The sequence below is a fragment of the Nonomuraea sp. B1E8 genome (assembly GCF_039871515.1).
GTDB lineage: Bacteria > Actinomycetota > Actinomycetes > Streptosporangiales > Streptosporangiaceae > Nonomuraea.
On sequence record NZ_JBDPLS010000004.1, the window covers coordinates 1 to 113385 of the forward strand.

105 protein-coding genes and 1 riboswitch (1 of these 106 only partly in view) are annotated in these 113385 nt (G+C 70.6%); of the genes, 56 read left to right on the forward strand and 49 right to left on the reverse strand.

Annotated elements, in window-relative coordinates:
• Positions 1-123: 123 nt before the first annotated feature.
• Positions 124-531 (reverse strand): alternative ribosome rescue aminoacyl-tRNA hydrolase ArfB, encoded by a 408-nt coding sequence (gene arfB / locus ABGA98_RS14970; protein ID WP_347618876.1) that lies wholly within the window; start codon positions 529-531, stop codon positions 124-126.
• A gap of 162 nt (positions 532-693) precedes the next feature.
• Between arfB and ABGA98_RS14975 the strand changes: the two genes are divergently transcribed.
• From ABGA98_RS14975 to ABGA98_RS14985, 3 genes are all read left to right on the forward strand, one after another.
• Positions 694-1512 (forward strand): hypothetical protein, encoded by an 819-nt coding sequence (locus ABGA98_RS14975; RefSeq protein WP_347618877.1) that lies wholly within the window; start codon positions 694-696, stop codon positions 1510-1512.
• Positions 1509-2096 (forward strand): HAD family phosphatase, encoded by a 588-nt coding sequence (locus tag ABGA98_RS14980; RefSeq protein WP_347618878.1) that lies wholly within the window; start codon positions 1509-1511, stop codon positions 2094-2096. Before ABGA98_RS14975 ends, ABGA98_RS14980 begins: the two co-directional genes overlap by 4 nt.
• Positions 2097-2166: 70 nt before the next feature.
• Positions 2167-3717, forward strand: a complete 1551-nt coding sequence (locus ABGA98_RS14985; RefSeq protein WP_347618879.1) for an alkaline phosphatase D family protein — start codon at positions 2167-2169, stop codon at positions 3715-3717.
• Between the two features lie 133 nt (positions 3718-3850).
• Here the strand turns inward: ABGA98_RS14985 and ABGA98_RS14990 are convergent, their stop codons facing one another.
• Positions 3851-5668 carry an efflux RND transporter periplasmic adaptor subunit gene (locus ABGA98_RS14990; RefSeq protein WP_347618880.1) on the reverse strand — a complete coding sequence of 606 codons (1818 nt, stop codon included), beginning with the start codon at positions 5666-5668 and terminating at the stop codon, positions 3851-3853.
• Between the two features lie 174 nt (positions 5669-5842).
• On the opposite strand from ABGA98_RS14990, the gene ABGA98_RS14995 reads away from it, so the two are divergent.
• From ABGA98_RS14995 to ABGA98_RS15020, 6 genes are read left to right on the forward strand one after another with little or no spacing between them, the layout of a single operon-like run.
• Positions 5843-6913 (forward strand): biotin/lipoyl-binding protein, encoded by a 1071-nt coding sequence (locus ABGA98_RS14995; RefSeq protein WP_347618881.1) that lies wholly within the window; start codon positions 5843-5845, stop codon positions 6911-6913.
• The gene (locus ABGA98_RS15000; RefSeq protein ID WP_347618882.1) at positions 6910-7665 is read left to right on the forward strand and encodes an ABC transporter ATP-binding protein; all 756 of its coding nucleotides are present in this window, start codon (positions 6910-6912) and stop codon (positions 7663-7665) included. The genes ABGA98_RS14995 and ABGA98_RS15000 overlap by 4 nt, the downstream gene beginning before the upstream one ends.
• Positions 7662-8903, forward strand: a complete 1242-nt coding sequence (locus ABGA98_RS15005; RefSeq protein ID WP_347618883.1) for an ABC transporter permease — start codon at positions 7662-7664, stop codon at positions 8901-8903. The genes ABGA98_RS15000 and ABGA98_RS15005 overlap by 4 nt, the downstream gene beginning before the upstream one ends.
• Positions 8904-8913: 10 nt before the next feature.
• A complete protein-coding gene (locus ABGA98_RS15010) occupies positions 8914-9411 on the forward strand; it encodes a hypothetical protein (RefSeq protein ID WP_347618884.1) in 498 nt (165 codons plus the stop codon).
• Positions 9408-10100, forward strand: coding sequence for a response regulator transcription factor (locus ABGA98_RS15015; protein ID WP_347618885.1), 693 nt, complete (start codon positions 9408-9410; stop codon positions 10098-10100). Before ABGA98_RS15010 ends, ABGA98_RS15015 begins: the two co-directional genes overlap by 4 nt.
• On the forward strand, positions 10097-11599 hold the full coding sequence (locus ABGA98_RS15020; protein WP_347618886.1) for a HAMP domain-containing sensor histidine kinase: 1503 nt from the start codon (positions 10097-10099) through the stop codon (positions 11597-11599). The genes ABGA98_RS15015 and ABGA98_RS15020 overlap by 4 nt, the downstream gene beginning before the upstream one ends.
• On the opposite strand, the gene ABGA98_RS15025 is transcribed toward ABGA98_RS15020, so the two are convergent.
• Complete coding sequence (locus ABGA98_RS15025; protein WP_347618887.1) at positions 11584-12963, reverse strand: FG-GAP and VCBS repeat-containing protein; 1380 nt, start codon at positions 12961-12963, stop codon at positions 11584-11586. The two genes, ABGA98_RS15020 and ABGA98_RS15025, sit on opposite strands and share 16 nt — an antisense overlap.
• A 155-nt stretch (positions 12964-13118) precedes the next feature.
• On the opposite strand from ABGA98_RS15025, the gene ABGA98_RS15030 reads away from it, so the two are divergent.
• Positions 13119-14351: a cytochrome P450 gene (locus ABGA98_RS15030; RefSeq protein WP_347618888.1), complete on the forward strand. Its 1233-nt coding sequence runs from the start codon at positions 13119-13121 to the stop codon at positions 14349-14351.
• Between the two features lie 6 nt (positions 14352-14357).
• On the opposite strand, the gene ABGA98_RS15035 is transcribed toward ABGA98_RS15030, so the two are convergent.
• Positions 14358-15770: an MFS transporter gene (locus tag ABGA98_RS15035; protein WP_347618889.1), complete on the reverse strand. Its 1413-nt coding sequence runs from the start codon at positions 15768-15770 to the stop codon at positions 14358-14360.
• A 13-nt stretch (positions 15771-15783) separates the two neighbouring features.
• Positions 15784-16392, reverse strand: a complete 609-nt coding sequence (locus tag ABGA98_RS15040) for a TetR/AcrR family transcriptional regulator (RefSeq protein ID WP_347618890.1) — start codon at positions 16390-16392, stop codon at positions 15784-15786.
• Positions 16393-16502: 110 nt separating this feature from the next.
• On the opposite strand from ABGA98_RS15040, the gene ABGA98_RS15045 reads away from it, so the two are divergent.
• Entirely contained in the window at positions 16503-17630 is a 1128-nt protein-coding gene (locus ABGA98_RS15045) for a Fic family protein (RefSeq protein WP_347618891.1), read from the forward strand.
• 9 nt (positions 17631-17639) lie between these two features.
• On the opposite strand, the gene ABGA98_RS15050 is transcribed toward ABGA98_RS15045, so the two are convergent.
• Entirely contained in the window at positions 17640-18284 is a 645-nt protein-coding gene (locus ABGA98_RS15050) for a biliverdin-producing heme oxygenase (protein ID WP_347618892.1), read from the reverse strand.
• 118 nt (positions 18285-18402) lie between these two features.
• Positions 18403-18807, reverse strand: a complete 405-nt coding sequence (locus tag ABGA98_RS15055) for an alpha/beta hydrolase (RefSeq protein ID WP_347618893.1) — start codon at positions 18805-18807, stop codon at positions 18403-18405.
• Positions 18808-18966: 159 nt separating this feature from the next.
• Here ABGA98_RS15055 and ABGA98_RS15060 point away from each other — a divergent pair, with 159 nt between their 5' ends.
• From ABGA98_RS15060 to ABGA98_RS15090, 7 genes are all read left to right on the forward strand, one after another.
• On the forward strand, positions 18967-19782 hold the full coding sequence (locus ABGA98_RS15060; protein ID WP_347618894.1) for an STAS domain-containing protein: 816 nt from the start codon (positions 18967-18969) through the stop codon (positions 19780-19782).
• On the forward strand, positions 19782-20147 hold the full coding sequence (locus tag ABGA98_RS15065; protein WP_347619453.1) for an STAS domain-containing protein: 366 nt from the start codon (positions 19782-19784) through the stop codon (positions 20145-20147). Before ABGA98_RS15060 ends, ABGA98_RS15065 begins: the two co-directional genes overlap by 1 nt.
• Positions 20144-20545 (forward strand): anti-sigma regulatory factor, encoded by a 402-nt coding sequence (locus ABGA98_RS15070; RefSeq protein ID WP_347618895.1) that lies wholly within the window; start codon positions 20144-20146, stop codon positions 20543-20545. The genes ABGA98_RS15065 and ABGA98_RS15070 overlap by 4 nt, the downstream gene beginning before the upstream one ends.
• Before the next feature lie 42 nt (positions 20546-20587).
• Positions 20588-21583, forward strand: a complete 996-nt coding sequence (locus ABGA98_RS15075; protein ID WP_347618896.1) for an ATP-binding protein — start codon at positions 20588-20590, stop codon at positions 21581-21583.
• On the forward strand, positions 21553-23235 hold the full coding sequence (locus tag ABGA98_RS15080) for an ATP-binding protein (RefSeq protein ID WP_347618897.1): 1683 nt from the start codon (positions 21553-21555) through the stop codon (positions 23233-23235). Before ABGA98_RS15075 ends, ABGA98_RS15080 begins: the two co-directional genes overlap by 31 nt.
• Positions 23232-24830, forward strand: coding sequence for a fused response regulator/phosphatase (locus ABGA98_RS15085; protein WP_347618898.1), 1599 nt, complete (start codon positions 23232-23234; stop codon positions 24828-24830). Before ABGA98_RS15080 ends, ABGA98_RS15085 begins: the two co-directional genes overlap by 4 nt.
• A gap of 253 nt (positions 24831-25083) precedes the next feature.
• Positions 25084-25230 (forward strand): hypothetical protein, encoded by a 147-nt coding sequence (locus ABGA98_RS15090; protein ID WP_347618899.1) that lies wholly within the window; start codon positions 25084-25086, stop codon positions 25228-25230.
• A gap of 408 nt (positions 25231-25638) precedes the next feature.
• Here ABGA98_RS15090 and ABGA98_RS15095 read toward each other — a convergent pair whose 3' ends face one another.
• Positions 25639-26007, reverse strand: a complete 369-nt coding sequence (locus tag ABGA98_RS15095) for a hypothetical protein (protein ID WP_347618900.1) — start codon at positions 26005-26007, stop codon at positions 25639-25641.
• Positions 26008-26128: 121 nt separating this feature from the next.
• Complete coding sequence (locus ABGA98_RS15100; RefSeq protein ID WP_347618901.1) at positions 26129-26908, reverse strand: flavoprotein; 780 nt, start codon at positions 26906-26908, stop codon at positions 26129-26131.
• Here ABGA98_RS15100 and ABGA98_RS15105 point away from each other — a divergent pair.
• Positions 26837-28003: a helix-turn-helix transcriptional regulator gene (locus ABGA98_RS15105; protein ID WP_347618902.1), complete on the forward strand. Its 1167-nt coding sequence runs from the start codon at positions 26837-26839 to the stop codon at positions 28001-28003. The genes ABGA98_RS15100 and ABGA98_RS15105 overlap by 72 nt on opposite strands.
• 449 nt (positions 28004-28452) lie before the next feature.
• A complete protein-coding gene (locus ABGA98_RS15110) occupies positions 28453-28860 on the forward strand; it encodes a hypothetical protein (protein ID WP_347618903.1) in 408 nt (135 codons plus the stop codon).
• A 57-nt stretch (positions 28861-28917) separates the two neighbouring features.
• Here the strand turns inward: ABGA98_RS15110 and ABGA98_RS15115 are convergent, their stop codons facing one another.
• A complete protein-coding gene (locus tag ABGA98_RS15115; protein WP_347618904.1) occupies positions 28918-30279 on the reverse strand; it encodes a phenylacetate--CoA ligase family protein in 1362 nt (453 codons plus the stop codon).
• A gap of 163 nt (positions 30280-30442) precedes the next feature.
• A complete protein-coding gene (locus ABGA98_RS15120; protein WP_347618905.1) occupies positions 30443-30970 on the reverse strand; it encodes a winged helix-turn-helix domain-containing protein in 528 nt (175 codons plus the stop codon).
• A gap of 134 nt (positions 30971-31104) precedes the next feature.
• On the opposite strand from ABGA98_RS15120, the gene ABGA98_RS15125 reads away from it, so the two are divergent.
• Complete coding sequence (locus ABGA98_RS15125; protein ID WP_347618906.1) at positions 31105-31965, forward strand: alpha/beta fold hydrolase; 861 nt, start codon at positions 31105-31107, stop codon at positions 31963-31965.
• 253 nt (positions 31966-32218) lie between these two features.
• Here the strand turns inward: ABGA98_RS15125 and ABGA98_RS15130 are convergent, their stop codons facing one another.
• Entirely contained in the window at positions 32219-32977 is a 759-nt protein-coding gene (locus ABGA98_RS15130; protein WP_347618907.1) for a GntR family transcriptional regulator, read from the reverse strand.
• 208 nt (positions 32978-33185) lie between these two features.
• On the opposite strand from ABGA98_RS15130, the gene ABGA98_RS15135 reads away from it, so the two are divergent.
• Both ABGA98_RS15135 and ABGA98_RS15140 read left to right on the forward strand, forming a co-directional pair.
• Entirely contained in the window at positions 33186-34316 is a 1131-nt protein-coding gene (locus tag ABGA98_RS15135) for an adenosylhomocysteinase (protein WP_347618908.1), read from the forward strand.
• On the forward strand, positions 34313-34879 hold the full coding sequence (locus tag ABGA98_RS15140) for an NUDIX domain-containing protein (protein ID WP_347618909.1): 567 nt from the start codon (positions 34313-34315) through the stop codon (positions 34877-34879). Before ABGA98_RS15135 ends, ABGA98_RS15140 begins: the two co-directional genes overlap by 4 nt.
• A gap of 327 nt (positions 34880-35206) precedes the next feature.
• Here ABGA98_RS15140 and ABGA98_RS15145 read toward each other — a convergent pair whose 3' ends face one another.
• Together ABGA98_RS15145 and ABGA98_RS15150 are read right to left on the reverse strand one after the other, a co-directional pair.
• Positions 35207-35866 carry a response regulator transcription factor gene (locus ABGA98_RS15145; protein ID WP_347618910.1) on the reverse strand — a complete coding sequence of 220 codons (660 nt, stop codon included), beginning with the start codon at positions 35864-35866 and terminating at the stop codon, positions 35207-35209.
• Positions 35863-37632 (reverse strand): histidine kinase, encoded by a 1770-nt coding sequence (locus tag ABGA98_RS15150; protein ID WP_347618911.1) that lies wholly within the window; start codon positions 37630-37632, stop codon positions 35863-35865. Before ABGA98_RS15150 ends, ABGA98_RS15145 begins: the two co-directional genes overlap by 4 nt.
• 178 nt (positions 37633-37810) lie before the next feature.
• Between ABGA98_RS15150 and lon the strand changes: the two genes are divergently transcribed.
• From lon to ABGA98_RS15185, 7 genes are all read left to right on the forward strand, one after another.
• Entirely contained in the window at positions 37811-40168 is a 2358-nt protein-coding gene (gene lon / locus ABGA98_RS15155) for an endopeptidase La (protein ID WP_347618912.1), read from the forward strand.
• A gap of 403 nt (positions 40169-40571) precedes the next feature.
• Positions 40572-41549, forward strand: coding sequence for an ATP-binding cassette domain-containing protein (locus ABGA98_RS15160; RefSeq protein WP_347618913.1), 978 nt, complete (start codon positions 40572-40574; stop codon positions 41547-41549).
• Positions 41546-42202 carry a methionine ABC transporter permease gene (locus tag ABGA98_RS15165; protein WP_347618914.1) on the forward strand — a complete coding sequence of 219 codons (657 nt, stop codon included), beginning with the start codon at positions 41546-41548 and terminating at the stop codon, positions 42200-42202. The genes ABGA98_RS15160 and ABGA98_RS15165 overlap by 4 nt, the downstream gene beginning before the upstream one ends.
• A gap of 10 nt (positions 42203-42212) precedes the next feature.
• Complete coding sequence (locus ABGA98_RS15170; protein ID WP_347618915.1) at positions 42213-43034, forward strand: MetQ/NlpA family ABC transporter substrate-binding protein; 822 nt, start codon at positions 42213-42215, stop codon at positions 43032-43034.
• A 134-nt stretch (positions 43035-43168) separates the two neighbouring features.
• A complete protein-coding gene (locus ABGA98_RS15175) occupies positions 43169-43753 on the forward strand; it encodes a hypothetical protein (RefSeq protein WP_347618916.1) in 585 nt (194 codons plus the stop codon).
• Positions 43754-43873: 120 nt separating this feature from the next.
• On the forward strand, positions 43874-45409 hold the full coding sequence (locus tag ABGA98_RS15180; protein WP_347618917.1) for an AMP-binding protein: 1536 nt from the start codon (positions 43874-43876) through the stop codon (positions 45407-45409).
• Between the two features lie 221 nt (positions 45410-45630).
• Positions 45631-46851: a trypsin-like peptidase domain-containing protein gene (locus tag ABGA98_RS15185; RefSeq protein WP_347618918.1), complete on the forward strand. Its 1221-nt coding sequence runs from the start codon at positions 45631-45633 to the stop codon at positions 46849-46851.
• Positions 46852-46918: 67 nt separating this feature from the next.
• Here ABGA98_RS15185 and ABGA98_RS15190 read toward each other — a convergent pair whose 3' ends face one another.
• The 8 genes from ABGA98_RS15190 to ABGA98_RS15225 form a co-directional block, all read right to left on the reverse strand.
• Positions 46919-47659 carry an ABC transporter permease gene (locus tag ABGA98_RS15190; protein ID WP_347618919.1) on the reverse strand — a complete coding sequence of 247 codons (741 nt, stop codon included), beginning with the start codon at positions 47657-47659 and terminating at the stop codon, positions 46919-46921.
• Complete coding sequence (locus ABGA98_RS15195; protein ID WP_347618920.1) at positions 47652-48545, reverse strand: ABC transporter ATP-binding protein; 894 nt, start codon at positions 48543-48545, stop codon at positions 47652-47654. The genes ABGA98_RS15190 and ABGA98_RS15195 overlap by 8 nt, the downstream gene beginning before the upstream one ends.
• On the reverse strand, positions 48542-48865 hold the full coding sequence (locus ABGA98_RS15200; RefSeq protein ID WP_347618921.1) for a transcriptional regulator: 324 nt from the start codon (positions 48863-48865) through the stop codon (positions 48542-48544). The genes ABGA98_RS15195 and ABGA98_RS15200 overlap by 4 nt, the downstream gene beginning before the upstream one ends.
• The gene (locus ABGA98_RS15205) at positions 48862-49485 is read right to left on the reverse strand and encodes a hypothetical protein (RefSeq protein ID WP_347618922.1); all 624 of its coding nucleotides are present in this window, start codon (positions 49483-49485) and stop codon (positions 48862-48864) included. Before ABGA98_RS15205 ends, ABGA98_RS15200 begins: the two co-directional genes overlap by 4 nt.
• Positions 49486-49579: 94 nt before the next feature.
• Positions 49580-51376, reverse strand: a complete 1797-nt coding sequence (locus tag ABGA98_RS15210) for an ATP-binding cassette domain-containing protein (RefSeq protein WP_347618923.1) — start codon at positions 51374-51376, stop codon at positions 49580-49582.
• Entirely contained in the window at positions 51373-53145 is a 1773-nt protein-coding gene (cydD, locus tag ABGA98_RS15215; RefSeq protein ID WP_347618924.1) for a thiol reductant ABC exporter subunit CydD, read from the reverse strand. Before cydD ends, ABGA98_RS15210 begins: the two co-directional genes overlap by 4 nt.
• A gap of 6 nt (positions 53146-53151) precedes the next feature.
• Positions 53152-53916, reverse strand: a complete 765-nt coding sequence (locus ABGA98_RS15220) for a cytochrome d ubiquinol oxidase subunit II (RefSeq protein WP_347618925.1) — start codon at positions 53914-53916, stop codon at positions 53152-53154.
• Positions 53917-53930: 14 nt separating this feature from the next.
• Positions 53931-55100, reverse strand: a complete 1170-nt coding sequence (locus tag ABGA98_RS15225) for a cytochrome ubiquinol oxidase subunit I (RefSeq protein WP_347618926.1) — start codon at positions 55098-55100, stop codon at positions 53931-53933.
• Positions 55101-55200: 100 nt separating this feature from the next.
• Here ABGA98_RS15225 and ABGA98_RS15230 point away from each other — a divergent pair, with 100 nt between their 5' ends.
• Complete coding sequence (locus ABGA98_RS15230; protein WP_347619454.1) at positions 55201-55536, forward strand: helix-turn-helix transcriptional regulator; 336 nt, start codon at positions 55201-55203, stop codon at positions 55534-55536.
• Between the two features lie 13 nt (positions 55537-55549).
• Here ABGA98_RS15230 and ABGA98_RS15235 read toward each other — a convergent pair whose 3' ends face one another.
• The gene (locus ABGA98_RS15235) at positions 55550-56221 is read right to left on the reverse strand and encodes a permease prefix domain 1-containing protein (RefSeq protein WP_347618927.1); all 672 of its coding nucleotides are present in this window, start codon (positions 56219-56221) and stop codon (positions 55550-55552) included.
• Between the two features lie 106 nt (positions 56222-56327).
• Between ABGA98_RS15235 and ABGA98_RS15240 the strand changes: the two genes are divergently transcribed.
• Genes ABGA98_RS15240 through ABGA98_RS15250 form a run of 3 tightly spaced genes read left to right on the forward strand, consistent with a single transcriptional unit; the run spans position 56328 to position 57446 of the window.
• Positions 56328-56681 (forward strand): VOC family protein, encoded by a 354-nt coding sequence (locus ABGA98_RS15240; RefSeq protein ID WP_347618928.1) that lies wholly within the window; start codon positions 56328-56330, stop codon positions 56679-56681.
• On the forward strand, positions 56678-57019 hold the full coding sequence (locus ABGA98_RS15245) for a metalloregulator ArsR/SmtB family transcription factor (protein ID WP_347618929.1): 342 nt from the start codon (positions 56678-56680) through the stop codon (positions 57017-57019). Before ABGA98_RS15240 ends, ABGA98_RS15245 begins: the two co-directional genes overlap by 4 nt.
• The gene (locus ABGA98_RS15250; protein ID WP_347618930.1) at positions 56997-57446 is read left to right on the forward strand and encodes an SRPBCC domain-containing protein; all 450 of its coding nucleotides are present in this window, start codon (positions 56997-56999) and stop codon (positions 57444-57446) included. Before ABGA98_RS15245 ends, ABGA98_RS15250 begins: the two co-directional genes overlap by 23 nt.
• Positions 57447-57458: 12 nt before the next feature.
• Here the strand turns inward: ABGA98_RS15250 and ABGA98_RS15255 are convergent, their stop codons facing one another.
• Positions 57459-58661: a pentapeptide repeat-containing protein gene (locus ABGA98_RS15255; RefSeq protein WP_347618931.1), complete on the reverse strand. Its 1203-nt coding sequence runs from the start codon at positions 58659-58661 to the stop codon at positions 57459-57461.
• 105 nt (positions 58662-58766) lie between these two features.
• Between ABGA98_RS15255 and ABGA98_RS15260 the strand changes: the two genes are divergently transcribed.
• Complete coding sequence (locus tag ABGA98_RS15260) at positions 58767-60473, forward strand: ExeM/NucH family extracellular endonuclease (protein ID WP_347618932.1); 1707 nt, start codon at positions 58767-58769, stop codon at positions 60471-60473.
• Positions 60474-60815: 342 nt separating this feature from the next.
• The gene (locus ABGA98_RS15265) at positions 60816-61286 is read left to right on the forward strand and encodes a hypothetical protein (protein WP_347618933.1); all 471 of its coding nucleotides are present in this window, start codon (positions 60816-60818) and stop codon (positions 61284-61286) included.
• Between the two features lie 3 nt (positions 61287-61289).
• On the opposite strand, the gene ABGA98_RS15270 is transcribed toward ABGA98_RS15265, so the two are convergent.
• Both ABGA98_RS15270 and ABGA98_RS15275 read right to left on the reverse strand, forming a co-directional pair.
• The gene (locus ABGA98_RS15270) at positions 61290-61646 is read right to left on the reverse strand and encodes an AraC family ligand binding domain-containing protein (RefSeq protein ID WP_347618934.1); all 357 of its coding nucleotides are present in this window, start codon (positions 61644-61646) and stop codon (positions 61290-61292) included.
• Positions 61647-61770: 124 nt separating this feature from the next.
• A complete protein-coding gene (locus tag ABGA98_RS15275; protein ID WP_347618935.1) occupies positions 61771-63048 on the reverse strand; it encodes a prenyltransferase/squalene oxidase repeat-containing protein in 1278 nt (425 codons plus the stop codon).
• A gap of 182 nt (positions 63049-63230) precedes the next feature.
• On the opposite strand from ABGA98_RS15275, the gene ABGA98_RS15280 reads away from it, so the two are divergent.
• Positions 63231-63965 carry an endonuclease/exonuclease/phosphatase family protein gene (locus ABGA98_RS15280; protein WP_347618936.1) on the forward strand — a complete coding sequence of 245 codons (735 nt, stop codon included), beginning with the start codon at positions 63231-63233 and terminating at the stop codon, positions 63963-63965.
• Positions 63966-64010: 45 nt separating this feature from the next.
• Positions 64011-64385 carry a thioredoxin family protein gene (locus tag ABGA98_RS15285; RefSeq protein ID WP_347618937.1) on the forward strand — a complete coding sequence of 125 codons (375 nt, stop codon included), beginning with the start codon at positions 64011-64013 and terminating at the stop codon, positions 64383-64385.
• Positions 64386-64433: 48 nt separating this feature from the next.
• Here ABGA98_RS15285 and ABGA98_RS15290 read toward each other — a convergent pair whose 3' ends face one another.
• Positions 64434-65240 (reverse strand): SAM-dependent methyltransferase, encoded by an 807-nt coding sequence (locus tag ABGA98_RS15290; protein ID WP_347618938.1) that lies wholly within the window; start codon positions 65238-65240, stop codon positions 64434-64436.
• A 182-nt stretch (positions 65241-65422) separates the two neighbouring features.
• Positions 65423-66760, reverse strand: coding sequence for a 3-deoxy-7-phosphoheptulonate synthase class II (locus ABGA98_RS15295; RefSeq protein ID WP_347618939.1), 1338 nt, complete (start codon positions 66758-66760; stop codon positions 65423-65425).
• 325 nt (positions 66761-67085) lie between these two features.
• Between ABGA98_RS15295 and ABGA98_RS15300 the strand changes: the two genes are divergently transcribed.
• Positions 67086-67904, forward strand: coding sequence for an anti-sigma factor (locus ABGA98_RS15300; RefSeq protein ID WP_347618940.1), 819 nt, complete (start codon positions 67086-67088; stop codon positions 67902-67904).
• A 20-nt stretch (positions 67905-67924) separates the two neighbouring features.
• On the opposite strand, the gene ABGA98_RS15305 is transcribed toward ABGA98_RS15300, so the two are convergent.
• Genes ABGA98_RS15305 through ABGA98_RS15330 form a run of 6 tightly spaced genes read right to left on the reverse strand, consistent with a single transcriptional unit; the run spans position 67925 to position 74485 of the window.
• Complete coding sequence (locus ABGA98_RS15305; protein WP_347618941.1) at positions 67925-68902, reverse strand: aminoglycoside phosphotransferase family protein; 978 nt, start codon at positions 68900-68902, stop codon at positions 67925-67927.
• Positions 68903-68918: 16 nt separating this feature from the next.
• Positions 68919-69917, reverse strand: coding sequence for a LacI family DNA-binding transcriptional regulator (locus ABGA98_RS15310; RefSeq protein ID WP_347618942.1), 999 nt, complete (start codon positions 69915-69917; stop codon positions 68919-68921).
• The gene (locus ABGA98_RS15315) at positions 69898-71307 is read right to left on the reverse strand and encodes a GH1 family beta-glucosidase (protein WP_347618943.1); all 1410 of its coding nucleotides are present in this window, start codon (positions 71305-71307) and stop codon (positions 69898-69900) included. Before ABGA98_RS15315 ends, ABGA98_RS15310 begins: the two co-directional genes overlap by 20 nt.
• Complete coding sequence (locus tag ABGA98_RS15320; RefSeq protein WP_347618944.1) at positions 71304-72134, reverse strand: carbohydrate ABC transporter permease; 831 nt, start codon at positions 72132-72134, stop codon at positions 71304-71306. The genes ABGA98_RS15315 and ABGA98_RS15320 overlap by 4 nt, the downstream gene beginning before the upstream one ends.
• Positions 72131-73087, reverse strand: a complete 957-nt coding sequence (locus tag ABGA98_RS15325) for a sugar ABC transporter permease (RefSeq protein ID WP_347618945.1) — start codon at positions 73085-73087, stop codon at positions 72131-72133. Before ABGA98_RS15325 ends, ABGA98_RS15320 begins: the two co-directional genes overlap by 4 nt.
• Positions 73088-73144: 57 nt before the next feature.
• A complete protein-coding gene (locus ABGA98_RS15330) occupies positions 73145-74485 on the reverse strand; it encodes an extracellular solute-binding protein (protein ID WP_347618946.1) in 1341 nt (446 codons plus the stop codon).
• A gap of 571 nt (positions 74486-75056) precedes the next feature.
• Here ABGA98_RS15330 and ABGA98_RS15335 point away from each other — a divergent pair.
• Together ABGA98_RS15335 and ABGA98_RS15340 are read left to right on the forward strand one after the other, a co-directional pair.
• Positions 75057-75998, forward strand: coding sequence for an RNA polymerase sigma-70 factor (locus ABGA98_RS15335; RefSeq protein ID WP_347618947.1), 942 nt, complete (start codon positions 75057-75059; stop codon positions 75996-75998).
• 181 nt (positions 75999-76179) lie between these two features.
• Complete coding sequence (locus ABGA98_RS15340) at positions 76180-76908, forward strand: SDR family NAD(P)-dependent oxidoreductase (protein ID WP_347618948.1); 729 nt, start codon at positions 76180-76182, stop codon at positions 76906-76908.
• A gap of 152 nt (positions 76909-77060) precedes the next feature.
• Here the strand turns inward: ABGA98_RS15340 and ABGA98_RS15345 are convergent, their stop codons facing one another.
• Together ABGA98_RS15345 and ABGA98_RS15350 are read right to left on the reverse strand one after the other, a co-directional pair.
• Complete coding sequence (locus ABGA98_RS15345) at positions 77061-77363, reverse strand: hypothetical protein (RefSeq protein WP_347618949.1); 303 nt, start codon at positions 77361-77363, stop codon at positions 77061-77063.
• Positions 77364-77823: 460 nt separating this feature from the next.
• Entirely contained in the window at positions 77824-79233 is a 1410-nt protein-coding gene (locus ABGA98_RS15350; protein WP_347618950.1) for a serine hydrolase domain-containing protein, read from the reverse strand.
• 332 nt (positions 79234-79565) lie between these two features.
• On the opposite strand from ABGA98_RS15350, the gene ABGA98_RS15355 reads away from it, so the two are divergent.
• Positions 79566-79703 (forward strand): hypothetical protein, encoded by a 138-nt coding sequence (locus ABGA98_RS15355; RefSeq protein ID WP_347618951.1) that lies wholly within the window; start codon positions 79566-79568, stop codon positions 79701-79703.
• A 7-nt stretch (positions 79704-79710) separates the two neighbouring features.
• Here the strand turns inward: ABGA98_RS15355 and ABGA98_RS15360 are convergent, their stop codons facing one another.
• Complete coding sequence (locus tag ABGA98_RS15360; RefSeq protein ID WP_347618952.1) at positions 79711-80385, reverse strand: YoaK family protein; 675 nt, start codon at positions 80383-80385, stop codon at positions 79711-79713.
• 121 nt (positions 80386-80506) lie between these two features.
• Positions 80507-81139, reverse strand: a complete 633-nt coding sequence (locus tag ABGA98_RS15365) for a TetR/AcrR family transcriptional regulator (protein ID WP_347618953.1) — start codon at positions 81137-81139, stop codon at positions 80507-80509.
• 101 nt (positions 81140-81240) lie between these two features.
• Here ABGA98_RS15365 and ABGA98_RS15370 point away from each other — a divergent pair, with 101 nt between their 5' ends.
• Both ABGA98_RS15370 and ABGA98_RS15375 read left to right on the forward strand, forming a co-directional pair.
• Positions 81241-82965 (forward strand): ATP-binding cassette domain-containing protein, encoded by a 1725-nt coding sequence (locus ABGA98_RS15370; protein WP_347618954.1) that lies wholly within the window; start codon positions 81241-81243, stop codon positions 82963-82965.
• A complete protein-coding gene (locus ABGA98_RS15375; RefSeq protein ID WP_347618955.1) occupies positions 82962-84809 on the forward strand; it encodes an ABC transporter ATP-binding protein in 1848 nt (615 codons plus the stop codon). Before ABGA98_RS15370 ends, ABGA98_RS15375 begins: the two co-directional genes overlap by 4 nt.
• 77 nt (positions 84810-84886) lie before the next feature.
• On the opposite strand, the gene ABGA98_RS15380 is transcribed toward ABGA98_RS15375, so the two are convergent.
• The 3 genes from ABGA98_RS15380 to ABGA98_RS15390 all read right to left on the reverse strand — a co-directional run bounded on the left by ABGA98_RS15380 (position 84887) and on the right by ABGA98_RS15390 (position 87633).
• The gene (locus tag ABGA98_RS15380) at positions 84887-85573 is read right to left on the reverse strand and encodes a CHAP domain-containing protein (RefSeq protein ID WP_347618956.1); all 687 of its coding nucleotides are present in this window, start codon (positions 85571-85573) and stop codon (positions 84887-84889) included.
• A 12-nt stretch (positions 85574-85585) separates the two neighbouring features.
• Positions 85586-85722, reverse strand: a riboswitch (cyclic di-AMP (ydaO/yuaA leader).
• Positions 85723-85839: 117 nt separating this feature from the next.
• Positions 85840-86793 carry a Gfo/Idh/MocA family oxidoreductase gene (locus ABGA98_RS15385; RefSeq protein WP_347618957.1) on the reverse strand — a complete coding sequence of 318 codons (954 nt, stop codon included), beginning with the start codon at positions 86791-86793 and terminating at the stop codon, positions 85840-85842.
• Positions 86794-86811: 18 nt separating this feature from the next.
• Positions 86812-87633 carry an aldo/keto reductase gene (locus tag ABGA98_RS15390; RefSeq protein WP_347618958.1) on the reverse strand — a complete coding sequence of 274 codons (822 nt, stop codon included), beginning with the start codon at positions 87631-87633 and terminating at the stop codon, positions 86812-86814.
• A 97-nt stretch (positions 87634-87730) separates the two neighbouring features.
• Between ABGA98_RS15390 and ABGA98_RS15395 the strand changes: the two genes are divergently transcribed.
• Both ABGA98_RS15395 and ABGA98_RS15400 read left to right on the forward strand, forming a co-directional pair.
• Positions 87731-88687: a hypothetical protein gene (locus ABGA98_RS15395; protein WP_347618959.1), complete on the forward strand. Its 957-nt coding sequence runs from the start codon at positions 87731-87733 to the stop codon at positions 88685-88687.
• On the forward strand, positions 88684-89874 hold the full coding sequence (locus ABGA98_RS15400; protein WP_347618960.1) for a DUF6716 putative glycosyltransferase: 1191 nt from the start codon (positions 88684-88686) through the stop codon (positions 89872-89874). Before ABGA98_RS15395 ends, ABGA98_RS15400 begins: the two co-directional genes overlap by 4 nt.
• A gap of 76 nt (positions 89875-89950) precedes the next feature.
• Here ABGA98_RS15400 and ABGA98_RS15405 read toward each other — a convergent pair whose 3' ends face one another.
• From ABGA98_RS15405 to ABGA98_RS15425, 5 genes are all read right to left on the reverse strand, one after another.
• A complete protein-coding gene (locus ABGA98_RS15405; RefSeq protein WP_347618961.1) occupies positions 89951-91195 on the reverse strand; it encodes a polysialyltransferase family glycosyltransferase in 1245 nt (414 codons plus the stop codon).
• Entirely contained in the window at positions 91192-92190 is a 999-nt protein-coding gene (locus ABGA98_RS15410) for a glycosyltransferase family 2 protein (protein ID WP_347618962.1), read from the reverse strand. Before ABGA98_RS15410 ends, ABGA98_RS15405 begins: the two co-directional genes overlap by 4 nt.
• 11 nt (positions 92191-92201) lie before the next feature.
• Positions 92202-94238 (reverse strand): N-acetylneuraminate synthase family protein, encoded by a 2037-nt coding sequence (locus ABGA98_RS15415; RefSeq protein WP_347618963.1) that lies wholly within the window; start codon positions 94236-94238, stop codon positions 92202-92204.
• A 124-nt stretch (positions 94239-94362) separates the two neighbouring features.
• Positions 94363-95706 carry a HAMP domain-containing sensor histidine kinase gene (locus ABGA98_RS15420; protein ID WP_347618964.1) on the reverse strand — a complete coding sequence of 448 codons (1344 nt, stop codon included), beginning with the start codon at positions 95704-95706 and terminating at the stop codon, positions 94363-94365.
• Positions 95707-95759: 53 nt separating this feature from the next.
• Complete coding sequence (locus tag ABGA98_RS15425) at positions 95760-97265, reverse strand: glycoside hydrolase family 13 protein (RefSeq protein ID WP_347618965.1); 1506 nt, start codon at positions 97263-97265, stop codon at positions 95760-95762.
• Positions 97266-97567: 302 nt separating this feature from the next.
• Here ABGA98_RS15425 and ABGA98_RS15430 point away from each other — a divergent pair, with 302 nt between their 5' ends.
• Positions 97568-98815 (forward strand): right-handed parallel beta-helix repeat-containing protein, encoded by a 1248-nt coding sequence (locus ABGA98_RS15430; protein ID WP_347618966.1) that lies wholly within the window; start codon positions 97568-97570, stop codon positions 98813-98815.
• A gap of 37 nt (positions 98816-98852) precedes the next feature.
• A complete protein-coding gene (locus ABGA98_RS15435) occupies positions 98853-99152 on the forward strand; it encodes a hypothetical protein (protein ID WP_347618967.1) in 300 nt (99 codons plus the stop codon).
• Between the two features lie 6 nt (positions 99153-99158).
• Here the strand turns inward: ABGA98_RS15435 and ABGA98_RS15440 are convergent, their stop codons facing one another.
• Positions 99159-99725 (reverse strand): TetR/AcrR family transcriptional regulator, encoded by a 567-nt coding sequence (locus ABGA98_RS15440; protein ID WP_347618968.1) that lies wholly within the window; start codon positions 99723-99725, stop codon positions 99159-99161.
• Positions 99726-99778: 53 nt separating this feature from the next.
• Between ABGA98_RS15440 and ABGA98_RS15445 the strand changes: the two genes are divergently transcribed.
• Positions 99779-102901 (forward strand): cytochrome P450, encoded by a 3123-nt coding sequence (locus tag ABGA98_RS15445; RefSeq protein WP_347618969.1) that lies wholly within the window; start codon positions 99779-99781, stop codon positions 102899-102901.
• Between the two features lie 70 nt (positions 102902-102971).
• Here ABGA98_RS15445 and ABGA98_RS15450 read toward each other — a convergent pair whose 3' ends face one another.
• A complete protein-coding gene (locus tag ABGA98_RS15450; RefSeq protein WP_347618970.1) occupies positions 102972-104051 on the reverse strand; it encodes a serine hydrolase domain-containing protein in 1080 nt (359 codons plus the stop codon).
• Between the two features lie 202 nt (positions 104052-104253).
• On the opposite strand from ABGA98_RS15450, the gene ABGA98_RS15455 reads away from it, so the two are divergent.
• The 6 genes from ABGA98_RS15455 (at position 104254) to ABGA98_RS15480 (ending at position 110387) form a co-directional block, all read left to right on the forward strand.
• Entirely contained in the window at positions 104254-104877 is a 624-nt protein-coding gene (locus ABGA98_RS15455) for an amino acid-binding protein (RefSeq protein WP_347618971.1), read from the forward strand.
• A 50-nt stretch (positions 104878-104927) separates the two neighbouring features.
• A complete protein-coding gene (locus ABGA98_RS15460; protein WP_347618972.1) occupies positions 104928-105440 on the forward strand; it encodes a MaoC family dehydratase in 513 nt (170 codons plus the stop codon).
• Between the two features lie 49 nt (positions 105441-105489).
• Positions 105490-106653, forward strand: coding sequence for an acyl-CoA dehydrogenase family protein (locus ABGA98_RS15465; protein ID WP_347618973.1), 1164 nt, complete (start codon positions 105490-105492; stop codon positions 106651-106653).
• 57 nt (positions 106654-106710) lie between these two features.
• Positions 106711-108024, forward strand: coding sequence for an acyltransferase (locus tag ABGA98_RS15470; RefSeq protein ID WP_347618974.1), 1314 nt, complete (start codon positions 106711-106713; stop codon positions 108022-108024).
• 425 nt (positions 108025-108449) lie between these two features.
• On the forward strand, positions 108450-109646 hold the full coding sequence (locus tag ABGA98_RS15475) for a hypothetical protein (RefSeq protein ID WP_347618975.1): 1197 nt from the start codon (positions 108450-108452) through the stop codon (positions 109644-109646).
• A 96-nt stretch (positions 109647-109742) separates the two neighbouring features.
• Positions 109743-110387, forward strand: coding sequence for a Uma2 family endonuclease (locus tag ABGA98_RS15480; RefSeq protein WP_347618976.1), 645 nt, complete (start codon positions 109743-109745; stop codon positions 110385-110387).
• A gap of 65 nt (positions 110388-110452) precedes the next feature.
• Here ABGA98_RS15480 and ABGA98_RS15485 read toward each other — a convergent pair whose 3' ends face one another.
• A complete protein-coding gene (locus tag ABGA98_RS15485; protein WP_347618977.1) occupies positions 110453-111733 on the reverse strand; it encodes an ATP-binding cassette domain-containing protein in 1281 nt (426 codons plus the stop codon).
• Between the two features lie 230 nt (positions 111734-111963).
• On the opposite strand from ABGA98_RS15485, the gene ABGA98_RS15490 reads away from it, so the two are divergent.
• Positions 111964-113385, forward strand: the 5' portion of a protein-coding gene (locus tag ABGA98_RS15490) for a glycoside hydrolase family 13 protein (RefSeq protein WP_347618978.1). 48 nt of this gene lie beyond the right edge of the window; the window shows 1422 of its 1470 coding nt (coding positions 1-1422); it begins with the start codon at positions 111964-111966; its stop codon lies beyond the right edge, outside the window.

Here is a 113385-nt window from a genome sequence, read left to right on the forward strand (position 1 = left end):
CGGAGCCGTCCCATCGCGCACGTTCTGCGCTGGTCGGACTGGCGCCGCCGTCACCAGGCGACAGCCCGGCGCTGCCACTACCGGCGCAGATCGAAACCATGATCGCGAAGTGTCACTGGAGTACTAGGGGTCGCGGCGCAGGCGTTTGACGTCGGAGCGGTGCTTCTTGGCGGTGATGCGCCGCTCGACGGCGCCGCGGCTCGGCTTGGTCGGGCGGCGGCGCTTGGGCGGCGGGGCGATGGCCTCCCGCAGGCGCTGGGCCAGCCGGTCCCGCGCGGCCTCCCTGTTGCGCAGCTGCGAGCGGTATTCGGAGGCGGCAATCGTGATCGTGTCGGCGCCCAGCCGGCCCCGGGCCCGCTCCTTGAGCGCCGGCGAGAGCGCGGTGCTCGCGGCCAGGTCGAAGGTCAGCTCCACGCGGCTGTCCGTAGTGTTGACACCCTGGCCGCCCGGGCCTGACGAGCGCGAGAAGCGCCAGACGAGCTCGGCGTCGGGGATGACGACCGAGTCGTTGACGACCAGCGGGCCGGGCATGCGGGGAGCTCCTGTTCGACGTCCTCAGTGGAAGTTTCACCGTATCCGGGCGACATATACCGGTCGCAACGGTATTTCCGGCGTCGATCACCGGCTTGACGGCGGGATGCAAGCGGCGTATGCCAATATCGCGCATCAAACGATCAAGGGTGGGGAGGCGCTGTGGCGGCCATCGTCGGCGTGCACGGAATCGGCAAGTACAACTACTACGTGAACGCCGGACGGTCCGCGGCCGGGGCGGCGGAGGCCATGCGCCGCAAGTGGGACCGCTACCTGCACGCCACGCTCGGCGCGGAGTCCGCGGCCTACTTCTCCGAGATCGCCTACTTCTCCCACCACCTGCACGACGGCAAGGACGACGACGAGCCCAAGTCCGCCGCCGCGATGGAGATCCAGGCCCAGGAGGTCCTCGCCGGCTGGGCCAGGAACATGGGCCTCGGCGAGCACATCACAGGAGCCCTCAAATCGGTCACCGGCTGGCTGCTCGACAGGCTGGACGGCAGGTCGGCGGCGTTCGCGAAGCTGTTCGCGCCCGAGGTGGCGACGTACCTCACCGACCAGGCCAGGCGGGAGAGCTGCCGGCAGGTCGTCGCCGACGTCATCCGGCGCAACCGGCCCAGGGTCGTGATCGCGCACTCGCTCGGCAGCGTCGTCGCGTACGAGACGCTCTGGGCGCACCCCGAGCTCGAGATCGACCTGCTGGTCACCCTCGGCAGCCCGCTCGGCATGCGCCACGTCGTCTTCGAGCGCCTCCTGCCCGCCCCCATCAACGGCCGCGGTGAACGCCCGAAGAACGTGGGGCGCTGGGTGAACATCGCCGACAAGGACGACATCGCCGCCATCCCGCCCGCGCTGCGCGAGAGCTTCACCGGCGTCGACGCCGAAGAACTGGTCAACCTCGACTGGATCGACTTCCACACGGCCGAGAAATACCTCGGCTGCCCGGCACTCGACCCGCATCTGCGACCATTCCTCGCATGACGTGGATCGTGTTCGACTATGGCGGTGTCCTGTCCCTGCCCCAGCTCGAGACCGACGCGGACGCCATGGCGCGGGCCGCCGGGGCCGACCCCGAGCTGTTCAGCCGCGGCTACTGGGAGCACCGCCTAGCGTTCGACCGGGGGAGCCTGACGCCGTTCACCTACTGGTCGGCGGTGCTCGGCAGGCCCGTCGCCCACTCCGAGGTCGCCCGGCTGGTCGCCATGGACATCGCGAGCTGGGCCCACCCCGACGCGGGCACGGTCGCCCTCCTCGGTGAGCTGATCGCGGCCGGACGCGACGTGGCGCTGCTGTCCAACGCCCCCGTCTGCGTCAGCGACGGCCTGGACGAGCTGCCCTGGATCGCCGCGATCGGGCGGCGCTTCTACAGCGGCAGGATGGGCCTGGTCAAACCCGACAAGGAGATCTACGACGAGGTGGCCCGCGAACTCGACGCCGACCCCGCCGAGATCGTCTTCATCGACGACCGGCTGGAGAACGTCCAGGGCGCCGAGCGGGCCGGCATGACCGGCGTGCACTTCACCGACGCCGCCGCGCTCGGGACGACGCTGCGGCAGATCGCCTGACCGACGCTGTTCATCCGGCCTTGACTCCCTGGTCACGGCCGGGTCAGCACGGCGGGACATACCTGGGAACGTGGACCGCAGAGCCTTCCTGACAGCGGCGACCGCCGGCCTCCTCCTCCCGCAGCCCGTCGGTCGGCCGGCCCTCGCCTCCCCGGCCAGAACCCTCAGATCCGATCCGTTCACGCTGGGCGTCGCCTCCGGCGACCCGACGACCGACGGCTTCGTCCTGTGGACCAGGCTGGCCGTCGCCCCGCTGAACGGCGACGGGCGCGGCGGCATGCCCTCCCGCGACGTGGACGTCGCCTGGCAGGTGTCGGCCGACGAACGTTTCGCCACGATCGTCAGATCCGGCACCGCCACCGCCAGGGCGCGCGACGCCCACAGCGTCCACGTCGAGCTGAAAGGGCTGCAGCCGGGGCGCGACTACTTCTACCGCTTCAGGAGCGAGGGCCGGCCCTCCCCGGCCGGCCGTACCAGGACCACGCCCGAGGGGGAGACGCCGCTCACGTTCGCGGTGGCCGCGTGCGCCCACTACGAGCACGGCTACTACACCGCCTACCGCCGCCTGGCGCAGGAGGAGCCCGACCTGGTCGTCTTCCTCGGCGACTACCTGTACGAGTACGGCCCCAGCGGCTACACCGCGCTGACCGGCCGCGTCCGCACCCACACGCCGGGCAAGTGCCGCACGCTCGCCGACTACCGGCTGCGGCACGCGCAGTACAAGAGCGATCGCGACCTGCAGGCCGCGCACGCGGCGGCGCCGTGGCTGGTGGCGTTCGACGACCACGAGGTGGAGAACAACTGGGCCGGCCCGGTCTCCGGTTCGGGAGCGCGGGACTTCGCCGGGCGCCGGCGTGAGGCGTTCAAGGCGTACTACGAGAACATGCCGTTGCGCCGCGCCAGCCTGCAGGGAGCGGTGCTGCGGGTGAACCGGCGGGTCTCGTGGGGCAGGCTGGCCCGCTTCCACCTGCTGGACACCCGGCAGTTCCGCGACGACCAGGCGTGCGACGACGGGGTGCGGGCCGGGTGCGACGAGCGGCTGGCGGACGGCCGCACGCTCCTCGGGCCCGGCCAGTGGCGCTGGCTGGAGAGCGGGCTGCGCGGCTCCACCACCCGGTGGAACCTGCTCGGGCAGCAGATCATGATGGCGCAGCGCGACCACAAGGCCGGTCCGGGACGCGAGGTGAACCTGGACTCGTGGGACGGCTACGCGGCCGAGCGCACGCGGCTGCTGCGGTCGCTGGCCCGCACCTCCAACCCGGTGGTGCTGACGGGGGACGCGCACATGCACCACCTGGCCGACCTCAAGACGGACTTCGACGACCCGGACTCGCCGGTGGTGGCCAGGGAACTGGTGGCGTCGTCGATCGCGAGCGACGGGGACGGGTACCGGGACCGCACGTGGATCGCGGAGGCCCTCCAGGAGAACCCCCATATTTCCTACATCGACCAGCGGCGCGGGTACGTGATGGCTCGACTGACCCGCGATGAGATGTCCGTCGAGTTCCGAACACTGGACTACATCTCACGCAGAGGTGCCCGCGCGCGAACCTCCCACCGCCTCACCCTCCCGGCCGCTCCCGACGCCGCTGTCGCCGCCCAGGCCGCCGCGCCAGGCTGAACGTTTCCCCGGAATCAGCTGACCGCGGGCCTGGCCCGGGCGGTGGATTGCCGGTGTGCCGGGACGGTGCCGCCGGGTGGGTTGGCCGGTGGGTGGCACCGAGCCGGTCGTCGTCGTGGCGCGGCGGGTGGGGTCAGGCACCTGGCCAGCCGCTCTCCGGGAACGTGCCGGAGGCGCCGCCGGACATGACCACCTGGTCGCTCTCCACCAACCCTGCGGTGACCTGGACGAACTGGTCGCTGCGCACGCCCGTTCGCACCACCTTCGCCGAGTCGTGGCCGTCGGAGCGGACCGTGACCACCTGGGCGCCATCCGATCGGCCGCGGACAGCTGCTGCGGGAACGTAGAGCGCGTCCTGGGCCTCCTCGGTCGTGACCGTCACCGAGGCCGTCTGCCCGAGCATCAGCCCGGCCGGCGAATCGTCGAAGGAGAGGGTGACCGAGTAACGGACCAGCCGACCGTCCACGGTGGCGGTCGGTGCGATCGCCGTCACCGTCCCCTGGTACCGCTCCTCGCCTCGGGTGGCCAGGGTGATCTGGGCTATCTGGCCGAGTTCAAGCCGGTTCACGTCGGACTCGGTGACCATGGCCTGGACCTGGAGCTCGTCAAGGTCGCCGAGGCTGATGAAAGTGCCGGTGCCCGCCGCGTCGCCGACCGCGCCCGCCACCGACAGAACCGTCCCGGACGTGGGGGCCACGATGCGGGTGGCCCGTACAGCGTCCGCCGCCTCTTCGAGCGCGGCCTCGGCGCGGTCCACGTTCGCGGCCGCCTGGTCCTCGCCGATGCCGCCTCTGGCCTGCGTGCCCGTGCCCCGGTCGCAGCCGCCCACGCCCTGCGACGGCCGTGCGCCGCCGCTCGGCCTGGCCGACGGCTTCCCGCTGCCCGTGGGGTCGCCGTTCCGGGACGGTGGGGGGCTCGCGGACGGCTTGGCGCCGGTGGACGGACTGCCGGTGAATGAGCCTGCGGGGGTGCCGGTCGGGCGGTTCCCCGGCCGGCCGGCTTCGCCGATCGAGGTCCCCTCATCGGACGTACCGCCCGTGACAGTGCCGCCGTCAGGGGAGCCGCCGCCGGAGGTCCCGCCGGTCGGTGCGGCGGTCACCGTCGTGGGGACAGTGGCCGTCACGGTGGCCGTCACGGTGGCCGTCACGGTGGCGGTCACCGTGACCGTCACCGTGGGCCGGGGCTCCGGCTCGGTGGGCTCGGAGGTAGGCGTGGAGGTGGGCGTCGAGGTGCGCGTGGAGGCGGGACGCGAGGTGGGATGCGTGTCGGCGCTCGCCGAGGGCTTGGCTGTGCGGCTCGGCGCGGGACGTGGCGTGCGGCGGCCCGGCGTGGAGCTCGGTGACCGGCTCGCGCTCACGCGACCCGCGCTCAGGACGCCGGCGCGCAAGACAGGAGGTGCCACCGGCCCATTGGCGCCGTTAGCCACAGTCTCGTCGGCCTGGATCTCGTCGGCCTGGATCTCGTTGGTCGTGGTCTCGTTGGTCGTGGTCTCGGTGGTTGTGGATCTGTTGGTTGGGGTCCTGCCGGTGGCGGGGGTGTTGTCTGTGCCGCTGGTCGTGCCGGTGGCGGGGGTGCAGGTGCTCGTCCCGGTTGTGGAGGAGGCCGCCTCCAGAGCCTCTTCGGACGCGGCCAGGTCCGCCTTGGCCGCCGTGTACGCCTCCCGCGCCCCCCGGTCGTCGATCCTGGCCAGCACCTGCCCCTTCTTCACCTTGGCCCCGACCTTGGCGTACACCTTCGTCACCGTCCCCGGCGAGCCGAACGCCAGGTCCCTGCGCGAGCCGTCCACAGTGCTGCCCGCGGCGCTCACCGAGGCTGTGACCTTCCCCCGCTGTACGGCGGCGAGCCGGGCCTGGACGGTGGGCGGGGTGTCGTCGCGGAGCGCCAGCGTGAGGCCGGACCCGGCGACGAGCACGGCGAGGGCGAGCCCGCCCAGCGCGAAAGTCGCTCTCATGTCGGCCCATCATGGTGTGGCAGGTTCAGGCCGGCCTGGGAGGACCCTCAGAGTTACCTGTGGGGCCGCCGGGGCGGGGGTTGTCAGCGAACATTCAGCTGGCTCGCGGCTTCGACGCAGCATCGTGTGCAAGTGTCACCGGCTGTGAAGGTGTCGACGAGGCGCAGAGCGCTGATGACCAACGGAGCACTGGCGGTGCTCCTGCTGGGCGGTGCCGTGCTCGCCTATGCCCAGCTCGGCACGGGACGGGCGGAGGGTGAGACGACCGTGCGGACGGTGACCGTGAGCCGCGGCTCCGTGACCGCCACGGTGTCCGCCTCGGGCGCGGTCGGGAGCTCCAGGTCGAGAGCGCTGTCGTTCGGTACGGCCGGCACGGTCGAGAAGATCTACGTCAAGCCTGGCGACAAGGTGGACAAGGGTGACATTCTGGCCAGGCTGGACGACGACGCCGCGCAGGAGGGCCTGTCGGCGGCCAGGGCCACGTACGAGAGCGCCGTCGCCGACGGCACCTCGACGGCCCAGCTCTACGCCGCCTACGTCAAGGCCCGTAACGCCTACAGGGAGACGCAGCGGACGGTCGCGGCCACCGTACTGAAGGCCCCCTTCAGCGGCACGGTCACGGCGGTGAACGGCTCGGTCGGCGGATCCAGCTCGGGCTCCCGCGAAAGCTCCGGCGAGAGCACCGGCTCGGGCTCCGGCGGCACGGGCTCGGGGGAGAGCGGGTTCGTCGCGCTCGCCGACACAGGGAGGCTGCAGCTCGTCGGGGCCTTCACCGAGACCGACACGGGCCTGCTCAAGCGGGGCCAGGAAGCCACGATCACGTTCGACGCGCTGCCTGGCGTGACCGCCGCCGGCAAGGTCACCCAGATCGACCCGATCGCGTCCACCAGCGACAACATCGTGCAGTACCCGGTCACGGTCGCCTTCACCAAGGTTCCCGGCCAGGTGCGGCTGGGCCAGACGGCCACGGTCGAGGTCGTGGTCGGCCGGGCGGAGAACGTGGTCACCGTCCCGTCGACGGCGGTCTCCACCAGCGGCGGCCAGACCATGGTCACCCTGCTCGAAGCGGGCAGGCAGACCAGGACCCCGGTGGAGGCCGGCATCAGGGGCGCCACGATGACCGAGATCAGATCGGGCGTGTCCGAGGGCGACCAGCTCGTGCTCCCGGCCCTCACGACCGGCACGACGAGCGGGAACCAGCGCCAGTTCACCAGAATTCCGGGAATGCCGGGAGGCGGCCGATGACCGTTTCTGGGACCGTCCCGGTGCTGCGCGTCCGCGACCTCGTCAAGGAGTACGGCGAGGGCGACACCAAGGTGCGGGCCCTGCGCGGCATCCGCCTGGACGTCGAACGCGGCGACTACGTCGCCATCATGGGCGCGTCCGGCTCCGGCAAGTCCACGCTCATGAACATCCTCGGCTGCCTTGACGTCCCGACCTCCGGCACGTACCTGATCGACGGCGCCGACGTGGGCCGGCTGGACGAGCACCAGCTCGCCGTGCTGCGCAACCGCAGGGTCGGGTTCGTCTTCCAGTCGTTCAACCTGATCCCGCGCATGAGCGCGCTGGCCAACGTCGAGCTGCCGCTCGTGTACGGCGGAATCGGCCAGGCCGAGCGGCGCGCACGGGCGCTGGCCGCGCTGGAGCGGGTCGGCCTGGCCGACCGCGTGCACCACGAGCCGAACCGGCTCTCCGGGGGCCAGCAGCAGCGGGTGGCGGTGGCCAGGGCGCTGGTCACCGCGCCCGCGCTGCTGCTGGCCGACGAGCCGACCGGCAACCTCGACACCGCCTCCACGAACGACGTCCTGGAAATCATGGACCGGCTGAGCGAGTCGGGCCGCACGATCGTGCTCATCACGCACGAAAACGACGTGGCCGCGCACGCCAAGCGGGTGATCCGGCTGGTGGACGGCGAGATCGTCGAGGACCGCCGCCGGGCGCCGGTGGACGGCACGCCATCCCGGCCGCCGGCCGAAGAGAGGGCGAGGGCCAGGTGAACCGGCTCGAGATCCTGCGCTTCGCGCTGCGCGGCCTGTTGGCCAACAAGATGCGCAGTTCCCTGACCACGCTCGGCATCCTCATCGGCGTGGCCGCGGTCATCATGCTGGTCGCGGTGGGCGAGGGCTCGTCGCGCAGCATCCAGGAGGACATCCAGCGGCTCGGCGCCAACACGCTCACCATCTCGCCGTCGTTCTCCGGCGGCGGTGGGCGGAGGGCCGGGGGCGGAGGAGGGACCACAGGGCCGCGCACGCAGGCCAGGCAGCTGACCCTGGCCGACGCCGAGGCGCTCACCGACAGGACCCTCGCGCCCTCGGTCAGGAGCGTCTCGCCGGTTGTGAACGCCCCGTCCGCCACCGCCGCGTACGGCTCGGCAAGCCACCCGATCGGGCAGCTCGTCGGCACGTACCCCAGCTACTTCGAGGCCACGAACAAACCCGTGGCCCAGGGCACGTACTTCTTCAACGACGACGTGCTGGCCGCCAGGAAGGTCGTGGTGCTCGGCCGGACCGTCGTGGACGAGCTGTTCGGCGCCGTCGACCCGATCGGCAAGCAGGTCAGCGTGTCCGGCGTGCCGTTCACGGTCGTCGGCGTGCTGAAGGAGGCGGGCTCCACCGGCATGCAGGACGCCGACGACGTGGCCATCGCGCCGCTGCCCGCCGTGCAGCAGAGCCTGAGCGGGTTCGGCGCGCTCGGCCAGATCGTCGTGCAGGCGAGCGGGGCGGAGACCACCACGACTGCGCAAGCCGAGGTCACCGCCATCCTCAACCAGCGGCACGGTGTCACCGGCGGTGACGCCGACTACCGCGTGCTCAACCAGGCCACCCTGCGGGAGACCGTCAGCGAGGCGACCGGCACCTTCACCGTGCTGCTCGCCGCCGTCGCTGCGATCTCGCTGCTGGTGGGCGGCATCGGCATCACGAACATCATGCTGGTCACGGTCACGGAGCGCACCCGCGAGATCGGCATCCGCAAGGCGGTCGGCGCGCCGAGGAGCGCGATCCTTGGCCAGTTCTTGCTGGAGGCCACGCTGCTGAGCTTGGTCGGCGGCCTGTCGGGGGTGCTGGTGGCGTTCGTGGGGACGCGGTTCACCGTCGCCGGGATCGAGCCGGTCCTCGTGCCGTCGTCTGTGGCGCTGGCGCTGGGCGTGTCAGTGGGGATCGGGCTGTTCTTCGGTGGTTATCCCGCCAACAGGGCGGCCAAGCTCAGGCCGATCCAGGCCTTGCGCCACGAGTAAGGAGATGGACATGGACCAGCTGGAATCCTCGCCGTACCAGGACGACCTGCGGGAGGAGCTAGCCGCCCGGCCCGGCAGAGGTGCGTCGAAGCTCACGCTGGCGCTGGCCGCCGGCGTGGTGCTGGTCGCGGGCGTCCTCATCGGCATCCAGGCCGGCAGGCTGTCCGGCCAGGCGGGCGCGCAAACGACAGCGCAGCAGCGTCCTCTGGGAGGCGGGGCCGGTCAGCCCGGCTACGCCGCTCAGCGGCCGGACGGCGGCCGCCGGAGCGGCGGGGGCGGACAGACCACGGGCACCGTGGAGAAGGTCGAGGGCGGCAAGGTGTACGTGAAGACCGCCGACGGCTCCACCGTGGCCGTCAGCACCGACGACCAGACCGCCGTCCTGATCAGCAAAGCGGGCAAGTTGTCCGACCTCGAGAGCGGCAGCGCGGTCGTCGTACGCGGCCGCGCGGGTGCCGACGGCTCGGTGACGGCGGCGTCGATCACTCAGGGAGGAGTCCCGCGATGAGCGAACCCGAGGCCAGGCTGCTGGTGGTCGACGACGAGCCCAACATCAGGGAGTTGTTCTCGGCCAGCCTGCGCATGGCCGGGTTCGAGGTGCTGACCGCCGCCGACGGCAAGGAGGCGCTGCGGGTGGCCCAGCAGGGCGCCCCCGATCTGGTGATGCTCGATGTCATGCTGCCCGACCTCGACGGTCTGGCGGTAGCGGGCAGGCTGCGGTCCCGCGGCCGCCGGGTCCCGGTGCTGTTCGTGACCGCGAAGGACGCGCCGGAGGACCGGCTCGCCGGGCTGGGGCTCGGCGCGGACTACGTGACCAAGCCGTTCAGCTTGGAGGAGGTCATCGCCAGGATCCGGGCCGTGCTGCGCAGGACCAGGAGCGGCATGCCGCCGCCGAACCGGCTGCGGGTCGCCGACCTGGAGCTGGACGAGGAGAGCCACGAGGTGTGGCGCGACGGCGTCCCGGTGCGGCTGTCTCCGACGGAGTTCAGGCTGCTGCGGTACTTCATGCTCAACGTGGGCCGGGTCCTGTCGAAGTCGCAGATCCTCGACCACGTCTGGAACGGCGAGTGGCGCACCGACGTCGGCCTGGTCGAGTCGTACGTCTCCTATCTGCGCCGCAAGGTCGACAGAGGCGAGCACAAATACCTGCACACCCTGCGCGGGGTCGGCTACATCCTGCGCCCGCCCCGCATATGAACGCAAAGGGAGCCAAGGGCAAGGGCGCCGGGCTGAGAAAGCACCTGGCGCGGACGCCGCTGTGGCTGCGGCTGGTGTCGGTCAGCGTACTGCTGGTCACCCTCGCCATCACGCTCACGGGCCTGTTCGCCGTGCGACTGCTGCGCGGCTACCTCGTCGAACGCGTCGACCAGCAACTCCGTGCGGCCAGCGGGCCGTTCCGCAACCCGCCGCAGCCACCCGAGACCTCGCGCCGTGGCGCGCGCCCGCTGCGCTTCTACGGCCTGTTCCACGCGGTGGTGCTCGACGCCGGCGGCGCCCCGATCAGGACGCTCAGCGAGTCGACCGAGGAGCACACTCCCGACCTGCCACGGCTGACCGCGAACGACGTCATCGGGCTGAGAGGGCGGCCGTTCACCGTCGAGTCGCAGGCCGCGGGCGGCCCGAACTGGCGGGTCGTCGCCGTGCCCGGCCGCGTCGGGCAGAGCCGGATGACCGCCATCAGCCTCGGCGACGTGGAGGGCACCGTCTCTCAGCTCGTCACCATCGTGGCGGTCAGCGGCGGGGGCACGCTGATCGTGCTCGGGTTCGCCTGCTACTGGCTGGTGCGCCGCAGCCTGCGGCCGCTCGGGGAGATCGCGCGCACGGCCAAGGACATCGCCGGCGGCGACTTGTCACGCCGGGTGCCGCTGTGGGCGGGCACCACCGAGGTCGGCAAGCTCGGCCGGTCGCTCAACACCATGCTCGCCAGGGTCGAGGCGGCGGTACGCGAGCGGGAGGCGGCGGCCGAGTCGTCCCGCCGGTCCGCCATGGCCGCCCGGCGGTCGGAGGAGCTGATGCGCCGGTTCATGGCCGACGCCTCGCACGAGCTGCGCACGCCGCTGACCTCGATCAGGGGGTTCGCGGAGCTGTACCGGCTGGGGGAGGACAAGAGCCTGGCGGAGGCCGTACGCCTGCTCAGCCGCATCGAGGGGCAGGCCGCGCGGATGGGCCTGCTGGTGGAGGACATGCTGCTGCTGGCCAGGCTGGACCAGCGGCGCGCGCTGGCGATGCAGTCCGTCGACCTGCTCAGCCTCGCGGCCACCGCCGTGATCGACGCCCAGACGCTGGCGCCCGACCGGCGGATCGAGCTGGTGCGGCTGTACGGCGGCGAGGGCGACGTGCTGGTGACCGGCGACGAGTCGCGGCTCGGCCAGGTGCTCAACAACCTCGTGACGAACGCGCTCACCCACACCCCGCCCGGCACGCCGTTCCAGGTGCGCGTGGGGGCGGACGGCGACCACGCGGTGGTCGAGGTGGCCGACGAGGGCCCCGGGTTCACGGCGGAGGTGGCCGAGCGGGTGTTCGAGCGGTTCTACCGGGCCGACCCCGCACGCAGCGCCGGCGGCTCCGGGCTGGGGCTGTCGATCGCGGCGACGCTGGTGGAGGCGCACGGCGGCATCGTCACGGCCGAGGGCGAGCCGGGCAAGGGTGCCCTGTTCCGGGTGATCCTGCCCGCCGCCGATCAGCCGAAGGCGTAGCCGTACAGGCCGGAGCCCTCGCTGAGCGGGCGTACCTTGCCCAGCCGCAGGCCCGCCCTGCGCGACCCGGGCGCGTACATGACCAGGCCCTGGCCGGGTGCGGCCACCACGAGCGTGTGCACCGGGCGCCGCCGGGTCAGGGCCCGGTAGCCGTCACCCCACCCCGGCAGCGCGGTCACCGAGGCGCCGAAGTCGCGCCCCTTCCCCTTGACCAGCAGGTTCCCCTTCCGGGTGAGCCCGCCCGCCGCACGTCCCGCCAGCACCTGGACGGCCTTCTCCCCGGGCACGCCGATGGCCAGGTCGTCCCTGCCGTCGCCGTTGAAGTCCCCGGCCGCCAGGGAGGCCCCGAACCGGTCGTAGTAGCGGGGCCTGCCGTCGAGCGTGTTCTGCGACCACGCCTCGGTCCGGTCGGTACGCAGCCCGTGGCGCGAGCCGTACAACACGTCCACGGTGCCGTCGCCGTAGTCCATGGCCCGCTGGTTCGCGGTGAGCCCTTCGCCGGGCACGCCGATGGCCAGGTCGTCCTTGCCGTCGCCGTTGAAGTCGCCGGTGGCCAGCGCGGCCCCGAACCCGTCCCACTTCTCCGCGGCGCCGTGGATGCCGGGCGTGCTCTGCGTGAGCAGCCCGGCCCGCTTCGCGCGTACGTCGATGACGGTGGCCGAGCCCTGCCCGTCCTTGCTCAGGGTGTCGGCGGGCGCTCCCACGGCCAGCTCGTCCGTTCCGTCCCCGTCGAAGTCGCCGGTGGCCAGCGCCGCGCCCCACTGGTCGGTGACGCGCGCCGCCTGCCGTACCCACCGCGTCTTCTGCGTGATCTGGTACGCCTTGCGCCCTTTCATCCCGTACACCGTCACGGCCCCGCCCGACCGGTGGCTGGGCGAGCCGACGGCCAGCTCGTCCCTGCCGTCACCGTCGAGGTCGCCCGCGGCCAGCGCCGCGCCGAACCGGTCGCTGGACGGCTTGGCGGGCGCCAGCCGCCGGCCCGCGACCAGCCCTTCCGGGGAGCCGTCGTAGATCTGCACGACCCCGTTCCCGTCGCCGCCGGGCACCCGCTCGCCGGTGAACTCCTCCGACACCCCCACGGCCAGGTCCGCGCACCGGTCGCCGTCGAAGTCGCCGACGGCCAGCGCGGAGCCGAACGCGTCACCCGGCTCGGCGTCGTCCTGGACGAGCGTGGCCGTCCTGCCCGAGCCGTACATCACGGTCACGGAACCGGCCCTGGAGGCGTCGTAGGGCGCGGCCACGGCGAGGTCGGGCCGCCCGTCGGCGTCGAAGTCGAGCGGCTGACCCCCGCACGACCGGGCGGTGGCGGGGGCCGTACCTGTGACGAGAGGAAGAACCAGGCAGGCGGCGAGCACAGCGTTCATACCGGAAGTAATGACCAGGCAGGTCGAACCGCGCCTGAACGGCACGAGAACGGGCCAGGAGGGCAGGATGCACATCGCCCGCCGACCGCGAGGAGCCCTGTGGGCGCGGGGTTTCCCGTGTCGGGACCGGCGCGGGACCGTGCCAGGATAGTCGGGTGGACGACATCGACCTCGCTGATCTGGATTTCTGGCGCAAACCACTCAAGGAGCGCAACGAGGCGTTCGCCCGGCTCCGCCAGCTTGAGCTCCCGGTGTTCTTCCCGGAGAAGAAAGTCCCGCTCCTCCGCTCGGGCAAGGGCTTCTACGCCCTCGTACGCCACGCGGACGTGGTCGAGGCGAGCCGTAACGCCAAGGTGTTCTCCAGCGAGCCCGCCGTCACCAACCCGGAGCCGCCCGGCTGGGTGAAGCAGGTGTTCGGGGAGTCGATGGTCAACATGGACGATCCGCGCCACGCCCGCCTGCGCAGGATCGTCACCCGCTCGTTCAGCCCGAAGATGCTGGCCGGCCTGCAGAGCGACATCGAGGCGGCCTGCGCCCGCATCGTCGGCGACGTCGTCAAGGACGGTCCGCGCGACTTCGTCTCCCAGGTCGCCGCCCGGCTGCCCATCCACGTCATCTGCGACATGCTCGACATCCCGCAGGAGTTGCGGGCCAAGGTGCACCAGCACGTCGACATCTCCACCGCCTACACCGGCGTGCGGCCCAGCCTGGCCCGCAGCGTCCAGATGGCCGGCCAGAACATGCTGGCCCTGCTCGCCCTGCAGCGCATGGTCATCAAGCTCGGCCACGAACGGGTCGCCAACCCCAAGGGCGACCTGGTCTCCCTCCTGGTCAACGCCAACCCCGACGGGGAGAAGCTGACCGACAAGGAGCTCGGCTCGTTCTTCGCGCTGCTCCTGGTCGCGGGCAACGAGACGGCCCGCAACACGATGGCCCACGGCATCAAGCTGCTCACCGACAACCCGGCGCAGCGCGAGCTGCTGATGAGCGACTTCGACACGCACATCAACGGCGCCGTCGAGGAGATGGTCCGCTACGTGTCGCCGATCATGCAGTTCCGGCGCACGGTCACCGAGGACTACACGCTGCGCGGCCTGGAGCTGAAGAAGGGCGACAAAGTGGTGCTCTTCTACGGCTCGGCCAACCGCGACGAGTCGGTCTTCTCCGACCCCGACACGTTCGACATCACCCGCGACACCAAGCCGCACGTCGGCTTCGGCGGGCCCGGGCCGCACTTCTGCCTCGGCGCCAACCTGGCCAGGCAGGAGCTGCGGACGATGTTCCGCGAGCTGCTGACCAGGCTGCCCGGCATCCGCTCGGTCGGCGAGCCCGAGCTGCTCCTGTCGAACTTCGACAACAGCGTGCGCAGCCAGGGATTCGCCTTCTAGCCGTCGCTAGTCGTCGGACTCCAGGACGTTCGACCTGATGGTGAAGAACGTGATCAGCGCCGCCACCGCCATCATGCCGGCACTGATCAGCATCGCCGTCCTGAAGCCCGCGTCGAACACCGGAGGGTTCTCGAACGCGTCGCCGACCAGGCCGACCACCGGCGGCACCGCGGCCACCGCGAACAGGCTGCCGGTGCGGGCCACCGCGTTGTTGACGCCGCTGGCCGTGCCCGCGTGGCGGTCCTCGACCGTGGCCAGCACGGTCGCGGTGAGCGGCGCGACCGCGCCCGACAGCCCCAGCCCGAAGACGGACACCGCGGGCAGCACCTGGAGCGGATAGGACGCGCCGAAGCCGATGGTGCTCATCCACAGGAAACCGGCGCCCGCCAGCAGGATCCCGCCCGTCATCGGCCAGCGCGGCCCGATCCGTCTGGCCAGCTCACCGGCCCTGCCGGACAGCAGCATCATCAGGATCGTCGTGGGCAACATCGCGAGCCCGGCGGCGATGGGGGAGAAGCCGGAGACGACCTGGAGCTGCACCACGAGCAGGAAGAACACCACGCCCATGGCCGCGTACATGATCAGCGTGACCACGTTGACGGCCGTGAACACGCGGTCGCGGAAGATGCCGACGGGCACCAGCGCGTCCGGCGACCTGCGCACCTCGATCGCCACGAACGCGGCCCCCAGCAGCAACCCGGCGAGCAGCGGCGCCGGCGCGCCCTCCTGGATCAGCCCGTAGGTGATCCCGGCCAGCGCCAGCGCCGCGAGGACCGAGCCCAGCACGTCGAAGCGCCCCGCGGCCTGCTCGTCCTTGCTCTCGGGCACGTGCCGCAGGGCGACGAAGAGGATGAGCGCCGCGAACGGCAGGTTGATCAGGAACGCCCACCGCCACCCGGCGGTCTGCACCAGCCACCCGCCGAGCAGGGGCCCGATGGCGCTGGCCACCCCGCCGAGCCCCGACCACGTGCCCACGGCGCGCGGCCGGTCGTGCCGGACGAACGACGCCTGGATGATCGCCAGCGAGCCGGGCGTGAGCAGCGCGCCGCCGATGCCCTGCAGCGCCCTGGCCCCGATCAGGAACTCGATGCTCGGCGACAGCCCGCACAGCGCGGAGGCCACGGCGAACCACACGACGCCGATGACGAAGATCGTGCGCCGGCCGTAGCGGTCTCCGAGCGAGCCGCCGAGCAGGATCAGCCCGGCGAGGGTGAGCGTGTAGGCGTTGATCGTCCACTGCAGCCCCGCCATGCCCGCGTCCAGTTCCCTGCCGAGGTAGGGCAGCGCGACGTTCACCACCGTGCTGTCGAGCAGCGCCAGGCCCGAGCCCAGCACCGTCGCGAACAGGATCCAGCGGCCGCGCGCCGACCTGAGCTCGACATGGTCGCCGGCATGCAGCTCGTTGGGCCCGGAGGTCATGGGCCCCATCCTGTCACCGCCGCCCGGCCTCGCTCCCGAGGGCCCGCAGCACGAACGCGCAAACCAGCTCGGCGGCCGCCTCCACCGTCACGTCGCCGCTGATCAGCGGCACCCGCTCCGCGCCGATGACCGCGAGCACCATCCGCGCCGTGGCAGGCACGTCGAGCACCTGGAAGTCCCCGGACGCCTGGCCGCTCTCGAGGATCTCGACGAGGACGCGCTGCATGGGCGCGACGTGCTCGGCCAGCCGCTGGTAGGCGTCGGGGCCGAGGGCCGCGCTGAGGTCGGCGGCCCCCGGATGCGGGTGCGCGAGCAGCCCGGCCAGCTGGAGGCGGACGAACGCCCGCAACCGCTCGGCGGGCGAGGCGCCGGCGGGCAGCTCCCGCTCGTAGCTGTCGATGAAGTAGCGGGTCACCCGCTCGGTGAACGCCAGCAGCAGCGCCGTCTTGTCGGGAAAGTAGTTGTAGAGCACGGTGCGCGTGATGCCGGCCTCGGCGGCCACGTCGGTCATGGAGATGGCGTCGATGCCCTGCTCCCTGGACAGCCGCGAGACCGCCTGCAGGATGCGGTCGCGCGTCTGGGCGCGGTGCTCACCAATGGTGGCGGCGGAGATGCGGGGCATAGGCCCATGGTACGGCGTACGGGCGATCTCGCCTGCGGAACATACCGGACATATTTAATCGAATCAATCACTCATTTGCTCGGATGATTCGACCATGCTTTCATGGCTTCATGCTCTACGGCACACCGGTCCTCGACCCCGCCGACAAGGCGGTGCTCGCCGAGATCGAGGACATGCGGCAGGATCTGCGCTTCCGCCTGGCCGAGACCCATCGATGGGACGGCCAGCTCCGCAGGCAGCTCCAGGCGCGGGCGATCCAGGGCTCCAACTCCATCGAGGGCTACCGGGCGGGGGTGGAGGACATCCAGTCGATCATGGCGGGGGAAGAGCCTCTGGAAACCTCCGCCTCTGTCGCCAAGGAGATCGCCGGTTACCAGCAGGCGCTGTCCTACATCACGCTGCTGTCGCGCGCGCCGGCGTTCCGCTACGACGTGGGCGTGCTCAACGCGCTCAACTTCATGATGATCGGCCACAAGACCCCCGGCGTCATCAGGCCGGGAAGCATCTTCATCCGCAATGGGCGATCCGGCGAGGTCGTCTACGAGGGGCCGGACGTCGAAGTCGTGCCGGGCCTGCTCGGCGAGCTCGTGACGTGGCTCAACGAGGGCGACCTCGATGCGCCGAGCTACGTGCGGGCCGCGATGGCCCATCTTAATCTGGTGAACATCCATCCGTGGCGCGACGGCAACGGCCGCATGTCTCGTGCCCTGCAGACCCTGGTGCTGGGCAGAGACCGGATCACCACCCCCGAGTTCGCCTCCATCGAGGAATGGCTGGGGGAGCAGCGCACGACGGTCGAATACTACGACGTGCTCGGCGTCGTCGGCGGGCGCCGATGGAGCCCGCATGGCGACACCCTTCCCTGGGTGCGGTTCTGCCTGAAGGCGCATCACATGCAGGCGCAGCGCGTCCGGCGCCGGCTCGCCGAGGCGGGCGAGATCTGGACGCTGCTGGAGGAGCGGGTCGACGCCGACGGGCTCAACACGCGGTGCGTCTCGGCGTTGTACGAAGCGTTCGTGAGCCGGCGCCTGCGCCGCAGCCGCTATCAGGCCGACGAGGACCTGAGCCAGGGCCAGGCCGCCCGTGACCTGCGCGACCTGGCCGCCAAGGGCTGGCTGCGGCCCTACGGTGAGACGAAAGGCCGCTATTACGAGGCCGGCCTCCGGATGGCCGAGATCAAGGCCGACTTCGCCGGGCGCGCCGCCCCGTTGCGCGACCCCTATCGCGAGGCCGGCTAGAGCCGCCGGTCAGGCGGCGGCCCTGACGGTGTGGAAGAGCTCGGCGAGCACCGCGGTGTTGAGCCGGTAGGCGAGCTTGACCTCGCCGATGACGCGCTGCCGCTCGCTGTCGTCGAGCTCCAGCGCGTCGAGCCGGGACCGGTATTCGGTCTTGAACCGGGGCAGGCTGCCCACCTCGTCGAAGAAGTAGAAGTCGACGCCCCCGCCCTTGGCGTAGCCGTAGATCTTCTGCAGCTCCATCCGGATGAACTGCCCGCCGGACAGGTCGCCCAGGTAGCGGGTGTAGTGGTGGGCGATGTAGCCGCCCGGCCAGCCGGCTGTCTCGCGGATGCGCGCCACGAGGGCCTCGGTGGATGCCGACGGCGTGATCCGGTCGCGCCAGCCCGGCCCGTAGACGGTGGCAAGGTCGCGTTCGAGAGCGGGCTCGCGGTAGAGCTCGGGGAAGACGAAGCGGCCGGCCACCGGGTGCTCGGCCAGCTCCCGTGACACCCCGTCGAGCGCGGTGTAGGCGAAGTAGTGCTGGGCGACCATCTCGCCGTATTCGTGCTCGCTCAACCGGCCGGCCATGAGTTCGGTGAGATAGCCCTCGGACTCGGCCGACTCGTGGTCGGCCCAGGTGGCCTTTCGCAAGCTCTCGGAGAACGACGTCGTCACAGCCCACCTCTACTCCGCTGGTGTTTTCATGACGAAGTGTCACAAACGGCGCCCGTCGGCGTCAAGCTGATGACGACACCATGTCAGCAAAGTTCCTCCTACCCCCACACGGTCCCGGTCAACCGGTGACCTGCTCGGATCGCCCCAGCACGATCCGGGTCAGGTTGCGCAGCGACGCGCTGCCGGGCGCGAAATAGTCACTGTGCCCGCCGGGGCCGGCCTCGAACACGCGGGCGCCGAACGCGGCACTCATGGGATCGGTGCCGAACCCCAGCGGGCCGAACTTGGTCTTGGGCACGAACCGGATCCAGTCGTTCGCCCCGAGCCCCGCCCACACGCGAGGCCGCCCGGGGCCGTCGTCGAAGGTCTTCACCGTGGTGTCCGCGCCCGGCACGATGACCGCCACCCGGTCGGCTGTCTTCAGCTCTCCGTAGATCTTCACCAGCCGCCCGCCCGGTGGCGCCGGCCACAGCAGGAACGCGCCGGTCGCGACAAGCCCGGCCAGGGCGAGGTTTCTGAACATGCCGCGACGTTATGGGGGCCGCAGGGTGATCCGCGTCCCCGCACGGTTTGAACCTGCACGTAGTACTCGGGGGTGACTCTGGGCAGGGAAGGTGTACCGGGATGCCGGAAGAGCGCATCGAGAGTCCCCTCTGGAGTGACCTTGTCCGATCATGCAGACGTGGAACGGCGGTTGGGGGAGCTGCTCCGCACCCATGAGGAGCAGGTCATCCGCCGATGGGTGGAGTCGGCCAACGCGCCGCGCGACGAACTGGCGGAGATCTACGGCGCCATACTCGGCGTCATCGAGGAGGGCGGGCGCGACCTCGCCGACCTGCGCGGCCTGCTCGCCGAGCTGTCGCGGTCGCGGGCCCGCGCCGGCTACTCGCCCGCCGAGACCTCCAAGGCCGTCTTCGGCTTGAAGGGGGCCCTGTACGAGGTCGTGGTCGACCAAGCCGACGACGAGGTGCTGCGCGGATTCATCCGGGTCGCCCGCCTCATCGACGACCTCGGCCTGTTCACGTTCGAGGCGTACGCGCAGGCCCGCGAGAAGATCATCATGGATCAGGCGGAGCAGCTTCTCGAGTTGTCCACCCCGGTGGTCAAGCTCTGGGAGGGCATCGTGGCCGTGCCGCTGATCGGCACGCTCGACTCCGCCCGCACCCAGGTCGTCATGGAGAAGCTGCTGGAGACGCTGGTCGAGACCGGCGCCGAGCACGCGGTCATCGACATCACCGGCGTCCCCGCCGTCGACACGCAGGTCGCCCAGCACCTGCTCAAGACCGTGTTCGCGGCGCGGCTCATGGGCGCGGAATGCGTCATCTCCGGCATCCGCCCGCAGATCGCGCACACCATCGTCACGCTCGGCATCGAGTTCGGCGACATCGTGACCAAGACGTCGCTGGCCGACGCGCTCGCCCACGCCTTCAACCGCAGCGGCGTGCAGGTGAGCGGCGGGCCGGCCGCGCGCGTCACCGTACGGGCGGAGCAGGCGTGATGGAGCGGGTGCCCATTCTCAAGCTCGGCGACCTGCTGATCGTCTCCATCCAGGTCGATTTGGACGACCAGACCGTGCTCGCCCTGAAGGAGGACCTGGCCGAGGCGGTCGTCGCGCGCGGGGCCAGAGGAGTGATCATCGACATCTCCGCCGTCGAGATCGTCGACTCGTTCACCGGGCGGATCCTGGCCACGATCGGCGAGATGTGCAGTGTGCTCGACGCGCACGCCGTGGTCGTCGGCATGCGGCCGGCCGTGGCGATCACGCTCGTGGAGCTCGGACTCTCGCTCGGCGGCGTCCGTACGGCGCTCAACCTGGAGAAAGGGGTTGCGCTGCTGGGCCACGTCAGGGGCGCGGTGCCGTGAACTCCGAGCGGGAGACGGCCATCGCGAGCAGCGCCGACGTCGTGGCGGTTCGCCGGCTCGTCAGAAGCGCCGCCATCGAGGCGGGGTTGTCCCTCATCGACCAGACCAAGATCATCACGGCTGCCAGCGAGCTGGCGCGCAACGCCCTCGTCTACGCGGGACGGGGAGAGGTGCGCGTCCACCTCGTCGCGAACGGGCCGAAACGCGGGCTCAAGCTGGTCGTCAGCGACGAAGGGCCGGGCATCCCGGACGTCGAGCGGGCGCTCACCGACGGCTGGACCACCGGCACGGGCCTGGGGCTCGGGCTGGGCGGGTCACGCCGGCTGGTCGACGAGTTCGACCTGCTCTCCGAACCGGGAAGCGGCACGACGGTGACGGTGACGAAATGGGCCCGGTGACGAAATGGGCCCGGTGACGAGATGGGCCGGGAGATGAGTTGCGTGACCAGCCGGCGGATGGAGGCCTGGGTCCGCGCCGAAGACCCCAGCGTGGTGGGCGCGGTACGCCGGCGGGCCGTCCAGCTGGGCGAGCGGGCCGGGTTCGACGCGACGCTGGCCGGGCAGATGGCGGTGGCCGTCAGCGAGGCGGTGTCCAACCTCGTCAAGCACGCCGTCGAGGGCAGCGTCATGGTCCGCCTCCATCCCGAGGCTCCCGCCACGGTGGAGCTCATCGCCTTCGACAGAGGGCCGGGCATGGCCGACGTCGCCCGCGCCCTGCGCGACGGCTACTCCTCCTCCGGGACGCTCGGCATCGGCATGGGCGCCATCGCCCGCATCGCCACCGGCTACGACGTGCACTCCCTGCCCGGCAGGGGAACCGTGCTCGCCATGCACTTCACCGCCGGCCACCGGCCCGCCCCGCCGGCGGCGGCCAGCGGCCTGACCCGGCCCATCGGCGACGAGGAGGTGTGCGGCGACTCCTTCGCCATCTCCACGACGGGCGACGCCACCACCGTCATGGTCTGCGACGGGCTGGGCCACGGCCACATCGCGGCGCAGGCCTCCCAGCTGGCCGTCGAGCTGTTCCTGCAGGTGTGCGAGCGGGAGCCGCTGGCCATCGTGGACCACCTGCACCGCGGGATGGGCGTCACCAGGGGAGGTGCGGTCGCGGTCGCGCGCCTCGCCGGCGGCGCGGTGACCTACGCGGGGCTCGGCAACGTCTCCGGGTGGGTCGCGCACGCCCAGGGACGGCAGGGCATGGTGTCGGTGCCGGGCATCGCCGGCCACCGTGGGGGACGGCTGCGGCAACTCACGTACGAGCTGCCGGACCACGCCACCGTGATCATGCACTCGGACGGGCTGTCGGAACGCTGGGACCCGGCGCACGTACCCGGCCTGTTCGCCCGCACCCCGGCGGTGATCGCCGCGTGCCTGCTGCGCGAGGCCGGCACCAGGCGCGACGACGTGTGCGTGGTGGCGGCGAGGCCGGGCACGTGAAGGCGGCCGAGCTCATTCGCGTCCGGCTCGACGCCGGGAAGGACTTGTTCGTGCTGCGCCGCCTCGGCCGCGCGGCCGCCGAGCTGGCCGGGCTCGAGCCGCAGGACCAGGTCCGGGTGGCGACGGCGCTCAGCGAGGTCGGCAGGGAGGTCTACGGCCCCGGCGCGGCGGCGGTGATCGCGCTCGGCGACGACGAGCTGCTGATCACCCTGAGCCACGAGCAACGATCCGGCCTGGCCGGGGCCGAGGGTGTCAGGCTGGCGGGCCGGCTGGTCGACCGGGTCGAGCTCGACGACGGGCACGTCACGCTCGCCAAGCGGTTGCGGGCGCGGCCGTGGCACGGTCAGGTCGCCGGCATCCGCGACGGGCTGGCCCGGCTGGCGCCCGTCTCCGTCCTCGACGAGCTACGGGAGCAGAACAGGGAACTGGCCGCGACCCTGGACGACGTGCTGCGGCTCAACGCCGAGCTGCAGGAGACCAACACGGGAGTGCTGGCGATGTACAACCAGCTCTCGGCCGAGCTGGAGGAGACCAACAGGGGAGTGGTCGCCCTCTACGCGGAGCTGGATGAGAAGTCCAGCCAGCTCCGCGAGGCGACCGAGGCCAGGAACCGCTTCTGGGCCAACGTCAGCCACGAGCTGCGGACCCCGCTCAACTCGGTCATCGGCCTGGTGCGGCTGCTGGCAGGCCCGGGGGGCGATCCGCTGACCGAGGAACAGGCCCACCAGGTCGAGCTCATCGGCAGCTCGACCGAGACTCTGCTGGGGCTCGTCGGCGAGCTGCTCGACATGGCCAAGGCAGAGTCGGGCCGTCTCGAACCGCACCCCGCCAGGATCAGCCTGACGGAGGTGGCGGAGCACCTGCACCTGACGATGGGACCGACGAGCGAGCGGGGCGGCGTGGAGCTGCGCCACCACGTGGCTCCCGAGGCCGCCACGCTGCACGTGGACGAGGGCATGCTCGTCACGATCCTGCGCAACCTGCTGTCCAACGCGCTGAAGTTCACCGAGAGCGGCGAGGTGCGGCTGGAGGCCCGCGCGGACGACGACAGGGGCGAGGTCGTCATCACGGTGGCCGACACCGGCATCGGCATCGCGCCCGAGCACGTGAAGCGCGTGTTCGAGGACTTCTACCAGGTGCCGGGCTCCTTCCAGATCGGGGCGAAGGGCACCGGCCTGGGCCTGCCGTACGCGCGCAGGCTGGCCGAGGCGCTCGGCGGGACGCTGGAACTGTCCAGCACGCGGGGCGAGGGCACCACCGCCACGCTCAGGCTGCCGCACCACGGCGGCCCGCCCGAGCTGGAGCGGGTGCTCGTCGCGGACGACGACGAGGTGTTCCGCGCGGCCGCCCGCCGCATGTTGCACGGCTTCGCCGCCCACGTCGTCGAGGCCGCCGACGGCGCCGCCGCCCTCGAGGCGATGGCCGCCGAGCCGCCCGACGTGATCCTCATCGACCTGCTCATGCCGCGCGTCGACGGCCACACGCTGCTCCTCCGCATGGCCGAGGACGATCGGCTGAGCCGGATCCCCGTGGTCGTGGTGACCGTGCAGCCGCAGTACGCGCCCGAGGGACGAGCGGTCCTGTCCAAGCAAGGGCTGCGCAGAGATCAGCTGATCCAGGCCATCCGCCAGGCCAGAGGGGGCGAAGCGTGACGCGACAGGAAACCGTCCCCGTGGCGGACATCCAGCCGGGAACCGTCCTCGTGGTCGACGACACGCCCACCAAGCGCTACATCCTCGCGAGATGGCTGCGCAGGGCCGGGCACAGCGTGGTCGAAGCGGGCAGCGGAGAGGAGGCGCTGGGGAAGCTGGCCGGCGGGCAGATCGACCTGGTCGTCCTCGACGTACGGTTGCCCGACATGTCCGGGTTCGAGGTGTGCGAGCGGATCAAGGCTGATCCGGCCACCGCGTCGATCCCCGTCGTCCAGGTGTCGGCCAACGCCATCACCGTGGCCGACCGCACCGAAGGGCTGGAACGCGGCGCCGACGCGTACCTGATCGAGCCGATCGAGCCCGCCGAGTTCGCCGCCATCGTGCGGGCCATGCTGCGCTACTACCGGGCGCGGTGGCAGGCCGAGCTCATGGCCGGGCGGCTGGCCCGGCTGGCCGGCGTGACGTTGTCGATGAACGAGGCGGAGACGTTCGACCAGGTGCTCGCGGTGGCCGCCGAGGGCACGGCCGACCTGCTCGGCCGTTTCTGCGGCGTCCTGGCTCTGCTGCCGGAGGGCTGGACACGGCGCTACTGCGCCCGGCCGGGCGAGCGGGCCACCTCCCACACGGCCGGGGCCGACGTGCTCGACCGGCTCTCCCTGCTGGCGCCGGAGAAGGCCGCGCCGGCCCAGGTGTTCACGGTCGAAGCCGCCCGCTGGCACGCTCTCCTGCCCGGCGTCAACGCGGAGGGTCCCAGCACCGGCGTGCTCTGCCGGACGAGGAAGTCGAGGTCTCCCGTCTACCTCGGCGTGGCGACCGGCCCGCCGCTCGACGCCGACGAGGTCAACCTGCTGCGCCAGGTGGGCCAGCAGCTGGCGCTGGCCGTCGACGCGCTGCGCGCCTACACCGAGGAGCACGCGATCGCGCTCACCCTGCAGCGCAGCCTGCTGCCTGCCGGCATCCCCCGCGTGCCCGGTCTGCAGGTGGCCGTGCGCTACCAGCCGGCCGTCGACAACGTCGAGGTCGGCGGCGACTTCTACGAGGTGCTGCCGATCGACCACCGGGTGCTGGTGGCGATCGGCGACGTGGAGGGACACTCGCTGCACGCCGCGACCGTGATGGCGGAGATCCGCCACGCCATGCGCGCCACGCTCATCGCCCAGGTCGACCTGAGCGCCTCGCTCGACCTGCTCAACCGGATGATGCGGCGCTACCACCCCCGCGTGAGCGCCACCGTCTGCATGGTGCTCATCGACCCGGCCACGGGCGAGGTCGAGGTGGCCAACGCCGGTCACCTCCCGCCGCTGCTCGCCGGGCCCGGCTCCGCCTACCACGGCCTGGGCAACCTGCTGCTGGGCGTGATGCCGGAACGCTACGAGGTCGACCGGCTGAAACTGCCGCCCGGCGGCACGATGGTGCTGTTCACCGACGGGCTCGTGGAGGACCGCGACACCCCGCTCGACGACAGCCTGGAGGTGGCCAGGCGGCTGGCGGAGACCGTCGAGGACGACCTGGAACAGTTCGCCGAGCGCATGCTGGGGGCGTTCGGCGTGCGCGAGGACGACGTCGCGCTGGTCGTCCTGCGGCGTGAACCCTGAGCCGGCGGCGCGCGGTGCGCGGAGTCAGGACGGCCGCTCAGCGTAGTGGCAGGCGGCGTCGTGGAGCAGTGGGCCGCCGCCTCGTCCCAGGTGAGCATCGACCCGGCCAAGCTCGACCAGATCATGTCGGGCACCGTGCGCGACGACGACGACCTGCGCGACTGCTGGCGGGAGATCCTGCCGCTCTACGACCACGACGACGATCCGGCCAAGGTGGAGCAGCGGGTGGCGGCCACGCCGTACCACTATGTCCATGCTGGGGCAGGCCTCGCTCGTGTGCGAGGTGATCGTGCCGACCACGGCCGACATCCACCACTTCACCTCCCGCACGCTCGCCTCCATCCCCGGCATCCACTCCTGGACGGCCGGCGTGCAGGTACTGACGGTCAAAAGAGGCTAGACGTGCCAAGTGACGAAGATCATCTCCGTCACGCGTTCGCGCGGCGATCGCTTTCATCGCGAAGATGTGTTCAGGTGACGCCGCCATCACACGCAAGCCGGGATGATCGAAGACTCTACGCTTGCCAGGGTCGGCCTTGCCAGAGATGTAGACGCTGGCTTGCTCGTTCAACCACCACGGCGGCAGGTCGAGGTCCTTGGCGACCCCGCGTGCCTCTTCCAGAACGACTCCGTGCGGCACGAAGAGCGCGTCGACATCCCGGGTGACCCGCACCGCATCATAGGCCAGCGCCTATGGCGGCCCCGCCAACGACGAAGAGATCAGCTACGACACCACGCCGCACCAAACGTTCTCCCAGCGCGGTGAACGCTCGCTCGAGTTCGGCTCGGCCGAGTAGCCCGTCGTCGCTCACGCCGCCTCAAGATCGTTGATGGAGAGATAGACACCATGCTTGCGGAACGCCGACGGTGCCCAGACAAGTGCGTCGGTCCGCTGGCTGGCCAACTCCGCAGGGAACCAGGGCCGGCGAAGCACGCGAAGAGCCGCCCACGGCGGGGGGGGGGCGAGGTCGTGCTTGGCAGCGAGATGCTCGGCGAGGGCAGCCAGGAGCGCGTCCCACCGCTCATCACCGACGGGCTCCGGCTCGGCCTGAAGCAGCGGCGGCTGAAGCTCGGGCGGCTCCCAGCGATATTCCTCCAGAAACTCCCAGACGAGTTTCCACCGAACCTTGTCATCGAGGTTCGCGCTCAAGCGCGCGGCGAGGTCGGAAAGTGTCATCGGACGATAAGCCATTGATTCCCTTCCTGCTTGCGCTCGGTTCGATGCTATCGCCTTCACCTACGGACGCTCAGTCGGTGAACATGATCGCGCGGTCGAGGAGCAGCACCTGCGTTGGCAGTTACGCGTGGAGCTTGTCGCGGGCCTTGTCGAGAGCGTCTAGAGCGAGTTCCCAGGCGAACGGTGCGCCACCGCTTCGGGGCGGGGCAGGCTCCCAGACCCCGGGGCCGTACAGCATGGTGACCCCGGCGGCTCGTAGCGTGTCGACGTTGCGCTCGAAGGCCGGATGGGCGGCCTGGGCGCTGTTGACGGCGGGGGCGGCGATGATCGGCAGCCCCAAGCCGATCGCTTCGGTGATCAGCCCCAGAGCCAGGGTGTCACTGATGCCGGCCGCCCACTTGTTGATCGTGTTGAACGACGCCGGGCACACGAGAACGGCGTCGGGGCCGGGAAGCGCATCCGGCGCGTCGGGATCCTTATATTTGTGGCGTACGGGGTAGCCGGTCAATTCGGCGAGAGCTGCTCGGTCGATGAACCGTGTCGCTTGAGGCGTGGCGATCACACATGGTGTCCAGTCGCGTTCGACGACCAGCTCGACGAGCTCGCCGATGACGCGGGCGCGCGGTGTCGCGCAGACGACGATGTAAAGCACGGGGTGATCTGGTGGCTTCATGAGGCCGTTCACGTCCATTCCGCTGGGCGTCGGGTGCAACGTCATTACGCTGGGAGTGTTCATCTTGTGATCGGGAGGGGAGCCCTTGTGGATCACCATGAACCGGCGGATGAGTCCATCGGGACAAGGATCGCGCACGTTCGCAAGCTGCGTGGCTTGACCCAGAACGAGCTCGCCCAGCGGGTCCCCTGCTCCAAGAGTTTGATCGCGCAGGTCGAGCGCGGCCACAAACCGGCCACGCCAACGCTGGTGGCAGCGGTGGCAAGGGCGATCAACGTGGAGATCACCGAGCTGACCGGCCAGCCCTACCGGGGTCGCACAGAGCAGACCGACCGCATTCACGCCTCGGTGTCGGCACTGCGGCAAGCCCTCGTGTACGGCGACGTTCCACCAGATCTGGAAACCCCTCCGCGACGTCTTGAGGATCTCCAGACAGCGGTCGACCAAGTCACCGCCTTCCGGCAGGCGGCCCAGTACGCGGAATTGGGAACGGTCCTGTCTGGGCTGATCATGGAGCTGACGTACGCGGCTCATGAGCTAGAAGGAGACGGCCGGGCACGGGCCTTCGGCCTCCTGAGTCACGCGTACTCCGCCGCTGACTCCATGGCGTACAAGCTCGGCTACCTGGATCTCTTCCATGTGGCCGTACAACGGATGGCCTGGGCTGCCCAGCAGGCGGACGATCCGCTGCTCCAGCCGGTCTCGGAGATCCGGCGCAGCATGGCGTTCATGGCCACGGCCGCGTGGGACGGCGGACTCAGGCTCTTGTCCCGTACATCGCGCAGGCTTGAACGCGGTCCGGAAAACGGCAGAGCGCGGATCGCCAGCGTCTATGGGACGGTCCAGCTGCGAGCCGCGATTCTCGCCGCGCGAGACAACCAGCGTGCGGTCGCCTGGGACTACATGGGCGCGGCACATGAGGCGGCGCGACGCCTGCCTGGCGACACCAACCACTACGGGCTGTTCTTCGGCCCAAGCAACGTGGCCATCCATGATGTCGCGGTGGCCATAGAACTCGGCGACGCAGACGAGGCCATCCGGCGAGCCTCCACGATCTCGTTGACGTCCGCCGTTCCTGCCGAGCGAGCCAGCCATCACTACATCGACCTCTCCCGAGCGTTGCTGTGGGCAGGAAAGCGGGACGAGGCCCTTGAGTGCGTCTTGACCGCGGAGAAGATCGCACCGCAGCGGACCCGATACCACCCGATGGCGCGCGAGACCGTTGGACGTCTGCTCGACGTACAACGCCGCATTACCGAGAACCTGCGGGGCGTCGCCACTCGGATGGGCTTGGGCCGGTCACGCAGTATCACGAGGTCGTGAAACTTGTGAGCCTCATCGGCGTTCATGCTTCGATTCATGAACGCCATAGGTCACCACGTGGAACGACGAGGCATGGCCTCCTCATATGCCCTCTCGTCAGCCGAATGTCTTCGACGGTTTCTAAGGTCGCACGGGTGTGTGGCAGACGTCCACGACGGCTATGGGCTCGCGTTGGTGTCCGTCTGGGTGGGTCTGGTGATCTGGTGTGACGGCGAGCGGTTCTGGTGGCGTAGCGGCTGGGATGAACGACGTAACCGCGCTGTCTACGCCTGGCATCCCAGCACGGACCCTGATCGGGCCGCCAATCGCATCAGACGTCGCTACGAGCAGTTGCGGACCTCTCACGGACTCCCAGCGGTGGCCGGCGAGCTCGCCTCAGCAGCGGATGGGCCGACGTCGACGTGCACGAGTGAACGGTGAGCGGTGCCCAGCCGCCTACGGGAAGTCGTGTGAAGATCGTTGATCTGTTGCACAGCCATGCCCGTACCCGTGCTCACGCCGGCTGGCTGCTCGGTCGCTGCGGGAGGGTGGTCATGACCCTCAGGTACGGAGCTGTCGCGCTGGTCGAGCTGGACGGTGAGTCCCATGAACTGCCTGGCCGTATTCGGCGCTGGCCCGTTCACTGGAGCGATTTGCTCGTCGAGCCGACCGTGGCCGCTCCGGAGGAGCCCTCCACCCCGTACGGCACCGGTGTGCCCGTATGGCACCCAGAAAGGCAGCGACACGCAGCCCGGCTGTCCGATGCTCAGGCCCTGTGCGGCGAACCGATCCGTCTCCTGACCATTGGCGACTGGCTCATTCCCTTCGTACCGACGCTGAGTGACACCTGTACGGACTGCGTCAGCCGGGTCCAGTAAGCAGCGGCTCACACGGGGCCATGAGTTCGCCTCACAGGAAGCGCTACCGGCGCCGGCTCAGCGGGTGTAGCGGTGTTTGGCACCCGGCGGGAAATACTCCGGATCGCCCGACTCGCGCAGGCGGATGAACGGCGCCTGCCGCGCGGGGGGCACGTAGTGGGCGAACTCGCTGTTCAGCCGGAGCAGCTGCGTCAGGATCGACTCGCCCGCCGCCTGGGCGATCTCCTCCGCCGGCTTCTCGCCCGGCATCAGCTCCACCGTCACCGTGAGATGCCGGTCGCGGTCGGAGTCCTCGCTCACCTCCAGCACGAACTTGCCCGTCACCCTGCCGCTGATCTCGGGCTGCTCCAGGCCGATCGCGATGTTCTCGGGGAAGACGTTGGCGCCGTAGTAGGAGACGGTGAAGTGGCTGCGGCCGAACACGTACACGAACGGGCGCTCGGGGCCGCGCGCCGCCGGCTCGAAACCGTGCCGGCGCACGAAGGCCAGCATCTCGTCGTACGCGACCAGCCCGCCCTCGTCGGCGATGTGGTAGCGGATCAGCGGGACCCCGTTGTCGCCCGAGAACAGCAGGGTTCCCTGGTGCTCCTCGAAGAACCGCACCGCGGGGTCGTACTGGACGAGGGTCGGCAGCCGCGACTCGCGGAAGAGCTCCCTGGCGGCGTCGGGGCGGTCGGACAGGAACCGGCGGATCTCGACCGACAGCGGGGTCTCGTTGCCCAGCACGCCCGCGTCGGCGGTGCCGTACAGGGAGGCGATGCCGCGTACCGGGTCCTCCATCCCGGCCCGTCCGGCGACCAGCGTGCGCCACTCCTCGCTGAACACCTCGCCCGCCGTGACCAGCCTGATGTTCCAGCGGTGCCACGGAAGGTCCTCGGTGTCGATGACGTTCTTGAGGAACGGCGGGTAGCCGAGCAGCACGACCTGGTCGAAGTGCGGGGCGAGTTCCGGCAGGACGCGCAGGATCTCCCTCCGGTCGGTCCCGGGCGCGACCACGGTGATCGGGTAGCCGCGCGCGGCCAGGTGACGGCAGCAGTCGACCGTGAACAGGCCGCCCACCCAGGTGCCGAGGGCGAAGCAGACGACGGCCAGCGTGCGGCGTTCATGAGCGGCGAAGGAGTCTCTGAAGACCTCCTCGAAGCGGGCGGCGATCACCTGCTCGTCGGCCGCCGACCGCGGCCAGAACGACGGCTCGCCGGTGGAGCCGGACGAAACCGCCACGATGTCCCCGATCACGCCGTCCCTGCACAGGTCGGGGAGGGGATGGCGACGCGTGTAGGTCTCCTTGGTCGTCATCGGCAGCCGCACGAAGTCCTGAAATGTGCGGATTTTCTCGGGATCGATGGAGTTCTCCGCCAGAAAGGCGCGATAGGCGGGAACGCTCGCCGCCACCTGCTGGAAGAGCGCAACCGGGTCCATCAGCCGACTCTACGGCGAACCCGCCCTCAGTAAAACGCCCACGCTCGACGTCTTCCGGGGGTCATCGCAACACAGTGATCAGTGGCCGGCTGTGAGCGTTCCCAGCAGACGACCCGGCAAGACGCGAGTAGTGCGTTCTGGTGTGCGTGACCTCCGGAACGCGCTATGCGTCAAGGGCTGGATGGGGGGCTCCATGGAGGAAGATCCGCACGGACTCGGCGTCTGCTGGAGTGAGTGACGGATCTGTCAGCCGGGCGATGTACGGTTCGAGCAGCCCCGTGAGACTCTTGCCGATCGCGTCGAGTTCCTCGGGAGTGAGGGGCACGCTGATTCCCGAGACGAAGGCCGCGTTCTGCCAGGCTTGAGGGGTGGAGTGACGGGTCTGGGTCCATGTGGTCATGCGGGCGGCCTCCCGTTCGATGAGCACCCGTTCCAGCTCCGCGGCCGCCGGGCCACCTTCCACCGCGGACCACTTCTGTTCGTGGTCGGTCAGCCGCCACAGCCGCTCGCGCTTGTCTTCTGAGGGCTGGGCCTCGGTGACGTAACCGTACTTGGCCAGTTGACGTAGGTGGAAGGAGCACGACGCCTGGGAGGTGGCCAGGTGCTTGGCGCAGGTCGTGGCCGTCGCGGAGCCGATCCGTCCGAGCAGGTCGAGGAGTTCCAGGCGCAGCGGGTGCGCGAGAGCGCGCATGGCTCTTGGATCGCTTGTCCGCATCCGTCAACGATAGCTTCGGCGGTAACGCAAAGTGTCAAAGCATCCTTTGACACTTTGCGGGGCACGGCTTACGATCATGCACATGACGCATCGGCGGTTCTGTCGCGGGAATGACGAGTAGCCGGGCCGCTGTGGTCCGGACAGGGTCACATCGCATCAGCGTTACTACCTTCGGTAGCGGAGAACCTGCCGTGGTCGTTGAGCCGGCATTCGGTGGAAATGCCGCATCGTGGCGAGACGTGGCCGAGACCCTGGCCGATGAGACCGCAGTGGTGACTTACGACCGAGCCGCCTACGGCTCCAGCAGCCGAGCACTCGACAACAGGACACCAGGCGATATCGCTCGCGATCTTCATGAGGTTCTGGACGCAGCGGACATCCCGCGCCCTGTCGTACTCGTCGGTCACTCGGCCGGCGGTGTGCATGCCAGGGCCTTCACTGGGCTCTATGACACGGAAGTGGCGGGCATGGTGCTGGTCGACTCCAGCACCGAAGGCCAGGCGCAGATCCTTCGCGACTGCCTTCCCTGGCGGGACAGGTTCTTCGAAGCGGTGACCCTGCCTTTCCTTATGACGGTTTCCCGGGGCATCCGCAGCGGCGCCGATCGGCGGTCGATGATGCGCGAGCACCGAGCCTTGAAGCGGCTGACGGTGGCCGACCAGCCTCTGCCCCCTGGGGCGCTGGGCGACAGGCCTCTCGTAGTCCTGACCCGCGGCCCAGGTCGTGGCGGCACGGTTTCCGAGGACTGGCGTTGCTGGCACGACCTCAACGCCGACCTGGCCCTCCTGTCGGCCAACAGCCGCCATGTGATCGCCCATCGGGCCGGTCACTACATTCACCACGACGATCCCGGGATCGTCGTCGCCGCGATCCAGGACGTCGTGCACAGCGTGCGAACCGGAAATCGGCTCGACCCCGTCGCATCCGCGTACGGACCGACCCGCCAGGAACCGGATGAACACGCTGGCTGACCAGGCGCGGGCGACGAGCGGCATAGGAAGATGTCCGGTTGGGGTCGTTGCGGCAACCGCTGGATCGGTCCGTTCGGCCGCGTGGGATCCCTGAGTGGTGGAGCAACCTCGCCGCCGCCGACGAAGACGTAGTCATCGGTCAGGTAGCAGGAGTAGGAGCCCTTAGAGATACCGGATCGGGTGCCCTAACCCGAGCAGGCCCCTTCGTGGTAGCGGAGGGGCCCTCTTTATGCGGTGAGAGCCGGCTGGAGACCTAAATCTGGATCCGGTAGTCCAGCACCGCGCTGTCTCCTGGGACCACTATCGGGTGTGCGACCTCGACGACACGGCCCTGAGCGAGCAGCCTCCTGGTGATCGCGAACACAGGAACTCCAGTGGAAATCTTCAGCGTCTCCGCCTCCGCCGGCGTCGGCATCCGAGTCCTCACGGATTCGGTGATGTCGTCGACAACGATCCCGATGGAACGTAGCTGGTTGAACGTGCCGCCAGGCCAGGGCTCGTTATTCGGATCTGCGACTGGAGTACCCTCGACATCCGACGCGAGGAGGTACGGCCTCGACATCTGGGTTGGCACACCACGCGAATAGAAGACGAATCTCCGGTCGAGCAGCCTTGTACCCGGATCAACGCCGAACAGCTCGGCCAACTCGGCATCGGCCGCAGCCCACTCATAGGAGACGTCCAGCCGGTACTCCGACCAGGTGATCCCCTGATCCGACGTGTACGAGGACTTCGGGACGTCCTGAGGGCCGATATCGGCCAGGTAGCGCTCCGAGGAAATCCGCCGGATGGGACGTCGCTGCTTGACGATCGTCCCGCCCCGAGTCCTGGACTCGACCAGACCCTCGGACTTGAGCTGCTCCATGGCCTTACGGACGGTCATGAGGGAAACCGCGTACGTATCGGCCAGCTCGTCATTGGACGGAAGCCGCGTACCGGCCTTTATCGCCCCAGAGTGGATCTTCTCCCGGATCTCATCAGCTATCCGGAGGTAAGCAGGCCGCCCCTGCACACGTTCTCCTTCTCGTACTCCTCGGAGGGTTGACAGCAACCCTACGTCGGGCCATTTTCATATACGGAATTCGGATTCGGCATACGCAAATCAAGCGGAGGTCAGTATGTCAGACCTATCCGATCTTGCCAGCAAGCACCCCCAATGGTCGCTCTGGCGAAGCGGGACGCATCGATAGCTCACACCTGATCACCAGAAGGAGATCCCCATGCTGGAGGACTTCGAGAGATCCCGAGTAGATGCGTTCTTCAGGCGGGTCGTCGAGCGCTCGGAAACGGCGGGCAACGTCTCGACCCTAGTCATCACCCACCTACTACCGGAAAGGCCAGCGTTCATCCGTGCCGTGGCGAGGGCAGCACGGGTCCTGGCCGTCCTCCCCAAGCCGAAATCCATCCACGGGCATGCTCTACGGGAAGTCGCAGAGACGTTCCACGTGGACAAGCTCGACCGGTCCCGATTTTCGGATCCGGCCCGAGCTCTGGAGTACCTGGAGCATCGAGCTCCTTCCCAGCGCATCGTGCTCCTGGATGTCGGTGGTTACTTTGCCGGCAGTCTGGACTACCTCTGCTCCAGGTACTCCGGACAGCTCGTCGGCGTTGTGGAGGACACCGAGAACGGCCACCAGCGCTACCAGGCGTTAGGCAAGCTGACGTGCCCTGTCTACTCGGTGGCCCGATCTCCGCTGAAGGAGCCGGAAGACTTCCTCGTCGGCCAGTCGGTGACGTTCTCGACCGAGGCTCTGATCCGCACCAGAGGAGACATCCTCCAAGGCCGACAAGCCGCCGTAATCGGCTACGGGAAGCTCGGCCGGTCGATCGCCTCCATGCTCCACGCCAAGCACGTCGAAGTCACCGTCTACGACTCCAGCTCGGTCCGTAGGGCCCAAGCACTGTCGCAGGGACACCGGACTACCGAGACGCTCGCTGAGGCTCTCTGCGGAGCTGGAGTCGTCATCTGCGCTACAGGCAACCTCTCCCTCCGAGCCGAAGATTTCGGCCGGATCGGCAACGGTGCCTACGTAGCCTCCGTCACGAGCTCAGATGACGAGCTGGAGCTTGACGCCCTCCCGGGCCTCTACAGCCGCGAGGAGGTAGGCGGCAGCATCACCAAGTACAGCCGCACTGGACATTACTTTTACGTACTGGCCGACGGGAACGCCGTCAACTTCACCCACGGAGCCTCTGTCGGGCCGTTCATATTCCTCGTACAGGCCGAAATTCTGGCCGCACTGACGCAGCTAGCAGCACATGAGCACGAACCAGGTATACACGAAGTACCGGACGAAACTCGCCAGGCTATTGCCTCGACCTGGTTGGACTACTTCAATGGAGCGTCATGAGCATTTCTCAAGCCGAAATTCGGGCAACCATCCGTAGGTATCTCGACATCTACCCGGAAGAATCAGGCAATCTCCAGGTACTAATCCGGTCGGTCGAAAATCGGCCGAATTTGTGGTCCAGGAAGACGTACCCGATGCACATCACGTGCAGCGCCGCCGTCGTGGACGACCTCGGTCAGGTCCTCGTGATTCACAACCTCGCGCTCGGCCGGTGGCTCCTGCCCGGAGGGCACATCGAGCCCAGCGACTTCAACCTCGTCGCGGCCTGCCTCCGGGAGCTTCGGGAGGAGTCGAGCATCAACAGCCAGCTCGCTGTATCTCCATCAGGTCTGGACACCACGCCCATCGACATCGACATCCACGAGATTCCGGCCAACCCGAAGAAGAGCGAGCCCGAGCACATGCACGCGGACTTCAGGTACGTTTTCAGGACGCTATACCAGAGGGTCGAAGTCCAGGACGAAGAAATCGGCGCGTACGCATGGCGTAGGCCCAGAGACCTTCACACACTTCGTCTCGTGCAGAAAATCACGGAGCTGGCTGACCAGCCGTTCGCCGTTTGAATGCAAACAAGCCCCGCTCGACCGTCATGGCGACAGTCAAGCGGGTGCTTTAGTTGTTCTCGGAGTCGGGAAAGGGTCAGGACAGGCCAAGGGCGTACTGCCGGCACAGATAGCCCCAGATCGAGTTTTGCGGGCGACCCTTGGCCTTCTTGAAGGCGTTCACGGTTGTTGGCCGAATTGGCGTCGACCTTGAACAAGTACAGGTCCTTCAGAGTGTGGCCGCGAGGAACAGACGGGACCGGATCGTCTGGCGACGGGCAGCACGGCAGGACGTCCGGTGGGGTCGTTGCGGCAACCGCTGGATCAGTCCGTACGGTCGTATGAGCCTCATGAACCGGGGCGGACGAGACCCGTCTCGTAGGCGAAGACGATCGCCTGGGCCCGGTCGCGCAGGCCGAGCTTCATCAGTACCCGCCCCACATGCGTCTTGACCGTCTGCTCGGCCACGAACAGCTTGTCGGCGATCTCCTGGTTGGACAGTGCCTGAGCGACCAGGGCGAGCACCTCCGTCTCCCGCTCGGTCAGCTCGTCGAGCCGCCGCCCGCCCGGCACCGGTCGTGGACCGCCGAGCCGGGCGAACTCGTGGATGAGCCGCTTCGTGATCGACGGGGCGATGAGCGCCTCCCCACCCGCCACCACCCGCACCGCCTCCGCGAGCTGCGCGGCCGAGGCGTCCTTGAGCAGGAACCCGCTGGCTCCCGCCCGCAACGCTTCGTAGACGTAGTCGTCGAGGTCGAACGTCGTCAGGATGAGCACCTTCGTCGACTCCTGGCGGGCGAGGATCTCCCTGGTGGCCTCGAGACCGTTCATGACCGGCATGCGGACGTCCATGAGCACCACGTCGGGATCGAGCTCGCACGCCCGAGCCACGGCCTCCCGCCCGTCGGCCGCCTCGCCGACGACCTCGATGTCCGGCTGGCCGCTCAGGAACACGGTGAACCCCGTGCGCACCATCCCCTGGTCGTCGGCGATCAGAACCCGGATCAAGCGTTCTCCCTCTTCACGATCGGCAGCACTGCGCGTACCTCGAAGCCTCCACCGCAGACCGGCCCGGCGTCGAGTGAGCCCTCGAGCAACGCCGCCCGTTCCCGCATCCCCACCAGCCCTTGCCCCGCCCCACGTGCCGGATCCTGTCCCGCCTCACGTGCCGTGTCCGTGCCTGACCCGTGAGCGGTCTCCCTGCCCGCCTGACGTGCCCCGCTGCGGGAAGCCTCGTGCGGGACGTCGGCAGAAACATCGGCAGAAACATCGGCAGGGCCATCGGCAGGGGCGCCGGAGCCGCCGGAGCCGCCGGAGCCGCTGCCCGGACCGTTGGCTACGGACAACCGCAACTCGTTCCCCTCGCGGGCGATGTCCACCGCGACGGGCGCTCCCGGCGCGTGCCGCATCACGTTGCTCAGTGACTCCTGCACGATCCGGTAGGCCGACAGCTCAACGGCGGGTGGCAGCCCGTCGAGCGAGCCCGACCGTTTGACGAGCACGGCCAGCCCGGCGGCGCGGGCGTTGGCGAACAGCTCGTCGACCCGGTCGAGCCCCGGCTGGGGTGCGGTGTCGGTGCGGCCGTCCTGGTCGCGCAGCACGCCGAGGACCTGGCGCAGCTCCGCGATCGCCTCCAGCGACAACCCGCGGATCTCGGCCAGGCCCGCCTCCAACTGCACCGGGTCGCCGGCCGCCTTGAGCGGCACCGCCTCCGCCTGGATCGCGATCACCGACATGTGGTGCGCGACCACGTCGTGCAGCTCACGGGCGATGCGGGTGCGCTCGGCCAGCACGGCCTTGGCGCTCTCGGCCACCTGGGAGCGTCGCTCCTCGACCACGAGCTTGGCCGTGGTCGAGCGCCTGACTCGTACGTTGTGGCCGAACAGCACCGCGACGGCCGTGACGACCGATACGAGCGGCATCGAGTTGGGGTCGGCGATCCAGGCGGTGAGGACCGTGAGGATCCAGACGACCCAGGTGATCTGCCGGTCGCAGCGCACGGCCACGGAGTAGAGGACCAGCAGGTAGGCCACGGTCACGGGAGGCGCGTAGGGCAGGGCTCCGGGCGGCCCGGCCGTCTTGGCCACCCAGAGGACGAGGGGCATCGACACGAAGGCGACCCGCCACGCGGCCAGCGGCCAACGGTCGCGCAGCGCCACGGGCAACGCGACCGCCAGAGCGGTGAGGTAGGTGAACTGCTCGCCGACCGGCAACCGAGTCTGGAGGTTCCAGTCGTTCACCATGGACTGGGTCACTCCGAACAGGGCGAAGGCCAGCACCAGCTCGGCCAGCTGGAGGAGGTTGACCGTCCTCAGCGGCACGAGCACCGCCAGCCAGCTCGGCACGTTGAAGGCCAGGCGGCGGGGGGACGGTGGCGGGTCGGCGTCGCCCCGCCACAGGGCCCACGCGAACGGCCGCACCAGTCTCAGCGCCACACCGCCCGCTCGCCCGTCGCCCCACCCCGGCGAGCCACTCCCGGCGTGCTCGTCGCCGGGCGCGCCGCCGGGACCCGCCGCGGGCGCGGCGCCAAAGGCTCCGTCGGCTCCCGTCGAAAGCCCCGTCGGAAGCCCTGGCGCGGAAATCGTCGGGGGCTTCGTGGTGGACTCCGCCGGGGGCTCTGTCGTGGGCTCGCTCCGGGGCTCGCTCGCGGGTGCTGTCGGGGACTCCGTCACGGGCTTCGCGCCGGTCGTGCGGTCGGCTGCCTCGCCGGAGGCCGCACGGGAACGGCCGGGGCGCCGGCGGGCGAGGTCGCGGGCGCGCTGGACGGAGATCACCTGGTCAACCTTACGGTCGGGCCCGCGTCGGCCGCGTCACACCAGGGGTTGATTCCGCTGTCGCCCTCAGGTATTCGATTACATGCTTACGATCGCCGTGAGCGAACATCGGCAAGCAAGGGAACAATCCGAGGCTCTGATGAATTGAGTCGGATGTACTCAACCCTTTGGAGTTCGCATGAGTGAGAGCTTGATCCTTCCGGTCCTGCCGCTCGACGACGAGGTCGTCCTGCCGGGCATGGTGGTTCCGCTGGACCTGTCCGACTCCGACGTGCGCGCTGCCATAGACGCGGCCCGTGCATCTGGTGGCAACAAGCCGCGGGTCCTCCTCGTTCCCCGCATCGACGGCCGTTACGGCGCCATCGGCGTGCGCGCGGTGGTCGAGCAGGTCGGGAGGTTGCCGGGCGGCGAACCCGCAGCCGTGGTGCGCGGCGTCGACCGCGTCCGCGTGGGCACCGGCACGACCGGCCCGGGCGCCGCGCTGTGGGTCGAGGCCGACACGATCGACACCGTCGCCGCCGGCGAGCGCGCCCAGGAGCTGGCCAGGGAGTACAAAGCGCTGGCCACGACGATCCTGCAGAAGCGCGGCGCCTGGCAGGTGGTCGACCAGGTCAACCAGATCGACGACCCCTCGGTGCTGGCCGACAGCTCCGGCTACACCCCCTGGCTGAGCAGGGCGCAGAAGGTCGAGCTGCTCGAGGCCGCCGACCCCGCCGACCGGCTGGCCAAGCTGGTCGAGTGGTCGCGCGAGCACCTCGCCGAGCTCGACGTCGCCGAGACGATCCGCAAGGACGTCCAGGAGGGCATGGAGAAGCAGCAGCGCGAGTTCCTGCTGCGCCAGCAGCTCGACGCGGTGCGGAAGGAGCTGAAGGAGCTCAACGGCGACTCCGAGACCGAGGAGGACGACTACCGCGCCCGCGTCGAGGCGGCAGACCTGCCGGAGAAGGTGCGCGAGGCCGCGGTCAAGGAGGTCGACAAGCTGGAGCGGACGCCCGACCAGTCCCCGGAGACCGGCTGGATCCGCACGTGGCTCGACACGATCCTCGACATCCCGTGGAACGACCGCACCGAGGACAACTACGACATCGCAGGCGCACGGGCCGTGCTCGACGCCGACCACACGGGCCTGTCCGACGTGAAGGACCGCATCATCGAGCACCTGGCCGTGCGCAAGCGCCGCCAGGACAAGGGTCTCGGCGTGGTGGGCGGCCGCCGCAGCGGCGCCGTGCTCGCGCTGGCCGGTCCTCCCGGAGTCGGCAAGACCTCGCTGGGCGAGTCCGTGGCCCGGGCGATGGGTCGCAAGTTCGTACGCGTCGCGCTCGGCGGCGTGCGTGACGAGGCGGAGATCCGCGGCCACCGGCGCACCTACGTCGGCGCACTGCCCGGCCGCATCGTCCGCGCCGTCCGCGAGGCCGGCTCGATGAACCCCGTCGTCCTGCTCGACGAGATCGACAAGGTCGGCGCCGACTACCGCGGCGACCCCACGGCCGCCCTGCTCGAAGTGCTCGACCCGGCCCAGAACCACACGTTCCGCGACCACTACCTCGAAGTCGAGCTCGACCTGTCCGACGTGCTGTTCCTGGCCACGGCCAACGTCCTGGAGGCCATCCCCGGGCCGCTGCTCGACCGGATGGAGGTCGTCACGCTCGACGGCTACACCGAGGACGAGAAGGTCGCGATCGCCCGCGACCACCTGCTGCCCAGGCAGCTGGAGCTGGCCGGGCTGACCGCCGAGGAGGTCGCGGTCGAGGAGGCGGCGCTGCGCAGGCTGGCCGCCGAATACACCCGCGAGGCCGGCGTACGCTCCCTGGAGCGGTCGGTCGCGAGAATCCTGCGCAAGGTGACCGCCAAGGACGAGCTGCCCGTCACGGTCGGCGAGGACGACCTGGTCGGCTACATCGGGCGGCCGAGGTTCGTGCCGGAGTCGTCACTGCCCGAGTCGCGCCAGCGCACCTCGGTGCCGGGCGTGGCCACCGGCCTGGCGGTCACCGGCGCCGGCGGCGACGTGCTCTACGTGGAGGCGTCGATGGCCGATCCGGAGACCGGCGAGACCGGCCTCACGCTGACCGGCCAGCTGGGCGACGTGATGAAGGAGTCGGCCAGGATTGCGCTGTCCTACCTGCGCTCGCACGGCGCGGAGCTGGAGCTGCCGGTCACCGCGCTGAAGGACCGCTCGGTCCACGTGCACTTCCCCGCGGGCGCCGTACCCAAGGACGGCCCCTCGGCCGGTGTAACGCTGACGACCGCGCTGGCCTCGCTCCTGTCGGGGCGGCTCGTCCGCGGTGACGTGGCCATGACCGGCGAGATCTCGCTGACCGGGCGGGTGCTGCCCATCGGCGGCGTCAAGCAGAAGCTGCTGGCCGCGCACCGCGCGGGCATCACCACCGTCCTCATCCCGGCCCGCAACGAGCCGGACCTGGACGACGTGCCCGAGGAGGTGCGCGCCGAGCTGACCATCCACGCGGTCAGCGACGTGCGCGAGGTCCTGGACCTCGCGCTCACCCCGGCTCAGGTCGCCTCCTCGGTGGCGGCCTGACCCGCCCCGCCGCCCGCCGTATCCAGACGTTTCTGCGTACGGCGGGCGTCGGCATGCCCGGATCCGCCCGGCGGTGAAGTGACGTGGATCACGCGACGGCGGGGAATGGGGGAATCTCGCTGCGTCGTTATCAACGGCGTGAACGAGGCATGCGCGAACGACCAGGGCGCCCGCCGGGGCGTCTCGTGTTGTCGCATGCGCATGGGGCGAATGCCGGCCCGTTAGAGCACCCCGTCCGCCCGTTCCCCTCGAAGGTCGTCATGATCACACCAGGTTTCGTGCTGCGCAGGCTGAGCCACCTGCCCTTCTACCCAGGCATGCGCTGAACGCCGGCCGCCTGCTGTTCGATCCTGTACGTTTCCGCGGCCCCGACGACGGCCGCCCTCAGTGGTGGGGATGATCCGTGATCCAGGTTTCAGGCCTGCGCAAACACTATGGCGAGACCGTCGCCCTGGACGGTGTCGACCTGCACGTGCGCGAAGGCGAGATCCACGGCGTGCTCGGTCAGAGCGGCGCCGGCAAGAGCACGCTGCTGCGCTGCGTCAACCTGCTCGAACGCCCCACCGCAGGCACCGTCACGGTCGCCGGCCAGGAGCTGACCGCGCTCGGCGACGGCGAGCTGAACCGGGCCAGGCAGCGCATCGGCATGATCCATCAGCACTTCGCGTTGCTCGCCTCGCGTACGGTCGCCGGCAACGTCGCCTTCCCGCTGGAGGTCATGGGCGTGCCGAGGGCCGAGCGCCGGCGCAGGGTCGCCGAGCTGCTGGCCCTCGTGGGGCTGGACGGGCGCGGCAAGGACCGCCCCCACCAGCTCTCCGGGGGACAGAAGCAGCGGGTCGGCATCGCGAGGGCGCTGGCGGGCAACCCGTCGGTGCTGCTGTCGGACGAGGCCACCTCCGCCCTCGACCCGGCCACCACCCAGTCGATCCTCGCCCTGCTCAAGCGGCTCAACACCGAACTGGGCCTGACGATCCTGCTCATCACCCACGAGATGGACGTCGTCAAGACCGTCTGCGACTCCGTCGCCATCATGTCGGAGGGCCGCATCGAGGAGTCGGGGGCCGTCGCCGACCTCATCAGGACGCCCGGTTCCCGCCTGACCAGGGAGATCTTCCCGCTGCCCGAGCCCGCCCAGCCCGGCGTGGTGACGCTGACGTTCACCGGCGACCCGGGCCGGCCGGTCGTGTCGGAGGTCGTGCGGAAGTTCGACGTGGACGTCAGCATCCTGGGCGGCTCGATCGAGGAACTGGCGAGCGGATCGGCCGGGCGGCTGCGCGTCGCGCTCGACGGGGCCGAGACCGGCGCGGCGCTGGCGTACCTGCGTGACTGCGGGCTGATCGTCGAAGTCGCGGAGGAGACCCGGGAAGGCAGGGCCGCATGACCTGGGAGGAGATGCTGCCCCTGCTGTGGCCGGCGACGGTGGAGACGGCGCAGATGGTCGGCTGGTCGACGGTGTTCACCGTGCTGTTCGGGCTGCCGCTCGGCGTGGCGCTCGTGGTGTTCGACCGCGGTGGGCTCCGGCCGATGCCGGCGCTGAAGCAGGCGCTCGGGTTCGTGGTCAACATCGGGCGCTCGCTGCCGTTCATCGTGCTGATGATCGCGATCATCCCGTTCACCCGGCTCGTCGTCGGCACCACGATCGGGACCGCCGCCGTGGTGGTGCCCCTCACGGTCGGCGCGGTGCCGTTCTTCGCGCGGCTGGTCGAGACGGCCCTCAGGGAGGTCGGTACGGACGTCGTCCAGGCCGCCCAGGCCATGGGCGCCGGCCGCGCGGCGATCGTGCGCAAGGTGCTGCTGCCCGAGGCGCTGCCCGGACTCGTGGCGGGCCTGACCGTGACCGTGGTCGCGCTCATCGGCTATTCCGCCATGGCCGGCACGATCGGCGGCGGCGGGCTGGGCGACCTGGCCATCCGGTACGGCTACCAGCGGTTCGAGACGCTGGTGATGATCGTCACCGTCGTGGTGCTCATCGTCATCGTGCAACTCCTGCAGAGCCTGGGCGACTGGGTCGCCAGGCGCCTATCGCACAAGTAAGGGAAGAATCATGAAATTTGGTCGCATTGTGGGTGCGGTTGCGCTGGCGTTGTCGCTCGCCGCATGCGGTACGTCGCAGCCCGCCACGACGAAGGCCGAGTCGGCCGACGACGTGCTCAAGATCGGCGCCAGCCCGGTGCCGCACGCCGAGATCCTCGGCTTCGTCAAGGAGAACCTGGCCCCGGCCGCCGGCCTCAAGCTGGAGGTCGTGGAGTTCACCGACTACGTGCAGCCGAACACGCAGCTCGACGAGGGCCTGCTGACCGCGAACTACTTCCAGCACAAGCCGTACCTCGACGACTTCAACTCCTCCAAGGGCACCGAGCTGGCCTTCGCCGCGCCGGTCCACCTGGAGCCGCTCGGCCTGTACTCCAAGAAGGTCACCGACGTGGGGGCGCTGCCCGCGGGCGCCACGGTCGCCGTCCCGAACGACGCCACCAACCTGGGCCGCGCGCTCACGCTGCTGGCCGACAACGGCATGGTCAAGCTGAGGGACGGCGCGGGCACCGCCGCCACCGAGCGCGACGTGACGGAGAACCCGAAGAACCTGCGCTTCCAGCCGCTGGAGGCGGCGCAACTCCCGCGCTCGCTGGAGGACGTCGACGCCGCGGTGATCAACGGCAACTACGCGATCGAGGCCGGGCTCAAGCCCGCGTCGCAGGCGCTGGTGCTGGAGAAGGGCGAGGGCAACCCGTACGTCAACGGCCTGGTCGTGCAGGCGGGCCACGAGAAGGACGCGAGCATCGTGACCCTCGGCAAGCTGCTGCGGGATGAGCGGGTCAAGGATTTCATCCAGCAGAAGTACGCCGGCTCGGTGATTCCCGCCGAATGATATTGAAAACGCGTGTGACGGCCGGGAATAACGGGTGATCAATGCCATTGCGGCGGCAAGTCATTTGTAAGCGGCGCGCAATCCGCCGGGCGTATTAAAACAGGGTCAGCAAAACCTCTCCCGAGGAGGCCCAAGTGCGATTCGTCTCGCGAATCATGCTCGGCGTCGTCGCCGCCCTTCTGGTGGCGCTCATCGCTCCGGCCGCCGCGAACGCGACGGCAGGCGGCACGGCATCCGAAACCCGCTCCTCCTACGTGAGCTGGGGACCTTATGACTCCACCGACCACAAGGCCGAGGCGTCCGGCCACGTGTCGGTCGACAAGAAGCGCGTCAAGCACTGGTACGTGAAGTGGGTGCCGGTGAAGAAGCGGGTGTGCTGGGAGGACCGTAAGGGCCACAAGCACTGCAAGTGGGTCGTGAAGAAAATCAAGAAGCACATGTGGCAGTGGCGGTACGAACACTCCTACACCGTGCGCAGCACCCTCTCCAACCACAAATGGTGGGGCCGGAACAAGTGCGCGTGGGAAACGTTCAAGGTCGTGCGTGAGGACGGTTCCTCGTATGTCGAGCGGTTCCGCAACTGCGACAGGCACCCGAGGCGCTTCTCCTTCCACGCCACGGACGTCGACCACATTTACGTGGACGTGAGCAGGGGCGGCCGTCACCACCCGACCGGCCACCACAGCGGCTGGCAGGACGTCTTCCACGCGGCCGCCTGACGCGCCGCCGTACCTACGAGCCGCGGCCTCGACGACGAGGCCGCGGCTTCGCCGTGCCGGAGGAAAGCCCGCGCAACGGGTTGTGGCGTGGAGGGCAAGCGGCCGAATACTGTTCTGTTCATGTATCCGGGAGCCATCGCAGCAGCCACCCCAGACAAGCCCGCTGTGATCATGGCGGGTTCCGGGAAGGTCGTCACCTACCGCGAGCTGGACGAGGAGTCGAACCGGCTGGCCCACCTGTTCCGCGCGGCGGGACTGCGGCCGGGCGACCACGTCGCCTTCATGCTCGCCAACCATCCGCTCTTCCTGGCCATCGCCTGGGCCGCGCACCGCTCGGGCCTGTCCTACACGCCCGTCAGCTCGCGGCTGCAGGCCGGCGAGCTGGCCTACATCGTCGGCAACTGCGGCGCCCGTGTGTTCATCACGAGCGCCGACCTGGCCGGGGTCGCGACCTCGATCGCCGGCGACACGCCGGGTGTCGAGCTGCGGCTCATGCTCGACGGCGTGGCCGACGGCTTCGCCTCGTACGAGGAGGCGGTCGCGAAGCAGCCGGTCACCCCGATCGCCGACGAGTGCCTCGGGGCGGACATGCTCTACTCCTCCGGCACCACGGGGCGGCCGAAGGGTGTCAAGACGGCCTCCACGCACGGCCCGCTCACCGAGCCCGGGATGTTGTTCAAGCTCATCGAGGCCCTGTTCGCGCCGTCGTCCGGCAGCGTCTACCTCTCGCCGGCGCCGCTCTACCACGCCGCGCCGCTGCGCTACTCCCTGACGTTCCAGCGGCTCGGCGCGACGGTGGTGGTCATGGAGCGCTTCGACCCCGAGCAGTACCTGGCGCTGGTGGAGAGGTACGGGGTGACGCACTCGCAGCTCGTGCCGGCGATGTTCATCAAGATGCTCAAGCTCCCACCAGAAACCCGCGCAAAATACGATATTTCCTCGCTCAGGTATGCGATCCACGCCGCCGCCCCCTGCCCCATCCCCGTCAAGGAGCAGATGATCGACTGGTGGGGCCCGATCATCCACGAGTACTACGCGGGCACCGAGGGCAACGGCTTCCTCTACGTCGACTCCGAGGACTGGCTCCGGCGCAGGGGCACCGTCGGCCGCTCCCTGCTCGGCATCGTGCACATCTGCGACGAGGACGGCAACGACCTGCCGCCGGGCGAGCACGGCACGATCTACTTCGAGAACGGCGGCCGCTTCGAATATCACGGCGACCCCGGCAAGACCCGCGCGGCCCAGGACCCGCGGGGGAGGGGCTGGACGACCCTGGGGGACATCGGCTACCTGGACGCCGACGGCTTCCTGTACCTCACCGACCGCCGCTCGTACATGATCATCTCAGGCGGGGTGAACATCTACCCGCAGGAGGCCGAGAACGTGCTGTCGGTGCATCCGAAGGTCGCCGACGTGGCGGTGTTCGGGGTACCGGACGAGGAGATGGGGGAGCAGGTCAAGGCGGTGGTCGAGCCGGCGTCCATGGCCGAGGCGGGCTCCGGGCTGGAGGCGGAGCTGATCGCGTACTGCCGCGAGCGCCTCGCGCACTACAAGTGTCCCAAGTCGGTCGACTTCCGCGAGGAACTGCCCCGCCACCCGACGGGCAAGCTCTACAAGCGCCTGCTGCGGGACGAGTACTGGCCGGCGCGAACGTAAAGATTCGGCCACGGTCGGAAACCGCCGGTGACGGCCGCCAGCAGGGCGGGGCCGCCGTCCGCGAGAAATTTCTCGCACGATCTCGCTCCCTGCGACCGGTCCTTGACCAGCGGTGATAAACGACATGTCAAAGCGCCCCGACGCGGCCGATCACGACCTTAAACGGCTCTTACGCGGGACTTGGCACTCTTGAGTCATCGGGACTTGAGGGAGAGGGACGAATGGACGCGAACGAGCCTCGCGAGCAGAGCACCGGCGGGTGGAGCCAGTTCGGTGCCACCCCGCCGTCCGCCGGGGGCTTTCCCCGGCGTGACACGATCGGGATGGAGCAGCCGCCGCCTCCGCCGCCCGCACCGCCGAAGAAGCCGGGTTTCTCCGCCGGCAGGAAGGCGATCGCCGGGCTGGCCCTGGCCGCGGTGGCCGTCGGCGGCGGCGTCGTGGGCGCCGCCGTGGCCACCTCGTTCCAGCCCGAGCCGGTCGCCGGCACCGGCACGCCGAGCCCCGTCTTCAAGCCCGCCGCCGACCAGATGACCGTCGCCGACGTCGCGGCGAAGGTGCAGCCGACCGTGGTGATGATCAAGGGTCAGACGCGTGAGGGCTCGGGGGTCGTGCTGTCGGAGGACGGCCTCATCCTCACCAACAACCACGTGGTGGAGCCCGGCGGCGGGCAGATGACCGTCAAGTTCAGCGACGGCAAGACGGCCAAGGCCACCGCGGTCGGCACCGACCCCGCCACCGACCTCGCGGTCATCCGCGCGGAAGGGGTCTCGGGGCTGCCCAAGGCCACGCTCGGCGACAGCGACAAGCTCAAGGTGGGCGACGCCGTGCTCGCCATCGGCAGCCCTCTCGGCCTGGCCGGGTCGGTCACGGCGGGCATCGTCAGCGCGCTGGACCGTACGCTGACCACCGGCGACGAGCCGCGCCAGCAACTCCCGCCGGGCTGGCCCCAGCAGGGTCAGGAGAGCAGCGGCACCACGATCGGCGGGGCGATCCAGACCGACGCCTCGATCAACCCCGGCAACTCCGGGGGCGCGCTCGTGAACGCCGCCGGTGAGCTGGTCGGCATCAACACCGCGATCGCCTCCGAGGCGGCCGGCGGCGGCGTCGGCTTCGCCATCCCGGTCAACACCGCCAAGCAGGTGTCCGAACAGCTCATCAGCAGCGGCAAGGTCACCCACGCCTTCCTCGGCGTGAGCGTCACCGACGCCACCGGCGACGTGCCGGGCGCCCTGGTCAGGCAGGTCACCGCGGGGAGCCCGGCGGAGAAGGCCGGGCTCGAGGAGGGCGACCTGATCACCAAGATCGCTGGCAAGGCGGTTGACGGCGGAGATACTGTGGTGGGACAGGTCAGAGGTTTCAAACCCGGCCAACAGGTCAAGATCACATATATGAGGGACGGCAAGACCGGCGAGGTCACCGTCACCCTCGAAGAGAAGAAATAACAAGGACCCCCTCATGGACGGGTGTGCCGTTGAGATCGCTGCGGACTCGGCGGCACACCCCCCATGATCAGGAGAATCGGCGGCCCTCGTCGCGGCGGTAGGCCCATCCGGCGGCCACCGCCGCGACCACGGTCCACACGGCCAGCATGACCACCGAGAGCAGGTCGGGGCTGGTGCCCGCCGTCACCGCCCACAGCAGCTCGGCCGCGCCCCTCGCCGGCGTGTACGGCGAGACGACCCCGATGAAGTCGGGCAGGTAGGGCGGCGGCACCAGCAGCCCGCCCAGGATGGCGAGCGGGAAGAACAGCAGCTGCGACACCGCGATCACGGCCTTCGACGTCAGCACGTAGCCGAGGAACAACCCCGTCAGCATGAACGGGATCCCGCAGACCACCAGCACGCCCAGCCCGGCCAGGAGCCTGAGCGGCGTGATCGTCGCCTCCGTGAGGAACGCCGCGACCAGCAGCACCGGCACCACCGAGGCGAGCATGACGGCGAGCGTCGACAACATCCGCCCCGCGAAGCGGGGGAACGGGCCCGCGGGAAGCGTGCGCAGATAGAGGTTCCACGGCTGCTCGCGGTCCATGGCGACGGCGATGCTCAATCCGATCAGCGCGCCGGACATCGCGCCGAAGAACATCAGCGAGGCCGACGCCGTCGTGGCCGCCTGCGCCTGGCCGCCCGCCAGCGGCACCACGAACGCCACCATCGAGATGGCCGGGAACAGCGCGCTGGCGAGAAGGCCGATGGGCACCCTGATCTGCTCGATCACGAGGTAGCGGGTGTGCGCGAGGACCAGGCTAGACATGCGCGGCCTCCTTGGAGGTGATGGCGAGGAACGCCTCTTCGAGCGTGGCCGGCTTGACCTCGAGGCCGGAGAACGGTGTGCCGCCCCTCACCAGCTCGACGACCAGCCGGTCGGGGTCGGTGGTCATCAGGCTGACCCGCCCGTCGCGGGCGTGCTCCGCGCCGAGCACGCCCGGCAGTTCGTCCAGGTCGCGCAGATCGGCGGCGGTGAAGGAGACACGCCGCATTCCCACGATGTCGCGTACGGACTCCATCGTGTCGTCGGCCAGCACGCGCCCGTGGCCCACCACGATGACTCGCCGGGCCAGCGCCTCGATCTCCTCGATGTAGTGGCTGGTGACCAGCACGGTGCCGCCCTGCTCGTGGAAGGAGGCGATGCCGTCCCACAGGGAGCGCCTGGCCTCGACGTCGAGGCCGGTCGTCGGCTCGTCGAGGAAGACCAGCTCGGGGTCGCCCGCGAAGGCCAGCGCCACGGCCAGGCGCCGCTTCTGTCCGCCGGACAGGCCGCCGATCTGCCGCTGGACCAGGTCGCTCAGGCCGAAGCGGGCCAGCAGCTCGTGCTTGTCCGAGTGCCCGGGGAAGTGCGCCGAGACGAAGTCGACGATCTCCCCGACGCGTAACGACTCGGGCAGCCCCGTCTCCTGCGGGGTCACGCCGATGCGGCGCCGCATGGCGGGGTCCTGCGGCGAGCCGCCGAACAGCGTGACCGTGCCGGAGGTCGGGCGGCGCAGCCCCACGAACAGGTTGATGAGGGTGGACTTGCCCGCGCCGTTGGGGCCGAGCAGCCCGACCAGCTCGCCCGCGCGGATGCCGAGCGAGACGCGGTCGAGGGCGAGTACGTCTCCGTAGCGGCGGGTGACCTCGGCCGCTTGAGCGAGGACGGTCATGTAACGCCTCCAGCGTTGTCGAGCAGGGCGCGAATCGCCTTGGTGTACTCCTCGAAGGCCAGCCGCCCGCGTTGGGTCAGCGCCACGAACGTGACGGGCGTGCGGCCCTTGTGCGTCTTGGTGATCCGCACGTATCCGGCCTCCTCCAGCTTGGTCAGGTGCACCGACAGGTTGCCGGCGGTCATGCCGAGCAGCTCCTTCATGGAGCCGAAGGCCATCTCGTCGCCGTCGGCGAGCACGTTGAGCGCGGCGACCACCCGCAGCCTGGCCTGCGCGTGGATCACCGGGTCGAGATCGGGCAGTGCCCTGTCCCCGCTCACCTCTCGCGCCGCCGCAGCCAGACGCCCGCCACGATGAAACCGCCCCCCAGCAGCACGGCCGTCAGCAGGGCGTGCCAGCCCGCCCCGAGCAGCACGCCCAGCGCGTTGACGGCGGCGACCCAGGCGCCGATGAAGAACATCGGCCAGTTGAGCCAGATCGCGCCGCCGGCCATGTGGAGCACCGCCACCACCAGCAGCGACGTGCCCGCCCAGAGCAGGCCGGTCTCGTCGGGCGGCAGCAGGGGGCCCAACCTGAGGCAGATGACGATCATGAGCAGCATGCCCGCCATCCACGCGTAGCCGAACATCGCGCCACGGGCCGAGCTGTCGCCCCGGACGAGGCTGTTCATCCGCACGATGCCGAACGCCGCGATCGCGCCCGCCACCATCTGCGCGGCCATCAGCACCGCCAGCGCCTGCATCTGGGAGATCGGCGCGTACGCCCGCTCGTCGAGCCCGTAGTGCAGGAAGAACGCGGTGAAGCCGATCAGCCAGGCCACGCCCCAGGGCAGGTAGAGCAGCAGCGGGTCGCCGGAGAGCCATTTCGTGGTGGCCGTGCGCTGCTCCTCGATGACGCGGAGCATCTCCTCGGGGCTCGGCGGCCGATCGTCCTCTACCAACGCAAACTCCTCGATATCGCAAACCGGTTTGTATCGTAAACCAGATTGCCGCGCCAACTCCACCCCTTGGAGCGGCTTTCGCAGTGGTGCCGGCCTAACGCCTGGTCAGGACCTCGGACTCCCACAGATCCCGGTAGTAGCCGGGCACGGAGACCAGGTCCTCATGGCGGCCTCGCTGGACGACGCGGCCCTCGTCGAGCACGACGACCTCGTCGACCGTCTCAAGGCCCTTGAGCCGATGCGTCACGAGCAGCGTGGTGCGGTCCCTGGTCACGTCGAGCAGGTCGGCCATGAGCCGGTCGGCCGTCTCCTCGTCGAGCGCCTCGGCGGGCTCGTCGAGCAGCAGCACGGGAGGGTCGTACAACAACGCCCTGGCCAGGGCCAGCCGCTGCAACTGCCCGCCGGACACGGTCCTGCCGTCCTCGCCCAGCTCCGTGTCCCAGCCGGTGCGCTCGACCCACGCCTCGAGCCTGGCATCGCGTACGGCGCGCCGCAGGTCCTCGTCGCCCGCCTCGGGGCCCGCCAGACGCAGGTTGTCGCGCAGGCCGGCACGGAAGATGTAAGGGTCCTGGGTGAGCCCCGTCATCAGCGTCCGCACGTCGTCACCGGTGAATTCACGGAGGTCGGTGCCGTTCACCGTGATCGTGCCCGACTCCGGCTCCACCAGGCGCATCAGGGCGGCCAGCAACGTGCTCTTCCCCGCCCCGCTCGGCCCGACGACCGCGACCCGCTTGCCGGGCGTGAGCCGCAACGACACCCCGTCCAGCGCCGGCCGGCCGCCGTCGCCGCCCGACGTCTGCCCGGGACCGGCCGTCTGGCGGGCGTGTTCGCCGGATGCCGGAGCGGCGCCGCCCTGGCCGAGCGCCGACGACGGGACGCCGGCTGGCGACGCCTCCCTGGCGGCGTGGCGTACCACCAGGCCGTCGACCTCCACGGTCAGAGGGCCGCCGGGCAGCGGCGCGGGTGCGGCGGGCTCGCCGACCGCCGGTTCGGCGGAGCGAACCTCGCGCAGCCGCCGCAGCGCGGCCGTGACGCCCGCCAAACGCTCACCCGCGGCCGCCAGGGGCAGCACCGGCTCGAAGGCCACCAGGGACGTCAGCGCCAGCACGGCCGTCCCGACGGAGCCGGCTCCCGCCCCCTGCGCGAGCAGGACGACGGCCGCCACCGTCAGCCCCTGCACCAGGGTGCCCCCGGCCAGGGCGGCCGCATGGACGCGGGCCTGGCGGCGTTCGAGCGCGGCCAGGGACTCGTCCGCGGCCAGCGCCCTGGCCAGCGCCGCGTCGTCGGCGCCGTAGGCGGCCAGGTCGGCGGCGCCGTGGACGAGGTCCGCCACCCGCCCCGCCAGCGCCGCCCTCGCCGGGGCGATCCTGGCCGACCAGCGGCGCGCGGCGGCGGCCGTGCCCGCGGGCAGGACCACGCCGGCCAGCACCAGGCCGGCCACCAGTACCAGCGCCGCCACCGGCAGGATGGTCAGCCCGATGACGACGGCGGCCAGCCCGGCCATCGCCGCCGCGGCGGCCGGGAGCAGGCAGCGGACCAGCAGGTCCTGCACGGCCTCGGTGTCGTCGACCATGCGGCTGAGCAGGTCGGCGCCGCCGTGCCGGGGACGCTGCGGCGGGATCAGGGCCTGGTAGAGCCGCTCACGGGTGCCCGCCTGGGCGCGGAGCGCGACGTCGTGACCTGTGAGCCGTTCGGCGTAGCGGAAGACGCCCTTGCCGGTGGCGAACGCCCTGGTCGCCACGATCGCCACGCTCAACGCGGCCAGCGGCGGCTGCTCGGCCGCCCTGGTGATCAGCCACGCGGCGGCGGCGATCAGCCCGAGCCCCGCCAGGTCGGCCGCCGACCCGGCCAGCACGGCCCAGACGAGCCGCGTCCCCATACGCCGGTTCATCGCCCGCCCCCCTCACGCCGCACGTCCGCCACCCGCCGGCCACCCCGAGCCGGCCCGACCCCGGCCGGAGGAGCCGTCCCGGCGGGGCGGGTGGCGTCGGAGACGATGCGGCCCTCGTGGACGCGCACGACACGGTCGGCCAGGTCGATCATCGCGGGGCGGTGCGCCACGATGACGGCCGTACGGTCCCGGGCCAGGTCCGCGGTCGCCGCCACCACGGCGGCCTCGCTCCGCCCGTCCAGGCGGGCCGTGGGCTCGTCGAGCAGCAGCACCGGGGCGCCAGGACGGCAGAAGGCCCGCGCCAGCGCGATCCGCTGCCGCTGGCCCGCCGAGAAGTCGGCCCCGCGCTCGCCGACCACGGTGTCGAACCCCTGCGGCAGGTCGGCCACGAAGCCGGCGTGCGCGGCCTCGGCGGCCCGGCGTACCTCGCCGAGGGAGGCCGACGGCGCGCCGAGCCGGATGTTGCCGGCCACGGTGGTGGCGAACAGGTGCGGCCGCTGCGCCACGAACGCCAGCCGCTCCCGCCAGCTCGCCAGGTCGAGCTCGCGCAGGTCCGTGCCGTCGATGAGCACCCGCCCCTCGGACGGATGGACGAAGCCGAGGATGAGGTGGAGCAGCGTGCTCTTGCCCCCGCCGCTCTCGCCGACCAGGGCGACCCGCTCGCACGGGCCGATGGTGAGGGAGACGTCGTCGAGCGCGGCGCCGTCCCGGCCCGGGTAGCGGACGGTCACGTTCTCCAGCCGGATCTCCGGCGCGCCCGCCGCCGCCGGACGTGCCCCGGACTCGGGCGTTCCCGTCTCCGGGGACGCCGCCGGGCGGCGTGCGGGGTCGCCGGAGACGGAACGGTCGAGCACGGCGAAGGCCGCGTCGGCAGCGGCCACCCCTTCCATGGACGCGTGGAACCGCGTCCCCATCGCCCGCAGCGGCAGGTACGCCTCCGGCGCCAGCAGCAGCACCAGCAGCGCCGTCGTCAGGTCCAGCGACCCGCCCAGCAGCCGCAGCCCGATCGGCACCGCGACCAGCGCCAGCGACAGCGACGCGCACAGCTCCAGGACCAGCGACGACAGGAACGCCACCCGCAACGTCCGCATGGTGGCGCTCCGGTGGGCGTCGGCGACCTGCCGGATCACGCCCGCCTGGTAGCGGGCCCGGCCGAACGCCCGCAGGGTGGGCAGCCCGCGCACCACGTCGAGGAAGTGGCCGCCGAGCCGCGACAACGCGAGGTACTGGCGCTCGGTGACCGCCTTGGTCGTCATGCCCACCAGCGCCCCGAAGACGGGGATCAGCGGCAGCGTGACCAGCACGATGACCGCGCTGGCGAGGTCGGCGGCGAGCAGCCGGACGAGGACGGCCACGGGCACCACCGCGGCGACCGCGATGGCGGGCAGGTAGCCGGTCAGGTAGGCGTCGAGCCCGTCGAGGCCGCGCCCGGCGAGCGTGACCAGCTCGCCGGAGCGGTGCGCGGCGAGCCTGCCCGGACCCAGCTCGCGCAGGCGGGCGAGCAGCCGGTGGCGCAGCGCCGACTTCACGCCGGTCGCGGTGCGCCCGGCGAAGACACCCTGCGACCAGGCCAGGAGCGCGCGTACGCACACCACCGCCGCCAGGACGGCCAGCGCGGCGGCCGTGAACCTGCCGGACAGCACCCCGGCGAGCAGTTCGGCCTGCACCAGCACGAGCAGCCCCGCCAGCACGGCCGCGGCCATGGTGACGGCGAGATGGCGGCGGACCGAGCGCTCGGCCCGCATGAGCCGCAGGAGATCCTTGTGCACGTGCCCTCAGAAGAACGATGGGAACCGGAAGGCGTCCTTACCTGGACGGAAAGTGCGCCATACCCATACTTGCGCGCCGAGCATGATGGGTGCGAACGGCAGCACCATGAGACTGAGCACATTCAGCGTGGCGGGGGGCGCGCTGTGCCCCAGCAGGTACGGCATCGCGCCCGCCAGCACCCCCAGCGCGGGGATCGCGGCGACCAGTCCCGTTCCCAGCAGCGCCGGCCCCGACCGCGTGCCGCCGAACTCGCCCGGCGTGCGCCAGGCGAGGAACGTCCATCCGTGCAGGGCGAACAGCAGCGTCATCACCACGCCCAGCAGCACCCCGAGGGGGTGGACGGGCGGCGAGGCGAACCCGGTGGCCGCCGCGTACAGCGCCATTCCCCAGCCGAACGAGAGCCCCAAGGACCCGAACGCGATCGCCGCGTCCCAGAAGCCCCGCCACGCTGAGCCGTCGAGCCTGCGCCGGAACCACAGCCCGGCGTCGCGCACGATCCAGCTCAGCAGCATGGCCACGACCAGCGGGTACAGCCCGAACAGCACCTCGCCCTCCAGGAGCGGGTAGACCCCGAACAGGGTCCCGGCGACGGCGACCAGCCACACCTCGTTGGCCAGCACGTACGGGGCCACGGCGGCCACCATGCGGTCCCGGGTCTCCCGCGTCCTGCCGAGGACCGGCAGCAGCAGCCCCACGCCCAGGTCGAAGCCTTCGAGGGCGAAATAGCCGGCCAGCAGCACCGTGAAGAAGACGAACCAGATCACTTCCATGGGTCACGCACTCCTCAGTAGCTCAGCGCGGGGGATCGCGGCTCGTCCGCCGCGGCGGCGCCCAGGGCGGGTTCGCGCGGTCCCCGCCTGACGATTCGGGCGATGAGGACGTAGTCGACGACGGCCAGCAGCCCCAGCACGGCGGTGAAGGCGATGAGCGAGGCCGTGACCATGCCCGAGGTCAGCCCGGGCGACATGGCGTCGGCCACGGTGAGCCGCTCCCAGATCATCCACGGCTGACGCCCGACCTCCCTGGCCGCCCAGCCCAGGATCGACACGATGAACGGCAGCGGCGTCATCAGCATCAGGATCGGGTGGGTCCAGCGCCACTTGTGCAGCACGCCGACCGCCGGCAACATCCCGAGCAGCACGACCAGCGCGAGCAGATGCCCGCCCTCCATCATGAGAGCGAGCGGCAGCGCGGCGCCCACGTTGCCGTCGAACTTGCCCTCGGCGACGCCGCCGAACTGCGCGTAGCCGAAGCCCAGCGTCACGAGGATCCCGATGGCCGCGGTGTACACGCCCATCCGCATCGACCGGGTGAAGAACTCCAGCTCCCTGGTACGGCGCCGCAGCTGGTACGCGCTCGCGCCCACCAGCACCATGCCCCCGGTGAACAGCCCGGCCCCGAGCACGTGCGGGAAGGCGAAGATCAGCGCCTTGTTGGTGAGCAGGGCGCCGAAGTCGGTCAGCACCATCCGGCCGCCGCTCACCACGGAGCCCGCCGGGTTCTGCAGGAAGGAGTTGGCCACCATGATGAAGAAGGCGCTCGCGTACGCCGTCAGCGTGACGAGCCAGATGCACGCCACGTGCGCCCACGTGGGCAGCCGGCCCCACCCGAAGATCCACAGCCCCAGGAACGTGGATTCCAGGAAGAACGCCACGAGCGTCTCCATGGCCAGCGGCGCGCCGAACACGTCGCCCGCGTAGTGGGCCAGCCCGCTCCACGCGAGCCCGAACTGGAACTCCATCACCAGCCCGGTCACGATGCCCAGCGCGTAGTTGACGACATAGATCTGCCCCCAGAAGCGCGTCATTCCCTCGTGCACCGGCCTGCCGGAGATCGCCCATCGCGTGTGCATGATCGCCACCAGTGGCGCCAGTCCCAGCGTGAGCACGACGAACAGGAAGTGCAGGCTGCCCGTCACCGCGAACTGCGTGCGGGCCAGGTCGAGTACATCCATCACGACTCCGTTGTTGTGCCTGTCTAATCTAGACAGCCTACATATAGACAGCCTACATGTAGGCTGTCTATATGGAGAACGGATGTCTAGGATCGGAACCATGAACCCGGACGCGCTACGCGGACACATGGACGCGCTGCTGCTCTCCGTGCTGGAGCGGGAGCCGCTGCACGGCTACGCCATCATCGAGGCGCTGCAGGAACGCAGCGGAGGCGTGCTCAACGTGCCGACCGGCACCGTCTATCCCGCGCTGCGCAGGCTGGAGCGCATCGGCTACCTCGCCAGCGAGTGGGCGACCGTCGGCGGCCGCAAGCGCCGCACCTACCGGCTCACCGGCGCGGGCAGGAAGCAGCTCGAGGGCGAGCGCTCGGCCTGGCGGGAGTTCACCAACGTGATCGGCGGCGTCCTGCGAGCGAACGCCGTCGCGCCGGGGTGAGAGAGAGCGCCCGTCAGGCGGCGGGCAGCCGCGAGGCGCGGGTGATGCGCATGCACCGGGCGGCGCAATAGATCTGCATCCCCCACACGGCCCAGGTCACCAGGTTGGCGAGCATGGTGGGCAGGACGTCCAGGCTGTTGGGGTCTTTCGTGCCGTAGGAGAGCACCAACCCCAGGCCGCCGGTGATCGGCAGCGACGCCCACACGATCCACCCCAGTGACCTCGTCACGAGCCGGGGCCGGTGGGTCCACCGGGCGCCCCGGCTCAGCGCGAACAGCGCGATTCCCCCGTACGCGCCGGTGGCCAGCTGGACGCCGTCGAGCAGCTGCGAGAGCGTGTGGTACCACTCCGGCTGGTGTGCCCAGGTGTCGTCGCTGGGCGGGTAGGCGCGCCACAGCAGAGACCACATGAGCACCGTGATCGGCAGGCCGGTGAACAGCAGGACGCCGAGCCGCCGGCCGGCGGAGGCGGTCAGCTCGGCCTGGTAGCCGGGAGCGATCCTGGCGACCTCCCCGAAGCCGGCCACCGCGATCCGCTCCGCCTCGGCCCGGTCCAGGCCCCCCGACTCCAGCGCGTCGGCGGTGTCGGTCAGGCTGTCGCGTGCTTCGACGACCAGGTCGCGCTTCAGGCCGTGCGGGCCGGCCAGGGCGCGGTCGAGATCGGCCACGTAGTCGTCGATGCGCATGAGGCAAGTCTAGGGACTGTGAACCCGGGGGCCCATCCGGGATTTCCCCGATGTTCCTCCGCGGCGGGGTTGATATGTAGGAAAAAACCTACATATAGTGTCCGACATGCTGATCTCTCTCGTCCAGACGGTCACCGTGCCCGTCGCCGACCAGGAACGGGCGCTGGCGTTCTACGGCGGCGTCCTCGGCTTCGAGACGCGCACCGACAACCCGTCCCCGATGGGCCGCTGGCTCACCGTCGCGCCCAAGGGCGCCGAGACCACGCTCCTGCTGGCGTCGTGGTTCCCCGAGATGGCGCCGGTCGGCGGCCTGGTGGTCGCCGCGCCCGGCCTCGACCCGCTGGCCGCACGGCTGCGCGAGAACGGCGTCGCCTTCGACGGCCCGAGCGACCAGCCCTGGGGCCGCCAGATGCTGTTCCACGACCCGGACGGCAACGGCTTCGTGGCCGTCCAGGCATGACGCACGACCACGTGTTCACCGCGCTGGCCAGCCCGGCCAGGCGCGAGCTGCTGCGCCTGCTGCGCGACGAGGGCGCGCAGCCCGCGGGCCGGCTGGCCGAGCGGTTCGACATGAGCAGGCCCAGCGTGTCGGAGCACCTGCGGGTGCTCAGGGATGCGGGGCTGGTGTCGGAGACGCGCAAGGGGCGCGAGCGGCACTACCGGCTGGAGGCGGCGCCGCTCATGGAGATCCGCGACTGGCTCAGCCCGTACGAACGGTTCTGGCGGGAGAGGCTCGCCACCCTCACGACCGTGCTCGACGAGATGGAGGACGACGATGGCCCGCGACACGACGGCTGACGACCTGCGCGCGATCAGGGTCGACCAGTTCATCGCGCATCCGCCCGCGAAGGTGTGGCGGGCGCTGACCGAGCCCGAGCTGGTCGCCCGCTGGCTCATGCCCAACGACTTCAAGCCGGAGGTCGGGCACCGGTTCACGTTCACCACGGAGCCCAAGAAGCAGGTGGGCTTCGACGGCGTCGTCCACTGCGAGGTGCTGGAGATCCAGCGGGAACGGCTGCTGAAGATCAGCTGGAGCGACGGCAAGCTCGCCGACTGGACGGTCACCTGGCGGCTCGTGCCCGAGGGCAGGGGCACGCGGCTGTTCCTCGACCACGCGGGCTTCGACCCGGACGACGAGCTGCAGCAGCTGTCGCGCCGGATCATGGGCGGCGGCTGGCGCAACGCCGTCTTCCGGGCCATCACCGCCGTCGTGGACGGGCTCTGAGGGACGCGCGCCCTACGACCACCAGCGGTGGCCGGCCAGGCGGCGCATCTCCACGGCGGCGGAGGCGAAGTCGGCGGAGGTGACGTGGTCGCCCTGGGACAGTCCGGCGTAGAGGGCGGCCAGGTGGGCCGGCGTCGCGGCGGGATCTTCCGGCTCCGCGCGCATCGTGTGCTCGTCGGCCAGCGCGTGGCGGCGGGAGAACCAGCGCACCATCGGCCGGCGCAGGCTCACCCGTACGCCGCGCGAGGTGAGCGCGAACACGCAGTCCTTGACCCGCACCCCCGAGGGATGGGCCAGACCGGCGAACCGGCACGCCGACAGGTCCAGCCCCGACAGCGCCAGGTCGCCGGCGTCCACCCGGCGCAGCGAGGTCAGCGTGGACCTGCCCTTGCCCGTCACGACGGCGGGGCCGCGCAGCACCGCGCCCTCCAGGTCGGCCTGCGAGTCGGTCAGCCGCAGCGTCGTCGGACCCGACACCGACACTCCGCGCAGGTCCACGCCGCAGCGGGCGACGACCACGTCGAGCAGGCCGTCCGCGCGGGCCCTGGCCGCCGAGAGCCGGCCGGTGGCCGACAGGTACGCGTCCGCCGCGAAGTGGGCGGCGTCGAACCCGGCGTTCCCCATGACCTTGCGGAACGAGAGCGTGCGGCCGAAGCGCGTCCCCCTGAAGGCGGCCCCACCGCCGAGCCGGGCGCCGTCGAAGGCGGCGTACCCGTCGAACCTGGCCCGCTCGCACGACAGCCCGTGACCGAACACGGCCTGGCTGAACAGCGCGTCGCGGGACATCAGCGACCGGTCGAGCGAGACGTGCCCGCGCACGGTGACGCCGTGGAAGGAGAACTCGCGGGCGAACCTGGCGCCGGCCAGCGACACGTTGCCCTCGAAGCGGGCGCCGAAGAACGAGGCCAGCCGGTCGAACCTGGCCTCGTCGAGCGACACGTCGCCCGCGAACGTCACGCCCGGCAGCCGGACGTCGCCGGTGAACCGGGCGCGGTCGAAGCGTGCCCGGCCCGGCCTGCCGCCGGCGGCCTCCATGACCTGAGCCAGCAGGTCGCCGCTGACGGTCGTGCCGCGCAGGTCGAGCAGGCGGCCGGGGCGCAGCTCGCCCAGCGCTTCGGACAGGCGATCAGGGGAGAGGTGGGCGAGGCAGTGGCCGGCCGGAGGGACGGCGACCCCGGTGCAGCCGGCGGAATGCGCGCAGGTGACCCAGTCCATGAAGTCGTCATACCCGCGACGGCGCATGTCAAGGTTCGATGATTTAACGTTCTATCCACTTTTATGTGGAAAAATGCGGGCTAATTTACCTCTATCGTGCCGGGCATGCGCGCATTATCCCGAGCATCCCTGACCGCCCTGATCGTGGCGGCCATGCCCGCGGCCCTCCTCGCCGCGCCGGCCACGCCCGCCCTCGCCGTGCCGGCCGCCCCCTGCGACACCCCCGCCACGTACCGGATCTCCCAGGTCCAGGGCGACGGCGACGCCACCCCGCTGGCCGGCCGGACCGTGCGGGTCGAGGGCGTCGTCACCGGCGACTTCCAGCGGACCGACCAGCTCGGCGGCTTCTTCCTGCAGGATCCCCGGCCGGACGCCGACCCGCGGACCTCCGAAGGGCTCTTCGCCTACGCGGGGGAGCCGGTCAGGGACGTCAAGCCCGGCGACCGGGTGCTGGTCACCGGACGGGCCACCGAGTTCAACGGGTGGACGGAGCTGTCGCCGGTCACCGCCGTGGACGTGTGCGGCACGGGACGCGTGGCGGCGCGGCCGTACCGGCTGCCCTCCGGCGGGCTGGAGGCCGTCGAGAACACCCTGCTCACGTTCCCGCAGCCGCTGACCGTCAGTGAGCACTACAACCTGGGCCGCTACGGCGAGGTCACGCTCTCCGCCCAGGGCCGGCTCTACCAGCCGACCGACCGGCCGGGCGTGGACCCGGCGCTGAACGCCCGCCGCTCGCTGCTCGTCGACGACGGCTCCACCAGGCAGAACCCGGCCACGCTGCCGCCCGTCGTGCGCGCCGGCGACGTGGCCTCCGGGCTCACGGGCGTGCTCGGGTACGGGTTCGGCGCGTACCGGCTGCAGCCCACGGAGCCGATCGCGTACAGGCCCGCCAACCCGCGCCCGAGCAGGCCGTCCCCGGTGGCCGGGAACGTGAAGGTGGCCTCGTTCAACACCCTCAACTGGTTCACCACGCTCGGCTCGCGCGGGGCGGGCGACGCCGAGGAGCAGCGGCGCCAGCTGGCCAAACTGGTCGCCGCGCTCAAGGGCCTGGACGCCGACGCGGTGGCCCTCATGGAGGTCGAGAACAACGGCCAGACCGCGCTCCAGGCGCTCGTGGACGCCGTCAACGCCGAGGTCGGAGCGGGCACGTACGCCGCGCTCGCCCACCCTCATCCGGGCACCGACGCCATCCAGGTGGGCCTGATCTACAAGCCCGCCAAGCTGACCCCGGTGGGGGAGACCCGGGCGTCGCGGGACGCGGTGTTCAGCCGGCCGCCGCTGATCCAGACGTTCCGCGGGAAGGGCGGCGGGCAGCCGTTCACGATGGTGGTCAACCACCTCAAGTCGAAGGGCAGCTGCCCCTCCAGCGGCCCCGACGCCGATCAGGGCGACGGCCAGGGCTGCTGGAACGCCACCCGCGTCGCGCAGGCCCGGGCGCTGCTCGGCGTCGTCGCGGACCTGCCGGGCCCGATCGTGCTCGGCGACCTCAACGCCTACGGCGAGGAGGACCCGGTCAGGACCCTCGAGAAGGGCGGCCTGACCAGCGTGACCAAGCAGTTCGTGCCCGCGCGGCAGCGCTACAGTTACGTGTTCGACGGGCTCGCGGGCGAGCTCGACCACGTGCTCGTCGGCGGAGGGCTGCGCAAGCGGGTGACGGGCGCGACGATCTGGCACATCAACGCCGACGAGCCCCGCATCCTCGACTACAACACCGAGTTCAACCCGCCCGGTCTCTACCGGCCGGACGCCTACCGTTCCTCCGACCACGACCCTCTGGTTGTCGGGCTGGCCTTGCCCGGCGGCGGAAGGTAAACAGCAGAAGGGGGACAGTTGATGATATTTGGCAAACTGTCCCCCTTTTCTAACTGTGTGATGAGTCGTAATCTCAACGGAAGGGGATCTTACTGACGTCAAGAGGGTTTGATGGGCGGCCACGCGTTCAATCGCCTCACGAGTTCGTCGGCCACCGGCGCCTACCCCGTGAGCGCGGAGGTTCTGTCGCCCGAGAGGGCCCGCGCTGTGCTGCGGATGGCTCTCGGAAATCTCGCCGGTGACGCGGAGGAGCGGAAAACGGTGGCGGCGCGTTCGTACGCGCATCCGAATGGATTCGACCGGATATCGTTGCACCGCGAGCCCCAAGGGGTGGAAGTCCGGGTGCATCTCTGGTGGGCCGGGGTCGTGTCGGACGAGACCATTCATAATCACGCGTGGGATTTCAGCTCGCTCGTGCTGTCCGGATCGTTGCGCTTCCAGGTGCTGCACCGGGCGCGGGAAGGCGAGGCCTACGACTGTTACGAGTCCACGATGCCGCCCGGCGGCGTGCTGGGCGACTACGGTTTCGCGCGGACCGGCCGCGTCTCGCTCGGTGTGTCGATCGACGCGGAGGTCTCGGCGGGGTCGTTCTACCGGATGCACCGTGACACCTACCATCGTGTGCTGGCCGCACCCGAGCGGGATCCGGTGACCGCCACCATGGTCGTCAGGGGCCCGGTGCGGCGGAGCTTCTCGCACGTGCTGGTGCCCTCAGGGACGCGGATGCCGCCGTCGCGGTCGATGCGGCACCTCGGGGAGGGCGAGATCATGGACAAGCTCGGCTCGCTGCTCGACGTGCTCACCGGAGCGTGAGCTTCAGTCCTCGTCGTCGAAGACCCGCTCCTGTGCGGGCCCCCACGGCGGCGTCGAGGTCAGCAACATCTTCAGCGCATCGCCCTCGTAGGTGAACTTCGTGCCCCTCGGAATGGTGATGAGATTGCCCTGCTTGCAGTTTTCCTGCCGGTTTTCGATGTGGAACGTCCCGTGGCCCTCGAGGACGTAGTAGACGAAGTCGCACTCCAGTTGGCACAACCACGCGGGAAGGCGGCCGTCGATCTCGATGATGAGGTGGTTGCTGCTCGTCACCGCGCTGCTCGACTCGAAAAGTTTGCCCCGGTGCCCGAGTTTCTGGAAGCTCCATTCGTGCGGCTCGAAGAACACGTGGGTGCTCATCTTCACCTTCCCGGTCCGTGGAGGGCTGTGACCCTGCCGGTGCTCCACTGGGAGCCTAGGCCGTGCTCTGGCCGCGTGTGGCCGAACGTACAAACCTAAAGTGTTTCATCTTCGAACGCGGTTATCAATGAACCTCGCGTTCGCCTGCCTTTCCTTTGTGGATCCGCTTGCCGAGCCAGGCCAGAGCGAGGCAGAGGCCGGCCCACAGGACGGAGCTGATGAGGTTGGTCCAGATGCCCTCGACGTCTATCTTGAATCCGGTCAGGACGGCCGACAGTACCGGCTGGATGAATTCCCATGTTTGGGCCACGGACAAAGCGCCGAAAGCCAGGTAGAGAAACGACTCGCGTGTCCATGCGGCCAGCCGGCGTACCGCGCTCGCGAGCTCGCCGGTCCGCCGGTCTTCCACCGTTCCAACCGGCCGCATGCGGCGGACCTCCAGCCATTTCGTCAGCGCGACCATGACCTGCGTGGTGCACCAGACGAACTCCGTCGGGTCGTACTCCTCGAAGAGCCAGGCGCCGGAGGGGCGCTGGCGCTCCATCAGATAGCGCACCGCCCGCTCCGCCGCCTCCTGGCAGCGCGGATCCGAGGGAAAGTCGGTGAGGGCCAGCAGGGCCCATCCGGTGCCGAAGTGCACGCACCGGCACGGCGTGTGGTCCAGGGCGGCCGTGAACCATTCGTCGTAGCTGTTCTCCCACGACCCGTCGGCCTTCTGCCGATCGAGCAGGTACGTCACGCCCTCCCTGACCCAGTCGAAGTCCTCCCGCACCCCGGCCAGCCGTACGGCGTGCAGGACCTGCGCCGTCGTGGCGGCGTTGGGGGCGGCGCCGACCGTGATGCCCCAGCCCTTGCTCTCGGGCTCCTGCATGTGCCGCAGCCGCGTGGTGATCTGCCCGCGGATGTCGTCCAGGCAGTCCTGCAGGGACAGCGCCCAGAGGGTGAGCGCCGTGGGCAGGGTGCGCGGGTTGCCGATGTCGTCCTTCGTGGTGGCCGCGGCGCCCTGCTCGTCCACGCACTGGCGCAGGTAGTCAACGGCCCGCCGGACGTGCTCGTCGTTGCCGCAGTGCCAGCCCATGTCGCGCAGCGCGATGACCACCCACGCGGTGGCCTCGGCGGGGGAGTACTTCATCTCCCTGGCGGGAAAGCCGCCGTCGGGGTTCTGCCGGCCGCGAAGCCAGCCGGCCGCGCTGGTCAGCATCTCCGAGGTGGGCTCCGCCCTCATCGCCAGCATGCCGCGGATGCCGTCGAGCGTCCCGCCCCACTCCGTCGGATCCTCATCGACGTGGTGACCCCACCCCGACGAGGCCGGCGTGGACTTGTAACACGATCGCAGCCACTGCTCCGCCCGGCGCAGGCCGCGCTGGACGTCAGGCTCCTCCTGACCCACCACTCCAGGCATGCTCCCCCAAGCGGTACACGATGGTCCTCATATCCTTTTATCGCGGCAATGAGGGCTGGCGTCACAAGGATGCTCAATCGGTTGGAGTGTCCTCTTGGCGCGTCGCATCATAGGCTTGCTCGCATCCGGACGACGACGGAGTCGTCCGGTGGGCGAACCCCCATACAGAAGGTGAGCGTGCAATGGCGCACGTGAATCAACCGCCGGCGCGCGGGCTGCGCGTCGGGACATGGAACGTCCGGGAAGGCTGGAAGGGCGAAGGAGACGACACGGGCACGCACGACGTGGTGCGGCTGATCCAGGATCTGGACCTGGACGTGCTCGCTCTCCAGGAGGTGCCCTTCCACGGCGGTCGCTCCCCGATGCTGGAGTCGATCGCCGGCCAGACCCCGTTGCGGCACGTCGCCGGCCACGTGCTGTCGCAGGCGATGCACGTGCCGGGCTCCGCCGGCATCGCGCTGGCGGCCAGGCTCCCGCTCGAAGACGTCAACCGCGTCATCCTGCCCAACCCCGAGCTGGCCGCTAACGGCCTGCGCTCCTTCGACAAGGGCCTGATGACCGCCCGGATGCCCTGGCAAGGCCGCATGATCGCGGTCGCCGGCCTGCACATGGTGCCCTTCGGCCGGTTCGGGCGCCGGGCTGAGGACCCGGCCTTCAGCCACGTCTGGGACCGGGCGGGCAAGGAGATCGAGCGGGTCATGCTGCCCCTCACGTTCGTGGGCGGCGACTTCAACACCCCCAGACGCGACCTGCTCGGCCTGCCGCTCGAGCCGGTCCACTCGACGGGGCGCGACGCCGTGCTGCACAGCGAAGGGGCGCGTGCGGTGACGCTGAAGACCGTCGAGACCTTCTCCGACCACCCCGCCCTGGTGGTGGAGTTCGCTCTGGCGTGGAGCCGGAATCACCGGGCAGGGTAATGAGTTCTAACCGTCACAGACGTACCAACGAACGAGGAGCCTTTTGTGGCGACCATCGAAGTGACCGAGAAGACCTTCAACGACATCGCCGACAAGGGGATCGTCCTGCTCGATTTCTGGGCCGAGTGGTGCCCTCCGTGCAAGAAGTTCGGGCCGATCTTCGAACAGGCGTCGGAGAAGCACGACGACATCACGTTCGGGAAGATCGACACTGACGCGGAGCAGGGGCTGGCGCAGGGGTTCGACATCACCTCGATCCCCACGCTGATGGCCATCCGCGACGGCATCGTGGTCTTCGCCCAGGCGGGCGCCATCCCGGCTCCCGCGCTGGAAGACCTGATCAGGCAGGTTCGGGCGCTCGACATGGACGCCATCAGGGCGGAGCTCAACGAAGAGCTGAAGAACGCCCAGAAGAACTGACCCTGGCGGGCCCCGCCGGTACCGGCGGGGCTCTCGCGCGCCGGCGGCCTAGGGCTTGCGGCCGACTCCGACGTACCCGAAGGTGATGCCCTTGCCCGGATCGCCCGGGTCGTCCGTGCGCCAGTCGTACGGGTGCACCAGCCCGGGCTCGGCCAGCTCGTAACCGTCGAAAAACCGCAGGATGTCCTCGCGGGTGCGCAGGTTGAGCGCGGCCGTGGCCGTGCGGTAGACCTCCAGGGCCTGCGGGGTGACGTCGGGCGTGGGGTCCACGGCGTGGCTGATGACCAGATGGCTGCCGGGCGCGCTCGCGTCCCGCAGTTTCGCCACCACCTCGGGGGCGAGCTCGTCGGGGACGAAGTGCAACACGGTCAGCATCAGGAACGCCACCGGCCGGTCGAAGTCGACCAGGCCGTCCAGCCTGTCCAGCAGCGCCTCCGGCTGGCGTACGTCGGCCTGGAGGAAGTCCACGTCGTCGCGGCGGGCCAGCAGCGCCCTGCCGTGCACGCACACCACGGCGTCGTAGTCGACGTACACGACGCGTGCGTCCGGGGCGATCTCGTGCGTGTTGCCCTGGGTCGGCAGGCCGGCTCCGAGGTCCACGATCTGCCGCGCGCCCTCGTCCACGAGATGGCGTACGGCGCGGCGCAGGAACGCCCGGTTCGAGCGGGCGGCCTCCTTGGTATGGGGGAAGTTCTTGAGGATCTGCTCCGCCGCTGCACGGTCGGCCGCGAAATTGTCCTTGCCGTCGAGAAAGTAGTCATACATTCGCGCGACGTTAGGGACGCTGGGGTCGACCCCCTCGGGGGCATCATCCACGTTTTTCTCCCGAAATTTCGCCCTGTATGCGGCGATCATAGCGGGGTAAACGCCCGAAAGCCCCGGAAATCGGGATGACAGAGAGCGCCATTGAGACGCATGTCACGTTCTGTGACAGGCATGCCCGGCGCGGTGCGCAGGCGAAAGCCCGGCCGCCCCGCGACGGGACGGCCGGGCCGTTCGTGTCCGGTGCCGAAAAGAGCCGGACGCGTGGTCGGGAGTCAGCCGCGGTAGAGCTCGGCCACCTCGAAGGCGAGGTCGAGCGACTGGCTGCGGTTGAGCCGCGGGTCGCAGGCCGTTTCGTAGCGCGTGGCGAGGTCGGTCTCGCCGATCTCGTGGCCCCCGCCCACGCATTCGGTCACGTCGTCGCCCGTGAACTCGATGTGGATGCCGCCGGGATGTGTGCCGAGCGATTTGTGCACCTCGAAGAAGCCGGCCACCTCGTCGAGCACGTCATCGACGCGCCGCGTCTTGTGGCCGCTCGGCGCCTCGAAGGTGTTGCCGTGCATCGGGTCGCAGATCCAGGCCACCCGGGCCCCCGTCGCGCTGACCTCCTTGACCAGCGCGGGAAGGGACTCGCGGATCTTGGAGGCGCCCATCCGGGTGATGAACGTGAGCCGCCCCGCCTCGTTGCCGGGATTGAGCTTCTCGACGAGCGAGACGGCCTCCTCGGGCGTGGTCGTGGGGCCGAGCTTGACGCCGATCGGGTTGCGGATGCGGGAGAAGAAATCGACGTGCGCGCCGTCGAGCTGGCGGGTGCGCTCGCCGATCCAGACCATGTGCGCCGACACGTCGTAGGGCAGCCCGGTGCGGGAGTCGATGCGGGTGAGCGCCCGGTCGTAGTCGAGGATGAGCGCCTCGTGCGAGGAGTAGAACTCCACCGTGTGGAACTCCTCGGGATCGGCCCCGCAGGCCCGCATGAACGCCAGCGCCTGGTCGATCTCCCTGGCCAGCTTCTCGTAGCGGCGCCCGGCCGGTGACTCGGCGACGAAGTCCTGGTTCCAGGCGTGCACCTGGCGCAGGTCGGCGTAGCCGCCCTTGGTGAACGCGCGCGCGAGATTGAGCGTCACGGCCGACGAGTGGTAGGCCTTGAGCAGCCGCCACGGGTCGGGCCTGCGGGCCTCGGGGGTGAACTCGACGCCGTTGACCATGTCACCGCGGTAGGCGGGCAGCTCCACGCCGTCGCGGATCTCGGTGCCCTTGGACCGGGGCTTGGCGAACTGCCCGGCGACCCGGCCGATCTTCACGACCGGCACCTTGCCCGCGTAGGTCAGCACGATCGCCATCTGCAGCAGCGTCTTGAGCTTGTTGCGCACGTTGTCGGCGGTGGCGCCGGCGAAGGTCTCGGCGCAGTCGCCGCCCTGCAGGACGAAGGCCTCGCCGCGGGCCACGGCGGCCAGCTGGTCCTTCAGCTGATCGCACTCGCCCGCGAAGACGAGTGGGGGCAGGCCGCCGAGCTCGGCGACGACCTTGTCGAGCTCACCGGGGTCGGGCCAGTCGGGCTGCTGCGCCGCGGGGAGGGCTCGCCAGGAATCGAGATCCACGAGATTGCTGCTCACGAGATACGAGGGTATTCCACTGCGTCGGCCCGACCGACCCCATTGTCCACGTTGTGAGAAGGCAGTTATCCGGATATGGGCTCTGCGCCAGGTGCAGCGTCGGCTCGGGGATGGGCGCGCCGGACCTGAGCGAGCCGGCCAGCAGGTTGGCGGCGGCGACCGCGTCCGGGACCAGAAGAGCCGTGGCCGTGGGCATCCGACATGCCCGGGCAGCCGAAGTACATGCGTGAGCCGCCTCTCTCACAGGGGAGTGGACATTGACTTCCTTCCCACGCCCTGCGGGCGGGACATCCCCGGCCCGGGAGCTCCAGCGAAGGAGGAACCGATGGACGACGACCTCCACGCCCTGTCCGGCGCCTACGCCGTGCACGCGCTGCCGTACGCCGAGGAGGTTCTGTTCGAGGACCACCTGCGCGCCTGCCCCGGATGCGCGGCCGAGGTGCGGCAGCTGCGTGAGACGGCCGCCTGGCTGGCGGAGGCGGCGGCCGAACCCCCACCCGCCACCCTGCGCACTCGCCTGCTGACCGCGGCCCACCGCCGCACCAGCCTGCCGGAGGGCCGTCGTGCCGCGCCGCTGGAGGGTCGTCGGGACGGTCTGCCGGAGGACCGTCGCACCGGGCCGCGTGAGCGCCGCCGTACCGGTTCGCGGGAGGGGCGTCGCCCCGGTCCGCCGGGCGGGTGGCGACGGTCGAAGGTGGTGACGGGGCTGGCGGCGGTGTCCGCCGCGGCCACGGCGGCGCTCGGGGCGGTGGCCGTCGACGCCCGCCGCGACCTCGGCGACCTGACCGCCAGGGCGGGGGAGGTCGCCGCCGTGCTGGCCGCGCCCGACGTCCGGACGGCGCGCCTGCCGGTCTCCACCGGCGGCACCGGCACGGTGATGGTCTCCCGCTCCGCGGGACGGATGGTGTTCACCTCGTCGGGGCTGCGGGACCTGCCCGACTCCCACGACTACGAGCTGTGGCTGACGGGACCGGAAGGCGCACGCCCCGCCGGGCTGCTCGACCGGGCGGCCGGCGGGGTGACCGTGCCCGTGGTGGCCCCGCTGCGGGGCGGGCGGCGGGTGGCGCTCACCGTCGAGCCCGCGGGCGGCTCCGAGAAGCCCACCTCGCGCCCCGTCATGGTGGCCCGCCTGCCCACCGCCTGAACGCGCCCGCCGCAGACCCGTCAGCCGTGGGAGAGGCGCTGCAGGACGACGTCCAGGGCGGACAGCGAGCGGTCGCGGACCCTGGCGTACTCCTCCTCCGGATATTGCCGGGGCCCGTTCTCGACCAGCAGGATCAGGTAGAGGTAGGCGCGGTAGAGGTCGAGCCGGGTCAGCGCCGAGGGAGTGAGCTCCAGCGGCGTCACCTCGCGGTAGCCGGCCAGCAGCGGATCGTCCTCGCGCAGCTCACCGAAGATCGTCGGGGTGACGAACTCGGCGATCGGGTCGCCCCAGAAGGCTCGCTCGTGGTCGATGATGGCCTGGATCCTCGGCGGGCCGCTCAGGTCGAGGAAGACGTTGCCCGCCCACACGTCGAAGTGCACCAGCCGGGGTGTCGTCACCTCGCCGAGCACCGGCGAGGCGGCCTCGAACACGGCCATGAGCTCGGCCGCCGGGCGCGGCAGCGGGGCGGGATAACGCACGGTGTCGCCGAGCAGCGCGGCCACCATCGCCAGGAACGCCTCGCGCCACGTGGCGCCCACGATGCCGGCGTGCGGGTAGCCGAACACCTCGCCCGTCACCGCGTTGAACCTGGCCAGGTGGCGGCCCAGCTCCCTGCGCAGCGCGTCTTCGCCGTCGGGCTCGACGTCGTTCCACGACACGCCGTCGAGGGCGCTCAGCATCAGGTAGTCGCCGCCGAGCACCGGGTCGTCGAAGCCGGCCCGCAGCAGCGACGGCACCGGGACGCCCGCCTTGAGCGCGTGCTCGTAGGCGGCCGCCTCCATGCGCAGCAGGTTGCGTTCGTAGCTGAGCTGGTCGAGCTCGGGCGGCGGCGACAGCTTGAGCACCACCTCGCGGCCGTCGTCGAGCGCGAGCCGCCAGACCGCGTTGGCGAAGCCGTCGGTCAGCTCGGTGGCGGACGCGACGCCCGCGCCCAGCGCGCGCCGGGCCAGCGCGTCGAGCTCGGCCGCGGATAACCGGCGCTTCGTCCTGCTGTCCACGGGAACCCCCTTCCTCTCAGGCGGACTCCCTGCGTACCAGGTGCGTGTCGAGAATGACGACGGGCTGGCGCAGCTCCTCGCCGTTGATGCGGGCGACGAGCAGCCGGGCCATCTGCCGGCCCATGGCCTCGGTCGGCTGGTGGACGGTGGTCAGCGGCGGGTCGGCGCTGAGCGCGGCCTTGGAGTCGTCGAACCCGATCACGGCCACGTCGCCGGGGATCGCCTTCGCCGCGGCCTTGAGCACGCGCATCGCGCCCAGCGCCATCGGGTCGGACGCGGCGAAGACCGCGTCGAGCTCGGGATGCGTCCGCAGCAGCTCGGCCATCGCGACGGCCCCGCTCTGCTCGGAGAAGTCGCCGTAGGACACCAGCTCCGGCAGGCCCGAGGGCAGCAGCGCGTCGCGGTAGCCGGAGAGCCGGTCGACGCCCACGCCCATGTCCTGCGGGCCGGCGATCGTGGCGATCGCGCGGCGGCCGAGGCTCAGCAGGTGTTTGACCGCCTGCCGGGCCCCGGCCCTGTTGTCCATGTCGACGTAGCTGTAGGGGTCGAGGCCGACGGGCCGGCCACCGAGCACGGTGGGCACGCCCATCGCCTCCAGCCGGCCCGGCAGCGGATCGGCGCCGTGCAGCGACAGGAGCAGCACGCCGTCGACGTGCTGCCCTGTCAGGTAGTTTTCGAGCCGTTCGTGTTCCTCCGGCGACCTGGCCATGGCCAGGATCAGCTGCAGGCCGGTCTCGGCCAGCGCCGAGCCGATGCCGCGGATGGTGCCCGCGAAATACGGCTCGTCGAAGACGCGCAACTGCGACTCGGACACCACCAGGGCCACGGTGTCCGTACGGCGCGTCACCAGCGCCCGCGCCGCGCGGTTGGGCACGTAGCCCAGCTCGCGGATGGCCAGCTCGACGGCCTCGCGGGCCCTGGCGCTGACGTTAGGCGAGCCGTTGATGACTCTCGACACCGTGCCCCGGCCAACACCGGCCCGAGCAGCGACTGCCTCAAGAGTCGGTCGGTTCATGTCGCCTATTCTGCCGGATGATCTCCGAGTACCAGAGCGCGCTGTCCTTGGGCAGCCGTTCCATGGTCTCGTAGTCCACCCGAACCAGGCCGAACCGCTTGCCGTACCCCCAGGCCCACTCGAAGTTGTCCATGAGCGACCAGGCGAAATAGCCCTCCAGGGGCACGCCCGCCTCGATGGCCTGCTTGCAGGCGCCGAGGTGCGCCTCGACGTACGCCCGCCGCTCATGGTCGTGCACGCGGCCGTCGTCGAGCACGTCGTCGAAGGCGGCGCCGTTCTCCGCGATCACCATCGGGATGGCGGGGTAGTCGCGTGCCACCCTGGTGAGCACCTCGACCAGGCCCGACTCGTCGATCTCCCAGCCCATCGCCGTCACCGGGCGGCCGCCGTCGACGAAGGACACGTGCTCGCTGCCGACCCACGGCGACCCCGTGTCCGTGGGGGCCGCGGCGGCCGACTGGGCGCCGCCGGGCGCTCCCGAGACCGTGAAGCGGCTGTAGTAGTTGATGAGCAGCACGTCGATGGGCGCGTTGATGATCTTCATGTCGCCGTCCTGGACGAAGTCCATCTCGACGGGCAGGTCGGCAAGCACGTCCTCCGGATAGCTGCCCAGCAGCATGGCGTCCAGGAAGAACCGGTTCTGCAGGCCGTCGATGCGCCGGGCCGCGTCGAGGTCCTCCGCGCTGCCGGTGGCGGGCGTGACCGCGTACAGGTTCACGCTGCCGCCGACGCGGCGGGCGCCCATCGCCTGCACGGCCAGGCCGTGCGCCAGGTTGAGGTGGTGCGCGCCCCTGATCGCGTTCTCCGGCTCGCGCCTGCCCGGGGCGTGCTCGCCGGAGGCGTAACCGAGGAACGCGGCGCACCACGGCTCGTTGACGGTGCTGAACGTGTGCACGTGGTCCTTCAGCGCCTCGTGCACCGTCGCCGCGTAGTCGGCGAAGCGGTAGGCGACGTCGCGGTTGGGCCAGCCGCCCTTGTCCTCCAGCTCCTGGGGAAGGTCCCAGTGGTAGAGGGTCAGCCAGGGGTCGATGTCGTGCTCGCGCAGCTCGTCGGTGAGCCGCTTGTAGAAGTCGAGGCCCTTCTGGTTGACCCTGCCGGTGCCGGTCGGCTGGATGCGGGGCCAGGAGACCGAGAAGCGGTAGGCCGACAGGCCCAGCTCCGCCATGACGGCGACGTCTTCCTTGTAGCGGTGGTAGTGGTCGATGGCCACGTCCGCGTTGTGCCCGTTGAGCACCCGTCCCGGCTGCCTGGTGAAGGTGTCCCAGATGGAGCGCCCCCGCCCGTCCTCCGCGACGGCCCCCTCGATCTGGTACGCCGAGGTCGCCGCGCCCCACGCGAAACCCGCGGGGAAGCGCAGCCCGGTACGCGTCTGTTCCTCTTGTGTCGTCACGCCTTGACCGCACCTTCCATGAGTCCGCCGACGATTTGGCGGCCGAATGCGACGAATACCGCGATGAGCGGAATGATGGACAGCGCCGTCCCTGCGAAGATCAACGAGTACTCCGTGGAGAACCTCGCGTTGAGCGAGTTGATCGCGATCTGCACGGTCGGGTTGTCCTGGTTGAGCACGATCAGTGGCCACATGTAGTCGTTCCACATGAGCATGAACGTGTTGATGCCGAGCACGGCCATGCCGGGCCGGACCGCGGGCAGCACGACGTTCCACCAGATGCGCAGCGTGGCGGCGCCGTCCACCCGGGCCGCCTCGACCAGCTCCATCGGCACGGACTGCCGCGTGTACTGCGTCATCAGGAAGACGCCGAACCCGTTGAGCAGGTACGGCAGGATGACCGCCTTGAGGGTGCCCGTCCACTCCAGGCTCACCATGAGCCGGTAGAGCGGGACCACGCCCATCTGCTGCAGCGGCACCGCCATCGTCAGCAGCACGAGCAGCAGCAGCGCGTTGCGTCCCCTGAAGTTCAGGTTGGCGAACGCGAAGCCGGCCAGCGTCGAGATGATGATGACCGAGACGGTGACGACGCTCGCCACGATGAACGAGTTCGTCAGACCGGCCACGAACTTGGCCTCGGGGTGGTTGAGCACCGCGATGATGTTCTGCCCCAGGTTCCCGCCCGGCAGGAACTTCGGCGGCGAGGCCACCGCGTCGGAGTTCGTACGCGAGGCGATGACCAGCATCCAGTACAGCGGGAAGGCCGACAGGAAGATGGCCAGCCCGAGCAGGACCCTCGTGAGGACGGACGGTTTCCAGATGGTCATCGTGTGCCCCCGATCCTGCGCACGAACAGGAAGTTGATCGCCGCTCCGATGAGGATCAGCAGGAACAGCAGCCAGGCGGCCGCGGAGGCGTAGCCGTAGTCGAACTCGCGGAAGGCCTCCTTGTAGACGAACATGGCCACCGTCTGGAACTGGCCCTGCGACCCGCCGTCGGGGTTGCCGTTGTAGAACGTCATCGGCTCCGAGAACAACGTCAGGCCGCCGATCGTGGAGTTGAGCACCACGAAGATCATGGTGGGGCGCAACATCGGCAGCGTGATCTGCCAGAACTGCCTGCGCTGCGAGGCGCCGTCGATCGAGGCGGCCTCGTACAGGTCGCGCGGGATCGTCTGCATGCCGGCCAGGAAGATGATCGCGTTGTAGCCGGTCCAGCGCCAGTCGACCATGGTGGCGATGGCGATCCACGACGGCACCCGCTCGGCCCGCCAGTTCGTGTTGTCCACCCCGAACATGCCGAGCAGCCAGTTGACCAGGCCCCAGTCGCGGGCGAACAACTGCGTGAACACCACCGCGACCGCGACGACCGACGTGACGAGCGGCAGCAGCACGCTCATGCGGATCGCCAGCCGGAAGCGCATGCGCTTGTTCAGCGCGTTGGCCAGGAACAGGGCCAGCAACATCTGGGGGACGGTGGCGATGACGAACATGGCCACCGTGTTCACCGTGGCGCGCCAGAAGTCGTCGTCGCCCAGCAGCGCGGCGTAGTTGCCCAGCCCGGCCCACTCGGTGGTGCCGGTCAGGTCGTAGTCGTACAGCGAGTAGTAGAGCGTGAACGCCAGCGGGAAGAGCCCGAAAGCGGCGAACAGGATGAAGTACGGGGACACCAGTGCGTACGGCATCGCCTTGACGTCCAGGCGGGAACGCCAGCGGCGGCCGGGCGGACGGGCGCGGCGAGAGTTACTCCGCCTCGCCCGTGGAAGGGTGTCGATGCTCATAGCAGACCTTTCACGGCAACGTGCCCGGCCCGCCGCGGGGCGGGCCGGGCGGGGAGATCAGCCCGCGGCCTTGACCGCGTCGTCGACCAGTTGCTGCCAGGCCTTGCCGTAGGGGACGGAGCCGTCGTCCATGCCCTGGATGACCGCCTCGGTGGCGTTCTTGACCTGGGCGTGCTTCACGCCGAGGAAGACCGGCTGGAGGCTGGCGGCGGACTTGGCGAAGATCTCACCGATGGGGGCGTCGTTGAAGTACTCGTTCTTCGCGCCCTGCACCGCCGGGTCCTGCTGGGCCTTGGTGTTGCTCGGCATGTTGCCGAAGTCGGTGAAGACGCTCGCCTGGGTCTGCGCCTGCGTCAGGTAGTCCGCGACCATGGCCGCTTCCTTCGGGTGCTTCGACTGCTTGGGCACGGCCAGCCAGGAGCCGCCCCAGTTGCCGCCGCCGCCGGGCACCGCGGCCACGTCCCACTTGCCCTTGCCGTCGTCGCCGGCGTTGCCGCTGACCGCGCCGAGCATCCAGGACGGGCAGCCCAGCGTGGCGAACGCGCCCTTCTGGGTGCCCGTCGCCCACTCGTCGGTGAAGTTGCGCAGCTTGGCGGTCAGGCCCTGCTGGCTCAGCTTCTGCACGAAGTCGAAGGCCGTCCTGACCGCCGGGTTCTTGTCGACGATCAGGTTGTTGTCCTTGTCGAAGTAGGAGACGTTGCCGTTCTTGGCCGCCTCCTGGTAGAGCACCACCTGGTACAGCGTGTTGGTGCCGTCGGCCCACTTGGTGTCCTTGACCTTCGACTGGAACCGCTTGCCGACCTCGAGGTACTCGTCCCAGGTCGGCCACAGCGCGCTGACCTCGTCACGGTCGGTCGGCAGCCCGGCCTTCTCGAACAGGTCCTTTCGGTAGCACAGGCTCATGCCGCCGATGTCGGTGCCCAGGGCGAACAGCTTGCCGTCGGCGGTGACGCCGTTCTCCCACTTCCACGCGGGGAAGTCGGCCTTGCGCGACTCCAGGCCGTACTCCTTCAGGTCGGCCCACCACTCGGTGCGCGCCTTGGCCAGGCCCATGCCGCCCTCGTCGATGCCGACCACGTCGCCCGCGCCGCTGCCGGCCTGCAGCCACTGGATCATCTGCGGCCAGTACTGCTGCTCGAACTGGTCGGTCAGGTTCTCGTGCTGGATCTGGATGTCCTTGTGTTCGGCGTTCCACTTCTCGACGGCGTTCTTGTAGCCGAAGTTGGTGCCGCCGCCGAACGTCTGCACGCGGATGGTCACCGGTCCCGCCGGGGCGGACGAGGCCGGCGAGCCGCTCGACTCGGAAGTGCCGCCGGAGCCGCACGACGCCACGGCCAGCGCGACCGCGGCCAGGGCCGAGGCCGCGGCGAGACCGCCGCGACGCTTGCTGATCATCATGGTGGACCCCTTCTCGGGTGAATGTGTGGGGAGAGCACCGCGGCCTCGCGTTCCACCGCGGTGGGAGTCTTTGGGAGCGCTCCCACAAAGGGTGCACTTGCCCGCTCTGTGCGTCAATCCCGCGAAACGCAACCGTTACCAATGGTGCGGTTTATCACTGTGTAACCGGATTTATGACGTTAAACCTCGCAAAGAGCTGATTGGGAGCGCTCCCACCACAAGAGACATCTTTTGTGTCGCATCAAGGGCATGTCGCCAGCGCGTCATCAGGACGATCTAGTGCGGCCTCGACGAAGTTACGGCCGAGGCCTCGGGCCGAACCAGACCTTGCTCCTTTTTCGGTGGCGGTAGCGCGGCGGTCACCGCGCAACGGGGGCCGAGGCGACCAACTCGGGCAGTGGCGTGCCGCGCGCATCGTCCGCACGGCGTCCTGGCCGCGGCGTCGGCGCCCGGACTTTGTGACAGTGCGGGCATATGACGTGTGTCACCGGTCTCGAGTGTCACACAGTGGTGGGCTCCGGCGCCTTGTGCATAGAGCAGGGATCGCGGGTGAGCAGGCGAGGAGTCAGGTATGGACAAGCGCCGGGATGCGGCGACGGGCACGGCCGAGCCGGTGGCTGGTGGTGGCCGGATGGGTCCGGCGACCGAGGCGTTTCTCGCCCACCGCAATCTGCTGTTCACCGTCGCCTACGAGATGCTCGGCTCGGCGGCCGACGCCGAGGACGCGTTGCAGGAAACCTGGTTGCGGTGGGTCAGGGTCGACCTTGGGCAGGTGTCCGACCAGCGCGCCTACCTGGTGCGGGTCGTCACCCGGCGCTCGCTGGACCGGCTGCGCACCATGAGACGCCGCAAGGAGGACTACGTCGGCTCCTGGTTGCCTGAGCCGCTGCTCACCGCGCCGGACGTGGCCGAGGACGTCGAACTCGCCGAGAGCGTGTCGATGGCGCTGATGCTTGTCATGGAGACGCTGTCGCCGACCGAGCGGGCCGTCTTCGTGCTGCGCGAGGTCTTCGGCATCGGCTACGAGGAGATCGGGGCCGCCGTCGGCAAGACGCCGGCGGCCGTCCGGCAGATCGCGCACCGGGCCCGCCGGCACGTCGATGCCCGGCGGCCTCGCGAGGTGGTCTCCCCGAACCAGACCCGGGCGGCTCTGGAGTCGTTCCAGCGCGCGTTGGAAACCAGGGACCTGCAGGGCCTGCTCGACGTGCTCGCCCCTGAGGTCGTTCTGGTGAGCGACGGTGGCGGCGTCAAGCAGGCCGCGCCGCAGCCGATCACCGGTGCCGACAAGGTGGCCCGCATGATCGTCAACGGCCTCGGCAAGGCCCGGATCGCGCTCACCAGCGAGCCCACCCTGGTCAACGGCAACCCGGCACTCCTCCTGCGCGTGGACGACGAGATCGACGGCGTCATCGCGGTCCGGGTCGAGGACGCCCGCATCACCGGCCTCTACTACGTCCGCAACCCGCAGAAGCTGACCCGCATCGCATCCGAGACCCCACTCACGCTGAGGTAGTCCGTCAGCCGCCGCGCCTTGATCACGGCATCGCGGCAGTGCGGAGCATCCCGAGCGAAGGAATCCGTTCATCGGCACACGTGCGGACCGGCCCGCCTTGTGACCACGTCAATCGGCAGTGTCACAGGAATCGGGTCGGCACCGTCACATGGCCATAAGTACAACGATGTCAGGAGAGAACATGACCTCAGTATTGATCACTGGAGCGAACAAAGGGCTGGGCTACGAGACCGCGCGTAGGCTCGGAGAGCTGGGCTGGACGGTCTTCCTCGGCTCACGTGACGAGGGTCGGGGAAGGGCCGCCGCGCAGAAGCTGGCCGCCGACGGCGCACACGTCATCATGGTTCCGTTGGACGTGACCTCGGATGAGTCGGTGGCCGGGGCTGTGCGGCTGGTCCGGGAGCACACCGACCGGATCGACGTGCTGATCAACAACGCCGGCACGCCGGGCGGCGGTGTCAACCCGGCGGACGCGACAGCCAAGGACATCCACGCCGTCTACGACACCAACGTGTACGGGCCGGTCCGGGTCACGCACGGGTTCCTGCCGCTGTTGCAGGCGGCCGACAACCCGCGGGTGGTGATGGTCACCGGCGCCGGGGGGTCTATCGCCGTCGTAACCGACCCCGCGCAAGCCGTCTCGAAGATGTACGAACTCGCCTACACCTCGTCCAAGGCGGCGTTGAACATGATCACAGTCCGATACGCCCAGGCGCTGCCGGCCATCAAGTTCAACGCCGTGACCCCCGGCGAGGTGGCCACCGGCAAGTTCACCGCCACCGACATGAACATCCACACGGGCGAGCTGACGGTCGCCGAGGGCAGCGATCCGATCATCGAGCTCGCGACGCTCGCCTCTGACGGGCCGACCGGGGTCTTCATCGATCGCCTCGGCCCCATCGCCTGGTGAACATCTTGGCGAGCGCCGGCACGAGCCGAGATGTTTCAGCGTGATCTGGCGTGGAACCCCGGGCGTTCACGTTCACGCCCGGGAGGAAACGACAGCGCGGGAGGGCCCCCAGGCCCGAGCGGTGCCGTGACGGCTGACTTCGCGTGAGCGGCTCAGCCTGGTCGCTTCTGCAGCAGCAGGCTCGCGATGCCGATCAGCTCGTCGGTGCCGAGATCGTGGCCGTGCTCGCGTACCAGCATGCCGAGCAGGTCCTCGCCCGGGTCCGCCTGCGCGCGGCCCACCAGGCCGGCCATGCAGGCGCGGTCCTCCCGCTGCGCCGCGACGCGCTGCTCCATCGGCAGGGAGGCGTCCAGCATGCTGGCGGAACGCTCCTGGAACTCGGCGCGGTCGGCATGCGGCACACCCAGCAGCTCGCAGATCACCAGCGAGGGCACCGGCAGCGCGAAGTGCTGCACCAGATCGGCCGGCCTGCCCGCCCGCCCCAGATCGCCCCCGCGGCCGGGCCGACTTTCCCGATGAGGCGGTCGACTAGGTCGCCGACAAGCTGACCGACTGGCTGGCGGTCAACGTCGCGCACGCCGAGCGACAGCCCGACCGGGTCCGGGAGGAGCTGCTCAAGCACTGCCGGGCCGAACGGATCGAGCCGCCGAGTCCGGGGCGGATCACCCGGATCGTGCGGTCGGCTCCGCACAACGCGGAGGAGACCTGGTTCGATCTTCCCTCACGGGCATCAAGCGTGAACAGACCCCGCCGGACGTGCCGGACGGGGTCGTGGTGTGCGGTGACCCTTCAGACCAAGAGTCCCGGGGGTTCGGGTGCTCCCGGGCCTGACGGCCGGGCGGTGGCCATGTCGTGGCGCGCGGCGGAGCTGTCACCGGCATCATGCCGACGGCCACTGCCGCCGGCATGGCCTGGTCAGCTTGCGGTCTGCCCGCCGCAGAACGCCGCCTTGACGAGCCGGTCCAGCAGCTTCGGAAAAGTGGCGAGGTCGAATGCGGCGTCGCCGGCGGTCAGCGAGGCGGTCAGGGTCTTGCCGCCGTCGGGCGAGCTGTACATCAGCGCCGCGTACCCTCCCGGAGGGCTGCCGTTGTGGTTGAGCACGGTGCCGCAGGTCGGGCCCAGGTCCTGCACGAACATCCCCAGGCCGTAGCGGCCGTAGAGGGGGTCGCTCTTCGGGTGCGGCGTGCGCATCTCGGCCCGCAGTTCGGCCGGCAGGAACTTGCCGCCGTTCAGCGCGGAGAAGAACGTCTGGAGATCCTTGGTGGTCGAGATCATGTCACCGGCGCCGGCCAACAGGGAGAGGTTCTGGCGGGAGACGTCGGCCACCTTCCACTGGCCGGCGTCCTGGTAGCGGAAGTAGCCGTGGGCGTACGGCCTGGGCAGCTGTGCCCGGTTGCCCGGCACCACGGTGCCCTTCAGCCCGAGCGGCCCGACGATCCGCCGCTTCAGCTCCGCGTCGAAGGAATGGCCGGTGACCTTCTCGATCAGCAGCCTGGCCAGCGTGTAGTTGGTGTTGGAGTAGCTCCAGTCCTTCCCGGGCGCGAACTTCGCCGGCTTGGACAGCGCGAACCGCACCAGCTCCTGTGGCCGGTAGGAGTGGAACCGGTTGTCCAGCCACTCCTTGCCCGCCGCGGGGAGACCGGGCACCCATGTCCCGTCGGGGTCGAGGTCGCCGGTGTAGTTGAACAGACCGCTGGTGTGCTGCAGCAGCATTCGCACCGTGATCCGCCGGTCCAGTCCGAGCTTGGGCAGGTAGCCGGCCACCGGGGCGTCCAACCCGATCTCGCCCTCGGCCACCAGTTGCAGCACCACGGTCGCGACGAAGGTCTTGGTGACGCTGCCCACCCAGAAATGCCCGTTCTTCGGCGGCTTTGCGCTCGCGCCCAGCTTGCGCTGCCCGACGCTTCCGGCCCACTCGCCCCGCTCATCGTTCATGCGCACCTGCACACCGAGGAAACCGGCATCGACGAACGCCTGGACGGCCTTCTGCAGCTCTGGGCGATCCTGCCCGGCGACGGCTCTCGACACGGCCGCGCTGCTGTCCGCGGCGGCCACATCCGCCGTAGCCACCGCGGGTGCGATCGTCCCGGCCAGCAGCCCGGCCGCCAGCGCTGTGACCGCCACCGGCCGGAAGACGGTGTGTCGGCGCCTCGGCGCGCCACCGTCACGGCCTATCGTCCCGAACGCTTCGACGTGCGTTGCACCGCCCCGGCTGAACAGGGCGGCCAGCCCGGGAATCCGCCCGGACTCGACATGCCGTGCCAGCACCTCGCGCAGTCTGCGCAGCCCTGCTGCGGAGAAGCCACGGTTGCCTTGTCCCATCATGAATGTCCTCACCTACAGTGTTCGATCCACAGTGTTCGATCTTGCGAGCCCCGTCTCGGCATGGCGCTCATGGGCAGCCGTCAGCGACGCACGAGGGCCGGGAGCGAGGTCGGCGTGGCCGGTTCGCAGCCCTGAGGGTGTAGTCGCTGAACCGTTCATCGCATCCACCATCGCCGGCCGCGCTGATATCGGGCCGTCACCGGGCTGACGCCGCCGCTGACATGCCCCGAACACCGCGCCAAAGGTCAGGTCGACCGCACCAACCACCGGGCGGCCATCACCATCGATGTCCTCAACGGCGCCGATTCGACAACCGCCCAAAGCCCTTGACCGTGGCCGATCGGGTGGCGCAGACGGTGGCCGCGCTGGTGCTGGAGCCTCGAACCGAGTCGATCTTCCATGACGACTCGTTCGGATACCGGCTGTGGGAGCCCGGAGGCGAAACTCCTCCGGGCCACCCGGCCGGCTAACGCTCGCCTAGCGGGCCGCGAAGGCGACGACGGCGAGCAGGACCGTGGCCGCGGCCAGCGCGGGCACGGGGCCGGTGGCGACGTGCAGCGCGGCCCCGCCCAGCGCCCCGAGGAACATCGCTGCGATACCCGCGGTCCGGCGCCGGGCCGCCCGCCCCCGGCCTTCGGCGAGGAGCGCGGTGAGGGTGGTGGTCAGGACGTTCGTGTTCATGTCGGGCACCGCCAGCTCGCGTACGGACGCGCTCTGCATGCCCATGCCGCCGGCGAGCAGCGCGATGAGCGCCGCCTGCGCCGGCGGCTCGCGGAAACCGGCCAGCTGGGCCGTCACCAGGGCGACCGCCACGAGCAGCGCGTTCGCGGCGGTGAGCAGGACGAACGCCCGGCGCTGGTCCGTCACGCGCCCGATCGCCCGTCCCGTGGCCCAGGCGCCCGCCGTGAAGGACAGCAGGGCCACCGGCGACCCCCACAGGGACAGCCGCTCCTCCCCGGCCAGGGCGAAGCCGACGAAGACGATGTTGCCCGTCATGTTGGCGGCGAAGACGCCGTGCAGGCCGAGGAAGCTGACGGCGTCCACGATCCCGGTCACGACGGTCAGCAGAACGAGCAGAGCGGGCACGATGTCGTGCGGGTTCGCGCCAGGAGGGAAGAGCCGGTCGGCGAACCACCGCAGCCCTCCGGTCACCCCGCCGCCCCGGCCGGCCGGTCAGGCGCCTCTCCCGTGCTCGCCGCCGGTGCGGGACCTCTCGCCTGCATCACAGTCGGATACTCTCCGTGATCGCGCGGCTCCCGCAATCCCGACACGCTCAGGAGCGTGACGGCGTCGTGCGATAGAGGTCGTCGACGGCCGCCAGGACACGTTCGCGGGCCGCGCCCGCGGGGACGACGTCGATGAGCACGTACGCGGCCAGCCCTTCGGCCAGCGCCACCAGGGCGGGCGCGGACCGGCCGGGGTCCACGGCGGCGGCGATGCGCCCGGCCCGCTGGTCGGCGCGGATGAGGTCGGCCATCTGGCGGTGGAAGTCGTCGTACAGCACCCGCAGCCGGGCCGCGATGCCCTCCTCGGCGAACGCGAGCGCGTGGAAGGACTGCCGCACGCGCATGTGGGCCTCGGTCGCGGGGTCGTGGGGGATGAGCTCGGTGAGCACGGTGGTGAGCACGACGCGCGGCTCGGCCACGTCGAGGTCCTGGCCGACCCGCTGCCTGATGCGGGCGCTGCTCCGCTCGTTGCCGCGCTCGAAGGCGGCCTCGACGAGCTGCCGCTTGGCGGGGAAGTAGTGCTGGACGCGGCCGGGTGAGATGCCGGCCTGGGCCGCCACCTCGCTCAGCGACACGGCGGCGAGGCCGCGGTCGGCGACGATGGCGAGGACGGCGTCGGCGATCTGCCGGCGCCGCTCCTCGTGCTGGGCTCCGGGCCCACGGGTGCGCCGGTCCGCCATGCCATCCCCCTTCTCGATGTGATCACATTGGTTTGACCGGTTCAGTGTAGCCGGGTTACGGTCGTACGCATGGCAGATCAATGCGATCATATTGGATTGGTGTGAGGCCGGTCCGGCTCGCCCGGCTGCTGCCGCTGGCCGGTTCCCGCCACCTGCTCACCCTGGGAGCGCTCAGCGTGGGCGCGGCGGTGCTCGGACCGCTCAGCACGATCCCGCTCGGCCTGCTGATCGACCACGGCGGCGCGGCGCAGGTGGTCGCCCTGCTGCTCGTGCTGCTGGGGCAGGAGCTCTGCACGGCGCTGCGCGAGCCGGCCGGAGCCGCCGCCGCCCGGCGCATCGACGGCGTGCTGCGCGCCAGGGTGCGGGCCGCCGCGACGGCCATGCCGCTGGCGCGCCTGGAGCACCCGCGGGTGCAGGCCGACGTACGGCTGGCGCTGACCGGGCACCGCGGGCGGACGGCGGGCACGGCGGCGGTGGCGCTGGCCGGCGAGGCGAGCAGGGCGGCGTCGGCCCTGTTCGGCGCCGTGGTGCTGGCCATGCACGTGTGGTGGGCGGCCCCGGTCGCTCTGGCCCTGTCGATCGCGCAGAACCGGCGCATCGCCGCGATGCTGGTCGGCCCCGGCGGTGCGGAGTCGCTGGCCGACAGCCCCGAGCAGGTCGTGCGCCTGCGCCGGGCCGGCTACCTGGCCGAGCTCGCCGGTGGGCCGGGCGGCGCCAAGGAGATCCGCGTCTTCGGCGTGGACGGGTTCCTCATCGGCCGGTACGTGACGGCCATGCGCGCGTTCCTGACCCCGCAGGCGCGCGGGCGCCGCGCCGTCGTGCGCGGGTACGCGGCCGTGCTGGGGCTGCAACTGGCCGGGGCCGCCGCGACGTTCGGGACGCTGGCCTGGCTGACCGCCGCGGGCGCGCTGGGGGCCGCCGCCCTGGCGCAGAGCGTGCTGGCGGCCCTGCTGGTCTTCGCGTACGGTGCGGGCGGCCACCAGATGTTCGAGATCGCCCACGGGAGCAAGCCGTACGAGGCGACCCTGCGCCTGCTCCACCCGTCTCTCACCACCACCACGCCGGCGATCCCCGGGCCTGCCGGGCGAGTCGGCGAGGGGCCCGGGCTGGTCAGGGTGACGTTCGCCTACCCCGGCCGCGCGGAACCGGTGCTCAAGGAGCTCGACCTGCGGGTGCGGCCGGGGGAGCGGCTGGCCGTGGTCGGGCTGAACGGCGCGGGCAAGACCACCCTGGTCAAGCTGCTCACCGGCCTGTACACCCCCCAGAGCGGCACCGTCGGCGCCGCCGAGGACGCCGCCGTGGTCTTCCAGGACTTCGCCCGCCACCCGCTGCCGCTGCGCGACAACGTCCGCCTGGGCGCGCCCGCGTACGAGGGGACGGACGCGGACGTGCTCGCCGCGCTGGCCGCGGTCGACGCGCTCGACCTGCTGGAGGGGCTTCCTCGCGGCCTGGACACGCCGCTGTCGCGGTCGTTCAGCGGGGGCCGTGACCTGTCCGGAGGGCAATGGCAGAAGGTGGCGCTGGCCCGGGCCGTGTACGCGCTCGGCGCGGGCCGGCGGATCCTGATCGTCGACGAGCCCACCGCCCACCTGGACGCGCGGGCCGAGCAGGAGGTGTTCGAGCGGCTGCTGGACCGCACGCGCGGGCGCACCTTGGTGCTCATCTCGCACCGGTTCGCCACCGTACGGCGGGCGGACCGGATCGTCGTCCTCGACGGCGGCGCCGTGGCCGAGCAGGGCGGTCATGCCGAGCTGCTGGCTTTGGGCGGCCGTTACGCGCGCTGGCACCGCCTCCAGACCGCCCTGATCGCGGAGGCGGGCCGGTGACCGCGACCCTCCGTACGCTGCTGACCCTGGCCTGGCGCACCGACCGGCGGGCCCTCCTCACCCTGGCCGCCTTCCTCGCCCTGGGCGCCGTCAGCCAGGGACTGGTCGGCGTCTTCCTGCGGGCGCTCACCGACACCGCCACCGCCGGCCACGGCGCGCGGGCGGCCCTGTGGGGCCTGGCCGCCGGGGCGGCGCTGGCCACCGGTGTGGCGCTCGGCCGCGCGGAGCTGGCGCTGATGGAGGAGCTGGCCGAACGCATGGGCCTGTCCGTGCAGGAGGAGATCCTCACCCTCACCTCGGGCGTGCCCACCATCGAGCACTTGGAGCGGCCCGCGTACCTGGACAAGCTGGCGATGTTGCGCGACGAGAGCCGTCAGCTGTACTTCGCGGTGTGGGCGCTCGCGCTGGTCGCCGAGCATGCCGTGCAGATCGGGCTCGGCGTCGTGCTGATGGCCGCCGTGCATCCGCTGGTGACGCTGCTGCTGGGCGGCGCCGTGCTGCCGTCGCTGCTGGTACGCGGCCGCGCGGCCCGCCACGTCGACGCGGCCGCCGAGCGCACCGCCGAGACGGCCAGGCTGGAGCAGCACCTGTCCGAGTCCGTCACCACGCCGCGGACGGCCAAGGAGATACGGATCAGCCGCGCCGCGCCGGCCCTGGAGGCCATGGCCGCGCACCGGTGGGAGGAGGTGTCGGCGGAATTGTCGCGGGCCAAGGTCAGGTCCGCGCTGCTCACGTTCGCCGGTTCGGGCACGTTCCTGGCCGGGTACGTGTCGGCGCTCGGCTGCACGGCCTGGCTGGCCGCCCAGGGGCGGGCCACGGCGGGCGACGTGGTCCTGGTGGCCACGGTCGGGGTGCAGTTCGTCACCCAGGCGTCCCGGCTGGCCTTCCACCTCGGGTCGGTGGCCGCCGGCCTGCGCGCCGCCGCGCGGCTCGCCTGGCTCCGCGCCTACGCCCGCACCCACGACCCGGCCCTGGCGGAGTCCGGCGGCGACGCACCCCGCGCGGATGCGAGGGCGGCCACGAGTGACCACGGGCGGCAACGCGTTGTCCGCGGGGCCGAGCCGCCTGAGAGCTTCGCGCAGGGCATCACGCTGCGGAACGTGACGTTCACCTACCCCGGAACCACCCGGCCGGTGCTGCGCGGGATCGACCTGAGCCTGCCCGCCGGCGCGACCGTCGCGCTGGTCGGGTCGCACGGCTCGGGCAAGACCACCCTGGCCAAGCTGCTGTGCGGCCTCTACCAGCCCTCCGGCGGCGAGATCCTGCTGGACGGCGTCCCGCTGCGGGACGTGCCGGCCGTGCGCTGGCGGCGCCGGATCAGCGCCGTGTTCCAGGACTGGGTGCCGTTCGAGCTCGCCGCCGCCGAGACCGTCGGCATCGGCGACCTGCCCCGAATGGACGACCGCGCCGCCGTGGAGCGGGCGCTGGAGCGGGGCGGCGCCACGGAAACGGTGGCCGGGCTGCCCAGGGGCCTGGACACCGAGCTGGGCGACAGCTTCGAGGGCGGCGTGACGTTGTCCGGCGGGCAGTGGCAGAGCCTGGCCCTGGCGCGCGCCTCGATGCGGGAGGAGCCGCTGCTGCTCGTGCTGGACGAGCCGACCGCCTCCCTGGACGCTCCCGCCGAGAGCGCCGTCTTCGCCCGGTACGCGCAGGCCGCCCGCCGCCACCGCGCCGCCATCACCCTCCTGATCACCCACCGCTTCCCGACGGTGCGCATGGCCGACCTGATCGTGGTGCTGGACGGCGGGCGGATCGCCGAGCAGGGCGCTCACGGCGAGCTCATGGCCCGCCGGGGCCGCTACGCCGAGCTGCACGCCATCCAGCGGGCGGCGGCGGACGGCTAAGGCCGCCGGCCACCCGGGGCGGAGACGCGAGCGAGCGCGCGTCCCGCACGGGACGCGCGCTCGTCAAGCGGCGGAGGTCAGGCGGCGTACTCGGGGTAGCCGTAGCCGACGACGTCGGACTTCGGACGGGTCCGCTCCTCGACCTTGCCGTTGCCGGTGTTGCCTTCGATCGTGGAGATGGTGCCGTCGCCGTTGTCCTTGACGACGAAGCCGACGTGCTCGATGTCGGTGAGCTTCTTGCCGCCGTCCCAGGCGAAGAACACCACGGCGCCGGGCTTGGCCTTGGTGCCGAAGCGGTCGTTGGCGGCGAACCACTTGGCGTGGGTGACGGTGTAGGCGTCCCAGCCGATCTGCGGGCGGGCGCCGGTCTGCTCGCCGACCCAGGAGACGAACATCGCGCACCAGGCGGCGTTCAGGTACGCGGCCCGGTTGCCGCCGTCGCGGGCGATGGTCTCGGCGGCGCGCTGCGAGTCGGCGTACCACTTCTGGTACGGGGTGCCGCCGCCGGCGGCGTTCTCGGAGGTGCCGACCTGGGTCTTGGCGAAGTCCAGGACCTGGGAGGCGGTCACGTTGACCTTGGTCTCCCCGGCCGCGCGCTGCTTCGAGTCGGTCACCGGGGAGACGGCGGCCGGCTTGTCCGCGGGGTGGGTGTCGGCGTTGGCCGCGGCGACGTTGACGCCGAAGGCCGAGGCGAGGACGCCGGCGCCGAGCGCGGCGGAGGTGATGGTTCGCTTGGGGATCGCGGTAAGACGGAACGTGGCCATCGAGGGGGTAACTCCTTGCTTCCATGCCGCTTACCGGGTTAGCTGACGGGTTCGGGCGTGGAAGCTGCCCTACGGCACCAGAGTGCCGATTCACCCCAAAGGACGTGGGTCCCCGGTTCCGCGTGATGCGGATTCAGCGGTCACAGGACGATCCTGTGATCTATCGTGCGATGGTCAGACATAGCCGGACAAACCGGACGTATGCCGTAAGTTGCCCCACAAGGTAATACATGGGGCAAGAGGATTACAACTACATAAAGGCCCAGCTAGGCGAGTTGCCTGCGAGCGTCGGCCAGAAGCCCTGCCATGGCAAGGGATTCGTCAAGGGGCATGATCGAGGATTCGGTCCTGCCCTCGGCCGTGGCGGCGCGGACCTCGCGGAGCTCACCGGCGTATCCGTTGTCGGCCGGATCGAGCACATGCTCTTCCGGCTCCATGGAAGGCCCGGTGAGGACGATCCGCTCCGGCGCCCAGAACGGCGCGTGGATGTCCGCCCGCATCTGCGTACCTACAACACAGGCCTGGTTCGGGTAATTCCCCAGCAAGGAGGTTTCCACGAAAGCCCGCCTGCCGCCGGGATAGAGCAACACCCCGCCCGCCTCCGCGTCAACTCCGCTCGGCGCCAGGGAGCCCGTCATGCGCAGGCCGGTGGGCATGCCCAGAAGCAGCTGGGCCAGGCCGAACGGGTAGACCCCCAGGTCGAGCAGCGAGCCCCCGCCCAGCTCCGGGGCCCACAGCCGGTGCGCCGGATCGTACGGCATGGCGAAGCCGAAACTGGCCTGCACCGACCGGATCTCGCCGAACCGCGCGTCGGCGGCGATGAGGCGGATCAGCGGGTTGAACCGCATCCACATGGCTTCCATCAGGAACACGCCCGCCTCCCGCGCCAGGCGTACCATCTTCTCCGCGTCGTCCACGGTCGCGGCCAGCGGCTTCTCGCACAACACGGCCTTGCCCGCGGCGATGGCGGCCTGCGCGACCCGCAGGTGCTCGGTGTGCGGCGTCGCCACGTAGATCGCGTCCACCGCCGGGTCGGCGCACAGTTGCTCGTAGGAGCCGTACGCCGACTCCGCGCCCAGCTCGGACGCCAGGGCCTGCGCCCGCCGCAGCTTCCTGGAACCGACGGCGCCCACCCGCATCCCGGGCTCGGCCACGATGGCCGCTCCCACGGTCCGCGCTATGACGCCCGTCGCCGCGATGCCCCACGTGAAGTCCCGCACGCGGACGATGCTAGACGATCAGATCAGATTGAACGTGTCAGGGTCGCCTCCGATGCGAAGGCCCCTGTTGAGCGCGCCGATGGCGGCCATGCTCTCCGGATCGAGGATGAAGTCGAACACGTCGATGTTCGCGGCGATCCGCGACGGCGTCACGGACTTGGGAATGACGACGTTGCCGAGCTGCAGGTGCCAGCGGAGCACGATCTGCGCGGGGGTCTTGCCGTGCTTGTCCGCCAGCACCGCGAGCGCCGGATCCTCGAGCAGCCCCTTGCCCTGGCCGAGCGGGCTCCACGCCTCGGTGAGGATGCCGTTGGCCTCGTGGAAGGCCCGCATCTCCCGCTGCTGGAAGTACGGGTGGAGCTCGATCTGGTTGATGGAGGGTGTGATGTCGGTCTCGTTCATGAGCCGGGTGAGCGTGCCGACGGTGAAATTGGACACGCCGATGGCCTTGGCCCGCCCGTCACGGTAGATCTTCTCGATCGCCTTCCACGCCTGTACGTACCTGTCCTGCTTCGGCACCGGCCAGTGGATGAGATAGAGATCGACGTAGTCGAGCCCCAGCCGGGCCAGGCTCTCGTCGAAGGACTCCTCCGCGCGGGCGTGGTCGGCGTTGGGCAGCTTGGTGGTGACGAACACCTTCTCGCGGCGCAGGCCGGACGCGCGCACGGCACGCCCCACGCCCTCCTCGTTCTCGTAGGCGGCGGCGGTGTCGATGTGCCGGTAGCCGGCCTCCAGCGCCGTCGTCACCACCTGCTCGGCCTCGCCGGCAGGCACCTGCCAGACGCCGAAGCCGAGTTGCGGGATCTGCACGCCGTCCGTGTTGAGCATGAGCGAGTTCATGGTCTCCATTGTTCACGCACCGTTTCTGGCCGCTTAAGGCGGCGGGGCTAGCTTGAAGCGGTCGTGAACGCGCCATCACCCGGCTGGGAGGACTGGAGTGGTCGAACAGGCGTCGGCCTGGGTGGAGTCACCGCTCCAGATGCTGTGCGCCGTCGAGGCCCACCACGCCGGGCTCCTCGGGACCGCCACGGCCGTCGTGCCGCGGGCGGGGCTGCGCCCGCTGAAGGCGACCCGCCGGGAGCTGCGCGCTCTCGGGCTGCCCGACGGGCTCGAACTGGCCGAGCCGCGCGAGAACATGCCGAGGCGCCTGCACGCCGTCGGCGACGCCTTCTCCGGCAAGGTCCAGCTGCGCTGGCTCACCTCCGGCACCGGAATCATCTCGGGACGCATCGTCATCGTCGATGACGGCCTGGCCACGCTCCGGCTGCTGGAGCTGCTGGCCGCCGGGCCCTCGCGGCCGCTGCTGCGGGCCCGCGCCAGGCCCACCGCGCCGCGATGGGCGCTCGGCCTGGCCGCCGCGCTGCGCCTGCGCATGAGCGAGGTCTCCGTCTTCACCGCGCTGCCCGTGTCCGACGAGCTCGCCGCCGCCGTCCGCCGTGCCGGTGTCGACCTCGTACGCCACGACTTCGCCTGGTTGCGCGCCCAGCCGCCCAGCGCGGAAGGGCCGGCCGAGCGCACGATCGTGCTCGGCACCTCGCTCGTCAGGAACGGCCTCGTGCACCGCGACCACTACCTGCGCTGGCTGACCGAGCTGGCGGCGCGGGAGCCGCTCGCCTACTACCCGCACCGCCGCGAGGACCCCGTGGACGTGGCCCTGATCCGGGAGCGTCCCGGCATCACCGTGCACGACGCGGGCGTGCCCGCCGAGCTGACGTTGCGCGGGCTGGACGCGGGCCAGCGCGTCCTCAGCCTCCCCTCGACGGCGATCACCTCGCTGCGGGTGCTGCTCAGCCCGCGCGGTGTCGCCATCGAGCCCGTGAACGTTCCCGATGACTGGTGGACCAGTAGGGCGGAACCCGCCCTGCGCTCGCATTTGACTGGAGTGTCTGGGTGAGAGTGCTGGCGGTTGCCGACTCCGACTCGTACCTGAAGTGGGCGGCCTGCCTGCTCGACGACCTGCCCGCCGGGAGCGTGACGGAGCTGGCGGTGGTGCGCACGCCGATCGCGCCCTCGCCCGAGCAGATCGCCGCGGCGGTGAGCGGACCGATGGAGGGCCGGGCGGGCCGGGGAGAGGCGCCGCCGGTGTTGTCGGCGCGGTCGGTGCGCAGGCTGGCCGAGCGTACGCGGCCCGACGTGATCCTCGTCGCCTGCACGGGCCCCGTCGTGGACGTGCTGGTCTCCGAGGTGCTCGCGGGGTTGCAGCCGAGGCCCGTGTTCGTCAGCGGGCTGCCGGGCATCTCGGTGCCGGCCACGGAGAAGGCGTGGGTGTTCCGCAGCGGCTGCGACCTGTTCGTGGTGCACAGTGAGCGGGAGGTGGCCGAGTTCCGCGACATCGCCGGCCGGCTCGGCGGGGGAGGGGCGGTCGGCCTGGCCAGGCTGCCGTTCCTGCGTCCCGATGCCGTGGCCGAGGGCGGGAACCGGATCGTGTTCGCCACCCAGGCCAAGGTGCCGCGCCCGCGCGAGGAGCGCGAGCGCGTCCTGCTGGCGCTCGCCGAGCTCGCCGGGCGGCGGCCGGAGCTCGACGTGGTGGTCAAGCTGCGCGCCCTGGAGGACGAGCGGCAGACGCACAACGAGCGCCACCACTACCAGCGGTTGTGGCGGGAGATGGGCGAGCCCGGGCGGCTCACCTTCGCCGCCGGGCCGATGCACGACCAGCTCACGCGGGCGGCCGGGTTCGTCACGGTGAGCTCGACGGCGGCGCTGGAGGCGATCGCGCTGGGCGTGCCCTCGCTGGTCCTGAGCGACTTCGGCGTCAGCGCCGAGATGATCAACCTGGTGTTCGAGGGCAGCGGCCTGCTGGGCACGCTGGACGACCTGGCCAAGGGCGACTTCCGCACCGCCTCGGCCGAGTGGTGCGCGGCCAACTACTTCCACCCGCAGGAGCGCGGCACCTGGGCAGGGCTGCTGGCCGGGCTGGTGAGCGACCGGCCGGGGACCCCCGCCCGGTCGCTGCTGGACGGGCCCGAGCACGCCGCCGCCCGGCGCAAGGCCCGGCTGCGGGTGGAGGTCCATCCCACGATGTTGCGAGCGGGCTACCGCGCCAAGCGCCGCATGCGCCGCTATCTGAAGGCCCTGTCCTAACAGCCCTGTCCTAACAGCCCTGTCCTAACAGCCCTGTCCTAACAGCCCTGTCCTAACAGCCCTGTCCCAGCAGCGCTCAGATCGTGGATCTGAGCTTCCTGCGCAGCCTGGTCAGCGCGCCGGATCTGGCGGGCGGGGCCACCAGGTCCAGCGCCTCGAGCCGCCTGCGCTTGAAGTAGCGGGCGTCGAACGTGATGGCGTCCGGCCGCAGCTCCGGATAGGTGCCGGCCTGCATGCAGTAGCCCACGGTCCGGACGAGGCCGGGCAGGTCCACGGCGGGCGGCTCTTCGATCACGCCCTCCGCCGACAGCCGGGGCAGCAGCGCGTCCACGATCGTGACCGGGATCCTGTTGCTGTTCTCGTACGGCGCCAGCCGCTCCAGCACCATGCCGGTGCCGTACGACGCGACCGGCAGCCCGAAGTAGCGCCGCGCGGTCACCAGCCCGGTGGAGAAGCAGCCCACGACCAGCTCGGGCCGCAGCGCCGCGAAGCACACCTCGGCGGGCACGCTCTCGGCGGCCACCGACAGGTCCACCCCCAGAGGCCCGGCCGCGGCACGCAGGAGCCTGGCGTGCCGGCGCCCCGCGGCCGGGTGCGGTTTGAACACGACATCGGTGCAGCCCCGGGCGGCCAGCGCCGCCAGCATCGTCTCGTGCAGCGCGGCCTCCTCCTCCGGCGTGACGATCTCCAGCGCCGACAGGTACTGGCCGAGGATCATCGCCTGTCCGGCGGGCGGCCGTGGCGCGGTGGCGGCCACCTCGTCCAGCACCGACAGGAAACGCTCGCCGGGCAGGAGCTCGGGCGCGACGCCGTACTCGCTGAGCAGCAGCGGCGTCAGCCCCGGCACGAGGTCCAGGTGGAGCAGCCGCCCCACGCGGCGGAAGATCTCGGCGGGCAGCGGGTCGCGGGTCGGGCCGTAGCTCATCAGCCCGTCGGAGTAGACGGTGATCGGGCAGTCGCGCACCAGCCCGGCGATCGTGCGGGCGGGCGGCACCGCGATCGACTCCAGCACCAGCTCCTCGACCCCGTCCAGCCCCCAGCGGGATCGGATGAGGCGCTCCAGCATGGGCACCTCGATGACCCGCGCCCGCCAGTCGGACGGATGCAGGGGGGCGATGAGCTCGTTCCACGAGACGACCGCGTCGAAGCGGCCGCGCAGCGGCGCGAAGCCGGGCACCCCGTCGAGCGGCGTCGCCACCTCGGGCACGGCCGCGTTGTTCGACACCACGAGCAGGCGCCGGCCGTCGCCGAACCGGCCGTCGTCGATGGCGGCGGCCAGCGACATCGCCCCGAACAACGTCGAGGCGTAGAAGACCTTCACGGGGGCTCCTCCCGGTCATCGCGGACCCGGCTGTGCGGGCTGGGGGGCGGGCTGGGGGGCAGGCCGGGCACCAGGGCCCGCAGCAGCGCCTCGCGGTCGCGGGCCATCCCGGCCACCGACTCCGCCACCAGCTCCGGGGGCAGCCCGCCCACCATCTCCGCGCCGCGCTCCTCGAAGCGGGCGCGCAGCTCGGGCGTGAAACGGTCGCCGATGTCCAGGTGGTGGGCCAGCAGCGCGCAGAAGTTCCGCACCGCCTTGGGCAGGAACTCCGGCTCCACGTCCTTGAAGACCAGCTCGAACGCGTCGAAGAAGTGCAGCTGGCGCTCGTCGCCCACCTGCGTCAGCGACCCGGGGACCATGCGCCGGTAGAACACGCCGGGCAGCGACACCACCGCGAACGTGGCGGCCTCCCTGTGCAGCCGCCAGATCCACGGACGGTCCTCGGCGGTGTGCAGCGAGCCGGGGAAGTGCAGCAGGTCGCCCAGGGAGCGCCGGTAGATCCCGGCCCACGCGTACGGGTAGTCCACCATGGTGCGGACCCCCGCGGGCATGATGGCGCCGCGCGCGTCGAGCACCGCGCCCCTCGGGGTGGCCAGCGGGGCCCGGTGGACGACCCGCTTGCGGCCCTCGACCTGGACGTGGTCGGTGCGGACGAAGTCGCACCCGAGCCCGTCGACGGCCTCGACGAGCCGCGCCAGGTAGCCGGGGGCCAGCCAGTCGTCGCCGTCCAGATACGTGACGTACCGGCCCGACGCGGCCGACAGTCCCGTGTTGCGCGCGTCGGCCAGCCCGACGGGAGCGCGGTTGCGCACCAGGCTCAGCCCGGGCAGATCGAGGAGGAAGTCCTCCACGATGTCGCCCGTGGCGTCCTCGGACCCGTCGTCCACGACGATGAACTCGAAGTCGTGCCGGGCGTTACGGCAGAGCGAGGCGAGCGCGTCGGCGATGAAGCGCTCGCCGTCCCGCACCGGCACGATGACGGAGAGGGTGATCACTGAGGGGCCGGTCAGACGGTCACCCGGCGCAGGCGGGCCTTGGGGGCCTGCTCGCCGGGGAAGACGCGCTTGACGCCGTCGCCCATGGCCTGCTCGATGATGCGGATGTCGCGTACGAGGTGCTCCAGGCCCGCCGGCTCCAGCGAGGCGGCGTGGTCGGAGCCCCACATGGTCCTGTCGAGCGTGATGTGCCGCTCGACGCAGACCGCGCCGAGCGTCACGGCGGCCAGCGAGATCTGCAGCCCGCGCTCGTGCCCGGAGTAGCCGACGGGCACGCCGTAGCGCTCCTTGAGCGTCGTGATCGTGCGCAGGTTCGCCTCCTCAGGAGGCAGCGGGTACGTGGACGTCGCGTGCATCATGATCAGCTTCTCGGTGCCGAGGATCTCGACGGCCCGGTCGATCTCCGGCAGCGTCGACATGCCGGTCGACAGGATGACCGGCTTGCCGGTGGCGGCCAGGACGCGCAGCAGCTCGTGGTCGGCGACGCTCGCCGAGGCCACCTTGTGCACCAGGACGTCCATCTCCTCCAGGAACTCCACCGACGGCACGTCCCATGGGGAGGCGAACCAGTGCAGCCCCCGCTCGTCGCAGTATTTCGCGATCTGGCGGTACTCGTCGTGGCCGAACTCGGTCCGCTCCTTGTACTCCAGATACGTCATCTCGCCCCAGGGCGTCTGCCGGATCTGGCCCTTCTGCTCCTCGGGCACGCAGATCGCCGGAGTGCGCTTCTGGAACTTGACCGCCTGGCAGCCCGCGTCGGCGGCCACGTCGATGAGGCGGCGGGCGAGGTCGAGGTCGCCGTTGTGGTTGATGCCGATCTCGCCGATCACGTAGACGGGCTCGCCGTCGCCGACCGGCACGTCACCGATCGCCACCGGGCCGAGCCTGCGCTCCGTCCTCGCCTCGGCGACGGGTGCCGCGGGGCGGGCGGCCACGACCCGGTCGCACAGCTCGCGCACCGCGCCCGACCCGCCGGGCCTGGTCAGCACCACGCGGGCGGCGGCGCGCACGCGCGGGTGCGCGTCGGGCGTCGCGACGGGCCAGCCGACCTCGGCCATCGGGCCCAGGTCGTTGACGTCGTTGCCGACGTAGGCGACCCTGGCCGGGTCGAGGCCCTCGATGTTCAGCCAGTCGCGCAGCACGGTGCGCTTGTCGGCGAGCCCCTGCAGCACGGGCACGCCCAGCTTGCGGGCGCGGGCCGCCACCACCGGGTTGCGCTCGGTCGACATCACCAGCACCTTCACACCCGAGCGCCTCAGCAGCGACACGCCCATCCCGTCGGAGCGGCTGACCAGCACCATCTCCCGGCCCTCCGAGTCGACGTAGGCGCGGTCGTCGGTGTGCACGCCGTCGAAGTCGGTGATGACCGCGTCGACGTCGATCGGCTCCGGCTCGTCGAGGAACGGGGCCAGCGCGCGGACCAGTTCGAGGTCCTCGGGGTCGTCGATCTCGATGGCGTGCTGCGGCGGGACCGGTTGCACGGCGACCTCGCCGAAGAAGCGGTGGCCGCGCTCGCGCAGGCCGGAGGTGCGCATGACGTAGAAGGCGCCGTTCTCGCGGAACTGGGGTTCGCGGTCCTGGCGGCGCGGCCTGACGGCGGGGTCGTGGTTGACGCCGCCGCCGGTGGCCGTCCAGAGGAACTCGTGCGTCGGCAGCCCCGACACGACCGAGTCGGCCTGGCCGTCCAGCACCTTGCGCACCGCCGCCGACAGGTCGGCGGGGTCGATGAACGCGCTCGTGCACTGGACGAGCACCACGACCTCGGGGTCGGCGCCGAGGGCGTCGAGCGCGTGCAGCACCGCCGACTCGCTGGAGGCGGTCGAGCCGCTCAGCTCCTCGGGCCGGTCGACCACGGTCGCCCCCGCCTGCCTGGCGGTCTCGGCGATGCCCGCGTGGTCGGTGCTGACCACGACCTCGTCCACGAGCTCGGCGCGCAGGCACGCCCGCACGGCGCGGGTGACCAGGGGCACGCCCCCGACCAGGGCGAGGTTCTTCAAGGGAACGCCCGCCGAACCTCCGCGGGCGGGAATGACGGCCAGGACTCGCAAGTGGGTCTCCTCGGTACGTCGGATTGCACCCAGAAGCTAGAAGGCCGGGTTGAACGGCCAGCGTCACCGTCATTAACTTTCCATGGGGATCCGGTGGAGCAACTCTGGCCGGCCCACTCCGCCGTCACCGCGCGAGCGGGAGCCGCAGGACGAACCTCGCCCCGCCCGGGCAATCCTCGACGGCGATCCGGCCGCCGTGCGCCACCGCCACGTCCCGGGCGATGGCCAGGCCCAGCCCGGTGCCGCCCGCGTCGCGGCTGCGAGCCGCGTCCAGCCGGGTGAAGCGTTCGAAGATGCGCTCGCGGTCCTCCACGGCTATCTCCATCCCGTCGTTCTCGACGGCCAGCACCGCCATGCCGTCCGCGCGGGAGACCGTGACCAAGACCCGGGACTCGGCGTGCCGCTGGGCGTTGTCCAGCAGGTTCGTCAGCACCCTGCCGAGCTGGACGCGTACCCCATCGACCACCACCCCCTCCTCCAGCTCCACCTGGACGGGCACCTTGTCGGAGCGGGTGGCCAGCTCCTGGCGCACCAGCACGGCCAGGTCGACGTCCTCCTTGGCGGCGTCCACCTGGGATCCGATCCTGGCCAGGAGCAGCAGGTCGGTGATGATGGCCTCAAGGCGGTCGGTGTCGCGCAGGCTGCCGCTCACCAGCGATTCGACGTCGGTGTCCTCCGGGTAGAGCTGGGCGCTCTCGAGCTGGGCGCGCAGCCCGGCGATGGGGGTGCGCAGCTCGTGCGAGGCGTCGGCGGCGAACCGGCGCTGCTGCTCGGCGGAGCGCTCCAGCCGGGCCAGCGTGTTGTTGACCGATCGGGCCAGCTGGGCCAGCTCGTCGTCGCCCGGCGGCTGCGAGACCCGGTGGCTCAGGTCGCCGGCGCGGACGGCGTCCAGCTCGGCTCGCATGACCGCCACCGGCCGCAGCGCCCTCCCCGTGACCAGCCACGTGGTCCACGAGGCCAGCGCGATCAGCACCGCGACCTGGACGAAGACGATCACGTCGAGAACGCGGGTGCCGAGCACGTCGGGGCTCCTGCGGCCGGCGTACACGACGGGGGAGTCGGCGAAGATGGTCACCCGTACCGCCGACAGATGCACGCACTCGGTCGGCAGGCAGTTCGTGGTGCTGATGTCCTGGGTCTCCTGCGTGGGGCGCACGTCGCTGAGCGGCGGCAAATTCCTGGCCGCGTCGCTCGTGGCGAGGATCTGCCCGTTGGGGCCGACGACCTGGATCAGGTCGACCGACGGGTCGACCACCGGGATGGCGGCGCCCACGGGGAGCGCGCCGCCGCGCATCTCGGCGGCGATGCGCTCGGCGGTGTCCCTCGTCGACTGGAAGACGCTCGCCTCGATGACGGACCTGGCCACCACGATGGCGACGATGGCGAGGGGGATGAACACGAGGGCGGCAACGGCCGTCGCGATGAGGGTCACGCGTCCGCGCAGGGACCTGGCCCACCAGGGTGCCATCCCCCGAGGTTACCGAGCGTGATTGCCGCTCTATGTCGGGTCAGGACAAAGATTCACCCAACCGTGGAGCGTTGGAGCCAGACCGTGGTGTCCGGCGGGACGGACCCGTCGCGCGGCAGCGGCCCGCTGGACAGCAGCACCTCGCCCGTCACGTCGGGGCGCACCGGCTCCTCGCCCGTGTTGACCACCACGACCAGGCCGGGGTCGCGCTCGATGGCCAGCACGTCCTCGGGGGAGTCGAGCCATGCGAGCGTCCCGCCGCCGAGCGCCGGGTGCTCCTTGCGGATCCGCAGGGCGGCGCGGTAGAGGTTCAGCGTGGAGCCGGGGTCGTCCTCCTGGGCCTGCGCCGACAGCGCCGCCCACGAGGCGGGGATCGGCAACCACGGGTCCGTCCAGCCCATGCCCTCGGAGCCGGTCCACGGGATCGGCACCCGGCAGCCGTCGCGGCTGTCGCCGCGGCGCAGGAACGCCGGGTCCTGGCGCAGCTCGTCCGGCAGGTCGAGCACCTCGGGCAGGCCCAGCTCCTCGCCGTTGTAGAGGTAGGCCGAGCCCGGCAGGGCCAGCATGAGCAGGGTGGCCGCCCGGGCGCGGGCCAGGCCGCCATGGCGGGTGACGTGGCGCGGCTTGTCGTGGTTGGACAACACCCACGTGGTGGGCGCCCCGACCAGCTCCGCCTCCTTCAGCGACTTCTCGATGACCGTACGGAACGACTTGGCGTGGAAGTCGGCCAGCATGAAGTCGAAGTTGAACGCCTGGTGCAGCTCGTCCGGGCCGATGTAGCGGGCCAGCCGCTCCGGCGAGGACACCCACGCCTCGGCCACCGCCATCCTGCCGCCCGGGTAGGAGTCGAGGATCGGCCGCCACTCGCGGTAGATGTCGTGCACGCCGTCCTGGTCGAAGTACGGCACCTGCTCCCCGCCCAGCATCTCGGCCTGGCGCCCGTCCTTCGCCCCCACGTCGGGCAGTCCGGGGGCCTTGACCATGCCGTGCGCCACGTCGATGCGGAAGCCGTCCACGCCGCGGTCGAGCCAGAACCGCAGGATGTCGCGGAACTCGGCGCGCACCTCCGGGTTCTCCCAGTTGAGGTCGGGCTGCTCGGGCGCGAACAGGTGGAGGTACCACTGCCCGTCCTCGACCTGGGTCCAGGCGGGGCCGCCGAAGATCGACTCCCAGTCGTTGGGCCGGTCGCGGAAGATGTAGCGGTCGCGCAGCCCGGCCTGGAACCACGGGTGCCGGTCGGAGGAGTGGTTCGGCACGAGGTCCACGATGACCCTGATGCCGGCCTCGTGCGCGCCGGCGACGAGCGCGTCGAAGTCGCCGAGCGAGCCGAACATGGGGTCCACGTCCCGGTAGTCGGCCACGTCGTAGCCGCCGTCGGCCATCGGCGAGGTGTAGAAGGGGCTCAGCCAGATGGCGTCCACGCCCAGGCGCGCGAGGTAGGGCAGCCGGCCGCGCACGCCTTCGAGGTCGCCGACGCCGTCGCCGTCGGAGTCGGCGAAGCTGCGGGGATACACCTGGTACACGACGGCGTCGCGCCACCAGTCGTCATTGCCGAGCATGTCTGTCCTTCCCCCGGATGTCCCGAGATGTCGGGATGGTCTGGTGCAGGATGCCGCGATCGTTCTCCGGCGGTCAAGTGCAAGTTGCGGAAAGTTGCAGGGATCACCATCCCGCGCTGGAGCGGCCGGTCACGAGGTCACGAGGGGTGGGGATGCCGCCGCGGATTGCGCAATTTCTTGCGGTCCTGGCGGAACCTCCAGGGAGGCTGCGGATGTCAACGCGTGTGTGGCGTCCCGCCTTTGATCACGCTACGGTTGCCTCTGCCGTGGTCAGCGTTTCAACTAGATAGTGGTGTGCTCGCATGAGGGTGTTGCCCGTAGCCGTCATCGTCTCGCTCCTGCCGGCCGTGCCCGCCGCGGCGCAGGCCCACGCCGGAACGACGTACTACGTCGACTCCCGGTCGGGCGACGACGCGGCCGCCGGCACCAGCGCGAGCACCGCGTGGAAGTCGCTCGACCAGGCGGTCTCCGACCTCAAGCCGGGCGACACCGTCAGCGTCAGGCGCGGCAGCGGCTTCACCGCCCCCCTCACCCTCACCGCCAGCGGCACGAAGGCCCAGCCGATCACCATCACGACGTACGGCTCCGGGGCCAGGCCCAGGATCAGCGGCTCCGGCGGCGACTGCGTCGTGGTCAAGGGCCATCACTGGCGCATCAGCGGCCTGCGGGCCTCCGCCTGCCGCTGGGCCGGCTTCCGGCTCGACGGCGACGACAACGAGCTGATCGGCGTGCAGGCCGACAAGAACATCGCCGGCGCGTTCGTCACGCCCTCCGGCGTCCGCAACACCATCCGTGACAGCGTCTTCACCGACAACAACCGGATGAGCGTCAACGACAAGGGCGGCGACAACGACTCCGGCGCCTTCGGCGTGCTGCTCAACGGCGACGACAACGTGGTGACCCGCAACACCATCACCGGCAGCTTCGCCAAGAGCGAGGACTACGGCACCGACGGCGCCGCCGTCGAGATCTTCGGCGGCGACCGCAACCGCGTCACCCACAACACCGCCAGGAACAACGAGACGTTCACCGAGCTCGGGGCCAAGAAGGGCAAGACCGCCACTGGCAACGTGTTCGCCTTCAACGTCGTGACCTCCTCCCGCAAGCGCGGCTCCTTCCTCATCACCCGCGGTCCCCGCCACATCGTCGGGCCGGTCAAGGGCACGGTCGCCGTGCACAACACCGTCTACCTGCCGGCCCGCGACACCGTCGGCTGGTCCTGCCACGACGGCTGCGCGCCGTCCATCCTGAAGCTGCGCAACAACGTGATCGTCGTCGGCGGCGAGGCCGGCTTCGAGGACGGCAAGGGCGCCGACGAGGGCGGCAGCGTGTACAAGGGCCGCACGGCCAGGTTCAAGCTGGGCCCGAAGTCGGTCACGGCCGATCCGAAGTTCACCTCCCGCACCGACCTGCGCCCTGGCGCCGGCTCCCCGGCGCTCGGCCGCGGCATCGCCCTGCCCCCGTCGTGGTACGGCGGCAAGGCCTTCGCCAAGGACATGAAGGGCAAGGCGCTGACCGGTTCGCCCGACGCGGGGGCGTACCAGCGCTGACCCGCGGTCCCCGTCCGCCGGGTCTAGAGTGAGCGATGTGCTGCACGATGTTCGCGGGCCTCTGGTGAGGCAGCTCGCCGAGTCCGACGCTCCCCGGCGCTACTGGCACATGGGCGACGAGGACGGGCGGGCCTGGTTGTTCGAGAGCGTCGAGGGCGACGGCGAGCACTGGGCGGTCAGGCAGGTGGAGGTGGGCGCCGACCGGGCGGCCCGGCGCTACTGGTGGCGGCGGCTGCAGGACGACGACGGCTTCCTGACCGACCAGCCGCTGGAGATCTGGGAGCTCACCGAGATCACCGAGGCGGCGTTCGAGGCCGTCTGGGCCGCCGCCGGCTGAGCCCGCCTACCGGGCGGAATGGCTCGCCAGGCCGTTGATCATCAGGTGGACGGCCGTGTCGAAGGTGCGGGCCGTCTCGTCGGGGTCGTCCGGCACGTGGCCCTGGATCTCGGCCGTGATCAGCCCCGTGACGAACGCGTGCAGCACGTCACTCGTCCGGCGCAGCTCGGGCTCCGGCACCCCGGCCTGCCGCAGGATGCGGTAGAGGGTCGCCCAGATCACCAGCGTCCTGTCCTCGATGATCTCCGGGTGGGCGTGCAGATGGGTCCACATGGCCGGGTGGCTGCGCGCGTGCCGGTAGTAGGCCAGGGCCAGCGTCCTGAGCTGGTCCTGCCAGGGGGTGCCGTCGTCCGGCGGGAGGTCCACGCGCTGCTGGATCGTGGCGCAGATCAGCCTGATCAGCGCGTCCTTGCTCGCCACGTGGTGGTAGAGCGACATCGGGTTGACGTCGAGCTCGGCCGCCAGCTTGCGCATGGACAACCCCTCCACGCCGCCCTCGTCTATGAGGCGCAGCGCCGTCGAGCTGATCTCTTCCAGTGTCAGGGGCGTCCCTCTGCGCGCGCTCACAGCCATACACCGTATGGTAGCGTCCGCCATACGGTGTATGGCTACACAAGGGAGCTTTCATGGCACGCATCCCCGCCCCGCCGGGCCTGCCCGTCCTGGGCAACACGCTGCAGATCCCCTCGCACGCGCCGGTGGAGCACTTCGTCAAGGTCGCCTCCCGGTACGAGGAGGGCATCTTCCAGCTCGAGATCGCCGGTCGCACGATCGTTCTCGTGTACGACCCGGACCTCGTCGCGGAGGTGTGCGACGAGAGCCGGTTCGTCAAGCGCATCGGGCCGCCGCTGTCGATCGTGCGCGACTTCGCCGGCGACGGGCTGTTCACCGCCGACCGGGACGAGCCAGTCTGGGGGCAGGCGCACCGCATCCTGATGCCGGCCTTCGGCCAGCGCTCGATGAAGGCGTACTACCCGCAGATGCTCGAGGTGGCCGAGCAGCTCATCGCGTCGTGGGCCGGCCGCCAGGGGGAGGACCTGCCCGTCGCCGACGACATGACCCGGCTCACCCTGGACACGATCTCGCTCACCGGCTTCGGCTACCGCTTCCACTCGTTCGACTCGCCCGAGCTGCACCCGTTCCTCACGGCCATGGGAGGCGCGCTGACCGAGGCGATGCTGCGCAACCAGCAGCTCCCGTTCGTCACCAGGCTGCAGCGCAGACGCGAGGAGGCCTACCGCCGCGACATCGCCACCATGCAGGAGCTCGTCGACGACGTGATCAGGCAGCGCCGTTCCGGGAGTTCGACGGGCTCGAAGGACCTGCTCGGGCTCATGCTGGAGGCGTCCGACCCGCGCAGCGGCGCCCGCCTGTCCGACGAGAACATCCGCAACCAGGTCCTCACCTTCCTGATCGCCGGGCACGAGACGACCAGCGGCCTGCTCTCCTTCGCCCTGTACAACCTGCTGCGCGAGCCCCACACCCTGGCCCGCGCGTACGACGAGGTGGACCGGCTGCTGCCGGACGACGAGCCGCCCTCCTACGAGACGATCATGAAGCTCGACGTGATCCCCCGCATCCTGGAGGAGACGCTGCGCGTCTGGTCGCCGATCCCGCTGTTCGCCGTGAGTCCGATCGAGGGCACGGTCGAGAACTCCACGATCGGCGGCTACGTCCTGCCCGAGGGCGCCAGGGCCGGCGTGCTGCTGCCGGCGTTGCACCGCCACCCCAAGGCGTGGGATCGGCCTGGCGAGTTCGACATCGACCGCTGGCTGCCCGAGCAGAAGAAGGACCACCACCCGGCGGCGTACAAGCCGTTCGGCAACGGCGAGCGGGCCTGCATCGGCCGCCAGTTCGCGCTCACCGAGGCCAGGCTCGCCCTGGCGCTGATCCTGCGGCGCTTCGCCATATCCGACCCGAGCGTCTACCGCATGAAGATCAAGCAGATGCTCACCCTCAAGCCGGACGGCTTCACGCTCAGGGTCCGCGAGCGCCGCGCCCACGAGCGGGCGGTCGTGGCCGTGCCGCAGGAGCGGCCGAGCGAGCAGCAGGAGATCGCCGTCACCGGCGTCCCCCTCACCGTCGCGTACGGCTCCAACCTCGGCACCAGCGCCGACCTCGCCGAACGCCTGGCCGAGCGGGCGGGGCGGGCCGGGTTCACCACCACGCTGACGGCGCTGGACGAGCTGACGCCGCCGGGCGAGGGCCTGCTCGTCGTGGTCGCCTCCTCCTACAACGGCAAGGCCCCCGACAACGCCCAGCGTTTCGACGCCCTGGAGTCGCTGCCCGACATGTCCGGGGTGCGGCTGGCCGTGCTGGGCTGCGGCAACACGCAGTGGCCCACGTACCAGGAGTTCCCCAAGCGGGCGTACGAGAAGCTGACGGCGGCGGGCGCCGTGCCGCTGATCGAACGCGGCGAGGCCGACACGGACGGCGACTTCGACGGTGACGTGTCGGCGTGGACGGCCCGCCTGTGGGAGGCGCTGGCCGAAGAGTACAGCGCGTCCACCGCGGGCGCGGGCCCCCGCTACGAGATGGAGGTGCTCAGCGAGACCGAGGTCCGGCCGGCGGTCGTGTCCGAGCGGGCCTTCCCGCTGACCGTCGTCTCGACCGGGGAACTGACCGGCGACCCCGCGGGGCTCTGGGACTTCTCGATCGAGGCGCCCCGCCCCGGCGTGCGCTCCATCGTGGCCAGGCTGCCCGAGGGCGTCACCTACACGGCGGGCGACCACGTGGCCGTCTTCGCCAAGAACGACCCCGAGCTGGTGGAGTGGGCGCTGGGCCGCCTGCGCGTCCCCCGGGACCAGGTCGTACGGCTGAGCGCCGCCGGAACCACCCACCTGCCCGTCGGCACGCCGGTCACGGCGGGCCTGCTGCTGACCGAGTTCGCCGAGTTGCAGGAGGTGGCCACCAGGTCGGACCTTGAGGCGCTGGCCGCGCACACCGCCTGCCCGTGGACCCGCGGCCAGATCGCCGAGCTGACCGCGAACTACGCCGACGAGATCCTCGCCAAGCGGGTCTCCCCGCTGGCCCTGCTCGACCGCTTCCCGGCGATCGAGCTGCCGCTCCCCGCCTTCCTGGAGATGGCCGGGCCGATCAGGCCGCGCTACTACTCGGTCTCCTCCTCGCCGCTGGCCGATCCCGGCCTCGTCCGGCTCACCGTCGGCCTGGTCGAGGGGCCCGCCTGGTCCGGCTCGGGCACCTACCACGGCATGTGCTCGGCCTACCTGGCCGGGCTGAAGGAGGGCGACGTCTTCTACGGCTACGTCCGGGTCCCCGCGCCGCCGTTCCGGCTGCCCGCCGACCCGGCCACGCCGGTGATCCTCGTCGGTCCCGGCACCGGGTTCGCGCCGCTGCGCGGCTTCCTGGAGGAGCGGGCGCTGACCGGCGCGACCGGGCGGGCCGCGGTGTTCACCGGCTGCCGCCATCCGGACCACGACCAGCTGTACGCGGGCGAGCTGGCCGCCTGGGCCGCGTCGGACCTGGTGACCGTGCACGCCGCGTACTCCGCCGTGCCGGGCCATCCGTACCGGTTCGTGCAGGACGCCATCGCCGCGCGCGCGGACGAGGTGTGGGAGCTGCTGGAGCAGGGGGGCCACGTCTACGTCTGCGGCGACGGCCTGCGGATGGCGCCGGCCGTGCGGCGGGCGCTGCTGGACGTCCACCGCCGGGCGACCGGCCGCGACGGCGCGGCGTGGCTGGCCGCGCTGGAGGCGGACGGGCGCTACCAGCAGGACGTCTTCGCCTGATCCCCGGCTCGGTGGCGCGCTCCGGCTCCGTTGCGGGAGGGCCCGCGCGCGGACGCCTCGAAGGCCCCGGTCAGCAGAACGCGGTGTCCAGGGCCTTCTGCAGGGCGTCGGCGGAGGCCGTCGCGCTGTAGGGGTTGCCGGACATCACGAGCGTGCGGCCGTCGTCCGAGCGCAGCGCGTAGGTGAGGTAGCCGAAGACGCCGCCGCTGTGGCCGTAGAGGCTCTTGCCGCACGTCGTGTCGAACTTCTGCAGGCCGAGCCCGTAGCCGAGGCCCTCGCCAGCCGGCTGCGTGGTGCGCATCTGCTTGAGCGCGGACTTGCTGGTCAGCTTCCCGCCCAGCAGGGCGTCGAGAAAGCGGGCCAGGTCGGCCGTGGTCGAGATCATCTCGCCTGCGCCGTACTCCAGGGACGGGTTGATCCGGGTGGCGTCCACCACCTTGCCCTTGTGGACGGCGTAGCCGCGGGCGTGCGGCCGGGGGATCGACTGGCGGTGCCCCGGCAGGGACGTGTGGGTCAGGCGGAGGGGGCGCAGGATCCTGGTGGTGATCGCGTCGGCGTACGAGCCGCCTGTCAGCTTCTCGATCAGCATGGCGGCCACCACGTAGTTCGTGTTGGAGTAACGCCAGCCCTTGCCCGGCTCGAAGTACGGCGGCTTGGACAGCCCGACCGCCAGCAGCTCCTCCGGCGTCTGGTCGTAGCGCGACTCGACCGGCCGGAAGTCGCGCAGCGACCAGCCGGGGATGCCCGCGCCCGCGTAGTCGAACAGCCCGCTGGTGTGGTTCAGCACCTGCCGCACCGTGATCGGGCTGCCCTCGGGCAACGCGCCGGGCAGGTGCTTGGCGATCGGGTCGTCGAGCGACAGCTTGCCCTCGTCGGCGAGTTGCAGCACGACGGTGGCCACGAACGTCTTGGTCACGCTGCCGATGCGGAAATGGTTTTCGGGGTCGGCCGGTTTGCGCGAGACCACGTCGCGGTATCCGGCGGTGGCCGTCCAGTCCTCGCCCTTCTCACTGACCCGGACCAGGGCCGCCGACAGGGCCTTGGCCTTCACCAGGTTGTCGAGCTGCCGTTCGAGTGATGCGAAACGGTCGTCCGCGGGTGCGAGCGAGGTCAGGACGAGCGAAAGAGCGGCTATCTTCAGGGAAATCATGGGGACGACTGTAGAAATCAGGGGAGGACCCGGCCATGCGGTCCGCCATACGATGACCTGCGGAAAACCGCAATACGCTTTATCGACAATCCGGACTTAACGCTGCATGCTGGGATATAAACCGCAGCATGTGCGACACATCCGTGGAACATGCCCGACATCTCTCCACGGCACTGTGGGAGCCTCTGGAAAGGGGGTCGCGATGCTGCTGCGATTGAGGGTGTCTCTTCCGGACAGGCCGGGCGCTCTGGGGCAGATCGCCAAGGCGCTGGGGGCGCTGGGAGCCGACATCCTGCAGGTCGTCGTGCTCGAACGCGAGTGCGGCCGCGCCGTGGACGACTTCACCGTCTCCTGGCCGGGCCCGATCACCCCGAGCGAGGCGAGCGAGCGGCTGTCCTCCATGCCCGGCGTACGCGTCGAAGGGGTCTGGCAGACCAAGGAGATGCCCGGATCCGCCCCCGACTACGACCTGTTGATGCACGTCGCGGCCGAGCCCGCACGAGGGTTCGCCACGCTGGTGGACGCGCTGCCCGGGCTGTGCGGGGCGGAATGGTCGGTGGCCGTGGCCGACGGCGCCGTGCGGCACGCCTCGCTGGCCGCCCCCGCCGGGTTCGACCCGCCCGAGCGCCCGCCGCGGGCCATCACCGTCGACGCGCGCGAGCTGCGGCTGATGTTGCTCCCGGTGCTCACCCAGGGCCTGCACGTGGTGGTCGCCAGGGCCGGCGGGCCGGTGTTCCACCGCGCCGAGGTCGAACGCGCCGCGCGCATCGTGGACGTGGTCGCCACGCTCGCCGCCCGGCACACGTCCGTACGCGCGGGTCATTGACCGGGCGATCACCTCGTCACTAACGTGATCGGTGCGAACAGGAGCCGCCCTTGACCGTTCACGAGCCCAGCATCGGCCGCTACTACGAAGACTTCACCGTCGGGGACGTCTACCAGCACCCCATGGGCCGCACGATCAGCGAGGCCGACAACACCTGGTTCACGCTCCTGACCATGAACACCAACCAGAACCACTTCAACGCCCACTTCGCCGCCAGGGCCCCCACCGGCAGGATCATCGTGAACTCCGGCCTGACCGTGGCCATCGTGCTCGGTCTCTCCGTCATCGACGTCAGCCAGACCGCGATCATGAACCTCGGCTGGGAGGGCATCCGGCTCACCCACCCGGTGTTCGTGGGCGACACCGTCTACGCCGAGTCGAAGGTCACCGCGAAACGCGAGTCGCGATCGCGCCCGTACGCGGGCATCGTCACCTGCTACACGCGCGGGCTCAACCAGGACGGCGACGAGATCATGTCGTGGACGCGCACCGTCATGGTCTACAAGCGCGACGCGCCGCACGACAAGGACTACTTCCCGCAGGCCAGGAGCGGCCCGCTCTGACGGCCCTTTCGACGGCCCTTTCGACGGCCCTTTCGACGGATCGAGAGCCATGGACTTCGAGTTGACGGACGAGCAGAAGGCGTTCCGCGAGACCCTGCGGGCGTTCGTGGACAAGGAGATCCTGCCGGTGGCCACGGAGTGGGAGCACTCCGGCCGATACCCGGCCGAGATCATCGAGAAGATGAAGCGGATGGGGCTGTTCGGCCTCAGCGTGCCCGAGGAGTACGGCGGGATGGGCGCCGACATGGTGTCGTTCGCCCTGGTCTTCGAGGAGATCGCGCGCGGCTGGATGGGCGTGGCGGGCACCATCGGCTCCCATTCGCTGGCCTGCTGGATGATCGCCCGCCACGGCACCGAGGAGCAGAAGAGCCGCCACCTGGCCGACCTGGCCGGCGGCGTCCGCCGTACCGCGATCGCGCTCACCGAGCCGGGCGCGGGCACCGACCTGCAGGGCATCCGGACGCGCGCCGTACGCGACGGCGACCACTACGTCGTGACCGGCACCAAGACGTGGATCACGAACGCCCGCCACGCCGACCCGCTGCCCGTGCTCGTCAAGACCTCGATCGAGGAGCCCGCTCACAGGGGCATGTCGGTGCTGCTCGTCGACCCCTCCGCGGAGGGTTTCGGCGTCAGCCGCGACCTGCCCAAGCTCGGCTACAAGGGCACCGAGACGTGCGAGGTGGTGCTCGACGCGGTGCGCGTGCCGGTGTCCTGCCTGCTCGGAGGCGTCGAAGGGCGCGGGATGCAGCAGGTGCTCGGCGGGCTGGAGATCGGCCGCATCAACATCGCGGCCCGTGCCGTGGGCGTCGCCCAGGCGGCCTACGACGCGGCGCTCGCCTACGCCCGGGAGCGCACGGCCTTCGGGCAGCCGATCGCGGACTTCCAGGCCATCCAGCTCAAGCTCGCCGACATGGCCACCGAGATCCAGGCCGCCCGCCTGCTCACCTACTGGTCGGCCGCGCGGGCCGACAGGGGAGAGCGGGTGGACATGGAGGCGGGGATGGCGAAGTACTTCGCCTCGGAGGTGGCGCTGAAGGCCTCGCTGGAGTCGATGCGGATCCACGGCGGATACGGCTACTCCCAGGAGTTCGTCGTCGAGCGGCTCTACCGGGACGCGCCGCTGATGGCGATCGGGGAGGGCACCAACGACATCCAGCGCATGGTGATCGCCCGCGCGCTCGTCTCCGGCAAGGGCCGCCTCGGCTGGTGATCGGGAGAGGCGTCCCGAGGGCGCATCTCTTGGCCCGATACGGGTATGTTGGTGCGGGTGTCCGCAGACGCCCCCGCCCCCGCATCCCCCCACCCGCCGCCGTCCACCCGGCTCGCCTGGCTGGACGCCCTGAGGGGCATAGGCGCGATGGCGGTGGTGGCCGAACACATGCTGCCCTGGTTCATGCCCCAGATCCGGCCCTACTTCTTCAACGTCGGTGTCTACGGCATCCTGGTGTTCTTCCTGGTCAGCGGCTACATCATCCCCGTCTCCCTCGAACGCCACGGTGACGTGCGAGCCTTCTGGTTCAGCCGGTTCTTCCGCCTCTACCCCCTCTACCTCAGCGTGATCGTCGTGGTGCTGGGCCTCGCCTGGTGGGTGCCGGTGCGCGAGGCCGTCCCGCGCGACGCGACCGCGATCGCCGCCCACGCGACCATGCTGCTCGACGTCGTCGGCGTCGGAGGCATCGCCGACACGATGTGGACGCTGTCGTACGAGATGGTGTTCTACCTGCTGGTCACGGCGCTCTTCCTGCTCAGGGGGCACGGTCACAGCGGGCTGCTGGCGATGGTGTTCGCGGCCGGCGCCGTCGTGGTCGGGCTGGTGACGTCGGGGGCGGTCATGGTGGGCGTCTGGCCGGCGTACGTGTCGTGCGCCGTGTTCGCGGCCGGGCTGGCGTGCGTCATCACGGGGAGGTTCCGTACCACCGCCGCCTGCGTGCTCGGGGTGATGGCGCTGCTGTTGCTGCTGCTGAGCAGCCGGGTCCCGTGGCTGGGCGTGGCGGTGGTCGCGGTGATGTTCGCGGGCACGGCCATCCACCGCTGGGAGCGCGGCGACGGGCGGCTGTGGCCGGTGGCGGTCACCACGGCACTGGTCGTGATGGCGCCCCTGTGGGCCGTGACCAGCGGCTGGTGGTGGGTGCAGGGTGACGTGTGGCTGACCACGATCGCGCTGGCCGGCCTCACGTTCGCGGGCGGCATGGCGCTGCGCGGGCGGCGGCTGCCCAGGGTGCTCACCTGGCTCGGGATGATCAGCTATTCGCTCTACCTGGTGCACCACCCGCTGCTGAAGTATTTCGTGGCGGTCACCGGCGACCTGCGCAGGGCGGCGCTGCCGGTGCAGATCGGCATGACCGTGCTGGTCCTGGCCTTGATCCTGGCCGGCAGCGCGCTGACCTACCGCTTCGTCGAGAAGCCCATGCAGGAGCTCGGCCGGCGCCTCTCAGGCAGGGGCGGCCACCGGCTCGAGAGCCCGGGCGATCTCCGGGCACAGCCGGAGCGCGCGCGCGACGACGGCATCCTCGGCCAGGAGGAAGGCCAGATGCCTGACGGCGTGCGCGACCACGTGGGCCAGAGCGACGCGCTCAGGTGACGGCGTCGCGGGCGCCCGGCCTCGGGCGATCTTCATCACGGGCAGCTCGTCCGCGGGCAGCCACGGCACCGGATCGGGGCACACCGCGTACGTCAGGATGATCTCGCCGGCGGGGTCGTAGCGCCAGCTCGTCGAGTGCACGACGGTGGCCGGATCGGCGGCGGTGACCCCGCTGATCCGCCGGGCGGCCTCGTCGGGGCTTTCGCCGTGCTCCGGCTGGGTACGTGCATGCCGGTAGGACCAGCGACCGTCAGAGCCCACCCGGAGCATGAGCGTCTCAACCGAGACCGTGTGTCTTCCCGTCACCGCCACCAACTTACTGCCATCTACGTGCAGATGCGTCCCATGCGCATATGCGTCCCGCTCTTGAACAGCTCGGCCGTTCCGGCTGGAGCCGATGAGGTGCGAGAGAGAGGCCGACAGGCATGCCCGGTTCGCTGGTGCTGATGGGGTCGGGGGAGACGAGCCCGACCATGGTCGAGATCCACCGCGCCGCGGCGCGTATCCTGCGTGCGGGGCCGCGGGCCGTCCTGCTCGACACCCCCTACGCCTTCCAGGAGAACCGCGCCGACATCTCCGCCCGCGCCCGCCGCTACTTCGCCCGCAGCGTCGGCCTGGACGTCGAGGTGGCGGCCGGCGTCACCGGGGCCGACTGGGTGTTCTCCGGCCCCGGCAGCCCCACCTACGCAATCGACCGGTGGGCCGCCTCGGGGGTGGCCGGAGACCTGCGGGCCCGCGTACGCGCCCGCCAGGGGGTGACCGTGCTGGCCTCGGCGGCGGCCTGCACGGCGGGCCTGGCCACCGTGCCGGTCTACGAGATCTACAAAGCAGGCGCCGACCCCCACTGGCGTGAAGGGCTCGACCTGCTGGAGCCGCTCGGCCTGCGGGCCGTGGTGATCCCCCACTTCGACAACGCCGAGGGTGGCACCCACGACACCCGCTACTGCTATCTCGGCGAGCGCCGGCTCTCGCGCATGGAGCGCGAGCTGCCGCCCGGAACGGCGGTGCTCGGCCTCGACGAGCACACGGCGCTCGTCATCGACCTGGACGACGAGTCCGCGCACGTGGCGGGCCGCGGCGGCCTGACCGTCCGGCGGCCCGGCTCGCGCGTCGTCCTGCCCGCGGGGGCGCGCACCGACCTCGCCGAGCTGCGCCGCCTGGCCGAGGGCCGCGCCACCGTCTCCCAACCGGCCGCGCCCGCGCCCGGGGCCGAGCCCGGGCCCGCCGCGGCGACGCTGGAGGAGACCGCGCGCGCCTGCGAGAAACTCTTCAACGCCGCCGTGGCCGAACCCGACATGGTGGCGGCCGCGCAGGCCGTCCTCGACCTGGAGACCGAGATCGTCAGGTGGGCCGCCGACACCGAGGAGGACTCCGGCGGGGTCGACCAGGCCAGGGAGTTGATGCGGCTGCTCATCGCCCGGCTCGGCGAGCCGGCCACGACGGCTCGCCTGCGCTCCCTGGCGCTGGGCGCCGTGGTGGAGCCGCTGCTCGCGCTCCGCGCCAGGGTGCGCGACGAGGGACGCTACGAGCTCGCCGACACGCTGCGCTCGGCGCTGCTCGAAGGGGGCGTGATCGTGGAGGACACCCCCGACGGCCCTCGCTGGACCTCCGCGTCGTGCTGACGCGGCAGGTAAAAGCACGGTAAGGTGACTTCGTCACTCAGGGTGATCGTTCGACCACACTTGGCGCTGTGCTGCGTGCGTGCGAGACTCGAAACCATGGAAGGTGATGAGGACATGACCGCCCTGCCTGCGGACGGCTGGCTCGAGTCCCATTCGCCTCCCCGGCGTGCGCGGCTGTTCTCCCTGCCGCCGACCGGCGAAGATTACACCGTCGAGGACTGGCTCAAGCTTCCTGAGACAGGGGAGCGGATCGAGTTGATCGACGGGAGTTACGTCGTGAGTCCCATGCCCGGCTACGATCACGCGATTGCGGCGAAACGCCTCGTCCGCATCCTTGATGACGCCCGCGCCGAGGGCTACGAGGTCGTCGAGACCGGAAATCTCGAGATCGGTGACGACGGGTTGATCCCCGACATCGTGGTGGGGCACGCCGAGGCGATGCTGGCCGGAGTGGCCAAACTCGCGGCTGACGACGTCGTCTGCGTCGTAGAGATCGTCAGCCCCGGCAAGGGCAGCCACCGCCGCGACTACGACATCAAGCCGCCCAAATACGCCGCAGGAGGCATCCCCGTCTTCATGAGAGTGGAGCTTCTGGGTGACGGGGCACCTCGCGTCGAGGTGTTCCGTCTGGCAAGCCAGGGTTACGAGTTGGCGGCGGAGGCCAAGGCGGGCGACACGCTGACGATCAGCGAGCCGTTTCCCGTCTCCTTCGACCCCGCCATCCTCGCCGGGCCACGATAGCTTCGGCCGGCAGGTTCCGCGATCAGCGCGCGGACGCTCGCATGCCCGCCGGAGCGGGCTAGCCGCTAGCGTCGTGGGGGGTCGATGCGGGCGCCGTCCAGGGTGAAGATCATGACGCGGCTGAGGTCGACGCCCACCTTGGCGGGGTCGCCGGCGCGCCAGACAGGGTGGTTGCCAAGCCGGACGATGAGGTCGGAACGGCGGTGGATGCCGCTGTTGGAGTGCTGGCCCACCCGCTCCTGCTCCTGGTGCTGCTCCGGCTGCGAGAACAGCCGCTTCACCAGCCCCGTCAGCCTGCCCGATCCGTTCTTCGAGCCGTTGACGCGCCGGGCGGGGTCCGGCGGCTCTGGCACCGGGGCGAACGACATCCCCGACTCGAGGTAGGCCAGCCACTCGTGCCCGTGATACTCCAGCGCCCGCACCCGCCCGTAGAACGAGGGCCCGTCGTACGTCTCCGGCACCGGCGCCAGCCCGTCGGGGCGCAGGCCGACCAGGACCTGCCCGCCCGTGTGCTGGGAGATCGCGTACGCCCTGGGATCGCTCCACGGCATCGTCAGCCGGTGCGGGCCGAAGTCCAGCATGACGTACTGGTTCTGCGGTGTCCTGACGTTGGCCGCCAACAGGTTGAGCTGCTGGGAGTTGAGGAAGGCCGCCACGAAGGCCGTGGCTGGATCGTTGTAAATCTGCGCCGGGGTGCCGACGTCCTGGAGGACGCCGCGGTTGAGGATGGCGATCCTGTCGGCCAGGGTCAGCGCCTCGACCTGGTCGTGGGTCACGTAGATGGTGGTGACGCCGAGCGATCTGACCAGGGCCGAGATCTCCATGCGCAACTCGGTGCGCATGCCCGCGTCGAGGTTCGACAGGGGCTCGTCCATGAGGAACAGCTTGGGCTGGCGGACGATGGCCCGGCCCATCGCGACGCGCTGCCGCTGGCCGCCGGAGAGGGTGCCGGGGCGGCGCTCGAGCGTCTCGTCGATGTGCAGGGCCTTGGAGAGTTCGGTGACGCGCTCGCGCACCATCGCCGGGTCCGCCTTGGCGATCTCCAGGGGAAAGGCGATGTTGCCGCGTACGGTTCTGTGCGGATATAAGGCGCCGTTCTGGAACACCATGGCGACGTCACGATCGCGGGGGGCCAGGTGGTTGGCCATCTGGCCGTCGAGCCAGAGCTCGCCTTCGGTGATCTCCTCCAGGCCGGCGATCATGCGCAGCAGCGTGGACTTCCCGCACCCGGAAGGGCCGAGCAGGACGAGGAACTCGCCGGCTTCCGCCCGCAGGCTGAGGCGGTCGACTGCGAGGTAGTCGCCCGGATACACCTTGGTCACTTTGTCGAGAACGACCGAGCTCATGGGCCCACACCTTGCGCGCGTGTCACCTGTGACGGGGGCTGATTGATGAGGTAGTACATCGCGCCTTAACGGTACATGTCCACCCTTGATGTAAAGAATCTCGTTCAGTTGCGTTTCGGTCGGGGGTTATGGGCATCCGTAGGCATTGATTTCCGGTTATTAGGGGTGTGGAAGGGCTTGCGTAAACTTGCGGAAAGAGCTTTCATGGTCGAAACGTACCGGGGGAGACTATGACCGCATGGTGGCGTGACGCCGTGATCTACCAGGTTTACGTACGCAGCTTCGCCGATGGCAACGGTGACGGAGTCGGCGACCTGGTCGGCGTTCGCGATCGCCTGCCGTATCTGGCCGGCCTGGGCGTCGACGCCGTCTGGCTGACCCCGTTCTACACCTCGCCGATGGCCGACTTCGGCTACGACGTGGCCGACTACCGCGACGTCGACCCGCTGTTCGGGACGCTCGCGGACGCGAAGGCGCTCATCGACGAGGCGCACGCTCTCGGGCTGCGGATGATCGTCGACGTCGTCCCCAACCACACCTCCTCGGCCCACCCCTGGTTCCAGCAGGCGCTGCGCGGCGAGGGCCGTGACCGCTACATCTTCCGCGACCGGCCCAACGACTGGGAGTCGATCTTCGGTGGTCCGGCGTGGACGCAGGTCGAGGACGGGCAGTGGTACCTTCACCTGTTCGACCCCGCCCAGCCCGACCTCAACTGGGACAACGACGAGGTGCGCGGGGAGTTCGAGTCGATCCTGCGGTTCTGGCTCGACCTCGGCGTCGACGGCTTCCGGGTGGACGTGGCGCACGGCATGGTCAAGCCGGAGGGCCTGCCCGACATCGGCCGCGGCAACCAGGCCACGATGGTCGGCAGGGAGCCGGTGCCGTTCTTCGACAACGACGGCGTCCACGAGATCCACCGTTCGTGGCGGCGCGTGCTGGACTCCTACCCCGGCGAGCGGATCGGCGTGGCCGAGGCGTGGGCCCCCACACCCGAGCGGCTGGCCCGGTACGTACGTCATGACGAGCTGCACCAGGCGTTCAACTTCCACTACCTGTTCGCCCCCTGGGACGCGGCCGAGCTGCGCGAGGTGATCGACTCCTCGCTCGCCACGGCCGGCTCCGTCGGCGCCCCCACCACCTGGGTGTTGTCGAACCACGACGTCAAGCGGCACGTCACCCGCTACGGCAGCCTGGCGCGAGCCCGCGCCGCCGCGCTGCTCACGCTCGCCCTGCCCGGCTCGGCGTACGTCTACCAGGGCGAGGAGCTGGGCCTGCCGGAGGTGCTCGACCTGCCGCCGGAGCTGTGCCAGGACCCGCAGCGGCTGCGCGACCCCGACAGCGGCCGCGACGGGTGCCGCGTCCCGATGCCGTGGACGCGTGAGTCCGGCTGGACCCGCCCGTGGCTGCCCATCCCCGAGGAGTGGGCGGAGCTGAGCGTGCAGGCCCAGCAGGGCGTGGCCGGCTCGACGCTGGAGCTGTACCGTACGGCGCTGCGCCTGCGGCGCGACCTCCGCGGCGAGCTGACCTGGCACGAGTCGCCCGCGGGCACGCTGGTCTTTTCCAGGGGCGCGTTCGCCTGCACGGTCAACCTCACCGCGGACCCCGTGGACTTCGAGGTCGACGGGGAGCTGCTGCTGGCCTCCGACGTCCCC

Bases quoted from the DNA above. Each gene is read 5' to 3' on its own strand.
- ABGA98_RS15300 (WP_347618940.1), top strand. From the start codon at position 67,086: ATGGACGACGACCTCCACGCCCTGTCCGGCGCCTACGCCGTGCACGCG.
- ABGA98_RS15330 (WP_347618946.1), bottom strand. From the start codon at position 74,485: ATGATGATCAGCAAGCGTCGCGGCGGTCTCGCCGCGGCCTCGGCCCTG.
- ABGA98_RS14990 (WP_347618880.1), bottom strand. From the start codon at position 5,668: ATGAGAGCGACTTTCGCGCTGGGCGGGCTCGCCCTCGCCGTGCTCGTC.
- ABGA98_RS15275 (WP_347618935.1), bottom strand. From the start codon at position 63,048: ATGCCTGGAGTGGTGGGTCAGGAGGAGCCTGACGTCCAGCGCGGCCTG.
- ABGA98_RS15220 (WP_347618925.1), bottom strand. From the start codon at position 53,916: ATGGAAGTGATCTGGTTCGTCTTCTTCACGGTGCTGCTGGCCGGCTAT.
- ABGA98_RS15230 (WP_347619454.1), top strand. From the start codon at position 55,201: ATGAACCCGGACGCGCTACGCGGACACATGGACGCGCTGCTGCTCTCC.
- ABGA98_RS15140 (WP_347618909.1), top strand. From the start codon at position 34,313: ATGAGCATTTCTCAAGCCGAAATTCGGGCAACCATCCGTAGGTATCTC.
- ABGA98_RS15025 (WP_347618887.1), bottom strand. From the start codon at position 12,963: ATGAACGCTGTGCTCGCCGCCTGCCTGGTTCTTCCTCTCGTCACAGGT.
- ABGA98_RS15010 (WP_347618884.1), top strand. From the start codon at position 8,914: ATGGACCAGCTGGAATCCTCGCCGTACCAGGACGACCTGCGGGAGGAG.
- ABGA98_RS15185 (WP_347618918.1), top strand. From the start codon at position 45,631: ATGGACGCGAACGAGCCTCGCGAGCAGAGCACCGGCGGGTGGAGCCAG.
- ABGA98_RS15135 (WP_347618908.1), top strand. From the start codon at position 33,186: ATGCTGGAGGACTTCGAGAGATCCCGAGTAGATGCGTTCTTCAGGCGG.
- ABGA98_RS15125 (WP_347618906.1), top strand. From the start codon at position 31,105: ATGACGAGTAGCCGGGCCGCTGTGGTCCGGACAGGGTCACATCGCATC.
- ABGA98_RS15090 (WP_347618899.1), top strand. From the start codon at position 25,084: ATGCTGGGGCAGGCCTCGCTCGTGTGCGAGGTGATCGTGCCGACCACG.
- ABGA98_RS15040 (WP_347618890.1), bottom strand. From the start codon at position 16,392: ATGCCCCGCATCTCCGCCGCCACCATTGGTGAGCACCGCGCCCAGACG.
- ABGA98_RS15210 (WP_347618923.1), bottom strand. From the start codon at position 51,376: ATGAACCGGCGTATGGGGACGCGGCTCGTCTGGGCCGTGCTGGCCGGG.
- ABGA98_RS15055 (WP_347618893.1), bottom strand. From the start codon at position 18,807: ATGTTCAGAAACCTCGCCCTGGCCGGGCTTGTCGCGACCGGCGCGTTC.
- ABGA98_RS15225 (WP_347618926.1), bottom strand. From the start codon at position 55,100: ATGGATGTACTCGACCTGGCCCGCACGCAGTTCGCGGTGACGGGCAGC.
- ABGA98_RS15475 (WP_347618975.1), top strand. From the start codon at position 108,450: ATGCCCGGTTCGCTGGTGCTGATGGGGTCGGGGGAGACGAGCCCGACC.
- ABGA98_RS15015 (WP_347618885.1), top strand. From the start codon at position 9,408: ATGAGCGAACCCGAGGCCAGGCTGCTGGTGGTCGACGACGAGCCCAAC.
- ABGA98_RS15440 (WP_347618968.1), bottom strand. From the start codon at position 99,725: ATGGCTGTGAGCGCGCGCAGAGGGACGCCCCTGACACTGGAAGAGATC.
- ABGA98_RS15365 (WP_347618953.1), bottom strand. From the start codon at position 81,139: ATGGCGGACCGGCGCACCCGTGGGCCCGGAGCCCAGCACGAGGAGCGG.
- ABGA98_RS15320 (WP_347618944.1), bottom strand. From the start codon at position 72,134: ATGACCATCTGGAAACCGTCCGTCCTCACGAGGGTCCTGCTCGGGCTG.
- ABGA98_RS15095 (WP_347618900.1), bottom strand. From the start codon at position 26,007: ATGACACTTTCCGACCTCGCCGCGCGCTTGAGCGCGAACCTCGATGAC.
- ABGA98_RS15280 (WP_347618936.1), top strand. From the start codon at position 63,231: ATGGCGCACGTGAATCAACCGCCGGCGCGCGGGCTGCGCGTCGGGACA.
- ABGA98_RS15480 (WP_347618976.1), top strand. From the start codon at position 109,743: ATGGAAGGTGATGAGGACATGACCGCCCTGCCTGCGGACGGCTGGCTC.
- lon (WP_347618912.1), top strand. From the start codon at position 37,811: ATGAGTGAGAGCTTGATCCTTCCGGTCCTGCCGCTCGACGACGAGGTC.
- ABGA98_RS15310 (WP_347618942.1), bottom strand. From the start codon at position 69,917: ATGAACCGACCGACTCTTGAGGCAGTCGCTGCTCGGGCCGGTGTTGGC.
- ABGA98_RS15120 (WP_347618905.1), bottom strand. From the start codon at position 30,970: ATGCGCGCTCTCGCGCACCCGCTGCGCCTGGAACTCCTCGACCTGCTC.
- ABGA98_RS15380 (WP_347618956.1), bottom strand. From the start codon at position 85,573: ATGGCCACGTTCCGTCTTACCGCGATCCCCAAGCGAACCATCACCTCC.
- ABGA98_RS15260 (WP_347618932.1), top strand. From the start codon at position 58,767: ATGCGCGCATTATCCCGAGCATCCCTGACCGCCCTGATCGTGGCGGCC.
- ABGA98_RS15250 (WP_347618930.1), top strand. From the start codon at position 56,997: ATGGCCCGCGACACGACGGCTGACGACCTGCGCGCGATCAGGGTCGAC.
- ABGA98_RS14980 (WP_347618878.1), top strand. From the start codon at position 1,509: ATGACGTGGATCGTGTTCGACTATGGCGGTGTCCTGTCCCTGCCCCAG.
- ABGA98_RS15445 (WP_347618969.1), top strand. From the start codon at position 99,779: ATGGCACGCATCCCCGCCCCGCCGGGCCTGCCCGTCCTGGGCAACACG.
- ABGA98_RS15335 (WP_347618947.1), top strand. From the start codon at position 75,057: ATGGACAAGCGCCGGGATGCGGCGACGGGCACGGCCGAGCCGGTGGCT.
- ABGA98_RS15485 (WP_347618977.1), bottom strand. From the start codon at position 111,733: ATGAGCTCGGTCGTTCTCGACAAAGTGACCAAGGTGTATCCGGGCGAC.
- ABGA98_RS15180 (WP_347618917.1), top strand. From the start codon at position 43,874: ATGTATCCGGGAGCCATCGCAGCAGCCACCCCAGACAAGCCCGCTGTG.
- ABGA98_RS15065 (WP_347619453.1), top strand. From the start codon at position 19,782: ATGGAGCGGGTGCCCATTCTCAAGCTCGGCGACCTGCTGATCGTCTCC.
- ABGA98_RS15450 (WP_347618970.1), bottom strand. From the start codon at position 104,051: ATGATTTCCCTGAAGATAGCCGCTCTTTCGCTCGTCCTGACCTCGCTC.
- ABGA98_RS15240 (WP_347618928.1), top strand. From the start codon at position 56,328: ATGCTGATCTCTCTCGTCCAGACGGTCACCGTGCCCGTCGCCGACCAG.
- ABGA98_RS15000 (WP_347618882.1), top strand. From the start codon at position 6,910: ATGACCGTTTCTGGGACCGTCCCGGTGCTGCGCGTCCGCGACCTCGTC.
- ABGA98_RS15035 (WP_347618889.1), bottom strand. From the start codon at position 15,770: ATGACCTCCGGGCCCAACGAGCTGCATGCCGGCGACCATGTCGAGCTC.
- ABGA98_RS15455 (WP_347618971.1), top strand. From the start codon at position 104,254: ATGCTGCTGCGATTGAGGGTGTCTCTTCCGGACAGGCCGGGCGCTCTG.
- ABGA98_RS15045 (WP_347618891.1), top strand. From the start codon at position 16,503: ATGCTCTACGGCACACCGGTCCTCGACCCCGCCGACAAGGCGGTGCTC.
- ABGA98_RS15350 (WP_347618950.1), bottom strand. From the start codon at position 79,233: ATGATGGGACAAGGCAACCGTGGCTTCTCCGCAGCAGGGCTGCGCAGA.
- ABGA98_RS15420 (WP_347618964.1), bottom strand. From the start codon at position 95,706: ATGGCACCCTGGTGGGCCAGGTCCCTGCGCGGACGCGTGACCCTCATC.
- ABGA98_RS15390 (WP_347618958.1), bottom strand. From the start codon at position 87,633: ATGAACTCGCTCATGCTCAACACGGACGGCGTGCAGATCCCGCAACTC.
- ABGA98_RS15165 (WP_347618914.1), top strand. From the start codon at position 41,546: ATGACCTGGGAGGAGATGCTGCCCCTGCTGTGGCCGGCGACGGTGGAG.
- ABGA98_RS15270 (WP_347618934.1), bottom strand. From the start codon at position 61,646: ATGAGCACCCACGTGTTCTTCGAGCCGCACGAATGGAGCTTCCAGAAA.
- ABGA98_RS15190 (WP_347618919.1), bottom strand. From the start codon at position 47,659: ATGTCTAGCCTGGTCCTCGCGCACACCCGCTACCTCGTGATCGAGCAG.
- arfB (WP_347618876.1), bottom strand. From the start codon at position 531: ATGCCCGGCCCGCTGGTCGTCAACGACTCGGTCGTCATCCCCGACGCC.
- ABGA98_RS15325 (WP_347618945.1), bottom strand. From the start codon at position 73,087: ATGAGCATCGACACCCTTCCACGGGCGAGGCGGAGTAACTCTCGCCGC.
- ABGA98_RS15170 (WP_347618915.1), top strand. From the start codon at position 42,213: ATGAAATTTGGTCGCATTGTGGGTGCGGTTGCGCTGGCGTTGTCGCTC.
- ABGA98_RS15255 (WP_347618931.1), bottom strand. From the start codon at position 58,661: ATGGACTGGGTCACCTGCGCGCATTCCGCCGGCTGCACCGGGGTCGCC.
- ABGA98_RS15290 (WP_347618938.1), bottom strand. From the start codon at position 65,240: ATGATCGCCGCATACAGGGCGAAATTTCGGGAGAAAAACGTGGATGAT.
- ABGA98_RS14995 (WP_347618881.1), top strand. From the start codon at position 5,843: ATGACCAACGGAGCACTGGCGGTGCTCCTGCTGGGCGGTGCCGTGCTC.
- ABGA98_RS15020 (WP_347618886.1), top strand. From the start codon at position 10,097: ATGAACGCAAAGGGAGCCAAGGGCAAGGGCGCCGGGCTGAGAAAGCAC.
- ABGA98_RS15245 (WP_347618929.1), top strand. From the start codon at position 56,678: ATGACGCACGACCACGTGTTCACCGCGCTGGCCAGCCCGGCCAGGCGC.
- ABGA98_RS15425 (WP_347618965.1), bottom strand. From the start codon at position 97,265: ATGCTCGGCAATGACGACTGGTGGCGCGACGCCGTCGTGTACCAGGTG.
- ABGA98_RS15465 (WP_347618973.1), top strand. From the start codon at position 105,490: ATGGACTTCGAGTTGACGGACGAGCAGAAGGCGTTCCGCGAGACCCTG.
- ABGA98_RS15195 (WP_347618920.1), bottom strand. From the start codon at position 48,545: ATGACCGTCCTCGCTCAAGCGGCCGAGGTCACCCGCCGCTACGGAGAC.
- ABGA98_RS15340 (WP_347618948.1), top strand. From the start codon at position 76,180: ATGACCTCAGTATTGATCACTGGAGCGAACAAAGGGCTGGGCTACGAG.
- ABGA98_RS15115 (WP_347618904.1), bottom strand. From the start codon at position 30,279: ATGGACCCGGTTGCGCTCTTCCAGCAGGTGGCGGCGAGCGTTCCCGCC.
- ABGA98_RS15235 (WP_347618927.1), bottom strand. From the start codon at position 56,221: ATGCGCATCGACGACTACGTGGCCGATCTCGACCGCGCCCTGGCCGGC.
- ABGA98_RS15430 (WP_347618966.1), top strand. From the start codon at position 97,568: ATGAGGGTGTTGCCCGTAGCCGTCATCGTCTCGCTCCTGCCGGCCGTG.